Source organism: Flavobacterium niveum (genome assembly GCF_055231775.1).
Map to the genome: position 1 here is coordinate 227,387 of NZ_JBUYSX010000007.1, position 113,396 is coordinate 340,782.

Genomic DNA, 113,396 nt, shown 5'->3' on the forward strand with positions numbered 1-113,396 from the left:
AGCCCTATGTATTTCTGTTTAAAGAATGCCTTTTGTTTATCGGTTACTGCTACAAACGATGCCAGTTTGGCATAGGCGGCGTTAAACACGTCAAACATTTCATCTACATACGGCATAATGTCTTTAGACGAAGTGAAGCTCAGTGCGCGCACGCCATAACGTTTTTGCACCATTTCACTGCCGCGTTGCAGGGTAGGGCCATCTATGTTTTCTATAGGGAAATAGCCTTCTATGTATTCTTTTTCCTTTACAAAGCCCAGTTGCAACAGGTGGTCTATGTAGTAAGGGTGGTTGTACCAGCTTATGGCGGTGCCTATCTGGTCATAGCCCAGGGTAAGGAAGCCGGCTTTGTCCAGGTTGCTGAAGCCCAGCGGGCCTTCCATATGCTCCAGGTTGTTTTGGCGGCCTATTTCGGCTACTTTGTCCAGGAGGGCTTTGGTAACTTCAATGTCATCTACCATATCCAGCCAGCCAAAGCGCATTTTGCTTTTGCCCTGTTCGCGTACTTCCTGCCAGTTGATAATGGCGGCTATTTTGCCTACAGGTTCGCCGTTTTTATACGCGATAAAAAAGCGTGCTTCGGCAGTATCAAAGGCGGGGTTTATGCCTTTGTTAAATGTTTCCAGCTCATCGCTTACCAGTGGCGGAATCCAATACGGGTTATCTTTGTAAAGGGTAAACGAAAACTGTATAAACTCCTTTATTTCTTTTTTGGTAACGGCCTCTTTTATCGTTATCATGTGTGCTATTATGGTTCTGCAGGCCCCATAGGCTGCTCAAGTGCTCTTTTTTGTTCTTCGCGTTCTTTCCTGCGTTCTGCTTTTTCTTTTTTGCGCTTATCCTGTTCTTTTTTCTGCTTCTCCTTCTCGGCGTTCAGTTCATCTTCGCGATCGCCTTTACCTTTCAGCAGTACATCAGTATAGTTGGCATCAAACCTCCAAGAAAGGCCCACACCACCGTAAAGTATGGTAGGTGTATCTTTAAAGTTACCGCTTATAGAGGCATCTACCTGCAGGTCTTCGTGTAATAGGTAGGTGCCACCCACACGGGCAATACCATCGGCATAATAATCGCTTTTTATGGCTTGGAACTCAAAGAATCCCGATGCCTTTTTGCTGATGCCGTGCGTAAAGGTGGTAATCCAGTTAGAGCTGGGGTAGGTGGTGCCTACTTTGTCAAAAATAAAGTTGTTTACCCATACCCAGCGGCCAAAATGGTGCTGTGTTATCAGCATGGCCTTAAAGCTGGTTTTATCTTCGGGAAAGGTATACGGCCCGTTAGACATTACGTGCAAGCCGCCGTAAAACGCCACCGCCGGTATAAGCGTACGCCATTTAAATTTTCGGTTAGCCCACCAGCTTTTTAAGTTGGGTTCGGGGTGGTAGTTTTTATCAGGGTCGTAGGCCAGGTATTTTGCGCCCAGTACAAACTTGCTGAAATCGTTTCGGTTGTAGCTGTATATGGCATCTTCAAACAGGTCAAAACGGTACTGCATATCGGCCATAAATTCCAGGCTTTCGTCAAATGCGCCGTAACGTATGGCCAGGTCTGTAGTTACACCTTTGGCAGTATAGTTCAGTATGTCATGTTTTTCGTACACGCCGTTTAGCCCGGTTTCTACCTGGAAAATAGATTTGCCCACAGCAAAGGCCGATTGCGACTGGCCGGGGCGGTTAGAGTTTATTTCGTCAGTATATTGTGCGTTAGCCTGTAAGCCAAGTGCCAAAAGGGTAGTAAAAATGAGTTGTGTTTTGATGGTCATTGTCTTTGGCTCGTTTATTGATTTAGCAATGTTACGATTTTCAAATGTAGTACAATTTATTATTATTTTAAGACGCCAGCCCCAATTTTACGCGGCTTAATGCGTACTTTTACAAAAACTTTATGATAATGGAAACAGCATCATTTACCGGCCTGGTAAAAGCCATATTCACCATAGTAGTTATTTACTATATAGCCAAATTTTTAATGCGCCTGTTTTTGCCGGCCATGGCACAGCAGGTGGTACGCAAAGCCCAGCAGGATATGGAAAACCAACGCAAGAATTATGAAAACCAGCGCCAGCAACAGTACGGGCAACAACGACAATATACCCAGCAACAGCAACAACAGCAGCAGTCTAAGGACAAGCCGGTTGTGGGCGAGTATATAGATTTTGAAGAACTGGATTAAACACATACAGGCCCTGCCAAAAACGGCAGGGTTTTCTGTTTTTTTACCGGTTTATTTATTGTTTTATAAATTATAGGCAAAGCAGAAAATTCCTTACTTTTATCACACAAATATATCATCATGAAAAAAATACTTTTCATAGCCATAGGGGCACTTATGTGCTACACTGCCCCGGCCATGGCACAGGCAAAGAAAAAAGCCGCAAACACACCACAAAAAACTATGGAAAAAGCTACCATATACCAGTTTAAGGTAACCGACCTGTATGGAAACCCGTTTGATTTTGCCTCGCTTAAAGGCAAAAAAGTAATCATTGTAAATACGGCATCTAAGTGCGGGCTTACGCCGCAGTACGAGGAGCTGGAAGCGCTTTACGAAAAATACAAGGACAAAGGGCTTGTTATTGTAGGTTTCCCTGCCAATAACTTTGCAGGCCAGGAGCCGGGTACCAACCTGGAAATTGCTACTTTCTGCAAGCAGAACTACGGTGTTACCTTCCCGATGATGGAAAAAATATCGGTTAAGGGTGATGATATGGCGCCGCTGTACCACTTCCTTACCGAAAAATCTAAGAACGGCCTGCAGGACAGCGAGGTGCAATGGAACTTCCAGAAATACCTTATCAACGAAAAAGGCGAACTGGAAAAAGTGGTAAGCCCTAAAACACTGCCTACCGACGCTGAAATTATAAACTGGATTAATAAGTAACACATAAGCCCCCTAACCCCCAAAGGGGGCATTCTCACTCCTGCCTTTTAATAAGGTACGGTTAGAAATTCCCCCTTTGGGGGTTAGGGGGCGTATTATGATTTACCCTAAAATACCCCTGGCGCAGAGCATCATACAAATATGCCTGGCCAAAGGGGTTACTGATATTGTTATTTCGCCGGGTTCGCGAAATGCACCCCTTACCATTGGCTTTGCCAGTAATCCTGAGTTTAACTGCTATAGTATTGCCGACGAGCGCAGTGCAGCCTTCTTCGGGCTGGGGCTGGCGCAGCAGTCTAAAAAGCCGGTGGCACTGGTATGTACCTCGGGTTCGGCATTGCTTAATTATTACCCTGCCGTGGCTGAGGCTTTTTACAGCCAGGTACCGCTTATTGTTATTTCTGCCGACAGGCCTAAAAGCAAGATAGACATTGGCGACGGCCAAACTATCCGCCAGGAGAATGTATATGCAAACCATATTTTGCTCAGCGCAAATTTAGAGGAAGAGGCATCACCCGAAAATGATGCACTTATAAACACTGCCATTGCCGTAGCACGCTATGATAAAGGCCCGGTGCATATAAACGCACCTTTTGAGGAGCCGCTGTACGAAACCACTACCGAGCCTACCGTGCAGATAGACGTTAAGTTTGTGGCGCCGCGCATACGTGAACTGCAGGAAGACCCGCAGCCGTATGCTGAAATTTGGAACAAAGCGGCCAAAAAACTGGTGCTGGTAGGTGTAAACGAACCCAATACCATTAATGCCGAAATAATCAATTACCTGGCGGCAGACCCTACCGTGGTGGTTATGACCGAAACCACGAGCAACCTGCACCATAACAGTTTCCTGAACAGTATAGATACCATAATAACGCCGTTTACCCCACAGGATTTTGAAGCCTGGAAACCCGAAATACTGCTTACGTTTGGTGGTATGGTGGTGAGCAAAAGGGTAAAGGCATGGCTGCGCAAATACAAGCCACAGCACCACTGGCACATAGACCCGCTAAGGGCATACGATACCTACAGTGCGCTAACCAGGCATTTCAGGGTGAGTCCCAACGAGTTTTTCGGGGCATTTTTACCGTACGTAAAGCAGGGGCAGGGCAATTATAAAGAAACCGCCGTGCAGCTGAAAGCTTTCCGTAAGGTAAAGCACGATGCCTATCAGGAAAAAATACCGTTTACAGACCATAAGGTGTTTGGTACATTATTCTCCACATTGCCTGCGGGCAGCCAATTACAAATAAGCAACAGTTCGGCCATACGCTATGCACAGCTGTTTGATATTAACCCGTCGGTTGAGGTGTTTTGTAACCGTGGTACCAGCGGTATAGACGGTAGTAGCAGTACTGCTATAGGCGCCGCTGTAGCAAGCGGGAAACAAACCGTACTGCTTACAGGCGATATTAGTTTCCTTTATGACAGCAATGCCTTCTGGAACAGTTATGTGCCCGAAAGCTTCAGGGTGATACTGATAAACAATGCCGGTGGAGGCATCTTCCGTATATTGCCGGGACATACCGAAAACGCAGTGTTCAACACGTATTTTGAAACCACGCATAACCATACGGCTGAGCATTTGGCACGTATGTTCGGGTTTGATTATATAACCGCTACAGATGAGGCTTCGCTTGCCGCAGGGCTTGATGGTTTTTATGCGGCATCGGGCAGGCCGAAGATAATGGAGGTATTTACCCCAATGCGGGATAACGACCCTGTGCTGTTGCAGTATTTTAAGGAGCTTGTTTAGGAAAGTTGCTTAGATGCTGAGATTCTTAGATGCTGAGACTTAGCTTGTGGTATTGCTTGCGTGGTGTAAACCCATGGTTGTTTAAATTAAATTTCCGTAATGTTAATGTTTTGGTAACAATAACAGGTTATTATTAATATTAAGTTTGCGCAAACTTTACACGGCTGCTTTATGGTGGTTTGTAAGGTGTTTTTTAAACAACGCAACAGGCAATGAAACAACTACTCATCGTAATGATGGCATGCATCTGCGGCAGTGCTTACGCCCAGATAGACATTAAACGTACCACAACAAACAACGACCTGAAACTGGCTACACTGCCGTACTACAGTTACGGTAAGGGCCTTGGGCTTACTTCGCCCGACAGCCTTTTCCAGCTGAACATCCGCTTCCGTATACAAAACCGCGCTACCTACCTTCAGGAAGAAGGGGAGGAGGCAGCTATAGACGGACAGGTACGCAGGCTAAGGCTAAGGTTTGACGGTTATGTGGGTAACCCGCATTTCCTGTACGTGTTACAGCTTTCCTTTGCGCCCGGCGATGTGGGAGAAGTAAAGGATGGTGAAAACCTGAACATCATCCGTGATGCGGCCATTATTTACAGGCCGAATAAGAACTGGAACCTTGCCTTCGGGCAAACCAAGCTGCCGGGTAACCGCCAGCGTGTAAACTCATCGGGGGCGCTACAGCTTACCGACAGGAGTATAAACAACGCAAAGTTTAACATAGACCGTGATTTTGGGGTACAGGTGTACAACCTGCACGAGTGGGAAAACAAGTTTTCGTACAACTTTAAAACCGCGATTTCTATGGGTGAGGGGCGTAACTCTACCGATGAGCCTGATAATGGGCTTGCGTATACAGGTAAAGTAGAGTTATTTCCGCTGGGGGCGTTTACCAAAGACGGTACCTACTTTGAAGGCGACCTGAAACGTGAACCGAAACCGAAAGTATTGCTTTCGGGTGCTTACCAGTTTAATGATAAGTCGAGGCGTACGCAAGGCCAGCTGGGCGACGACCTTTTTGAAAAACGCGACACCCAGTCCTTGTTGCTCGATGGTATGTTTAAATACAGTGGATGGGCGTTTATGGCAGCATACATGCAGCGTACCGCAAAAGACCCTATTACTTACAACCCCATAGACCCTACCGATTTTAACTATGTGTATACCGGTAAGGGGTTTGACTACCAGGGGAGTTACCTGTTTCCGCAAGGATATGAAATAATAGCACGCTACAGTACACAAACGGTACACCGCGATATTAAAGCCTTTGCCCCTGATACTAATGAGTATACCATAGGCCTTACCAAATACATATGGGAACACTCGTTTAAACTACAGGGCGAAGTAACCCTGGACGACCTTAACTACTACGACGGCAGTACCAAACAGAACTGGTATGTGCGTTTCCAGATAGAGATGGGGATATAAGCCCCACCCAACCCTCCCGCCACGGCGGGGAGGAGGAAGCTTCACACCCGCGTACGTCTTTGCGAGGAGGCACGACGAAGCAATCCCATAATGTAGTTGGCTTATCAATAGCCTGAAGTTATAAAACAAAAAACGCCTGATTTGATTTCAAAGCAGGCGTTTTTTTATGTATTTATTCTGTCATTGCGAGGAACGAAGCAATCTCATAGAGTAATTTTTGACTTTCGTTTCTAATGAGATTGCTTCGTCGTGCCTCCTCGCAATGACGCGCAGCAAGAGTACCGTGCAGGGGCTTACTCTAATCCGTAGCTGATATTCACGTTAGCGGTAATGGCTATTTCGCCGGGGGCCAGGGTTTCTTTGGCTGACTCCATATCGGCAGCGCCTTTAAACATGGCCATAGAGCGCATTACCGGGTAATACGTTTGTGTGTTGTCGGTCACCATAAGGGCTTTACCCAGTTTTTGGCCAAGTGCTTTGGTGTAGTCGTCTGCTTTTTTACGGGCATCGGCTACGGCCTTAGCGCGGGCTTCGCTTTTGTACTGCTCTTCCTTGCTGGTTTTAAAGGTAACACCGTTTATGGTATTGGCACCGGCATCGGTAACGCCCATCATTATGGCATCGTACTTGCCCAGGTCGCGCAGGTGGATGCTTATGGTTTGCGAAGCTACAAAGTTGTACTTCTTCTTATCGTAATCGTAGGTGCGCTGCAGGCTTACACGGTCGGTCTGGTAATCCTTAGGGTCCAGCTTCTGGCTTTTCAGGTACTTCAGTATGGCATCTACGGCAGCGTCGTTTGCCTTTTTTACTGTTGCCGCATCGGCACCGGTATTGGTAACACCCACGCTTATTTCGGCTTCATCGGGTACTACGGTTACTTTTCCTTCACCGGCCACGTTTATCTGTGGCGGTGTGTTTTGCTGTACCTGCGCAGAGGCAAAGGTAGATACGGCTACAAACAAGGCTAATAATGTCTTTTTCATGGTCAATTTTTGTTTTTTATTTTGTTTCTGGGTATTCGGAATCCAAAATGCGTGCCAGTTTCACAGCTTGCCGAGCTTATCCATTACGAAAAGTAGTACAATAGGTGCGGCCAGGCCTATAATCAGCAGTGTTTCAGAATAGAAGAGTTCGGGCATGCGGCACAGCGTAATTACATATCCGCCTATGGCGCCGCCAAAGTGTGCGTGGTGGCCTATGTTGTCCCTTTTGGCACGCATACCGTAAATGGAAAACAACAGGTAGCCGATGCCGAATACCCAACCCGGGATAAAGTAGTTGATTTTCATATCCGGGTACAGCAATATACCCGAAAACACCACCCCCATTACCGCACCCGATGCGCCCAGTGCGGTGTAGTTATAGTTGTTGCGGTTCATGTACAGGGTAAGCAGGCTGCCTGCGGCGAGGCTGCCCAGGTATACCAGCATGAACCCGATATTGCCCAGGTTTGCAATTACGGCAGGCCCGAAAAAGAATAACGTAATCATGTTAAACAACAGGTGCTGCCAGTCGGCATGCAAAAATGCGCTGCTGAACATGCGTATCTGCTCACCGGCACGGATGCTGCCGATGTGGAAATAATATTTCCTGATAAAATTAGGGTCGTTAAACCCTTTGTAACTTACTAATACATTGATGCCTATAATAACCAGCAGTATGAGTTGGTTTCCTTGTAACATAGAATAATTTTTGTAGTGCTAAGTAAGGAAAAATTTACCATTTGTGTAAAATGTGGTATCTTAAATTGGCATTAATCTTTTGGGGTTGGAACACAGACCCCGATAGCTATCGGGGCAGATTTTGTTGATTCACACAGATTTTTTTAAGCAGAAGTGAAGCTTTTTCCCTCTGGGCTATCCTGTGGACACATCTTTGCGACTTAGCGGCTTTGCGAGATTTTTTTACCACAAGGTTCACAAAGTTTTTCACAAAGTACACAAAACACATAAATTATACACAACACGGACACAAAGGCTTTCCTTTGGAAAGCTAAAAAGGGCACGGGGCGGGTACCTTGGCGGTTTATTTCGAACAACCATGTAACCAAAAAATACATAACCTTCCCCACAAAAACTTTCACACCAAAATTCCTTATATTTACAGTATGAAAGTTACCTTCACCACAAAAGAAGAAAGCAAAGCCGCACAGCAGGAAGCCTTTTTAAAGCTTACCGGTTCACAGCGTTTTGAAAGTTTTTTAAGGCTTTCCCGCACCATACTTTCTACTTTTCCCAGTAATGCACCCACTAATGATAAAGGGAACTTTGTTATTGATGCTTCAATGAAAAAGAAATAAATAAATTGCAGTAAACAATCTTCAGTTTTTAGTAAAATCCTTAAAAATATTTCTACATACAACATAAAATTATAGTATTTTCGTTATGCCAAAAAACCACCGGCTGATGAAAAAACTCCTGTTACTTTTTGCCTGTATAGTACTGTTTTCATGCAGTAAAGAAAACCACATAACCCGCTCGTTCTGCTACTGGAAAACCCAGCTTGCCGTAGACCAAAAAGACAGCCTGTACCTGGACACCCTAAAGGTAAAGCACATGTACATGCGTTACTTTGATGTGGGCTGGAGCGCCTTTGATAACGAGCCGCGCCCCACTGCTACCCTTAATGCGGGGTGGAACATGGCGGGGCTGCCTGCCATAACGCCGTCGGTATACATTAAAAACGATGTGTTTTTGTACAGCAGCCGCGACCAGCTGAAGCAGCTTGCCGTGCGTGTTACCGACCGTATAGGGACCGTTACAAGCGATATTTCATCACAAATCAAAGTTGACGGAGAAATACCCCCGTACCCTTACGGTAAGCAAGATGAAGTGGCCAAATGGGAAAAGCAGCGCGACTCTATCCATAAAATAAAGGAAGAGCGGTTTACTGCCACTATAAAAGACATCCTTATCGACTGCGACTGGACGCCCAAAAGCAAGGGTAATTATTTCTTTTTCCTGACCGAACTGAAAAAGCTGGTGCCACAGTACAAGCTGTGTGCCACCATACGCCTGTGGCAGTACAGGGATTACGAACAATCTGGTATGCCGCCGGTAGACCGTGGCCTGCTGATGTGCTACAACATGCAGAGCGCCGAAGACTATGATATAGAAAACTCACTGGCTACCAGCGCCGAACTGAAAAAATACATAACGCACGACGATTATAAGTTGCCGCTGGATGTGGCACTGCCGGTATTCAGTTGGTCAGTAGTGTTCCGTAACGGGAAGTTTTTGGGTATAAACCGGGATATTTCGCCTGAAACGGACAGTATAACCTATACCAAAAAGGGCGACAACCGCTACGTGTTTAACCACGACAAGGTTATCGGGGAAACCTATTACCGCTACGGCGACGAAATCCGTGTGGAAAAAACTTCATCTGCCGAAATGGGAAAGATGATAGGCATACTGAAAGATAATATAGACCTGGACAACAGCCGGGTTACCTTTTTTTCGTGGGACCAAAAATACATAAACGACTATGGCATCAGCACCTTATCAGGCTACTATTCGCTTTTTTAGCACCTTGCTGTTACTGGGCATTTCTGCTGCGGGCCTGGCCTGCGGCTGGGGCTATACTGCCGAAACGCTGCGCCTGGCGTTTTTCAGGGCCGAGGTGACGGGTATGGATAAGTTCCGGTGGTTTTATTATTCCAGCGAAAGCTTTTTTCCGGGGAATCCCACAGCCCATAACGACCGTGACCGCAACTGCCGCGAGTGGCGTACCCGTATGGGCGCTGCCGTAACCGAAGCGGACATCTATACCATACAATACGAAACCGAACCTGCAGTTTTTGAAATGGCGTACAAAGAAGGCACGTTAGAAAAAGCATTCCCTAAGAATACGTTTATCAAAGCATTATTGCTACCTAAAAATAAGCCGCTGCTGGAGTATATGGCAGCAGCAAAAAGGGTGGAACACAGCCAGCTGGTGACTGATTCGGGTTGGGAATCATGGGAAACTGACAAAGAGGAGCCATCGTATGAAGATGACATTTTAGAGAAACCTGATGTTAGTTATTTCGGTAAAACATTTGACAAAACCACCGACCCGTTCCTGAAGCAGCGCTGCGCTTTTATGCTGGTTCGCTTTGCTGACCCTAAAACGGCGGTAGACCTGTACGATACGCAATTTGCCAACAGTAAGTCGATACTGCAAATATGGGCGTTGTACTTTACAGCGCTTAGCACGCCTGACAAGCCGCTGCAAAACTACTACCTGAGCCTTGTGTTTGACCAAAGCGACGACAAGATGTTCAACATCATGCAGAACTTTAACCGCAGTGATGTAAGGGAGTCGCTTAAATATGCCAAAAACAACCACGAAAAGGCGGTGCTGCTGGCCATGTATGCACTCCGCAACCCCGGGCCTGCCTTGGATGAAATCAGTGAAATATACGGCCTGGACCCTGAAAGCCCATACATAAACGTGCTGCTGGCCCGAGAAATCAACAAGCTGGAAGACTGGGTACTTTCGCCTGAAATAAACAACGATACCCCTACGGTAAGCTCTACAGGCAAATACGTTTGGGAGCTAAAAGCGCGCGACGAAAACCTGAAAAACGACAAAATATACCTTGCTAAGTTCCGTAAGTACCTAACGGGTATTTATGGTACGGCGGCGGCATCGCAAAAGGATTTCATAGCCGGGGCCATAGCCCACCTGTGCTATATGGAAGACGATGTGGCAGAAGGGAAGCGTTATGCAGCACAGATTTCTGCTAAGGCAAACCCGTCGGTTTTGGCACAGAAAGAACTGGAACTGGCGCTTGTAACCCTTAAAGAACAGGGATTACATTCGGCGCAGGCGCAGGATAAGCTGGTGGATGCCATTAACGCCGTATGCACCCTTGCCGAAAAAGACAGGACGCTGCTTAAAGGCGTGTATACCCTGCTGAGCGTACTGAGCAAGGAATACGAGCGCGGCGGCGATATAGCCACTGCCGGCCTGCTGTACCGCCAGCGCGAAAACTATGCTAACATGAACAGCTATGGCAGGGATGGTGAAATGGAATACTGGCTTGATGACCTTAACCCTGCCGATGTACACTATTTTTACATTCACTATTTTAATGAGCATGCCAGCACTACGGCTGATATCGATGCGCTTTTAAGCATTATCGATAAAAAGGACAAGAGCCGTTTTGAGGCGTTTATTTGCCGGGGTACGTTAACTGACCGTAACATGTACCTGGACCTGAAGGGCACTATTGCCTTCAGGCAGGATAATTTGCAACAGGCTTACGAGGTGTTTTCGCAAATACCGGAAAGCTTTTACAAGACCAAATACGAGTTTGCCAACTTCCTGAATGAAGACCCGTTTTTCCCGAGGATATTGCTGTATAAATTCAATAAGAAAGAGGGGTACTATGCCTATGCGCAAACCAACTATAAATACGATTTCAACAAGGCGCGTTTTGTAAAACAACTTATAGACCTGAAGCGTAAAAACGATGCAGCGAGTTTCATGAAGCTGGCCCATGCTTACTTTAACGTGAGCCGTTTTGGCAATGCCTGGATGATGAACAGCTATAGCAGCGGATGGGGCTATTATGGCACCAATGAAGAGTTTGCCGGGCAAAACGGTGATATTAATTACAACAATCTGAAGTTGAGTATCCATTACTATAATAAGGTATTGCAATCGTCTAAGGATAACGAGCAGCTGGCACTGGCAAGCCTTATGCTGCACAAGTGCCATTATTTGTTGGGCTTCAGTGACTATGAAGAGTATTCTCCGCCGTTTGCAGCAGTGTATAAGGGAGATGCAGCGTTAGTGGATTTTTACACCAAATACCGTAATACTAAAGTGTTTAAAACGTATAACTGCCCCATGCTGGAAAGTTTTTTAAAGTGATTTTTTTGCTAAAAACTTCCACAAATGATATTGTTGCACAAAAGGAATTAAAGTAAATAATAGCCGGTTTCGACAAGCTCAACCTGACTATTATTTACTTTAATTCCGTACCAAAATTTATTGCATTATACAGTCAGGCTGAGCTTGTCGAAGCCGATTGTATAATGCAATAAATTGTTTATTCGATATACTTTTAACATGATATCAAATACCATATAATTCGTTCAATTTGTGAAATTCGTGGCTAATTTTCTTCTTTGTTCAGCATGTCCCTGAAAAAATATTACATTTGCCCTAACAACACTATACGCACTATGCTTACGGAGGCACAAACACTACAGGGCACTACCTTAGAGGAGTATTTCTCTACATTCAGGGAGAATATCATTGGCATTAACCAGGAGTTTACTTCGCCCTACGGCGGGCAGAAAATGGTGTATACCGACTGGACTGCCAGCGGACGCCTGTACCGCCCTATAGAAGATAAAATGGTTAATGATTTCGGCCCGTTTGTAGCCAATACGCATACCGAAACCACCATGAGTGGTACGGCCATGACCAATGCCTACCACGAAGCACGCCACATTATAAAGCACCACGTTAACGCAGGGCCAGATGATGTACTGATAACAAACGGTACGGGTATGACGGGTGTTGTGAACAAATTCCAACGTATACTGGGGCTTAAGGTACCCGAAAACATAAGGCCGTATACCAATATACCCGACGAGAAAAGGCCTGTGGTTTTTATTACCCACATGGAGCACCACAGCAACCAGACCTCATGGCTGGAAACCATTGCTAAAGTGGAAGTGATACCTGCCTGCCCTGAAGGGTTGGTTTGCCTGGACAGCTTTAAGCAACTGCTGGAACAATATAAAGACTGTACCCTGAAAATAGCATCAGTTACGGCATGCAGCAATGTTACGGGCATTAAAACCCAGTACCACGAAATTGCCAAAATGGTACATGCATACAACGGCGTTTGCTTTGTAGACTTTGCCTGTAGTGCACCGTATGTAAACATAGACATGCATCCGGCCGATGAAGAAGCCTACCTTGATGCGGTATTCTTTTCGCCACATAAATTTTTGGGTGGCCCCGGCACAGCAGGTGTATTGGTGTTCAACAAAAAGCTGTACAAGAACATGGTACCCGACCAACCGGGCGGCGGTACTGTAAGCTGGACGAACCCGTGGGGCGAACACAAATACCTTGACAATATTGAAGAGCGCGAAGACGGTGGTACGCCGGGTTTCCTGCAGGTGATAAAAACGGCACTTGCCGTAAAACTTAAAGAGCAGATGGGTGTAGATAACATCCTGAAACGCGAAAAGGAAATCACCGATTATATTTTTGCCGAACTGGGCAATATACCCAACCTGAACATACTGGCCCCGCAGCACCAAAACAGGCTTGGGGTTATATCATTCTACATAAACGACCTGCATTATAACCTGGGCGTAAAGCTGCTTAACGACCGTTTCGGCATACAAACGCGTGGCGGATGCAGTTGTGCCGGTACCTACGGGCACTACCTGCTCCACGTAGACCAGGAGCAGAGCAACTATCTTACCGATAAAATTACGGCGGGCGACCTGATACAGAAACCGGGTTGGATCCGTATGTCGATACACCCTACAACTACCGATGCCGAGATACAGTACGTATGTGAAAGTATTAAGGCACTTGCCGAAAACTTTAACGAATGGGCAGCCGATTATAATTACATAAAGGGGACTAACGAGTTTACCCACAAACAGGAACAAAACGTTACCGAAGCCTTGCTGAAGGAGTGGTTTACGCTTTAGATTTAAAGATTGAAAAAATTTAAAGATTGAAAAATTGATGTATTGCTACATTGATTTATTTTCTCCGGTGTTTAAAGCGTTTGTGTGTCCACAGGTAGTAGGCGGGTTCTTTAAGGATTTGTTCCTCTAACATCTGCATAAAGCGGTCGGTTACCTCATAGTTGGGTATCTGTTTCAGGTCGCCTTCCACTTTTATAAAGGTGCATTGGTAGTAGCCGCGCTTTACCTTTTCTATTTTAGCATAAACCATATTAAGCCCCAGCTTTTTAGACAGCATTTCGCCGCCTATCTGTATGGGCACTTCCATCCCGAAGAAATTTCCCCAGTGTATGGCAGCGCTTTTTAACGGAGACTGGTCGGTTATAAATCCATAAAAACCTTTTTGCCCGGTACGGTTATTTTGACGTATAGTAGGTATAACCTCTTTTACACTTACAAGTTCAGCATTAAAGTGGCTGCGCATTTTCTTTACCAGGCGGTCAAAATACATGTTTTTAATAGGCTTATAAATACCGTAGCCCTTAAAGGTTTCGTTTTCCAGGCGGGTATGCATTACTAACAACCATTCGTAACTGGCATAATGCCCTATGAGTAAGGCTACGCTTTTGTCTTCTTTTTCGAGTTCCTCTATTACTTCAAAATTGGTAAACACAAAGCGTTCGTTTATCTCTTTATCGGTAATGCTCAGCGTTTTTATCATTTCCATGAAGCTGTCGCAAAAGTGGTGGTAAAAACGTTTTTCCAGTGCGCGTTTTTCCTCCGGGCTAAGGTGTGGCAGTGCCAGGTCGAAATTTTTGCGTACGATTTTTTTTCGGTAGCCGCCTATGCGGTAAACAATGAGGTAGAAAAAATCAGACAACAAATACAGCAGCGGAAACGGCAGTATAGAAATGAACCAGATAACGGGGTATGCCAGTATGTAGGCAATTCGTTGCATTAGAGTAGTGAATTTTAATAATGCAAAGATAACGCTTTATTTAATTGCCGAATTAGCAGGCGTGTTTTTACACCCTGTGCTCTTACTGTAAATATATAGGTTATTTGTAAGGGATTATTCCCCGCAGCGGGTGTCGTTTTCCTTCTCGTTCCTACAGTGTTTAAAGCGTTTATGCGTCCACAGGTAGTAGGCAGGCTCTTTAAGTATCTGCTCTTCCAGCATCTTCATAAAGTTATCGGTTACCTCAAAGTTAGGTACTTTCGTAACATCGCCCTCCACCCTTAAAAAGGTGCATTGGTAATAGCCGCGCTTCACTTTTTCTATTTTAGAGAAGGCAATATTAAGCCCCATTTTTTTAGATAGCATTTCGCCGCCTATCTGTACCGGTACTTCCTGCCCGAAGAACTTGCCCCAGTGTATGGTAGAATTTAGCAAAGGGCTCTGGTCTGTAACGAAGCCGTAAAACCCGTGTTTGCCCTCGCGCAGGTTTTTGCGCATGGTGGGTATTACATCCCTTACGCCTATGAGCTCAGAGTTTAGCCTGCCGCGGATTTTCCTTACCAGTCGGTCAAAATATATGTTCTTTATGGGTTTGTAAATACCAAAGCCTTTGTGGGTGGTAAGGTGCTGGCTCATGCCCAGTATCCACTCATAGTTAGCATAGTGGCCGGTAAGCAGGGCAGCGCTTTTGCCTTCACTTTCCATTTGGTGCAGCGCTTCGGGGTTTGTTACCACAAAATGCTCGGCCACTTCCTGTGGCGACATGCTCAGGGTTTTCATCATTTCCAGGAAACTGTCGCAAAAGTGGTGGTAAAATTTCTTTTCGGTTTTATGCAGTTCCTCCTTGCTTAAATGCGGCAAAGCCCTGCGCATATTGGCACGCACCGTTTTTTTACGGTAGCCGATAATGTGGTATACCAATACATAAATACAGTCTGACAAGATGTAAAGGATAGGGAAGGGGAGTATGGAAACCGTCCAGATAACAGGATAAGCAGCCAGGTAGGCGAGTCTTTGCATTAAAACAACTTTTTTTCCAAATATACTGTTTATTATTTAATATCAAATAAAACGTTTTAGTTATGAACGTTTAGTTTTAAGAAGGGGAGTTTTAGTATACTTTTCAGGATATAATAACGTGAATTTCAAAAAGAAATTGTGGATTGGGTGAAAGCACACTCTTTAGCTCTTTCAAAAAGTTATATGTGGATACATCTTAGCGTCTTTGCGGGAAATTTTTTACCACAAGGGGCACAAAGTTTTACACAAAGTCCACAATTGGCCTAAACTATATTTAACACGAACACAAAGGCTTTCCTTTGGAAAGCGAAAAAGTCAACAAAGCGATTTGTGTCTACAGGATTACCTCTGTATAATCTTCCCTACAAAAATCTAACAATCCAATGTTCCAACAATCCAAAAATCCAATAATCTAAAAATCCAACTATCCATCCTTTTGGCACAAAATTGGCAGTATCGGAAAAAAATGTAAATTCGCACAATGATGACAAGCGAAGCGATACACACGGCACAGCAGCTGCTGGCCACCCCAAAAAAGATTGCCATAATACACCACCGCAACCCCGATGGCGATGCACTGGGGTCTACACTGGGGCTTTACCATTTTTTACTGCAACTGGGCCACCAGCCCACCGTAATAAGCCCTAACGATTACCCTGATTTTATAGCATGGCTGCCGGGCGCCGAAAACGTACAGATTTTTGAACGCGATATACACAACGGCATTAAGCTGCTGGATGAAGCCGAGCTGGTTTTTACCCTGGACTTTAACCACCTGAGCCGCACCGGCGATACTATGGAACCCGCACTGCGCAGGGTACAGGCGCCGTTTATAATGATAGACCACCACCAGAAGCCGGATGACTATGCCGCGGTTACCTTTAGCAATACCGCTTATGGCAGCACCTGCGAAATGGTGTACCACTTTATAACCCAGTTGGGCTACGGCCACCTGATAAACAAAACCATAGGCACCTGCCTGTACACGGGTATAGTTACCGATTCGGGTTCGTTCCGTTTCCATACCACAACAGGTACCACGCACCGTATAGTGGCCGAATTTATAGACCTGGGGGTAGACAACAGCGCCATACACAGCCTGCTGTTTGACAACAGTTCGCCCAGCCGCCTGAAGACCCTTGCAAAAGCACTGGACAATATGGTGATACTGCCCGAATACAACGCCAGCTATACCTACCTTACACAGGAAGAGCTGAATGCCGTAAACCACATGAAAGGCGATACAGAAGGCGTGGTAAACTACGGACTTAGCGTTAAAGGTATTGTATTTACAGCGTTTTTTACCGAAAATAAGGAAGAAGGCATCATAAAAATATCGTTCCGTTCTAAGGATGGTTTTGACGTGAACCAGTATGCCCGCGAACATTTTAACGGAGGGGGCCATATTAATGCCGCCGGGGGCAAAAGCACCGAGAGTATGGAGGCTACCATACAAAAATTTATTGCTACCTTAGCGCACATTAAAATAGGATAATATGAAGAAGGTTACAGGTATAGCCCTTGCCCTGGCGGCAGTGGCGCTTACAGCGTGTTCGCAGCAGCAGGCCCGCAGGCCGGTTTCGCACAGCGAAGGCTCGTTTATGGAGGAGAGCATAGAGCGCAATAAAAAACTGATAGCCACCGAGGAGCAGGAAATAGACTCTATTATAAAAAGCACGCCGAATGTAAAGTACATAGCCTCGGCCAAAGGTTACTGGTATACGTACAACACTGAGGTGGCAGATGATACCATACGCCCTAAAGTAGGCGATATAGCCTATTTCGACTACGAGATAAAGGATATAAAAGGCAATGTAATATACAGCAAGGCCGAACTGCGCCCACAGGTATACCGCGTAGACAAGCAGAACATAATGATGGGGCTTCGCGATGGCATAAAGCTGATGAACGAGGGTGAAACCGTAACGTTCCTGTTTCCGTCTCACATGGGCTTTGGCTACCACGGCGACAACAACCGTATAGGTACTAACCAGTCGCTTATTTGCACCGTAACACTAAATGATATTAAAGCCGATACCACGGCAAAGCATTAATTAATTATAAATGAAACCGATGACAAGTCTTTTTTTAAGCCTTATTGCCTTATTTTCCTCGTGCATGAGCACGCCTGCCAATACTGATGGGCCTGTAGTACAACAAAAAATAGAACTGGATAAGCTGGAGCCCGGCATGTATGCCGAAATGGTAACTACAAAAGGTACCATACTGCTGCAACTGGAGTTTAAGAAAACCCCGCTTACCGTGGCTAACTTTGTTTCGCTTGCCGAAGGGGACAACCCGCTTGTGGAAGAAAAATACAAAAAGAAGAAGTTTTATGACGGGCTGAAATTTCACCGTGTGATTAAAGACTTTATGATACAGGGCGGCGACCCTAATGGTAACGGTTCGGGTGGGCCGGGCTATAAATTTGCCGATGAAATTACCGATATGAAACATACAGGCCCCGGCATACTGAGCATGGCCAATGCAGGCCCTGCTACTAACGGCAGCCAGTTCTTCATAACGCACAAAGCTACACCGCACCTTGATGGTATACACACCGTATTCGGGCACGTAATACAAGGCCAGGACGTGGTAAACGCCATAGTACAGGGCGATGAGCTTACAACCCTGAAAATTATCCGTGTAGGTAAGGAGGCTAAGAAATTTGACGCCCCTAAGATATTTAAGGAAATGACTGAAAAAGCCATAGCCGAACAAAAGAAGAAAGACGAAGCACTGGCTAAGGCTAAGGCCGATAAGGTAGCGTACTTTGCAAAAATGAAAGCCGCCGGTACCAAAACCGAATCAGGACTGGTATACAGCGTGATTAAAAAAGGCACTGCTGCCAAGCCTGCCGACGGTACTGAGGTACTTGTAGACTACTCCGGCTACCTGGAAAAAGACGGTTTCCTGTTTGATTCAAGCATTGCACAGGTGGCTAAGGATATGGGTAACTACATCCCGCAGAAGGATACCGCAAAGGCCTACGTGCCGATACCTTTTACCATTGGTACTAAAGAGGGCATGATACCGGGCTTCCTGGAAGGCCTTGCCAAAATGGTGCCGGGTGATGAGGTTATCATCTTCATCCCGTCGCACATCGGTTACGGTGAGCGCGGTAACCCAAGGGGTAAAATACCTGGGAATGCCGACCTTGTTTTCGAACTGAAAATGGCTGCTAAGTAGATTATTAGATTTTTAGACTACCTGGATTGTTAGAAAGCTAGACTTTTGGACAACCAGATATTTGAGATAGAAAGCCTCCGTTTATGCGGGGGCTTTTTTTTATGAGACACTGGATGCATTAAGAACGAAACACTGATGACACAGATTTAATGGATTTACGCAGACCTCTTCCTACACCGTCATTGCGGCACGAAGCGATCTCATAATATTTCAGATTATCAGATTAGTTAGACTACTTGGATTATTAAATCATTGGATTTCCGGAAATCTAAGAAGTCTAAAGCTCTAATAATCCAAAAATCTAACAATCCAACAATCCAACCTTCTATTTAAATTTCCAGTCAAATTCATCCTTGGCATTAATAATAGCGCCAACCTCTACACGTACTACCGTGCCAAATTCTACCTGGAAAATGGCCCAGTTGTCTTCGTTAAAGTAATTATCTACCGAGTCGAATGTTTCGTGTTCAAAGGCTTTCAGGCCGTTTTGTTTCAGTTGGGCTTCCAGCGAAGTCCATTCCTGCCCGATGATTTTTATGCCTGACAGTTCGGCCTCAGGGTGCGATGCTATGATGTAGCCCAGCCTGAAACCCTCATCGGCATAAAAGGTAAGGCGCAGTTTTTTATCGTTGTACAGGTATATGGTATTGTCTTCGTCGTCTTTGTACGTGCGCGAAGGGTTGCCGTACAGCGCCTTAACGTCTTTTTCGCGCATGCCGAACAGCAGCCCATTGATACCCGATTTCAAATTGATTTTCATAATGCATTTGTTTTGCACAAAGATAGCAAAACTACTGCTTTATAAGGCGCACGGTACCGCTTGCATTGCCTTCCACCCGCACAGAATACACCCCGGCACTCAGGGTAGAAATGTCAATGGTTGTGGCAACATCGGTAATGTCGCCATCGCCCACCTCTTTGCCTGCCACATCAAAAATGGTGTAAGTACTGCCGCGGAACGTGTCGGGAGCCTCAAGCGTTACGCTGGCGGTGGAGGGGATGGGGTAGAGGAGCAGGCTTTCCTTTGCGGCAGCCGCTGTAGAAAGATATCCCTGAAGGTACTGGGTAAGGTCTATGGTAAAAAGCCGTGCCGTACTGTTTAAAAACGGCGGCTGCTGAAAATGCTCATTGCTCAGGTAGTAGTGCAGGCCGTCGTTAGTGGTAATCCCCTCTGCCTGCAGGAAGTTAACCGAAATATTCAGCTTACGCCGGTTCCCGCCAAAAAAATCTTCCCCCTGAAAATCGTACAACAAATAAATAAATGGCGAAAGGGTGCCACTGTAGCCGCACAGTGCTATGACCCGCTTTTCGGGTAGCCAGGCAGCGCCGGTTATAAGCCCGCTTACGTTATAGGTAGCCAGCAGTTGGGCAACCTGGTTCCCGGCGGTTTTCGGCAGGCGGTACAGGCTCGTTTTTTTGCTCACCCATTGTTTGGTAAACAGGTAAATATAGTTGGTACCCACAATCATGGCTTCGCAGTCAAAATCAGTATGGTTGTTGCCCGTTGCGGCCAGGCTCGTTTGATCCGAGTAGGTAAAATTAATGGTCTCCGTAACCGGGCTGCCCGACATCAGGCCCGCCTTGCCCACCTTAAGGATGTGCAGGTTAGTACGGTTGCCGTTTACGTTATTGCCAAAATCGCCGATGTAAATATACTCATTGTCCTGGTCTATGTCTTCCCAGTCCTGGTTTACGGCACCGGCCACATTAAGCGTCTGGGTAATTTCCCCGTTGGCAGGGTCTATGCGGTACAGGTGGGTATCGGTATCGTCGTTATGGGTATACACATAGCTGTCCCACAGCACCAGTCCCGATGTTTCGTCTACCGTGCCGGGCAGGGTTACATTGGCCGTAGGGGTTACGGAACCCGAAGCGTAGGTGCACGAACCGTCGTTTACGGTGGCGTTAGGGTTGTAGCTGGCCGATAGGGGATCTGTACAGCCGTATACCTGCGCGCCGGCAATCTGTGCCAGCAGCAGGAGTACTGGTAGCAGGTAAATTTTCTTCATGTCAACGTCCTTTTATTGTGTGCTATAAAATTAGCTATTACTTACCCTAACAAAAAGCCAATTAGCATAGCTTTAAGTTGCCTTTCAGTGCGGCTTTGCCTGTAAAAAGCTATAGTTACGTTAAAGCGCGCTGCCATAAACCACAGGCTTGCTAACTTTAGTACAAACATAAAAAAATACTGACATGAACAAGTTCTTTCGCGCACTTATAGCAGGCTGGGGCGCCAAAAAAATTGGAGGCGGGTGCATAGGCACCATTATAGCGTTTTTAATATTATACTACTTGTTGGGGTATTGCGACAGGATGTAGTTGTCATATCCCATTGTAGGTATGGCTATTAATTATGTGTATCGTGATGAGAATGATGCGTATCGTGATGGGAATGGTGCGTATCGTGGCTGTGAGTAGTATGATGATGCATGGCCGAATCAAAATCATTCATGGACTGTTGATTTTGCATTGATGAAATATCATTTTGGTGGTTGAATAACTCGTGATGGCTATCTGTAAAATTACTATCAGAATGGTGTATATGATCACCTGATTTCGCCGTTTTATTTAAGTCGCCGAATATTTTTTTTCCAAGGGCAATTAAAATGACTACCACAATTAAAAAGTAAAATGGTTCAAACATGGTTGATGGATTTTGTCAATTAAAAATACAAAAACTTTTAAAATCTTGTTACACTAATTTTGTCAAAACCTGATGGCAAAGTTAGGGAGTTATACAGGCCAAAGTACTGAAGGCATTCGTTCAGTAAAATCCAATGTGGGTGAAGCTGCCAACAACCAACAACCAACAACTAACAACTATCAACCTAAAAATCCCATACGGAAAATTCAGCGGCGGAGTACTGAAGCCAACCCTTCAGTAAAAACGCTGTGGAAAATGTGGAATATTAGTGGACTATCAATTGTGGATTGAAAATGTTATATGTTTTATTTTCAATTAATTGTGTTTTTTAGTCTCGACTAAACTTCCACTAAAAAACGTACTTTTTTGTACAAATTGTGGAATATTAGCTGTTGATAACTTTTTCCTGTAAAAATATACGCACAAAAAAGTCCCGCCGCAGCGGGACTGATTTTTTATGCAGAGTGAGTCGAATAACCAAATAAACGAATCACCGTATAACCTAAAATTACATATTCCTACGGTACTGCCCACCCACCTCAAACAAGGCTGCCGTAAGCTGCCCCAGCGAGCATACTTTAGTAGCTTCCATAAGCTGTTCGAAGATGTTTTTATTCTGTATCGCAGCCTCCTGGATTATAGAAAGTTGTTCTTTAACCTTCTCAAAGTTAGACTGATGCAGGTTTTCGAGCGTATGTATCTGGAACTGTTTTTCGTCCTCCGTAGCACGGATAACCTCGGCAGGCACCACCGTAGGCGACCCTTTGCTGCTCAGGAAGGTATTCACTCCTATGATTGGGAACTCGCCTGTATGCTTAAGTGTTTCATAATAAAGGCTTTCCTCCTGTATTTTAGAACGTTGGTACATGGTTTCCATGGCGCCGAGCACACCGCCACGCTCCGTAATACGGTCAAATTCAGTCAGTACCGCTTCCTCCACAAGGTCGGTCAACTCCTCTATGATAAACGACCCCTGTATAGGGTTTTCATTCTTCGCTAAGCCCAGTTCTTTGTTGATAATCAGTTGTATAGCCATTGCACGGCGCACGCTTTCCTCGGTAGGCGTGGTTATGGCCTCGTCGTAAGCATTGGTATGCAGCGAGTTACAGTTGTCGTATATGGCGTAAAGCGCTTGTAATGTGGTTCTTATGTCGTTGAAGTCAATCTCCTGCGCGTGAAGTGAACGCCCTGAAGTCTGTATGTGGTACTTCAGCATTTGTGCACGCTCGTTAGCGTTGTATTTGTTTTTCAGTGCTTTAGCCCAAATGCGGCGTGCCACGCGGCCTATCACAGCATACTCAGGGTCGATACCGTTACTAAAGAAGAACGACAGGTTCGGCCCGAAATCGTTGATGTCCATACCGCGGCTCAGGTAGTACTCCACATACGTGAATCCGTTAGCTAACGTAAAGGCTAACTGTGTGATAGGGTTGGCACCAGCCTCAGCAATATGGTACCCGGAGATAGAAACTGAGTAGAAATTTCTTATGTTTTTTTGTATGAAGTATTCCTGTACGTCGCCCATCAGCCTCAGCGCAAATTCCGTACTGAAAATACAGGTGTTTTGTGCCTGGTCTTCCTTTAAAATATCGGCCTGAACCGTACCACGAACCTGGCTTAATGTTTTGATTTTTATATCGTTATATACATCGGCCGGCAGTACCTGGTCGCCTGTTACGCCAAGGAGCATCAGCCCAAGGCCGTCGTTGCCCTGTGGCAGGTCACCGTTATAGCGTGGGCGCTCGGTACCCTTGACTTTATAGATGGCTTCAATTTTTGCATTAACCTCATTTTCAAGGTCATTTGCTTTAATATACAGTTCGCATTGCTGGTCTATGGCGGCATTCATGAAGAAACCCAGCAGCATAGGCGCAGGTCCGTTGATGGTCATACTCACCGAGGTCATGGCATGTGCCAGGTTAAAGCCGCTGTACAGCTTCTTGGCATCGTCCAGGCAGCAGATGGAAACGCCTGCATTACCTATCTTTCCGTAGATGTCAGGCCTGTGCCCCGGGTCGTTTCCGTAGAGCGTAACACTGTCAAACGCAGTGGATAAGCGTTTTGCAGGCATGCCTAAACTCACGTAATGGAAACGCCTGTTGGTACGCTCGGGGCCACCCTCACCGGCAAACATACGGGTAGGGTCTTCGCCTTCGCGTTTAAAAGGGTAAAGCCCTGAGGTATAAGGGAATTCACCCGGTACATTCTCCTGAAGGCACCAGCGCAGCACATCACCCCACGCCTGGTATTTCGGCAGGGCAATTTTAGGTATCTGGCTGTGCGACAGCGATTCGGAATGCGTTTGTATTTTAATTTCCTTATCGCGTACCTTAAAGGTATACACAGGGTTCTTGTATTTGTTTACCTTTTCATCCCACGTAAAAATCACCTCCCAGTTGTACGGGTCAAGGTTCATTTTTACCCTATCAAACTCAGCTACAAGCAGTTTCAGGAAACCGGCATCGCCTTTAGCATTGGCAATAGGCTCTATGCCAAACTTCGCCAGTTCGGGCTTCACACCCGTAACCGACTCAATGGTTTTATAAATCCCGTACAGTTTTTGTGCCACATCTTGCTGTGATACAACGGTTTGGTCGTACGTACGGTTGTTTTCGGCAATCTCGCTCAGGTAACGTGTGCGGTGCGGCGGGATTACGAAAATCTTCTCGCTCATCTCACGCGTAATCGTAAACTCCGATTTCAGTTCGGCGCCGGTTTTCTCTACTATTGTATCCATGATTTTACGGTACAACGTGTTCATTCCCGGGTCGTTAAACTGTGAGGCAATGGTACCGAATACCGGCAAATCATCGGGCTTCGCATCCCAAAGGTTATGGTTGCGCTGGTACTGTTTCTTTACATCACGCAGGGCATCAAGGGCGCCGCGTTTGTCGAACTTATTTATGGCAACAACATCGGCAAAGTCTAGCATGTCAATCTTTTCCAGCTGGGTAGCGGCACCAAATTCGGGTGTCATTACGTACAACGCTACATCGCTGTGATCCAGTATTTCTGTATCGCTCTGCCCAATGCCCGAAGTCTCAAGGATAATCAGGTCGTACTTAGCGGCCTTAAGCACCTGTATGGCTTCGGCTACGTATTTGGAAAGGGCCAGGTTACTCTGCCTTGTAGCAAGCGAACGCATGTACACCCTTGGGTTGTTAATGGCATTCATACGGATACGGTCGCCCAGCAGTGCGCCACCCGTTTTACGCTTACTCGGGTCCACCGAAATAAGACCTATGGTTTTTTCAGGGAAATCAATCAGGAAGCGGCGTACCAGTTCATCTACAAGCGATGATTTACCCGCACCGCCCGTACCGGTTATACCCAGCACAGGGATGTTAACCCCCTCATTATCTTTATGAATGGTTTCCAGCGTAGGGGCTGCCACTTCTGGGAAGTTCTCTGCCGCTGAAATGATACGTGCTATGGCTGTCGGAACTTTTTCGGCAAGGTGCTTTACTTCACCGTTCAGGCTTTCGCCAAGCGGATAATCGGCCCTTTGTACCAAATCGTTTATCATGCCCTGAAGGCCCAGTTCGCGGCCGTCATCCGGTGAATAAATACGGGTAATGCCGTACTCATGAAGTTCACTGATTTCAGACGGAAGGATAACACCGCCGCCGCCGCCGAATATCTTAATGTGGCCTGCGCCTTTCTCGTTCAGCAGGTCGTACATGTACTTAAAGTACTCGTTGTGGCCGCCCTGGTACGAGGTCATGGCTATGCCATTGGCATCTTCCTGTATGGCGGTATTTACCACCTCTTCCACACTGCGGTCGTGCCCCAGGTGGATTACCTCCACGCCTGTAGACTGGATAATGCGGCGCATGATGTTTATGGCGGCATCGTGGCCGTCAAACAACGATGCTGCGGTTACTATGCGTATTTTATTTTTAGGAATATAGGGTTTTACGGGTTCCATCCTGAAATATATTCAATTTTATGTACGCAATTTAGGAAATTTTTAAAGATTGTAAAATTTTGAACCTAAATTTAATTGTTTCACGCGAAAAAATACAGGATTAATATTTATACTTATATTTTTGGACGGAACAAACCTGCCATTAATGAAAATCGCCACACTAAATATTGACTGGGCAAGGAAACTGAAACGCCATAAAACAGAGCAGTTTCTTAATGATTTTAGCTTTGATATTCTGGTACTTACTGAGGGCGTCAACCTCGATTTGCCCAACTATACATACAAATATCTTTGCGATCCGATTCCTGAGCATATTGAATATGAGGGGATTAATTATGCCGAATATCTCGAAGGCGAAACGGCTTATCGTACTATAATTTATTCTAAATATCCTTATACGAAACGATTTGAAGTGGTTGACAGTAAAACTTCATTAGCGCTTGAATTTGAAACGGATATGGGAAGTATCGTGATTTATACATTAATTGTAGGTACGCAATTTCGTAAAAAGCCCTATGCCCAAACAGAGCTGGATAACCTTATTGCTGATTGCAAAAGGATTTACAGTAGTAATCAAAACCTTATCATTGTGGGTGACCTTAATACCTCATTCAGGGAAAATGAAAAACAGTATTGCATTAATACAACTACCACACAGGCACTTACTGCTTTGTTTGGGCGTTTAGGTTTGTATGTGCCAACGAATGTTTTGGAACAAAATATCGACCATATTGTTATTCCTAAAGTATTTGGGAACAAGGTAGTTGAATGCGGTATATTTGTAGAAAAGGATATTGTCAGCGACCACAAAGGGGTTTTCATTAATCTTACTTAATTGTAATACCTACAAGGTCTTAAAGACCTTGCAGGAACCGCACCCAAATCTAAACATCTAATATTCTAAAAATCCAAGTAGTCTAACCTTCTAACAATCCAACAATCTAAATAGCTACCTCGCTATGTGCTCTATAATCCCATCTTCCATAAACACTATGCGTATGGGGTGCGACTGCGCTGGTACTTCAGTAGGGTACCAGTTGCGCCCGCGTTCAGATATTAGTACAAGCCCTTCGTCATCGCCCAGTGCGGTAAAATCGTCACGGCGTGGCTGGCGTTTAAACACAGGGATTCCCTGCTCCTTTATCAGCAGGTCGGCCAGTTCGGCAACACGGCTGGTAACCAGCGCCACCTCGCTCAGACCCATGTACGTTTTATAGCTGAAAGGTTCGGCATCGTAGGCGCGGGTAGGGTAGCGGGTTATCATCTCTACTATATTACCGTTGTTGTCGTAAAAGTAAAACGACTTGGCATCCCAGTCTACAAAGTTGGCAATATCGTTACCCGGCTCTACCTCAATGATTTTGGCGTTTTTGCCAATATAGTTATGGCAGTCGAAAAAACGGTTGTTCGGCACGTCTATGGCAAAGTGGTATACCGGCTTTTCGTCCTCCGACTTCTTAAAAATCAGTTCCGTGCCGCCTATCTTAAAGAACAGCAAATCCTCTTCTTTTTGGAAAGGCTTGAGGCCCAATACATTTCTGTAGAATTTCTCGGTTTCAGCCAGGTTGTCGCTGTGCAGTTCCACTTCCAGTATGTTCATAGCGCTGTGTGTTTGGGATTTGTACTAAAGGTAGGGATTTTTTCTTAGCTGTCAGCTATCAGCCGTCAGCAATTAGCCCGAAATCGGAATAATCAACTTTTCATTTTCTTTTGTCCTATCCAACAATCCAAGTAGTCTGACTTTCTAAAAATCCAATAATCCAATAATCCAATAATCCAAATTACAATCCACTAACCTCCACGGGTACATTGTTTACATAAAAGTATACCCCTTGGCGGTTGTAGGCATTCTTATTCAGGGTAATGTAATCCATATTACCGGTTACGGCATAGTCGCTTTCGGCAGACTTAAAGCCCATCAGAGACAGCACTTCCATTTCGTTATCGCTGTCCAGCACGTGTATGCTGCGTTCGCGGGTGGTGCCGTCGCCACTGCTCAGTATGGCTTCGGCTATAATGTCGCACTGGGTGCGTTCGGCTATGGCCTCGTTAAATCGGCCCAGCTGCCTCAGGCAGGCAATGCGGAACTGCTTTACCGTAAGGCTGAACGGCTCATAAGCCAGTATCACATCAGTATACTGTACTGCGGTGGCACAGTCTGTTGCTGAGGGTGCCGGTTTTGACAGTATATCGTTCAGCTTTTGCAGTGCATCTACAGCCTGCTGTGCCGAAACCAGTGCAGGCACATAGGCATAGCCGTAATACAGGTGGCGTGCTTCCTGTAGTGTAAGGGTGGTATCGGCCTTTTGGTAACGGTTAAAAAGTTCGGGGTAATAGTAGCCCGAATTTTTATCGTGTATGTTTTTTTCTATAAGGGCATAATCGGGTTTTTGTATGTCCTGTGCGGCGGCATTGGTCCCGGCAAGCGCCAGGATGGCCAATAGGGTAAACAGCTTTTTCATAATCCTTAGCATTTATACCCTAAAGGTACGTCCGCATTTCCCTAACATTATGCCAATTGTGATAGTGTTAATAGAGAAGCCATCAGCCATCAGCGGTTAGCTTGTTGCGTGTATCTAAAAAAGCTGAAAGCTGATGGCTAATAGCTAATCACTAAAATATTTTCACAATTTCAAATATTGCCTTACTTTTGCGCATGCAACACAACGTACTTATTTTAGATTTCGGTTCGCAATACACACAGCTTATTGCGCGCAGGGTTCGCGAGTTAAACATCTTCTGCGAAATTTTCCCTTACAACAATCCCCCGGCCGATATTTCATCATACAAGGCCGTAATACTATCGGGCAGCCCGTTTTCGGTGCGCGCCGAAGATGCCCCGCATCCTGACCTTAGCGAAATTCGCGGTAAAAAACCACTGCTTGCCGTATGCTATGGCGCACAGTACCTGGCCCACTTTAACGGTGGCGAGGTAGCCCCGAGCAACATACGCGAGTATGGCCGTGCCAACCTGAGCTTTATTAAAGAGGGTGAGCCGTTCCTTGAAGGCGTGTCTGAAAACAGCCAGGTGTGGATGAGCCACAGCGATACCATAAAAAAACTGCCTGAAGGCGGTGTGGTACTAGCCAGTACTAAAGACGTGGCTAATGCTGCTTACCGTATAGAGGGTGAAACCACATATGCTATACAGTATCACCCTGAGGTATACCACAGTACAGACGGTACCAAAATGCTGGAAAACTTCCTGGTGAAGATAGCAGGGATAGAGCAAAGCTTTACACCAAACTCATTTGTAGAAGAAATAGTTGCCGAGCTTAAAGCTAAAATAGGCAGCGATAAAGTAGTACTGGGCCTTTCGGGTGGGGTAGACTCTACCGTGGCGGCTGTATTGCTAAACAAAGCTATAGGCGATAACCTGTACTGCATATTTGTAAACAACGGCCTGCTGCGCAAGGACGAGTTTGCAAGCGTACTGGACCAATATAAAGATATGGGGCTAAACGTAAAAGGTGTAGATGCATCTGAGCGTTTCCTGTCGCAACTGGCAGGTATAGAAGACCCGGAAACCAAACGTAAAACCATTGGCCGTGTTTTCATAGAAGTATTTGACGATGAGGCACACCTGCTTACCGACGTGAAATGGCTGGGACAGGGTACCATTTACCCTGACGTAATTGAGTCGGTTTCGGTAAAAGGGCCGTCGGCTACCATAAAGTCGCACCACAACGTGGGCGGCCTTCCAGATTTTATGAAGCTACAGGTGGTAGAGCCGCTTCGTATGCTGTTTAAAGACGAGGTACGCCGTGTGGGCCGTTCGTTAGGCATAGACCCTGAGTTGCTGGGCCGCCATCCGTTCCCGGGGCCGGGCTTGTCTATACGCATCCTGGGCGATATTACACCGGAGAAGGTTCGTATACTGCAAGAGGTAGACCACATATTCATCCAGGGGCTTAAAGACCATGGGCTATACGATAAAGTATGGCAGGCCGGCGCTATACTGCTACCTGTAAACAGTGTGGGGGTTATGGGCGATGAGCGTACCTACGAAAAAGTTGTTGCCCTTCGTGCTGTAGAAAGTACCGATGGCATGACGGCAGACTGGGTTCATTTACCTTATGAATTTTTAATGAAAATAAGTAATGAAATTATAAATAAGGTAAAAGGTGTTAACAGGGTAGTGTATGACATTAGCTCTAAGCCGCCAGCTACCATAGAATGGGAATAATAGAAAATAACATATGTTAGGAAACTAACTTTTAAATGCCCGATTGTTACAATCGGGCATTTTTATTCAATTTGGAATTATTTAAAATTCAAATAAAAATGCATTTTGTCGATTTTTATGTGTTTTTTATCGGAAATATGGCTAAATGGCTGATTTTTCTTAATTAAAATGTTGGTAGTACACATAAACTGCATTACCTTTATCTCCGAAGACCTGAATATTGAAGTGCATTTTATCCAACTAAAAACCTTAATGACTATGAAAAAGGTTTTACTTACACTAACATTGATGTTTGCCTTAACAGGCACAGCTTTTGCCCAGGGGGAGGGGCAGGCGAAAGAAAATGAGAACATCACCAGCCATCACATTGAAACGGGAGAGACCGTACTGATGATAGCTAAAAAGTACAAGGTTACCCCACGTGATATTTATGATTACAACCCAGATGCCGTAAACGGGATAAACCCTAATGGCATATTGAGGATACCGGTACACAGGCAGCAACAGTTTGCCAGTACCGCTACCAGGACAGGGGCATCTGCAAAGCCTAAGACAGCAGAGTATGCCGATGAAATGTATGCTTACTCGCCTGCTCCTGAAGCAGAGAAAAAAGAGGTAGCTGCAGCACCTGTAGCAGAAAGCAAACCTGAAGTGGCTGCGCCAAAGCCGGTAGTGGTTTCGTCTAACTCACTACAGACTTTTGAGCATACGGTACAAAGCGGTGAAACGCTGTATTCGCTGGCACGCAGGTACAATACATCGGTAAGGAGTATACAGGACGAAAATGCCGCCAAGCTGGCATCTGGCCTGGATACCGGTACTGTACTTAACATTACTACCAAGCCAAGGACGGGCGACCCTGAAAAATACGTAGCCCACAATGTGGCTGCGGGCGAAACCCTGTTCTCGCTGGCACGTAAATACAATACCACGGTAGCTGCCATTACCGACAGTAATAAGGCAGCACTGAAAAAAGGCCTTATGAAGGGCCAGCAGCTGATGATACTTCCGGGTGATATATCGGGTAACGGTTATGATGTAATAGCCAAGGCAGATATAAATACCGGTAATATAGCCCACAAGGTACAAAACGGCGAAACGCTGAATACTATAGCAGGCAAGTACCACACCACGGTAGAAGACATTACCGCTACAAACAAAAGCGAACTTAGCAGCGGCCTTAAACCGGGCCAGGTGCTTAATATAAAAGACAATACTGCACTGAGTACTGTAACAGAGTAGTATTAACAGCACTTTTCTTTAAGGGGGGAAAGTAACACACACAAATTTTTTTTTGTCAGTACAAAGGGGCAGCAAAGGGGGAACTTGCTGCCCCTGTTTTTTTATAAATAGTTGCAAAATGTTCACTTTTAAGGTAACTTTGTAGAATGGCAAGACAAATAATTTTTCATGGTAATTATTTTATTGAGTTTTACAAGGGACAGGATGAAAAGGTAAAACTTAAAATCCAGTATGTCCTTGAACTTATAAAACAAGTAGAACGAATACCTGAAAAGTTTCTTAAACACCTTGCCGGTACAGATGGATTATATGAAATAAGGATTGAATACCAATCTAATATCTATAGGATATTCTGTTGTTTTGATGAGGGTAGGTTAGTAGTACTCTTTAACGGTTTCCAAAAGAAAACACAGAAAACTCCTTCGAATGAGCTGGAGAAAGCTTTGAAATTGAAAGATGAATACTTTGAACAGAAAAAATAGTACTGCTATGGAAAATTACAATAATATTAAAAATTTTGATGAACTCATTGAATTAGAGCATGGCAAAATAGGTACCGAGTCCCGAAATGCATATGAAGAAAACTCACAAATGTTCATAATTAGTGAAATGCTTAAAGAAGCCCGAAAAGAGGCTAACCTTACCCAGGAACAATTAGCAGAAAAAGCAGGAACCAAGAAAAGCTATATATCTAAAATAGAGAATGGAAAAGGAAATATCCAACTGTCTACGCTTATAAGGATTTTTGAATTGGGCCTTAACAAGAGAATAGGCTTAACGTTCTTATAATAAAAAAACGGCCCGCAGGCCGTTTCGTCATTTCAGTATATTTTACTTATCCTTATCTTCTTTTTTGGCGAGTATGGCACTGTCGGCAAATTTTTTAAGGGTGATGATTAGCTTGTCCGGATTGCCGAATACCTCGGTAACTGTTTTACCTGAGGCGCTCATAATAAGGTTCTCGGCTACCATAACGCTGCTTTTGCTATAGCTTTCGGTAGTCAGTTCCATTTTCTTTGCCGTGAAGCGCTTACCTGTAAATTCGCACATGTTGTCCAGCCTTACCTCGGCAGTATCGGCATCGCCCTCTATGGCTGCCGATGTCTTTTGGTACATATCCAGCTTCAGCTCCTTACACGAAATAAGTGATTTCAGGTTGGCATCCTTAGCCAGGTCTACGGTAACGTTGCCGGTTTTCAGGTTGATTTCGGCTTTTGTTTTATCGTTCATGCTCAGCCCGAAGCTTTTACTCTTTATGTTGAGGTACAGCTTAGAGTAGTCGATACATTTTATTTTCAGGCTGTCTACTTCCATATCGGTAAGCGAGTACAATATGGCTTCGTGCTTGGTAACTATGCTTTTTACTGCCGCAGTGTAGTTGATGCGTACCGCTATCTTCTTGGCAGAGGTGATTTCTTTGCTGGTATAAATACGAAGGGTATTGCCCTTTACTTCGGCCATAATGCTTTCCTGCAGGTTGTCGTCGGCTTCCACTTCAAGGGGCTTGGCAGCGCCGGTAACCAGGTAGGCTTCTATATTGTCTTCCACCTCTATAATTTCAAACGGCTGCAGGTCTTTCTGTACAACGGTAACATTCTTGGAACCCTTAATTTTTTCACGCTTTTGCGCAAAAGAGGGCAGGGTAAGGGCCAATAAGGCAATCAGAGCAAGCTTCTTCATGTAGTAATTTTATGTTGAATAATGGTCAAAGCAAATATAGCAAAACAGGTTATTGGTTGTTAGTTGATGGTTGTTGGTTTTTAGGATTTTTGGATTGTTAGAGCGTTAGATTATTAGATTTTCCTGATATGGATAACGTTACAGCCAAATAAATATTTCGTTTAATTATTCATGAGTGAAGCTGTTCCCTCTCTTTTGGAACTATCGTGTGATGCATCTTTGCGGCTTCGCGGCTTTGCGAGCAATTTTCTACCACAAGGAGCACAAAGTTTTTCACAAAGTCCACCAAGGATCCAAATTATACTTAACACGTACACCAAGGCTTTCCTTTAGAAAGCTAAAAAGTTCACAAAGCTCCATACTATAGATTCGAGTGAAGCTACTCAGAAGCTCAGCGGCTCAGTTTCTCAGTTTCTCAGTTTCTCAGCGGCTCAGTATCTCAGAAGCTCTAAAAAAGAAAAACCCCCGCACTTTTGGTGCGGGGGCAGGCAAAACGCTATTTAACCTTTTGAAACAGATCCTCCTGAAGAAGCCTGGGTGTCGGCTTTAATGTCACCCTCACTGTAGTAGGTGACACTGGCGCCCGATGATGCCCCGGCTTTAATGTATTTGGCAGGGCTTACACTAAGGCTGCTGCCACTCGAAGCCTCGGCATTGGCCTCCTGAACCTTTAGCTCTTTAGCATCAAGGCTGCTGCCACTGCTGCTGCTTGCCGTTATATTTGTAGCCGTACCTTTAAGCTCCATGCTGCTGCCACTACCGGTAGAGCAGTTTATGCTTGTGGCCCGGGTACTTACTTTCAGTTCGCTGCCACTGCTGCTTTCCAGTTGCAGGGCATCGGCTTTCAGTACGGTTTTACTTTCCAGCAGCGAACCCGCCTGTGCATGCAGGGAGCTAACTTGTGGCAGGGTAACGTATACGTGTACCGAACTGCCGTTTTGCAGGTTTTCCTTGCTGTATATTTTCAGTACCCCGTTGTTTACTTCGGTTTGTATCAGCGGCAGCAGGTTGTCATCGGCCTCTACGGTAATGCTGGCTACGCTGCCTTGGCTTACATACGCCGATAATCCTGACGATACCTCTATGCCTGTAAAGCCCTCGCTTACCGGCCTGTTGTCGGCTTTTATCTTACCGTTTCCGCTTACGCCCGTGCATGAGCCAAAAAGTAGTGCTGTTATGGCTATGATAAGCGTTTTTATAAGGTATATGGCTGTACGTATCATGGCTTAGTTGTTTTTAATGGCGTCTTGTATGTCCTTCTTGGTTTCCTTTGCCATGTTTTTGGCATCTTCCTTCATCTGGCGGGCCTGCTCTTTCATATCCTCGGCCTGTTGTTTCAGGTCTTCGGCTTGTTGCTCCAGGTCACGCTGTACGTCTTTATTTATTTGTTCTATTTCCTCATCGCTCATGGGTGTTGCTATCGCTGCTGCATCAGGGTCGTCAAATGGTGAGTTTACCATATCGCCGTTTTCACCTATACAGTCCATGCAGTACACCTTGTCTTTACCCATTTCATAGATATGGTTTTCACTATCGTACCACAGGTCGAAGAAATCATTATTGGTTTCATCATAATCCCTTGCGTTAGCGCTGGCGGTAAAATGAAAGCCTTCCGGCAGGTACAGGTATACCTCCACTTTTTGTGCCCTCCATTTAGAATCTACCGGGGTGGTAAGGTAGTTGTCCAGCAACAGTTCATCGCCTACAAGTGCATAGGTATACTTAATGGTTTTAGACAAGCTCTGCGCTTCGGTAAGGCTGCTGCCACCGGCAATTTTCTCTATCTGTACATAAGGCACTTTACCCTCAGCCTTCATGATGAACAGGTCAATATTATTGCTGTATATGTGCTGCCTGCCCAATGTATCCTGTTTCAGGGTGAAATCGGTGTGGTGTTCGGCATCCTTGGCATACATGCTGTTGTAACGGAAACGTATGTTAAGCGTATCTGTTTTGGCAATATCCAGTTCGTCCCTTTCAATGGTTTTACCCTGGTTAGAGTATTGTGATGTTTGCTCAAACGTAAGGTAAACACATGCGGCAAAGCTTACAAACCATAGCAGTACCAGCGTAAGCGATACATAACCCTTTACCGGTCTGATATGAGGAATTAATATCCTTAGCCCCAGTAAGAAGAAGCCCAGTACCGGTATGGTAACTACAAAAAATGCACTGATGGTTATAAGCCATATAGGCGCGCCGGTAATGTTAAACATTTGTATGTACGGGTACCATATGGGTGCAGTAGCGGCAGTGGCAAACATGGTTACCAGCATGGCTATAAGCAGCCCGCCCAGCCAAAGGCCTGAGAATATTACTATGATAGCGCCTATTATGCGCAGTATTACATTCAGTATTTTGCTTAATCCGCTTGTTACGCGGTCGGCACCGGTTTTTATATGGCTGAAGTCGGTATTTTTTATTTTGTCGCCTACGCGGTCAAATTCCTCGCGGACTTTTTTTTCGATGTTCGAAATGTTTATGGCTTCACCCTTCATTTCCAGCTTTTCGGCAGTGGTTACGGCAGGCGGGATTAATATCCAAAGCAGCACGTATACAATACTTGTAGTACCAACAAACACAAGCATGGTAAGGATAAAGATGATACGTATCCACAGCGGGTCTACCCTGAAGTAGTGGCCCAGGCCGGAACAAACACCACCTATTACTTTGGTATCCTCGTCGCGGTAAAACTTCTTGGTACGGTAGTATTCAAAAGTTTCGGCAGCCGATGAAGAAGCGGTGTTACTACTGCTTTTGCCTTTGCTGTTATCCTCTTCGTCTATACGGTAGTCTTCGGGCTGGCCCATAACGGCAATAACCTCTTCCACTTCGCGTATGCCTATTACCTGTTTTTCTGATTTTACTTTTTCAGAAAGCAGTTCGGCTATACGTGCCTCAATATCGCTCATGATTTCGTCTTTGCCGTCGGGCGAAAGCGATCGCCTTATAGCATCGAAGTAGCGGTTCAGCTTCTGGTATGCGTCTTCATCTATATGGAAGAACATGCCTCCTAAATTGATACTTACTGTTTTATTCATGGCTGTTAGCGTTTTGTGTGGTAATTGTGGTTACTGCGTCAGACAGTTCTGTCCAGGTGTTTTGCAATTCTTTTAAAAATACTTTTCCGTTCTCCGTAAGGCCATAGTACTTGCGTGGCGGCCCCGAGGTAGATTCTTCCCAGCGGTAGCTGAGGAGCCCGTCGTTCTTAAGCCTTGTAAGCAGCGGGTATACTGTACCTTCTACCACCAGCAGTTTGGCGTTTTTCAGTGTGTCCAGTATTTCGCTTGTATAGGCTTCATGTTCTTTTAGTACCGATAGGATACAAAACTCCAGCACGCCTTTGCGCATCTGGGCTTTGGTGTTTTCAACGTTCATAAATCCTCATTTTTTTTTTAGTTAAGGGTAAGCTTTTGCGTATCCCTTTGTATGCTGTAGGTGTTGGTTCCCGTTATGGCAGTCTGCGGCTCACCGTAGTAGGTAATGGTAGATGTGCCGTCGGCTTCAGCCTTAATGGCGCTGCTTGCATTTACAAATACTGCCGAACTGTTCAGTGCCTGTACATCGGCTTTGGCACACAACAGTTTACCCGCCTGTACAGAGCCGCCGCTTACATAAAGCTTCACATCATTAGTGTTTCCGGTAACCCTTATAAACGATCCGCCAAGCACATCGCCCGTAAGCGTCCCACCGTGTAGCACGCCCCTGAAGCCCGAGCCTGTCGAAGCTTTTATGTGGCAGTTACCATTTACCGCAAGGTCGCCTATCAGGGTGGCACCACCGCTAAGGCGTATGTCCATGTTTTCTGCGGTTACTTTTCCGTTCAGCCTTACCAGCGCGCTGCCCGATAAGGTAAGGTTCGTTATTTCCTTTTCAGAAACGTATACTTTTACAGTATTTGCATTAGCTATGGTGTTGGTTTCCTCATTTTTAAAGTAAACTTTCAGTACTCCCTTTTTGTACTCAGTAGCTACGTTATCCAGCAGGGCACGGCTGCTGGCTTCTACGGTAAGTGCCGGTGTTTCACTTTGGGTCAGTATAACTTCAATGCCCTTTTTTACTTCAATACCGGTAGCGTTTTCTGCTGCGCGGGTTTCTTTTTGCTGTGCCTGCGCCATAAATCCCGTTAAGGCTGCAAAGGCTGTGATGATTGATGATTTCATGTTACTGTTCGTTTTTTGATGATTTGATGATGATGATTGAACCCTTCTCCCTTTAAAAGCCCCGGCTTGTGATTGATTATTTGACTGATGATTGCTAACTCTTTAACTAATGTGCGGGGCCTTTATCAGGAGGTATATAATAGCTGTATTTACATAGTATATTTTTATGACCATTAATTTCTTATGCAAATATATATAGTTAATCAGGTAGTTTGTATCGCATAGTAGTGTGTTTTAACAAAATTTTAACATTTGCCAATTTCATAAATAGTTGTACATTAGTATAAAACCTCAGTATACAATGGAATTTACACCATCTAAGCTTAATACCTTCCTGCTCTTTAAGTTGCCATCGGCCTACATAAGCGGGGTAAGGGTAAAGCAAATAAATAAAGAACAGTGTACCGTAACGGTAAAGCACCGCTGGATAAACCAAAACCCGTTTAACAGTATGTATTTTGCCGTGCAGGCCATGGCTGCCGAGCTTACCACCGGGGCACTGGTGATGCTGCACATAAAGGAAAGCGGCAAAAAAATATCAATGCTGGTGGCCAACAATAAAGGTACGTTTACCAAAAAGGCACGCGGGCGCATCACCTTTGTGTGTAACGATGGGCATTTGATAAAAGAAGCCATAGGCAGGGCAGTGGCCACAGGCGAGGGGCAAACCTTCTGGATGAAGTCGGTAGGGACGGATGAGGCCGGTGATGCCGTAAGCCAGATGGACTTTGAATGGAGTATAAAGGTGAAGTAAGCCTCTGCCCAGCCCTCTCCAATGGAGAAGGAGCAGCTTCACTCGAATCTATAGCATGGAACTTTGTATCCTTTTTATCTTTCCAAAGGAAAGCCCTTGTGTTCTCTTTAAGGTTCAGGTAAATTTTAAGCAACTTTGTGGCACTTTGTGCTTCCCTTGGTGCCCTTTGTGGTAAAATTTCGCGCAAAGCCGCCAAGTCGCTAAGTTTTTCTACGCTATAGCTCTTAAAAGGGACGAGGAGTAAGGTCAAAATGCATTAAATAAATATTTATTTGCCCCATAATTTATAGCTATTTTCTTAAAGATACGTTAAACCCCGGCGTTTTTTAATGAAGCATATGGCCTACTGATGTATTTTTGTTATAAATAATGTAAGGTATGAGAGTTTTAATTACCGGGGCCACGGGCCTGGTGGGTAAGGAGCTTGTAGCGTATCTGCTGAAAAACGGCTATAGCATTAACTATCTTACCACATCTAAAAACAAAATACAGGAGGAAGAAAACTACTACGGATATTACTGGAACCCCGAAAAAGGTGAAATTGATGCAGACTGCCTGCAAAATGTAGGTACTGTAATTCACCTGGCAGGTGCCTCTATAAGCAAACGTTGGACAGCAAGCTACAAGCAGCAGATACTGGAAAGCCGCATTGCAAGCATCAATGTGCTGTATACCCTGCTGAAGAATACAGTAAACGACGTACACCAGTTTATTTCCGCCAGTGCTACGGGTATTTATCCTGATAGCCTTACTACTGTATATACCGAAGACAGCCCCGAGCGCGACAGCTCTTTCCTTGGTACGGTAGTACAAAAATGGGAGGCCGCTGCCGATACCATTGCATCATTGGGCATTAAAGTAGCCAAGATACGTACCGGACTGGTATTAAGCGGTAAAGGCGGTGTGCTGAAAGAGTTGGCAGGCCCTGCAAGGTTTGGGCTGGGTACGGCTTTCGGTTCGGGTAAGCAGGTGCAGTCGTGGGTGCATATCGCCGACCTTGTTGGCATCTACGTTCATGCATTAAAGCACGGGCTGGAAGGTGCGTACAATGCCGTGGCACCACATCCGGTTTCGCAAAACGAGCTGGTAAAGGTAATCGCTAAAATAATGGATAAACCCTACTTTATGCCGAACATACCCCGCTTTGCCATGCAACTGGCTTTAGGCGAAATGAGTACCCTGCTGTTTGACAGCCAAAACGTAAGTGCCCGTAAAATTGTAGATGCAGGCTACCAGTTCCGTTTCCTTTCGATAGAAAAAGCAGTGGCTAAGGAACTGGGGGAGTAGCCTGAAGACTTTAAGACAATAGATAAAAGATAATAGACAAGCCGGGAACTCCCGGCATTTTTTATTTCTGTTCAGATACAAAAAATCACATTACCTGTATTCGATAATACTTTTAAAATTTGTGCTAATTAGTGCAATTCGTGTCTGATTCAATGACAAATTGGCATTTTACAAAAATTGGCAATACTTTTGCAACTCGCTTTAGCGACAACACTTGATAATTAATGTTTAAGAAAATATTTAAAAATATGAGCCGCGAGCAAGCAGACAACGCCGAAAAAGAACTGAAACAGGAAGAAATTGTAAATGAAACGGAGCAGGCCACTGCTGAAACTGAACAAGGCATACCTTCGGCTGAAGGGCTTTCGGAAGAGGACAAGCTGAGGGAAGACCTTGCTGCCGAAAAAGACAAGTTCCTGCGCCTGTTTGCCGAGTTTGAAAACTACAAAAAACGCACTACAAAAGAGCGTATAGAGCTGTTTAAAACTGCAAACCAGGAAGTGCTTCAGGCCATGCTGCCTATACTTGACGATTTTGACCGTGCCATGGTGCAGATAGGCAAAAGCGGCGACGAAAACCTGCTGAAAGGTGTGGAGCTGATACATAATAAACTGAAAGATACACTGGTATCTAAAGGGCTGGAGCAGGTAGACCTGAAAGCGGGCGATGCCTTTGATGCTGATTTTGCCGAAGCCATTACACAAATACCTGCGCCAAGCGAGGAGCTTAAAGGCAAGATTGTAGATGTAGTGGAAAAAGGATATAAACTGGGCGACAAAATAATCCGTTTCCCTAAAGTAGTGTTGGGTAATTAATTACGTGCAAGGCAAGATGAAAAAAGATTATTACGAAATACTGGGTATAGATAAAAGCGCATCGGCTGAGCAGATTAAAAAAGCGTACCGCAAAAAAGCTATAGAGTTCCACCCTGATAAAAACCCGGGTGATAAGGCTGCCGAAGATAAATTTAAAGAAGCAGCCGAGGCATACGAAATACTGAGCGATGCCGATAAAAAAGCCCGTTACGACCAGTACGGCCACGCAGCCTTTGACCAGGGAGGTTTTGGCGGCGGCGGTGCAGGCCACATGAATATGGACGACATCTTCAGCCAGTTTGGCGACATCTTTGGCAGTGCCTTTGGTGGCGGTGGTTTTGGCGGATTCGGTGGTTTTGGCGGCGGTGGCGGCCAGCGCCGTGTTAAGGGCAGCAACCTGCGTATTAAGGTAAAACTTACCCTTGATGAGATAGCTAACGGCGTGGAGAAAAAGATAAAGGTAAAACGCAAGGTTCAGGCCAAAGGCGTTACATACCGCACGTGCCCTACCTGTAACGGTAGTGGGCAAGTGGTGAAGATTACCAATACCATACTGGGCCGTATGCAAACGGCTACTACCTGTAACCATTGTGGCGGCAGCGGACAGATACTGGACGGCAAACCGGCCGGGGCAGATGCCCAGGGTATGATAATGGAAGACGAAACCGTATCAATAAAAATACCTGCGGGTGTGGCAGACGGAATGCAGCTGAAAGTAGCCGGTAAGGGTAACGATGCACCGGGCAGCAACAGCATTCCGGGCGACCTTATTGTGGCTATAGAGGAGGTAGAGCACGAAACACTGAAGCGTGAAGGCGAAAACCTGCACCTGGATTTGTACATCAGCTATCCTGAAGCGGTTTTGGGCACCAGTAAAGATATTGATGCCGTTAACGGTAAGGTGCGCATTAAGCTGGAAGAGGGCATACAAAGCGGTAAAATACTGCGCCTTAAGGGCAAAGGTTTGCCAAGTCTTAACAGCTACGGTAACGGCGACCTGCTGATACATGTAAACGTATGGACGCCTAAAAACCTTAATAAAGAGCAGAAACAATTCTTTGAGAAAGCGCTGGGCGATGAAAACTTTTCGCCTAAGCCTGAAAAGAGTGAGAAATCTTTTTTCGAAAAAGTTAAGGATATGTTTTCATAATTTAAGAAAAAATTTTATATTTGAACTTCACTAAACAACTAGTGAATTTTTCTTTTTCATAGCAATTTTTCCCATCCTTTATGCAAATAGAGGGTGGGTTTTTTATTTTTTGCGAATTTCAGAATTTAGATTAGGCTTCACTCACTTCTAAAAACTTTAATTTACCACAAGGGACACAACGTTTTTTCACGGTGAAACACAAAGTGAGTTCAACCCGCCGTAGGCGGTAGGACACAAAGCTTTGTGAACTTTAATATCATTAATTGATTATAGCAATCATTGTGGACTTAGTGAAAAAACGTTGTGTCCCTTGTGGTAAAATTTCACGCAAAGGTGCCAAGTCGCAAAGGGATAGCAAATACTGCCTGTGTTGAAGCTAAATCTGAAATCTGGAATCTACAATCTGAAATAAATACAGTATTTTTACAATCCAAACAAAAAGCATGGATTCAATACTACAAGTAAAAAATGTTGTAAAGCAGTATGGCGATTACACAGCGCTTAACAGTGTGTCGCTTACCGTACCAAAAGGCAGCATTTACGGGCTGCTGGGGCCAAACGGCGCCGGTAAAACATCCCTGATACGCATTATAAACCAAATAACCATGCCCGATGGCGGCGAAGTGTTGCTGGACGGCGAAAAGCTGAATCCTTCGCATATATCGCACATCGGCTATATGCCCGAAGAACGCGGCCTTTACAAGACCATGACCGTGGGCGAGCAGGCACTGTATCTTGCGCAACTAAAAGGCCTAAGCAAAAAAGAGGCTAAGGAGCAACTGCAATATTGGTTTGAAAAGCTGGAAATACAGGGCTGGTGGAACAAAAAGATACAGGAACTGAGTAAGGGTATGGCCCAAAAGATACAGTTTGTGGTTACGGTGTTGCACAAGCCAAAACTGCTGATACTGGACGAGCCGTTCAGTGGTTTTGACCCGGTGAATGCCAACCTTATTAAAGACGAGATAATGGAGCTGCGCGATAAGGGTACCACTGTTATTTTCTCTACCCACCGTATGGAAAGCGTGGAGGACATGTGCGACCACATTGCCCTTATCCATAAAAGCAACAAGCTTATAGAAGGCCAGCTGCAGGAAGTAAAAAGGCAGTACCGTACCAATACCTACGAGGTGGGTATTGCACCGCTAAACTTCCAGGGGTTGCTGGCAGACATCAGCACCAAATACACTACAAAGCAGGCCAACTTTAAAACCCTGGACGACGAGCTGAAGCTGGAAGTAACCCTTCCTGCCACACAAACCCCGCGCGACCTGCTGCAATACCTGCTGCAACACGGCGAGGTGACGTATTTTGTGGAAAAGATACCAAGTGTAAACGACATTTTTATTCAAACCGTTAGCCAAAAGAAATAGCACATGAGCTTATCATTAATCATAAAGAGGGAGTTTAACGCCAAGGTGCGAAACAAGTCGTTTATAGTAATGACCTTCCTTAGCCCGTTGCTGTTTGTATTTATGGGCGGACTGGTATACTACCTTACCAGCCTTAATAACGATGAAACAATTAAAGTTGCCGTATACGACCAAAGCGGCTTTTTAAAAGATGGCCTTAAAAGCGACAAGCACATACAGTACACAGACCTGAGTAAATTGCCATTAGATACAGCCAAAAAAGAAGCTGTAAAAGACTACCTGGGGCTGGTATATGTGCCGAATATAGCTGATACCACCCAACTACAGGACAAGGTGCAGTATATAAGCAACGAAAGCCCTAATATGGATGTAGTATCCGGCCTTGAAGAGGTAATAAACGATAAGGTGACCAGGGTAAACCTGAACAGGCTGCATTTTGATTATAACAAAATAGAAAACGCTAAGGCCGATGCCTCTGTAAAGCTGAGCAAGTTTAGCGGGGAAGAAACCTCTAAAGGGGCTACCTGGATGCGTATCATCATAGGTGGTGGCTCGGGTTACCTGATTATGATGTTTATTATTATTTACGGTAACATGGTAATGCGCAGTGTTATAGAGGAAAAAACCAACCGTATTATAGAAATCATCATATCGTCGGTAAAACCGTTTAGGCTTATGATGGGCAAAATAATAGGCACATCGTTGGCAGGCCTGCTACAGTTTACCATTTGGGCGGTACTGGGTACAATCCTTACTTTGGTGCTTACCAATGTTTTCGGTATGCAAATGGGCGGTGGTGCCGGTATGGCACAGCAACAGGCGGCACAGATGAGCCAGAGCGATTCGGCACTTATTTTTGCTGAGTTCCTTAACCTGCCGTTGTTTACCATGTTCATTTCGTTTGTACTGTTCTTCATAGGAGGGTTCTATTTGTATAGCTCACTATATGCTGCCATCGGTGCAGCGGTAGACAGTGAAACCGATTCGCAGCAATTCCTGTTACCCATAATCATGCCATTGATGCTTGGGGTTTACGTAGGTGTATTTACGGTAATAAGCGACCCGCATGGTACCGTGGCTACCGTTTTCAGTATGATACCGCTTACCTCGCCTATAGTAATGCTTATGCGCATACCGTTTGGCGTACCGTTGTGGCAGGTAGTATTGTCTATGGCCATACTTTTCGGTACGTTTTTTGGAGTGGTGTGGTTCGCCGCAAAAGTGTACCGCATCGGTATACTGATGTACGGCAAAAAACCTACGTACAAAGAAATATTTAAGTGGATCAGGTACAACGGATAGTTGTTGGTTGACGGTTGTTAGTTGTTGGATTCAAATCTGAAATCTGACTTCTAATTTCTTAAATCTAAAAATCCAATAATCTAAAAATCTAATCAATCCCGATTATGCCAAAAATACTAATCATAGAAGACGAAGCTGCGATACGCCGTGTATTGGGTAAGATATTGCGTGAGGAAAATGATACTTACGCCGTAGATGAAGCCGAAGACGGTGCTGCCGGCCTTGAAAGAATAAAAAGCGAAGATTACGACCTGGTGGTGTGCGACATCAAAATGCCGAAAATGGACGGTGTTGAGGTGCTTGAAGCTGCCAAAAAGATAAAACCTGAAGTGCCGTTTGTAATGATAAGCGGCCACGGCGATATAGAAACGGCGATAAACACCATGCGCCTTGGGGCTTTCGACTACATTTCGAAGCCGCCCGACCTGAACCGCCTGCTTACCACTGTGCGCAATGCGCTGGACCGTAAGAGCCTTGTGGTGGAAAACAAAATGCTGAAAAAGAAAGTCAGCAAAAACTACGAGATGATTGGCGCAAGCGAGCCTATCCAGCACATAAAAGATATTATCGACAAAGTAGCACCGACGGATGCCCGTGTGCTTATTACCGGGCCAAACGGTACGGGTAAGGAGCTTGTAGCGCACCAGTTGCATGAAAAAAGCGAACGTTCTGCTGCGCCGTTTATAGAGGTGAACTGCGCTGCCATACCGGGTGAACTGATAGAAAGCGAGCTTTTCGGACATGTTAAGGGTGCCTTTACCAGTGCGGTAAAAGACCGTGCCGGTAAATTTGAAGCTGCGGATAAAGGGACCATTTTCCTGGATGAGATAGGGGATATGAGCCTTCCTGCACAGGCTAAGGTACTGCGTGCACTACAGGAAAACATGATTCAGCGTGTGGGTGCCGAGAAGGATATTAAAGTGGATGTACGTGTAGTGGCGGCAACCAACAAAGACCTTAAAAAGGAGATAGCCGAAGGGCGTTTCCGTGAGGATTTGTACCACCGCCTTGCCGTGATTTTGGTTAAGGTTCCGGCACTAAACGACCGCAGGGACGACATTCCGCTATTAATAAACCATTTTACGTCCAAGATCGCGGAAGAGCAGGGCAGTGCCCAGAAGGCTTTTTCGGCGGAAGCCATAAAACTGCTCCAGGAATACGACTGGACGGGTAACATACGCGAACTGCGCAATGTGGTGGAACGCCTTATTATATTGGGCGGCAGTGAAATATCTGAAACCGATGTGAAGCTTTTCGCAAGCAAATAATTTTTTTTCGCAAAGGTTCGCTAAGAAGACGCTAAGTTCCACAAAGTTTTTAGGAATAATAACTTTGTGGAACTTTATGAACCCCTTTGCGGTACTTTGTGTAATAACCTGACAAGATGAAATTAAAAAAGATAAACCCGAACCTGCAAAAAGCCCTTGAGGAAGCCGGGCTTACTGAGCCTACCGAACTGCAAAGCGAGAGCTTCGGCCCCATAAAAAGCGGTGCCGATTATGTGTTGGGTGCCCCGCGTGAGGAAGGGAAAACGACCACTATAGTAATCAGTGTTATCCAAAAGTTGGATAAAGCACCTGAAAATATGATAGCACCGCGTGCCCTTATTATTGTAAAAGATAAGGACAAGATGCTGGAAATGATGGAGATGTTCCGTGAGTTGGGCAAGTATACCGACCTGCGTATATATGGTGTGCATGACAAAACCAACCTTGACGAGGACAAGAACCAGATTTCGGTAGGGATAGACGTTTTGGTTGGAACTCCCATACGCCTGAATGAAATGTTCAGTACGGCGGGGTATGATATAAACCAACTGAAGATGTTTGTGGTGGACGATGTTGAGGAAATGCTGCGCAACAGGCTGGAACCTAAAATTTTCCGCCTGAGTGACAGTATTGGCAAAACCCAACGCCTGTTCTTTACCGATGTGATTACCGAAAGGGTGGAGCTATTAGCAGACCGCATTATGATAGAGCCCATTTTTATGGAAACAGGTGAGGACGAGGAAGACGATTTTGAGGAGGAATACGAGGATTAATCTGCCTGAAACCAAAATTTTATATCTTTACAAAAACTGATTTTATGCCTGCCATTACCGACATCAGCCAACTGGATATGGATAAAACCTATTCGTATGCCGATTACCTTACCTGGGAGTTTCCGGAGAGGACAGAGTTGTTTAAAGGGCGTATTTATGAAATGGGACCATCGCCAGGCCCATCTCATCAAAGACTGGTTGGTAAAGTATTTTATTTATTAGCGGAAAGTTTCACTTCGACCAATGGGGTATATCTTTCTCCTTTTGATGTAAGGTTAATTAGTGATTTTGGTAATGTTTCAGATAAAGGTATTTACACCGTAGTGCAACCCGACCTTTGCGTAATTTGTGATGAAGATAAATTAGAGGAGCGAGGTTGCATTGGCGCACCTGATTTGGTTATAGAGATACTTTCGCCGGGCAATTCCAAAAAAGAGCTTGGTATTAAGTTTGACCTGTATGAAGAGGCCGGTGTTCTTGAGTACTGGATTGTAGAACCCGCTGAAAAAACGGTATTTATTTACAGCCTTATAAACGGTAAGTACTCGGGCCAGCGCCCGCTTACTGAAGACGATAAAATAAAAAGCCCGTTGTTCCCGCAGCTTGATTTTGATATAGCAGGTATTTTTGAGTAAAACCTTATGCAACTACAATCACAACGCTTATACTATCGCGAGCTTCAGCCCGAAGATGACAAACATATGTTTGCATTAGATTCGGTGCCGGAGGTGCATACCTATTTGTATGACCCCGTGGTGACTGATATTCAGCAAAGCCGTGATGTTATTGCTTATGTCCGTAGCCAGTATGTAGCTAACGGCATAGGTCGTATGGCAGCCTTTACCAAAGATACCGATGAGTTTATAGGCTGGGTTGGCCTTAAGCTGGAAAAGAACGTGAACGGACGTGAGCAGTTTTACGACATCGGTTACAGGTTATTGCCGCAACATTGGGGTAAAGGTTACGCTACCGAAGCCACTTTGTTTTTCCTGGAGTATGCCTTTACTGTGCTGAATGCCACTGAGGTCAATGCCTTTGCGTTTACTACCAATGGCGCATCATTACGCGTATTGGAAAAGTGTGGGCTACAACGTGTGGAAAATTTTATTTTCAACGGGCAGGAGAGTGTATGGCTCGAAATTAAAAGATGATTTATATAGGATTATGATTATGGAGTTAGCATCGGAACGCCTGTACTACCGCGAAATAGAACCCTCAAATGCTGAGGCTATGTTCCTGTTGGATTCTAACCCCGAGGTACACCGCCACCTGGGGAATAACCCTTATACTGATATTGCACAAACCCACGAGTATATTGCCTTTGTACGCCAGCAATATAAGGACAACGGTATAGGCCGTATGGCTACCTTCTTAAAAGATACCCATGAATTTATTGGCTGGACCGGCCTGAAGCTGGAAAGCAACGTAAACGGCCACGACCGTTTCTACGATATTGGTTACCGCTTGTTGCCACAATACTGGGGCAGGGGATATGCTACTGAATCTTCAAGGTTTTTCATACAGCACGCATTTGAGAATCTGGGTATCAGTACTATAAATGCTACGGCGCTCCGTGCTAATAACGCATCGTGTAATGCATTGATGAAATCAGGCCTTGCAGAAATTGAGACCTTTGATTATAAAGGACTTGAAGCTGTGTGGTTTGAGATTAAACGATAAGTAAATGCTTCAACCTGTAAACACAATACAGTTAATCAATATCCTTTTAAAAGTTCAGGATAAGATTACGCCGGTCTCCGTTTCTTTTGGGTATGCTTCTTTTTCTTTTCGAAAAGATAACCGATAACCACGCCTACCAACGCCCATAGTGGCAGGCCGAGTAATAGTTTTTCAAGGTCAAAACTCTCATGGTCTATCATTGGGAAAATAACCATGGTTATTACGTATAAAATGCCGCCCCAAACCAGGCCGCTCCTAATCCACTTTTTCATTGCTTTGGTTATTAAATTGCTTTAAACGCCTTTTTTGGTACCAAATCACTGCAAAATATCCGCCGCCCCATACTACCAGGTTTATTATTACAGGACCCCAGCCTATTTTGTTATCGCTCCAGCCCATGTACGGGAACACAAATGTGGTCAGTACGAACATGATACCGAACCAAACGGCCATCGCCGCCTTGTATTTTTTGAAATTATCCATCAATCTGTTTCCTTGCTTTTTTCTTTTGGCTCCTGTAACCCATTAACATACCGGCTGTACCGAAAACTACGGCATTTATAACCGCCCTTGCCCAAAAGTACCCTATAAATTCTTCATCGCCTAAAATCAACTTCACTAAGTAAGGGAATACAAATGTCATTACGGTAAACATCCATACCGCCCAAAATATCCCGCCTTTAACCCAGGGTTTCATGCCTTATCTTTTATACTCAAATATACCGAAATTTGACAGTGTAAGCAAGTAAAACCGTTATTTGTTGGCAGCCAGTAAGCCATTCAAAATTTATCATTTAAAATTCAAAATAAACTCCCGCCGTCTATCGGCTATTATTATCTTTGCGGCTTAAAATTTTGCTGGAAATGATTACTGTAGATGCCCTTTCGGTACAGTTTGGCGGTACCACGCTGTTTAGCGATGTTTCTTTTTCCATAAACGAAAATGACAAAATAGCCCTTATGGGCAAAAACGGTGCGGGAAAAAGTACCCTGCTGAAAATTATAGCCGGGGCAAACAAGCCTACTTCAGGAGCCATATCGGCGCCTAAGGGCACTGTGATTGCTTACCTGCCGCAGCACCTGCTTACCCAGGATAACGCTACAGTATTTGAGGAGGCGAGCAAGGCATTTGAAGCCATCTTTAAAATGAAGGCCGAGATAGATGCCATTAACGAAGAACTTACCGTGCGTACTGATTATGAATCGGATGATTATTATAAGCTGATAGAAAAGGTATCGGAACTGAGCGAAAAGTTCTATTCTATCGAGGAAGTGAATTACGAGGCCGAAGTAGAAAAGGCACTTACAGGTATTGGTTTCCTGCGTGAGGATTTCAACAAGCCTACATCGGAGTTCAGTGGCGGATGGCGTATGCGTATAGAGTTGGCTAAAATCCTTTTACAGAAGCCCGACCTTATCCTGCTGGATGAGCCTACCAACCACCTTGATATAGAAAGTATACAGTGGCTGGAGGATTTCCTTGTAAACAGTGCCAAAGCGGTAATGGTTATAAGCCACGACCGTGCGTTTGTAGACAACATTACTACCCGTACCATAGAGGTTACTATGGGCCGTATTTATGATTATAAGGCTAAGTACTCACACTACTTAGAACTGCGCAAAGACCGCCGTGCCCACCAGCAAAAGGCGTATGAAGAACAGCAAAAATTCATAGCAGAAAACCAGGCGTTTATAGAGCGTTTCAGGGGGACTTTCTCAAAGACCGAGCAGGTACAATCGCGTGTGCGAATGCTGGAGAAACTGGTCCTTGTTGAGGTAGATGAGCTGGATACATCGGCACTTCGCCTTAAATTTCCTCCGGCACCACGTTCGGGCCAGTACCCGGTTATTGTAAAAGAACTTGATAAGGCGTATGACGACCATGTGGTGTTTAAAGACGCATCTATGGTTATAGAGCGCGGACAAAAGATAGCCTTTGTAGGTAAGAACGGTGAGGGTAAATCAACCATGATTAAGGCCATAATGCAGGAGATAGGCCACGACGGTGGTACGCTGGAAATAGGTCATAATGTAAAGATAGGTTACTTTGCACAAAACCAGGCGGCATTGCTTGACGGCGAACTTACTGTATTCGATACTATCGACCGTATTGCCGAAGGCGACATCCGTACGCAGATAAAGACCATATTGGGCGCATTTATGTTTAGTGGGGATGATACTACCAAGAAAGTGAAAGTGCTTTCGGGTGGTGAGCGTACACGCCTTGCTATGGTGAAACTGCTTTTAGAGCCTGTAAACCTGCTAATCCTCGATGAGCCTACCAACCACCTTGATATGAAGACCAAGGACATTATTAAGGAAGCCCTTAAAGCGTTTGACGGTACACTGGTATTGGTATCGCACGACAGGGATTTCCTTGACGGCCTTGCTACTAAGGTGTTTGAATTTGGCAACAAACGTGTAAAAGAGCACTTTGAAGATATTAAAGGTTTCCTTGAAATGAAGAAAATGGAAAACCTGCGCGATATAGAGCGTAAGTAATCACGGTATAATATTTGTTTCAGGCAAAGTATGAAGGACTATCTTTTTATACTTTGCCTTTTTTTATGCGGTTTGTTTTCACATGCGCAGGAAGAATATCTGGAACCTGTAGTGTGGCATCCGAGTAAAAGAGATACAACGGCAGTTTTATCGGGACAGCTATCCCCCTATATTCTCGAAGCGGATTCACTAACGGTAAGCAGGCTAAATAACCACATTGGTTTGTTAAAGACATTAAAGCCAAAGAGGGGTAGTGGTGATGTTGCAGATTATAAAATATTGTTCATCAAGAAAGAATATAGTGGTACGCATTACGCTCTTAAAGAGCAACCTGTCAGGCGTATGAGTGTAAATGAAATCTCTGATGACGTAGTGTTTAAGATGAGGGATAGTAATGCCGTTACTTTTCAGGTAACGTTTTTTGATGATGGCAGGTACGCTGTGGTTTGTATATCAGAAAGGGCGGTAGGGAATATGTATGAATATTTCACTTCGACTATTTATTATCTCCAAAAAATAAAATAAAAACAGCGTCGTGCTAAGCTGTAGCACGACGCTGTTTCTTCATAAAAGGTATATAAATTGTCTTAGTTGAATTTTACTTCAAGGACATCAATTTCGCCCTCGCTTACATCGCCGCTGTTATCGGCTATGATGTTAATGCCTTGTATACAAAGCGATTTTATCTTTTTACCGCCCGTAAGTATCAGCTTGTCGAAGTTCTTCGGGTGCAGCATAAGCATTACATTTTCGCTCAGTGCATTAGTGGCAATAAAATTCTTAATCGTGGCTAAGTCGATGTTCTTTTTCATATCTATAAGGTTTTAGTGGTTTTTTCCTGTTTTACAAAATTGGACTAAAAACCTTAAAAAATATGGTAACGAATTGCCAATAAAATATTAAAATTCTGTTGCGGTTGGGGTAAGGATTTTTTATTAGTATATAAAATCTATAGAGTATATATTTTAATATTATATTTGCCACACCAAAACCGCAATTATGAGATACCGTTACATCCTGAAATCATTATTGTTCTTACTGTTTATTGTTTCTTTTACTGCCAAAGCACAGCAGGTACAGGTAAGCGGCCTGGTTACCGACAGCGAGCTGAAACAACCCCTGCCGGGTATAAGTGTTGCCATAAAAGGTACACCTGTAACTACCGCTACCGATGCCACCGGGGCATTTGTACTGGTTACCGAAGTAAAGTTCCCGTTTGTGCTGGTATTTTCGGGTATTGGCTTCCGTTCGCAGGAAGTAAAGGTGCTTTCTGCCAGCAGTAAAATCGCAGTAGCCCTCGATACCGAAAGCACATTGCTGAATGAGGTGGTGGTTTCGGCCTCGCGGGTAGAGGAGCGCATATTGCAATCGCCCATTTCTATCGAAAAAATCGACATCAAATCCATAAAGCAAAACCCTGCGCCGTCGTTTTACGAAGCGTTAGATAACGTAAAAGGCGTACAGCTGCTCACATCGAGCCTTACCCTTAAAGTACCCAATTCACGCGGCTTTAACGTACCGAACAACTTCCGTTTTATGCAACTGGTAGACGGTGTAGACGTGCAGGCGGCTACGCTGGGTGTGCCGCTGGGTAATGCCATAGGCCCCACCGAGCTTGATATACAAAGCATGGAGGTAACCCCGGGTGCGGCATCGGCGTTGTATGGTATGAATGCCATTAACGGCCTTGCCAGCCTACAAACGCGCAACCCGTTTATACACAAAGGGCTTAGCCTGTACCTGCGCAATGGTGTAAACCACGTTAACGATAACGAAAAGGCGGCATCGCTGTTTACAGAAGCCGCTGTGCGTTATGCCCATGTGTTTGCCGATAAGTTTGCCATTAAGGTAAACGGTTCGTATTTTACAGGTACCGACTGGATTTCGAATACGCTGAAAGACCAGAACCCGAATACCTTGGCTACAGCCAACCCTAATTTTGACGAGCTTTCAAGTACTAATAACCCCGCCGCCGACCTTTGGAACAACTATGGCGATGAGCGCAACAACCGTGTTACCGTTACAGCCAATGTAGGCGGGCAGCAGCGTACGTTTAACGTATCGCGTACGGGTTACCTGGAAAAAGACCTTGTAGACCCTACGGTTACCAATGCCAAGTTTGATGCCGGTGGTTATTATAAACTAAAGGATAACCTGGAGCTGAGCTACGTATACCGCTACGGTATTATGGACGGTACATTCCAACGTGGGAATAAAATACGGCTGGATGGTGCTACCGTGCAGAACCACAAAGTAGAACTGAAAGGGGAGGAGTTCTATGTGCGGGCGTACACCTCGCTTGAAGAAACGGGCAACAGCTACAACCTGAAGCCCCTGGCCGATAACCTGGACCTTACCCACGCCGGTAATACCGATTGGCGAAATGCATTCCAGTCGGCGCTGCAAACGCAGTTAAACGGTGGTGTACCATTGGCGCAGGCTTTTGCCGATGCTCGTACCGCAGCTGATGCAGGCCGTGCCGAACCCGGTACACCCGAATTTGAGGCGCTTAAGAAAACCATCATCAGTACCAATAACTGGGACCATGCCAATTCGGGCATAGCGGGTGCACCTGCTACGGGTGGTGCATGGCTAAAGCAGAAATCGGCACTGTACCATGTAGAGGGGCAATACGACCTTTCTAAATACATAAAAATATTTGATTTACAGGCCGGTGCCGATTACAGGCTGTACCTGGTAACACCCGACGGTAATAACTTTGTAGACTTTTCGCGCCCCGTGAGTGAGCGTAATGTGCCACTTGCCGATGGTTCTTTTGGTGAAAAACAGCATTACGAAAAGTACGGCGCCTTTGTGCAGCTTACCAAGCGATTTTTTAATGACAGGCTAAAGCTGAATGCATCATTTCGTGCCGACCGTAACCCGGAGTTTGATACCAAATACAACCCACGTGTGGCTGTGGTGTATTCGCCGAAGGAAAACCACAATTTTAGGGTGTCGTACCAAAATGGTTTCCGTTTCCCTTCGTTGTTTGAGGCGCTTTCGTTTGTAAATAACGGCAATGTACGCAGGGTAGGCGGGCTTCCGCGCGTGAATGAAGGTATAGGCTTTTTGGAAAATTCCTATACACTAACTTCACTTGATGCCTTTAACGCTGCCGTAAACGCCGCTGTAGATGCCGGTACCCCACGCGAACAGGCCGCACTGCAAAACCGTGATGTACTTGTGGTGGCAAACCTGCCGCAAATGCGCCCGGAGCAAATCAACTCGTTTGAAGTTGGCTATAAGAGTGTGGTGGCAAATAATACCGTAACCATAGACTGGGATGCGTATTACAATATTTACGACGGCTTTTTAGGGCAGGTAGAGGTGGCAGTGCCAAAGGAAGCCGTAGTGGGTAGCGATGCCGCTGTTTTGGCCATGCTTACCCGCAGCAACCAGGACCGTTACCGCGTATTTACCAATAGCCTTAATACCTACAAGAGCGTTGGTTCATCATTAGGGGTGCAGTATAACTTTTATGCCGATTACACCGCCGGGTTTAATGTAAGCTATAACGAACTGGTGTCTAACGGCGGGTCTGATATTTTTGTAACGGCCTTTAATACGCCCAAGTGGGTGACCAACTTTTCCTTTGGCAACAGGCAGGTGGTGCGGAATGTAGGCTTTACGGTTTCGGCACGCTGGCAGGATGCTTTTTACTGGGAAAGTTCGCTTGCCAATGGCGATGTACCGGCCTACACTACGGTTGATGCCCAGGTGAATATTAAGATACCGTCCATTTACGGCGCTGCCAAAATAGGGGGTACTAACATACTGAACAACCGCTATTACCAGTACGCCGCAGGCCCTACCATAGGTGCGCTGTACTATGTAGCCCTAACCTTTGAGCTGAATAATCTGTAGTTGAAATATCCTACGTTTATATACTGTTTGTTTTACGTTTTTTGTTTACCACATATCCCGGTTCCCGCCGGGATATGTTTTTATTACCCCACAGTAAGTTTTGCCAGGTAGTCGGCATCGTCAGTATAATCGTGTATTTGGCGGTTAATACCTATAATGGTGTAGGCCTGCCCGTGTTCGCCCTCAATCTCAAAGCTGGTGCTTGCATTGTATGCCTCTAAAAATCCCGGCAGCGAAAAATCCTCAAGCTCAGGTTTTGGCATCAGCACAAAATAATCAATCACCACATCACTGCCTTCAAAGGTAGCCTTACCCTCAAAGTTTTTCAGCTCATCATACACGGATTTGGCATAGTCGTACTGCATAGGTCAGATTATTAGATTATTGGATTTTTAGACTTTTAGATTGTTGGATTGTTGGATTGTTGGATCTTTAGATTTTTGGACTTTATGACTTTCGACCTTCGACTTTATGACTTTACGACTTTACGACTTTATTACCGTTTAGATAGCCAGTTGTACAATCTTTCGGCATTCTCTTTACTAAACAGCCCTGTACCCTGTGCCATTGTCGCTGCCGAACCGCAGGCCACGCCCATGCGAGCCATTTCGGTAAGGCTGCCACCGCGAGCCAGTACGCTTACCATACCGGCCACCATGCTGTCTCCGGCGCCCACGGTACTCAGCTTTTTAACCGATGGTGCGGGTACATGTATGCATTCGTCTTTACTTACCAGGTAAGCACCCTGCGGCCCAAGCGATACCACCACAATTTCGGCCTTACCGTCGTCTACCAGTTGTTTTGCGGCTTCGTCGGCGCTGTCGTTGTCCAGCTCTTGTATGCCGGTAAGGGCGCCCAGCTCACCCAGGTTGGGTTTCAGCAGGTACACACCTTCTTTAAGCACTTCGGTAAGTGCATCGCCGCTGGTATCAGCTACAATAAGCGAGCCTTTATCTTTCAGGGCTTTAACCAGCTTGCCAATGTACGAGGCATCAATACCCGGTGGCAGGCTGCCGCTTATTACGGTAATATCAGGTGTAGGGGAAAGTGAGGTTATGGTTTGGAATATAGTATCGGCTTCGGTAGCGGTAATATCCTCGCCGGGCATCCCGAAGCGGTATTGCTCGTTGTGCGATGTATCTACCACGATAAAGTTTTCGCGGGTTTCGGCCTGTATGGTTACCGGTTGGGTATGCACGTCTTCTTTGGCAAGGAGTTCTTCCAGTAGTTTGCCGGTACGCCCGCCAGAGGTGAATAATGCAGTAGAATTTACCCCCAGCCTTACCAGCCCGCGCGATACGTTAATACCGCCGCCTCCGGGTTCGTATTTAGGCGGTTCGCAGCGCAGTTTTTTTTCGGGTTTTATGTTTTCTACGCTGGTGCTTTTGTCTACAGTAGGGTTTAGGGTAATGGTTAAAATAGATTTTGTCATCTGAAAAGGTTTGTTAACTATGGCTAAGTTATCAAATAATCCCCTTCAGATGACAAAACAAATTGTTAATACAGTGCCGGTGTTTTAGCGTACAAAACGCTCCAGTATACTGTATTCGTTACTAAGTTCTATGTAGTAGCAACCCTGCGGTATCTCTACATCCATGTCTTTTATTTGCTTTTTGGAAAATCCGCGCTTCACCAGGTCTTCGCTTGTGTGCAGCAGTACCGGGTCGTCGCCTACGTAGTACAGGTTTTCATCGGTGCGGGTAATTTCATTAACAGTACCCGAAATACCATAATCCATAGAGTTGTACAATAATTCTTTTTCCAGCTCTGCGTCACTAAGCTGGTCGAGCCACTGCTTCAGTTCTCTCAACTTCATAATCGTGCATTAGTAAAAAATTAATATTCATTTTACAGGTTTATATTCTATTGGGGGCAGACTATAAACTCCGGATTAAAATTATGGAAATTAAATGTAAAAAGTTAAAGAAAATTACATAAAATTATCAATATTAGATATTTAGATAAATAAATTTAAATGATAAATTATTTTAAGCAATTTTGCTGCGATTTTATACCCTTTAACTGAAATATAAATTACAGGATTAACGCTTTTCTGAGAATTTTATGTTAAAATTAACAGCGGTCTCCTCCAATAAAAGCGTAAAAACGTCGTTTCTACACTAAATCCCCCAAAGAAGATGAAAGAAATTGACGCAAAACACTTCGCTTACCACACCCTTACCGGGCTTTATTTTTTATGGCTTGCCGTTTTCATTACACTGTTAGGGTTATATATTAATAATCTGGTAACACCCTGTAGCGCCACCTACAGCAGGCTGCTGTTATTATGGATATTACTCAATACCGTAATAGGCACATCGTTGTATATGGTGCTACGGCTATTCGGTACACGCGGCTGGGTGTACAGGTTTGTGTTTTCCAGTTATGTTATAGCCATTTGTGTAGCTGTAGCGGCGCTGGTTACCGGCCTGGGCGGGCTATAAAAAAGCCGCCGCAGCATAATGCCACGGCAGCCCAGTATGAAATTATATAACCTAAATTCCCTTAATAGATGCATGGCGGCCAAAAAGGTTGCGCAATGCGGTGAATATAATATGTATCGCTGCTGCTTAAAGTAGGGCGGAAAAATGTATATTTGCGTTTATTTTAATGAAGGATGGATAACAAGACCGAAGAATTTTACAGGAGGCTTACCGAAGAACTTGCCGGTTCTGCCGACTGGCCTGCGCTGTACCTGTTTAAGTTTATAGTACCTACAGATGACAGCAAGATTGTAGCTGTAGAAAACGCCTTTAACAACCTGGGTGCTGTTATAGAAACTACTAAGTCTAAAACAGGCAAATACACCAGCGTATCTATAAACGTAAAAATGCAGGGGCCTGAAGCCATTGTGGCAAAATACAAGGAGCTTTCTACTATAGAGGGGATAATTTCCTTATAACAATAAAACACAGTATTATGTATAAAGCTGATGAAGCCGTAGGGTACCTGGAGTATAATTCACTGCGCGAGCACCTTATAATACCGGAATACGGGCGCCACCTGCAAAAGCTTATAGAACAGGCTACTGCACTGGAAGACCGTGCCGAGCGTAATAAGGCTGCTAAGTATATCATTGGTGTTATGGGTACGCTAAACCCGCACCTGCGTGATGTGCCCGATTTTCAGCACAAGCTGTGGGACCAGTTGTTTATAATGTCTGATTTTAAAATCGACGTAGACTCGCCATACCCTATACCGAACCGCGAAGTGCTGGACCAAAAGCCTGAAAGGCTGGCCTATCCGCAAAACTTCCCTAAGTACAGGTTTTATGGCAACAACATAAAGTACATGGTTGATGTGGCTAATAAGTGGGACGACGGCCCGCTTAAGGATGCACTGATTATAGTGATAGCAAACCACATGAAAAAGTCGTTCCTGAGCTGGAATAAAGATACTGTAAAGGACGATGTGATTTTTGAGCACCTGTATGAGCTTTCGGGCGGAAGGATAAACCTTACCGCTACCGATGAGGAGCTTTCGGCATCGACTGACCTTATGAAGGTGAACAAAAAGCTGAGCAATAAAACGCACAGCAACATGAATAACAACAATAACAATAATGCCCGCCAGAAAATGCAAAGGGGCAATACCAAAAACAACAATAACCGTAAATCCTAATTTTTACTCGTTTGCATGGGAACATTTAAAATTGAAGGTGGCGCACCGCTAAAAGGCGAGGTAGTACCTCAGGGTGCCAAAAACGAAGCGCTACAGGTACTTAACACCGTACTGCTTACCTCCGAAAAAGTAACCATTACTAACATCCCGGACATTATAGATGTTAACAAGCTGATAACCCTGCTTAGTAACCTGGGCGTTAAAATACAAAAGCTGGCGCACGGCTCATACACCTTCCAGGCAGATGAGGTTAACCTTGCTTACCTGGAAAGCGATGCCTTTAAGAAAGAAGGTGCCGGGCTTCGTGGCTCTATAATGATAGTAGGCCCGCTTTTGGCGCGTTTCGGCAAAGGATATATCCCGAAGCCGGGTGGCGACAAAATAGGCCGCCGTAGGCTAGATACGCACTTTGAAGGCTTTATAAACCTTGGTGCCAAATTCCGTTATAATGAAGAAGATTCTTTTTACGGTGTAGAGGCCGACAGGCTTAAAGGTGCTTACATGCTGCTTGACGAAGCATCGGTAACAGGTACTGCAAACATAGTTATGGCTGCCGTACTTGCCGAAGGTGTTACTACCATATATAATGCTGCTTGCGAACCGTACCTGCAGCAACTGTGCAACATGCTGAACCGCATGGGGGCAAAAATCAGTGGAGTGGGCAGTAACCTGCTTACTATAGAAGGTGTGGAAACCCTTGGCGGATGCGAACACCGCATACTGCCTGATATGATAGAAATAGGCAGCTGGATAGGCCTTGCCGCCATGACCCGTAGCGAAATAACCATTAAAGATGTAAGCTGGGAAAACCTGGGTGTAATACCTAATGTGTTCCGTAAGCTGGGGATTACCGTAGAACGCAGGGGAGATGATATCCATATCCCGGCGCATAAAGACGGCTACGAAATTCAAAGCTATATAGACGGTTCTATACTTACGGTGGCCGATGCCCCGTGGCCGGGCTTTACGCCAGACCTTTTGAGTATAGTGCTTGTTGTGGCTACCCAGGCACGCGGCAGTGTACTTATCCACCAGAAAATGTTTGAAAGCCGCCTGTTCTTTGTAGACCGCCTTATAGATATGGGTGCGCAGATTATCCTTTGCGACCCACACAGGGCTACTGTAATAGGGCTTGACTTTAAGTCGCAGCTAAAAGGTATACTGATGTCGTCGCCAGATATACGTGCGGGTATCTCTATGCTTATTGCAGCGCTTTCGGCAAAAGGTACCAGTACCATACAAAACAGTGACCAGATAGACCGTGGCTACGAGCGTATAGACGAAAGGCTGCGTGCCCTTGGTGCAAAAATTACCCGTGTAGATTAATTGTATCATACACTATAATATATAATGGCTGCTTTTTTAAGGCAGCCATTTTTTTGTTTCGGGATGTAAAATATTGCGTTAAACATATCTTAAAACATAACATTGCCACAAAAAGGTATGCGTAATTTTAACCACAGACAATTAATCGCACCTTTTTATGAAATCTCTTTGCCTTGCTTTGCTAAGTACGGCTGCATTGCTGTATTCCTGTTCCGATTGTGGAGATGATTCGCCTTCTGCAAACAATACACTTGCCATGCGCAGGGTAATGCCTACTGTTACTGATGCGCAAATAACTACCCATAACACCAAACCGCATACTGCGTATTACCATGCACAGGCCGATACTAAAAACCGCCTGTTGGTTTTTTTACCCGATGCCGGTACGCCGCCGCTTGAATCGGCTTTGTTCGGCACCCACGCGGCAATGCTGGGTTACCACAGTGTGGGGCTTAACTATGCTGCTGCAGGGCTTGAGGCTGTAGCCGCCGACCAAAGTACTACCGCTTTTGCCGATGCGCGCCTTGAGGTAATAACCGGCGCCGATCATTCGCAACATGTACAGGTTAATGAAAGTGAAAGTATATTGAACCGGCTAACCAAGCTGCTGGTGTATCTTGACGGGAAGTATCCTGGTGAGAACTGGGGGCAGTACCTTAACGGCACTGTGCCTGATTTTAGTAAAATAACCCTTTGCGGCCATGAAGAAGGGGCAGGGTATGCGGCTTTTATGGCAAGGCAGTATAGTGTAGATAAGCTGTTGTGCTTTTCACTTCCTCATGATTATAGTGTGCAAACCAATACCAGTGCCGCCTGGCTAAACAATGAAGGCTGGGCTACAACGCCAGACAAGGTGTTTGTATTGGCACACCAAACAGAAGTGGAAGAGCAGCATCCTGTTTGGGAACTGATGGATGTGCCGGGCAGTGCTACATATATAGACCATGCTGCCGGATATAACAACGCCCAAAGATTGGTGAGTAAATCTGCTGTGGTAGGGGAGGCATCTGAAGTGCTTATTGCTGATGCAGCTACACCTATGGTAAACGGTGCGCCGTATTATGCCCCGCTGTGGGATTATCTTTTAGACTAATTTGAGTTAGTATAATTATAAAAAGCAGGGAGCGCCTCAGTAGGGCGCTCCTTGTTATTTAATGTATATTGTTTTTACGTTTACAAATTCGTGTATGCCTTCCAGTGAAAGCTCGCGCCCGTACCCCGATCGCTTTACACCGCCGAAGGGTAGGGCAGGGTCGCTTTTTACCAGCGCGTTTATAAACACGGCTCCCTCCTGGAATAGGTGGACTTTTTCTTTTATACCTTCTGTATCTGTGGTGAAAATGGATACGCCAAGCCCGAAATCGCTTTGGTTGCTCAGTGCTATGGCTTCTTCAAAAGTATCAAAAGGCACTACCGGTACCGCCGGCCCGAAAACTTCATCTTTAAATACGGGCATATCGGGGGTAACATTAGTTAATATGGTTGGTTCATAAAAAGCATTATTTCGTTTACCGCCCAAAACAACTTTGGCACCCATAGCTACCGAATCGTTTACTTGTTTTTCCACCTCTTCGGCCAGGTCTACGCGTGCCAGGGGGCCTATGTAGGTGTTTTCATCTGTAGGGTCGCCACTTTTCAGCGCTGCTACCTGCGTGGTAAAGGCTTCCATAAAGGCGTCGTATACGCCGCGCTGTACCAGGAAACGTTTGGCGGCTATACAGCTTTGCCCGGTATTTTGGAAACGTGCAGTAACGGCTTCGGGTACGGTTTTCTCCAGGTCGGCATCGTTTAAAACAATCAGTGCATTACTGCCGCCCAGTTCCAGTACGGCTTTCTTTATCTGGGTAGCCGCCGCCGATGCTGCCGAAGCACCTGCTTTTTCACTTCCTGTAAGTGATATGGCTTTAATTTTCGGGTTTTCAATAACTTCTTTAACGTCGCTGCCGGGTATCAGCAGGTTTTGGTATACATTTTCAGGGAAACCTGCCTCGGTAAAAAGCTTTTCTATGAGTATGCCACAGCCTGCGACATTGCTGGCGTGTTTTAGTAAAACGGTGTTGCCGGCTATAATTGTAGGAATGGCAAAACGGAACACCTGCCAGTACGGAAAGTTCCACGGCATGATACCTAATATTACTCCCAGCGGCTCGTATTTTGTATAACTTTCAGAGCCATCGGTACTTATTTTTCTTCCTGTTAAAAAAAAATCAGAATTTTGTAGGTAAAATTCGCATAATAGCTTACATTTGTCTATCTCCGCATATGCTTGCTTTACGGGTTTACCCATCTCTGCAACAGCGGTTTCGGCAAGCAATTGCTTATTTTTTGTTAAAGTATTTATTAAACTTTTGATAAAGTTTAGCCTTTCGGATACGGAAATTACACTCCATTTTTCAAAGGCAACCACCGAATTTTTTATTGCAAGCTCAGTTTTTTCCTTGTTAAAATACTGGTAATCAGCAATATTTTTTAATGAGAATGGATTTATTGTAGAAAGCATTTTCTGTTATGAATTTGTTTTTTTATAAATGTAATACATATTTTCGTATTTTTATTTTATTATTTTTACAGAAAAATTTAAACGTACTGATAAACAAAACATTTTTTTATGAAGAAAGCTGTACTCCCCCTATTACTGCTTTGCCTTTCACAGGGCATAAACGCACAGGAAGCTGAAACTGCTACTACTGCTGCCGAAAAGCCTGCAAAAGCCTATAACAAATGGACTGTAGAACTTGGCGGTGGTATTAACAAAGTATCTAACCCTCTAAATGGTGGCTACCACGTAGACGGTTATAACCTTTATCACCTGGACCTTGGTGCAAGGTACATGTTTAACACCAAGTTTGGTCTTAAGTTTGATGTGGCATTAGACAGGCTGAAGGGTGATGATGCTTCGATTCCTTTTCAGACACAGTATTATTCTGCAAGCCTTCAGGGTGTAGGTAACCTTGGCCGTATCCTTCAATTTGAAGAGTGGACTAAAAAACTTAACGTTTTAGGACACATGGGTGTAGGTGTAGGTATGCTGGAAGGAGATAACGTAGTGGAAACAGACCACACAGGTAACTTCCTTGTAGGTTTTACCGGCCAGTACAAAATATCTGATAAAGTAACCCTTTATGGAGATTTTACCATGCTAAACACTTTCTCTATGCAGCTTGCATGGGATGGTAATCCTTATCAGGCAAACGGACAGCAAGGTTTCGATGGTACACTTTACACTGCCAGTATAGGTATCAGTGTTGCCTTCGGTAAGCAAAAAGAGCATGCTGACTGGTATGTGTTTAATAATGATGATGTTCTTGATGAACTTGAAAACCGCGTGTCTGAGCTTGAAGAGCTTATGAACGACGTAGATAAAGACGGTGTTCCTGATTACCTTGATGCTGAGCCAAACACACCATCTGGTGCGCTTGTAGATCCTAAAGGAAGGAACATTGACCTTAACAAAAACGGTATCCCTGATTACATAGACAGTGCCCTTACTGAAGTTGAAGGTAAAGTTACTGCCGGTGGTGGTGCAGGTGCTGCTGAAATTGTTGACCTGATTAACGATGGTTATGTAAATATCTACTTTGATTTCAACAAAGACACACCTACTAACGCTTCTACAGGTGCTATTACCTTCCTTATCACTTACCTAAGGGATAATCCTGAGAAATCAGCTTCTATCTGGGGTTATGCTGATGAAATTGGTGATGCTAAATACAACCAGGAGCTTTCTGAAAGAAGGGCTAACAACGTGAAGAAAATATTTAGTGATGCAGGTATTGATGCCAGCCGCCTGACAATAGAAGGCAAAGGTGTAGACAACTCTGTGAAGAAAGAATCTTCAGCTGCCCGTCAGACAGTACGTAGGGTGAAACTTGTTATCAAATAATAAATAGTAAATCACTATATACTACAGAGGCTTGCCGTATGGCAAGCCTTTTGTTTTTTAGGTTAAGTCCGATGCGGTTGTATGTTATGTTGCGTAAGCGGCGTTTAAATTTGGGTATGCCTGAGGAGGGAAAGGGGATTGTGTGTTTACTATCTTCTATTTTAGTACACAGCTTTATGGTTGGTGTGTAAAGGATTTGATATTATGCTGTAAGCCGGTTAAAGTCCTCCTGATAAAACTTGGGAGTGCCTTTGTTTTATCCCGCTAAACATCCATTGCCTAAATGGCTGTGGTTGCAGAAAGGAGGATTCCTTGCTTCATAGCTTTATATTTGAGCGTATTTGGTTTAAGATACTTTGTGTAAGTGTATATGTTATTTTCCTTGGTGGAGATATAGCTGCACTGCTGTAAAAAACAATAAGCCCCGGCCTGCTAAGGACGGGGCTTATTGTATATGGTAAAACCTTAGTCTTTAATTTACAGCAGGAATGGTGTATTCTATATACATATCCTTACCTAACGGCCTCAGGTTACGGCTGTCTTTAAATAGTTTGCGTGGCTTTACATCCTTTATGTGTGCGGGTTTGCCACCGCTTGTAATTTTTTCCAGTGCAAGGCTGTACAGGGGTTCGGCAGGGTCGCCCAGGGTGCCCATGTTACTGTAGTCTTCATACAGTTCAAAGTTTGGTTCTATGCCGTTGCTGTACTCACCAAAATTATTTTTGTTCAGTATTTTAAGTACAATAGGTTGCATGGCATAACGGTGGCTGCCGTTCCTTCCCCTTGAAGAGAAATCAGGAGAATCGTACAACGTTACAGAGCCTACGTTTTTACCAGTGGTGGTGGTGCCTATCTGTACTACATTTATGTATGGTTTAAGGCAGTTAATAACCAGCTCGCTGGCCGATGCTGTAGTTCCTGTTGTAAGTACATATACCTTATTAAGCTGCAGGCTGTTTATAGAAGTATTATCGCTCAGCTGGTTTGTAAATTTGTTTACAAGCGCATCAGGATTTTCGTTTTGGTAAATGGCCTGTAGCTTGCTGTTCCATTGTTGCTTTGCAAAAAGCTGCCCGTTAAATTGCCCGGTTATCATGCTGGCCAGGTAAGTAGCCGTACGGATAGAGCCACCGCTGTTGTACCTTAAATCCAGCACCAGGTCAGTTACCCCTGCGCCCGAAAATTGCGAGAAGGCTGCATTCAACTCATCGTCATAGTCGCTGTAAAAGCCATTAAACATCAGGTAGCCCACGGTGTGGCTTCCGGTAGTATAGGTGTTGGCCAGGTAAATAGGGTTTTCGCTGTATTCGCTTTTGGTAAGGAACACGTCAATACCATTTGGTGTAATGGTACCGTCAGTGTCTATCGTGGCCATGTTAAGGGTGTAGTTGTCCTGGCTCAGCAGTTCCCTATAGTTATTTGGGGTAAGTATAGAGCCATTTACGGCATAAAAAATATCGCCGCGGTGTATGTTTTTATTGGCTGCATCAGTACCCGACAGTATATAGCGTACGTAGCCAAAAACAGCCGTCTCGCTTTCGTCGGTATATACAAGGCCAAATTCGGCACCGGTGCTTTTGCTTACGCCTTGTAACGCATTTTCCAGCACACGGAAATCAGGATAAATCACGCTCCAGCGGTCTATGTCGTTTCCGGCGTCGTCTGTTTTGTACAGCAGGTGGTTAAACAGTTGTTCGGGGCTGCTGTATGTCCTGAGGTAGTTGTTCAGTTCGCCCTGGTTCGCAAAGCGGCTGTCGGCAAGGTCAGGCACGTTTTGCTGCCACAGGTAGTAGCTGTTAAGCCCTTTCCATATAAAGTCGTTAACCGGTACGGCAGTGTCGTCCTGGTCTTCACAGCTTTGGAAAACAAACATACCCAAAACCAGCGAAAACAGTAGTAGGCCAATCTTTTTCATTGAGCAAATTTTTAATTTAAAACGTAAATTTAAATAATTTTAATTTTCTGTGTAACAAAAATTACAGCAACTCGTCTTGCTTTTATAAACCGATACGTTAACCACGCACAATACATGGACCAGGCGGAATTTATTAAGGTAATTACCCCGTTTAAAGACAAGGTCTTCCGCCTTGCCCGCCGCCTGCTGGTGAGTACTGAGGAGGCAGAAGATGCTACACAGGAAGTGCTGGTAAAATTGTGGAACAACCGTGCCAAATTAAGCAGTTATAACAGTGTAGAGGCACTGGCCATGACCATGGCTAAGAACTACTGCCTGGACCGCCTGAAGAGCAAACAGGCATCGGAACTGCGGGTAGTGCACAATGTGTATGCCGACCGCCAGGCGGGACTGCAACAGCAGGCTGAAGACCGCGACAGCTGGGAATGGGCCGAACGTATAATGAAACAACTGCCCGAACAACAGCGTCTTATAATACAGATGCGCGATATAGAGCAATACGAATTTGAAGATATAGCAAAAATAATGGATATGAATGAAACCGCAGTGCGGGTAGCCCTCTCCAGGGCACGGAAAACACTGCGTGAGGAATTGCTAAAAACACACAGCTATGGAATTAAGAACAATTGAAAAACTGTTAGAAAAATATTTTGATGCCGAAACCACCCTTGCCGAAGAACAGGTACTTAAAGAGTACTTTGCTTCGGAAGATGTGGCACCACAGTTAGCACACTATCGCCCAATGTTTGGCTACTTTAAGGCACAACAGGCCGAAGAAACCTTTACACGCCCGTTGCCGCTTAAACGTAAAGCCGCCTATCATAAATGGTTTTCGGTGGCGGCCAGCGTGATTTTGCTTGCCGGTGTGGTTACTGTTTATAACTTAAATGGGCAGGATGCTACGCAGCAGGAACTTGGTACCTATGACGACCCCGAAGTAGCCTTCCGCGAAACCCAAAAGGCGCTTAACATGCTTTCGGTTAACGTAAATAAAGGTGTAAAAAGCGTACAATACATAGGCGAGTACGAAAAAACACGTAAATCAGTATTTAAACACTAATCTTTTATAAATAATAATTCATCATCAATCATCATGAAAAAGTTCATCATCACAACAGTACTTGCAGCCCTGCCATTGCTTGGCTTTGCCCAAACCACAGCCTTTGATAAATTCCAGAATATAGAGGGTATCGGCTCGGTTTGCATCAACAACAAATTTTTTGAAATGGCGGGCGAAACGCAGGCCGGAAACGAAAAAGCACAAAAATACCTTGATGTGGTAAATAAGCTGGATAATCTTAAGATATTTACAACGTCGGTTAAAAAACACAAGAAGGCGCTGCGCAATGCAGTTACGTCTTACCTTAAAAACAGCATGCTGGAGCAGCTTATAAGCGTAAACAGCGACGGCAGTAATGTAAAAGTGTACGTGCAGGAGGGTGAGGCGAAGCTGAAAGAAGCCCTGCTGTTTGTAGAAAGCGAGGAAGAAGTGGTGGTAATTACCTTTACCGGCACTATCGACCTTAAGAAGCTGAAGGATCTTCAGTAAGGATTTAGAGCATAATTTATTTTAGATATTACACAATGAAAAAACTGTTTATTGCCCTGTTGCTGGCCTTTTTGCCCTCTGTTATGATGGCGCAGAACTCCCTGTTTTCAAAGTTTGAAGATAAGGCCGGTATCACTTCGGTTATTGTGAACAAGAAAATGTTCGAACTGATGTCCGGAGTAAAAATGGATCCGAAAGATAAGGATGCGCAGCGGTACCTTAACCTGGTTAAGAAACTGGAAAACCTGAAGGTTTTTACCACTGACTCTCCTAAATATGCAGCTGAAATGAAGGCTACAGTAGATGGTTACCTGAAATCTAACCCGCTGGATGAGCTTATGCGTGTAAGTGAAGACGGCAGGTCGATTAAAATTTATGTAAAGCAAAACCCGAGCCTGCAGGTAAAAGAGCTGCTGATGTTTATAGACGGTGGCAAGCATGATACCGTGCTGATGTCGCTTACGGGTACGTTTGATCTGAACGACATATCGGTACTTACCGAAAAAATGAACCTGCCTGGCGGAGCTGAGCTTACCAGGGCGGCTAAAAAGCAAAAATCATGATACGGTTTTTCGTATTGGCAGCCGGAGCAGCGCTGGCGTTGCTTACATCGTGTAGTGGCGAACCTACCGTGCAGAAGTATTTTGTGGAAAAAAGCGAAGCACCCGATTTTATGGCGGTAGATTTGGCTCCGAGTATTATTAATGCCGACAGTATTGATATTTCTGAAGACCAGCGTGAGGCACTGAAATCAGTAAAGAGTATTAATATACTGGTGTACAACCCGAAGCAGGGCGACGATAAGAAGTTTGAAACCGAAACTACTTCGGTAAAAGGCATACTGAAAACCGACAGCTACGACGAACTGATAAAGTTTAACCACGACGGCTTTGGTGCATCAATCAGTACAAAAGGCGAAGGCGAGCATATAGAGGAGTTTGTGCTGTATGCCCAAAACCCCGAAACGGGCTTTGGCCTTGTGCGGGTTACCGGTAATGACATGACACCAAACAATGTGCTTACCATAGCCGAGGTGCTGCAAAAAGCAAACGTGGATACTAAGCAACTGGAGCCACTTAAACAGCTTTTAAAGAAATAGTTTTTGCTCAGTAGGGACCAGACATTATAAAAAAACCAACATCACAATCCTATTTAAGGAAAGTGATGTTGGTTTTTTTATTTTGGAGTGACTCTCTTTCTTCTGAATACAAAATATAGTCCGGGTACATAAATAAGTATAAGTACCAATTTTAGGATTAAGTTGTCAGAATTGACAAATCCTATTAAAAAGAAAATTGTCGATAATAGTAACCTGTATTTCATATCTGCATCCTTGTTACATACATACCAAAACTACCATATTTTAGTATAGGATAATATAGGTAAAACCATATATTTTAAATATGGAAACCTTTGTGTTGAATACAAAGTAGATGGGGCTGTAACATGATATAAAAAGCAAAACCCAGGAAGTGATTCCCGGGTTTTACTTTTTATATATCAATGTATATTATTTACGTATGGTCTGTGTCCTGTCCGGGCCTACAGAAATAACCTTGATAGGTACTTCAAGTTCAGCTTCAATGAACTCTACGTATTCTTTAAGCTCAGCAGGTAGTTCATCGTAAGTGGTCATACCCGTAAGGTCGGCAGCCCAGCCTTTTTTCTCTACAAATACAGGCTCTACATTTTCAGGCTCTATATTGTACGGGAAATGGTTGATAACCTCACCTTTATATTTATAAGCAGTACATACTTTAAGTGTTTCAAAACCGCTCAGTACGTCGCCTTTCATCATGTACAGTTGGGTTACGCCATTTACCTGTACCGCATATTTAAGCGCTACAAGATCCAGCCAGCCACAACGCCTTGCACGGCCTGTAACCGAACCAAACTCATTACCCACACGTGCCATAGTAGCACCGTCTTCGTCAAACAGTTCGGTAGGGAATGGGCCGCTACCTACGCGGGTAGTGTAAGCTTTGAAGATACCGAATACATCCTTCACTTTATTTGGGGCAATACCAAGGCCTGTACAGGCACCGGCAGCGGTAGTGTTAGATGATGTTACAAACGGGTACGTACCGAAGTCGATATCCAGTAGCGAACCCTGTGCACCTTCGGCAAGGATAGATTTTCCTGCTTTCATGGCGCTGTTAAGGTACTCTTCGCTGTCTATAAACGTAAGTGTTTTAAGTACCTCTACCGCCGCGAAGAACTCCTCTTCAAGTTCGGCAAGGTCGTATTCCAGCTCCACGTTGTAGAAGGCTATCATGGCCTCGTGCTTTTCGGCAAGCTGGCGGTAGCGCTCTTTAAAATCGTCAAGTTCTATATCGCCCACACGGATACCATTACGGCCGGTTTTGTCCATATAGGTAGGGCCTATACCTTTAAGGGTAGAGCCTATTTTGGCCTTGCCTTTGCTTGCCTCGCTGGCAGCATCAAGCAGGCGGTGTGTAGGCAGTATCAGGTGTGCCTTGCGCGAAATAAGCAGGCGCGATTTAATATCGATGTTGAATTTTTCAAGGCCTTCCAGTTCTTTCTGGAACACCACCGGATCCATTACCACGCCGTTACCGATAATGTTTACCGAATTTTTGTGGAATATACCCGAAGGTATCGTCCTTAGTACGTGTTTTATACCGTCAAATTCTAATGTGTGGCCGGCGTTTGGCCCTCCCTGAAAACGGGCTATTATGTCATATCCTGAGGTAAGTACGTCAACAATTTTCCCTTTGCCTTCGTCGCCCCACTGTAATCCGAGCAATAAATCTACGGTCATTCCTATTTTTTAGTTTGTTGTTTATTATTGTTTTGTAATTATCCGGTGTTTTATAAAAAACAAAAACCAATCCTTATGCAGGGTTGGCTTGCGTTTGTGTTGTGCAGCCGCTTACGGGTTTTCCGGAGCGGGCTGTTTTTTGTTGCCGTATAAGTATAGCGAATGGTTGTGTATCTCTATACCGAAAATTTCCTCGATGGTCTTTTTTATGCTTTGGATCCTCGGGTCGCAAAACTCTATTACCTCGCCCGTATCGGTCATGATAATGTGGTCGTGCTGTTTATCAAAGTACGATTTCTCGTAGTGGCTTTGGTTTTGGCCAAACTGGTGGCGCCTTACCAGGCCGCATTCCAGCAGCAATTCTATAGTGTTATACAGCGTGGCGCGGCTCACGCGGTAGTTTTTGTTCTTCATTTTGATGTAAAGTGACTCTATATCAAAATGCTCCCCGCTGTTATAAATTTCCTGGAGTATGGCGTAGCGCTCAGGCGTTTTCCTGTGTCCTTTGTCTTCAAGGAATTTTGTGAAGACATTTTTTACAATCTCCTGGTTTTTATTGTTTTCCATGTTTCTTATGCAAAATACATGCAAAGATAATCTAATTTTTTGGTACCTGAAAATGTTTTATGCCATTGTAGCAATGCATAATAGGCCACGAATTACACAAATTATACTAATTTTTTGTTTCTGTTGAATGACAGCTATCCAAAGCCCTTAAATAATTGTGGTAATTCGTGTAATTCGTGGCTAAATCAAAAACAAAAATTTCGGCTACAACAACCGTAGATTCGGCTACGTGCGGGTTTTGGTTCCTGCCGAACTTTGCAGTACACAAAATCACTAAAAAAATGGACATAGTTATTACAGGCTCGCTGGGCCGCATCAGCAAACCACTCGTACAGGAGCTTATAGAAAAAGGGCATAGCGTAACCGTTATCAGCAGCAAAGCTGAAAGGGCAGGGGAGATAGAAGCCACCGGTGCCAAAGCTGCCATTGGTTCAATAGACGATGCGGGTTTCCTTACTGAAACCTTTACCGGCGCCGATATCGTATACCTCATGGAACCACCGTTCCACTTTACCGACCCAAGTGTCGATACAGCCCAACTGTGGCTGAGCATTGCCCGTGCCTATGCCGAAGCAGTGAGCCAAGCGGGTGTTACCAAAGTCATCCACCTGAGCAGTATCGGCGGGCATACCGATAAGGGCAATGGTATGCTTGCAGCGCACCACTACGTTGAAAATATACTGAAAGGCCTGCCGGATAACGTAGCCATCAAGTTTATGCGCCCGGTAGGGTTCTACTATAATACGTTTGCTTTTATTCCTACTATAAAGGGTTCGGGCAGCATTTACCAGAATTATAGCGGCGACCTTAAAGAGCCGTGGGTTTCGCCACTGGATATTGCTGCTACCATTACCGAGGAGATTGAATTGCCTTTTGAAGGCCGCACCGTACGCTACATAGCCAGCGAGGAACTTACGGGTAAGGAAGTGGCTAAAATCCTTGGTGATGCTATAGGTGTACCCGATATTAAGTGGGTGGAAATACCCGATGCACAGTTTGAGGAAAACCTGCTTAAGGTTGGTTTCACGGCGCAGTCAGCCAAGGGGATTACCGAAATGAACATAGGCCGCCGACACGGTTTGTATGACGATTATAATGTAAATAAGCCGGTTTTGGGCAAGGTAAAATTGGCTGATTTTGCCAAGGACTTTGCGTTTGTGTATCACCAATAATAGCCTTACCTTGTACCTATGGAAACACCGTTGCGCATAAAAACCATTAGCGATTTTCATAAGCTGAGGGGCTTGCCGGGGTCTAACCACCCGCTGGTAAGTGTGGTGAATTATGACGAAATAAAGCACGACCCCGAGAATAACCTGAAAAGCTGGATACTTGATTTTTACTCCATATCGGTAAAACGGAATCCGGGTATGAAGATGAAGTACGGCCAGCAGCAGTATGATTTTGATGATGGTGTAATGTTTTTTATGGCGCCAAACCAGGTGTTTGGTGTGGAGTACAATCCCGGTGCGCCGCCCGTGCACCACAAAGGCTGGATGCTGCTGATACACCCTGATTTTTTCTGGAATACACCGCTTGCCAAAAGCATTAAGCAATACGATTATTTCGGGTATGCGGTGAAGGAAGCGTTGTGGCTGTCTGAAACTGAGGAACAGGTACTAAGCGGTATTATTGACAACATTAAGAACGAGTGCCGTGCCAATATAGATACGTTTACCCAAAATATAGTCATTGCCCAGATAGAGTTGCTTTTGGCGTATGGCGAGCGCTTTTACCAACGGCAATTCATTACCCGTAAGGTAAACAACCACCAGTTACTGGATAGGCTGGAAGCAGTTTTGGAACACTATTTTAATAGTGGTAATTTGGCAGATAAAGGTTTGCCTACGGTGCAACACATAGCCGATACACTACACGTATCACCCAATTATCTTAGTGGCGTACTGAAATCGGTTACCGGGCTGAGTACGCAGCAGCACATCCACGAAAAACTGATAGAAAAAGCCAAGCAGCAACTATCGGTAACTACCCTTAGCGTTAGTGAAATAGCCTACCGCCTGGGATTTGAACACCCGCAGTCGTTCAGTAAGCTGTTTAAAGCCAAAACAAACCTTTCGCCACAGGAGTTCAGGCAGTCGTTTAATTGATATTTTATGTTTTTAAACAGAGTTATTCAATGTGCTTTTTAGTTTTCCGAAGGAAAGCCTTGGTGTTCTTAAATGGCATTAAAAGGATTCTCAATCAAATCTTGATGAACTTTGTGAAGACAAAATCTTATGAAGAAATATCCCGACAGCAAATTAATTAAGGAGATAGAATCCGAATACAAATGGTTTACCGGAATATTTATAGCAGGAACTGAAAAAACACCGGTTAAGCCAATTAACAACACCTTACTAAAAGAAGAAGCTAAAATAGCATTTGAGGATTTTCTAATAAAATATCCTGATAGTAAAACTGCACCTATTGTAAAAGAAGCCCTAAACAATAAACAAGACGGTAAAGGTTATTCTGCAAGCATGAAAAGACTATTTGAAAAACTATGATGATATTGTGCTTATAAACAAATTCGCAGTTTTTCGATACCTTTGCGTTTCCGATAATAAGCACATGAAACAGATTACCAGCGCGCAAAACCCATACATAAAACAGCTTGTACAACTACAGGAAAAAGCCAAAGCCCGCAGGCAAAGCGGTACCTTTATTATAGAAGGCCAGCGCGAACTGGAACTGGCACGCAAGGGCGGTTACGAACTGGAAACCGTACTCTTTGTGCCGGAAATGCTCAGCGAAACAGAAGTAAGCGCCATAGCAGGTGCTTCCCCTGATTATATACAGATAAACCGTGAGGTGTACCAAAAACTGGCCTACCGCGATACTACCGAAGGTGTTATTGCCGTTGCAAAAACCAAAAGCCTTGACCTTGAAGATCTTCAGCTGAAGGAAAATCCATTAGTATTGGTTTGCGAAGCTACCGAAAAGCCAGGCAACCTTGGCGCGATGCTGCGCACTGCCGATGCTGCAAAACTGGATGCCGTGATTATAGCCAACCCAAAAACCGACCTGTATAATCCTAATATTGTTCGCAGTAGCGTGGGATGCCTGTTTACCAACCAGATAGCCACAGGAAGTACTGACGAGGTTATTACATTCTTAAAGCAGAAAAATATCAGTATATACAGCGCTACGTTGCAGCATTCGGCGCTGTACCACGAGCAGGATTATACCACCGGTAGTGCATTAGTTGTAGGCACCGAAGCCACAGGGCTTACACAGGCGTGGCGCGATGGTTCTACCCGCAATATTATTATCCCCATGCAGGGCGAAATTGACTCCATGAATGTATCAGTTGCCGCTGCAATCCTTATATTTGAGGCCAAACGCCAACGCGATTTTAAAATTTAGGCCATGAAACTGAAAGTACTGCTATTACTATTGTTACCTTTTTTTGCCGCTGCGCAAAACAACGAACTGTTTTCATGGCAAACCGGTAAGGTGAGTAATAAAATACCTATGCACCTTACCCTGGCTGAATTTGAAAAGATGTATAAAAAACCGGACAGCATTGCCGCTGCCCTGCCCGAACAGCTTTGCAATAACGAAACCGATAAAAACGGGCAAATGTTGTACTACAAAGGTGCGCGTTATCTATTGGTAAACGGTACGCTGAGTTTCAGGGAGCTTGATTTTTCGCCACGGAAGAATATGTATTTCCAGCAGAAAGACGACTGGTTTGACCATACTACTTCGCTGAAAAGCTTCGGCAAAACCTACCCCGATGCCGCCGCGCTTATAGACACAGAGGAAGACGGCACCGATGAGCCATGGGAAATCATCAGCCTGCTGCCCGAAGAAAAAGACGTAGATTGCCTGTGGATGTTTTATTTTAAAAAAGGGAAACTCCGCAAAATAAAATGCGAGTTCAGCTGTAAGTAATGCCCGGTACCAAAACCTACCACAACCCCATAAACGGGGAATACACCTCCATACTGCAAAGCGCAGCCGATACGGGCGGTGCACTCACCCACTTTGAGGTGAGCCTTACCCCTGGTGGCAGTAATCCGCTGCATTACCACAAAGGTTTTTCAGAAGAATTTACCGCCGTAAAAGGAAGGCTTGGCCTGCAACTTGGTAAAAAGAAACTGTACCTCAATCCCGGCGAAACTGCATTGGTAAAGCCATACGAACACCACCGATTTTTTAACGATACTGCCGAAACCATAGTATTCAGGGTAAAGCTTACACCGGGCCAGCCTGGTTTTGAGAATTTCCTGAAGGCCATGTTCGGGTTGGTAAACGATAAGCGTACCATAACCCGGAACCAGGTGCCGAAAAACATTTGGCACATAGCCGTAATGTACCGCTGGGGCGATACCCACTTTAGCCACCCCGCTGCAAAGCTCATTGCCCCCCTGTTCGGTATGTTTTATAAACGTGCGGTAAAGAAAGGCGTTGAGCAGCATTTACTTGAAAAATATTGCCGTTAGGTAATCACAAATTAAATTGATAAATTTGCATTTTTCAATAGTATATGAAGGCAAAGGATATAGAACGGATTTCGAAAGCGCTGGGCGACCCGCACCGCCTGCGCATTATGCAGGAGGTAAAAAAGAATGGCTGGATGCCGTGTGCACACCTGTGCGATATGATAGAGCTTGCACAGCCATCGGTATCGCACCACATAAAACAGCTTACCGATGCCGGACTGCTTATCGCTGAAAAAGAAGGGCGAAATATTCGCTACACCATTGATAACGATGTATTTGGCGGGTACATTACTTTCCTAAATTCTTTGGTGGAAAAATAATATATAGAAAAATTTAAATATATTAATTTATTTACTAATATTGCAGTAGCAAAGCCGATATATAGGGGCAGGATTTTCTGCCCTTTCTTTGGCTTAAAAATATAGATATATTTAAATAAATTAATTTTAAATCATGAGTTTTAAATTAGAAGGTAAAGTAGCCATAGTAACAGGTGCCAGCAAAGGAATAGGTGCCGGGATAGCAAAGAGCCTGGCAGCAGCCGGTGCAGCAGTAACCGTAAACTATGCCGGAGATAAGGCCGGAGCCGATAAAGCCGTAGCCCAGATAGCAGCCGATGGTGGCCGCGCCATAGCCGTACAAGGCAGCGTAAGTAACGAAGCCGATGTACAACAGCTGTTTGACCAAACCGTAAAAGCCTTTGGCCGTGTAGACATACTGGTAAACAATGCCGGTATCTACGCCTGGAGCAACCTTGATGAAATTACCCGCGAAGATTACGACCGCCAGTTTACCACCAATGTTTACGGGCCTATATTAACATCGCAACATGCGCTGAAACACTTCCCAGAAGCGGGCGGCAGCATCATCAACATCAGTTCGGTGGTGGGTTCTAACCCTCCTGCGGGTTCTACAGTATATTCGGCTACAAAGGGTGCGCTTGATACCGTTTCAAAAGCATTGGCAAAAGAACTTGCCCCTAAAAATATCCGCGTGAATGTTATAGCACCCGGCCTTACAGAGACCGAAGGCACACAGTCTTCAGGTTTTTCGGGCAGCGATTTTGAAAAAAGTATTGTTGCCTTAACACCACTGGGCCGTGTGGGCCAGCCAGACGATATAGCCCGTGCCGTTACGTTTTTGGCAAGCGACGACGCAGCCTGGGTTACCGGTGAGGTAATCAGGGTAGCGGGCGGATTAATATAATTGTTTGTTTTTTTAGTTTTTTCTCAGTGCCTGCAGCAACGAGGCCCCGCGTATTGTGGGGCCTCGTTTTTTGGCCTCACCCCCAGCCCCTCTCCAAAAGAGAGGGGTGCAGCTTCACTCGTACACATCAATAGATATTTATAAGCCATTACAGGCCTTATAAACAAATCACCGCATAATCTTCAAATAAACAAATAAACGAATCCACAAATCGACTTGCTTTTAATGCTGGAAAACCGTATATTTAATGCAGATGACGAGCAATATGACTGAGATTGATATAGAACAGGAAAACAAGGCAATAGCCAAAGAATATAAGGAACTTTTGCGCATAAGTTACCAAACGCTTAGCGAGGATGATAAGAAACTGATCCGCAAGGCATTTGATGTGGCTGTAGATGCGCACAAGGACCAGCGCCGCAAATCGGGTGAGGCATACATCTTCCACCCTATTGCCGTGGCGAAGATTGTTGCGTCGGAAATCGGACTTGGGGCTACTTCGATTGCCGCAGCGCTGATGCACGATGTTGTAGAAGATACCGATGTGACAGTGGAGGACATCAAGAACATGTTCAACCCGAAAATCGCGCAAATTGTAGAAGGCCTTACCAAAATAGCCCAGGTAAAGACCGACCAGGAAATGTCGCTTCAGGCAGAGAACTTCCGTAAGATGTTGCTTACCCTTAACGACGACGTGAGGGTAATACTGATAAAACTGGCCGACCGCCTGCACAACATGCAAACCATGGACAGCATGGCCGACTACAAGCAGGCAAAAATAGCCAGCGAAACGCTATACATATACGCACCATTAGCACACCGCCTGGGCTTGTACAACATAAAAAGCCAGTTGGAAGACCTTGGCCTGAAATACACCGAACCTTCTGTATACAACGACATTGTAAGCAAAATGAAGGAAAGTAAGGAGGAACAGGATGCTTACATAAAATCGATTAGTGATGTACTTAAAAAATCACTGGACACCGAGGGTATAGAATATACCATTAAGGGCAGGCCAAAGTCGGTGTACTCCATCCGCCGCAAGATGCTGGCACAAGGGGTAACGTTTGACGAGGTGTACGATAAATTTGCCTTGCGTATCATATACAAATCGAACCAGCACGACGAGAAATTCCTCGCCTGGAAAATATATTCCATAGTTACCGACCACTACCGCCCAAGCCCAAGCAGGCTGCGCGACTGGATTTCATCGCCAAAAAGTACCGGTTATGAGGCGTTGCACATTACCGTTATGGGCCCGAAAGGACGTTGGGTAGAAATACAGGTACGCAGCGAACGCATGGATGAAGTGGCCGAAAAAGGTTACGCTGCCCACTATAAGTACAAACAGGGTTCTACTACTGAAGAACACGGGCTGGAAACCTGGCTGAACCTGCTGAAAGAAGCACTGGAAAACTCATCGGGCAATGCAGTGGATTTTGTGGAGGATTTTAAACTGAACCTTTACGCCAAGGAAATCTATGTGTTTACACCCAAGGGTGAAATCAAGTCGCTTCCTAAGGGAGCCACTTCGCTGGATTTTGCCTTTAGCATACACTCAGAGGTGGGTATACGCACCCGTGGTACGCGCGTAAACGGTAAATTGGTTCCGCTAAACCACGTACTGAACAGTGGCGACCAGGTGGAAGTGATTACTTCGCAAAACCAGAAGCCTAACTCGCACTGGCTGGATTATGTTACCACTGCGCGTGCGAAGAACAAGATTAAAAACGTACTGAACGAAGATACCAAGCGTATAGCCGAAGACGGTAAGGAACTGCTTACCCGAAAAATGAGGCACCTGAAAATAACGCTGAATGAGGCTACGGTAAATGAACTGGTAACCTACTTTAAGCTAAAAACCAGCCTCGACCTGTTTTTCAGGGTGGGTATTGGCAGCATAGACAACCAGCAGCTAAAGGACTTCGCCGCCCTGAAGAGCAATACGTTTATGAACTTCTTTAAGGGCAAAATACGCAAGTCGCCAACAGTAGCACCCGAACAGATTCAGCGTGAAGAACTGAGCAAAAACTACGACCTGCTGGTATTCGGCAAAAACGATGATAAGCTGGATTATAAATTGGCCAACTGCTGTAACCCCATACCGGGTGATGATGTATTTGGGTTTGTAACTATAAACGAGGGAATTAAGGTACACAAACGCGATTGCCCTAACGCCATAAGGCTACAAAGCAACTACGCTTACCGTATTATCCCGGCGAAGTGGATAGACAGCAGCCAGGAAGAATTTAAGGCTACCCTTAAAATTACAGGTATGGACAGCCTGGGCCTTACCAATGAGCTTACTAAGGTGATTAGCAACAACATGCACGTAAACATACAAAGCATTTCGCTTAGTGGAAACGCGGGTGTATTTAACGGACAGGTTACCGTAGTGGTCCATAACAACACCATCCTTAAAAAGCTGATAGACAACATAAAGAAGATAGACGGTATAGATAAAGTGACACGGATTTATAATAATTAGGTACTTTATAACCCACAAAAAAATCCGGAACCATACAGTTCCGGATTTTTTTATGACTTACAAGAGACCTATCGTCTGGATATATTATTTTGTGAACTCTTTAGCTTTCCGAAGGAAAGCCTTGGTGAACTCTCAAACATAATTCACTTTACCTTGCGAACCTTGTGAAAAAACTTTGTGACCGTTGTGGTGAAAATTTCTCGTAAAAGCTTTTATTTTTTACCACGAGGTTCACTTTTCCCAAGCAATTACATTTGTTCCAATTTCTTTCCACGGAGCCCTTATTTTATCATCATAAATCCAGAAAGATTCTATTTTCCTGACGTTTCTGCTTTTAAATTAATGTATGCCTTGTAATCATCAGTAACATAATCATTAAATATGTCCTTGTAAAAAGAAGGATATTCTTTAATAAGTAATTGATCCATATAACGCTAGATAATTTCAAGATGTACCCTGTCCAAAATTTTCATTTTTTGCCGGGATATTGAATCTACGCCGGTAGTTATAAATGAGTAATAATGCTTTTTTAAGAAGGGAGTCTCTTTTTTGGTTTCGTCTACTAATAGTTTTTTATTCTCCGAGAGGTATGTTTCGTAGAGACTGTCAGCCTGTTTTGGGCTGAGTGTTTTCAATTGCTGTATAATTTGCTGCCTCCTACAACTAAATTGTTTTACAAATTCGTCAATCCCCGGACCATCTTCGGGCTTTTGTGAAATGACATCTTTTTTTGAAACAGTAACTTTAGTGGATTCCTCTTTGCAAGAACAAACCATAGCAAACAAAGCTATAAACAATGCCTTCTTCATGTATCCGAAAATTTAGCAACTAACCGTTGTTTTACCTCAATAAAACTGCGGTGGTTTAGCGGAAATTCCAACAGTACGTGGCCAAGGCTCAGTGCAAACAGCCATTTAAGGCCTACATTGTAATCTATAATGTACAGTACTACCGATGCAGCCCAGATAACCATTATGGCTACAAGGTTTATGGTTTTGGTATTGTGCCACTGTATTACCGATGTTTTGCTGAACCAGTTAAGGTAGTGATACGTATAGGCAAAGGCGATAAAACGCATGGCGCGTATACCGGCATCTGAAAAGTAAATGGGCAATTCCATAGGTTTATACCCCTCGGGAAACTGCGAAGTGGTAAGTGTATTTGGGTCGAAGGCATTGTACAGCGACAGCAGTACCTCATTCATCCGGAAGAAACCCATATAGCTGTGGTGTATTTGCCGGGTTATGGTTTCTATATTAAACTGCGTACCTGCTACAAGCGCTATAATCGCACAGCTTGTAAATACAATAATCGACGCCAGGCCGGTTTTGCTGCCCGACTTTAATGCACCTACCAGTATAAACATGCCTGTAAAGATGAATACGTGTACCAGCGTGGGCATAAGTATGGAAAACGCCATACGGAAATATACAGGAAACAGCAGGAAAAGTACCGCCCCCACAACCGTGGCACCCAGTGTAAACAGCGCTTTGGCTTTGGCAGTTTTAAACAATACAAACCCCAGTGCCGAAGCAAATATGCTACAGGTAATAATTGACGTGTATTCCTTCAGTGGCAGCTGGAAGAGCAATAAGGCACTTATAAGCAGGCAACCGGCCACTATAAAAATATAGTCGTACTTGGCCGTGGTGAAATATCCTTTTTGGTGCAGCCAGTTAATCTCGGTGAGGTAATGCAGCGGCCCCAAAAAGGCGTACACAAATAAAAACGTTTGGAACGGCCACAAGAAAGCAGGTACTAGCGCCACAAGCATCAGCAGTATGTTAATGCGGTCTATGGTTACCGTGCCTAACTTTTTCATGGTGAATGTTTTATAGTATACCCCTTGCCTTTATTTCAAGGTATTTGTTAATGCTGTCTATGGTAAGGTTTTCCGGCTTGGTAAGTACCGAATAGATACCGTACTTACGCAGCTCGTTTACAATAAGGCGCTTTTCGAAAGCAAACTTTTCGGCGATGACCTGGTCGTATACCTCGCGTATGTTGCCTGCCCTTTTGTAGATGAGTTTTTCCAGTTCCACGTTCTCAAAAAACACTACTACCAAAAGGTGGTTTTGTGCAATGCCTTTAAGGTAAGGGAGTTGCCTTTTAAGCCCATCGAGTGTTTCAAAGTTAGTGTATAAAACTATAAGGCTGCGCTGGGTAATGTTCTTTTTTATCTCGGCATACAGCCTGCCGAAGTCACTTTCAAAAAAGTTGGTGTTTACATTGTACAGGTTTTCCTGTATTTTCTGCATCTGGCCTGTGCGCCTGTCGGCAGGTACAAAATTTTCCACTTTTTTGCTGAAGGTAAGCATACCGGCTTTGTCCTGTTTGCGCGTAATAACATTGCTTAGTACCAGTGTGCTGTTTATGGCATAGTCCAGCAGGCTGAGCCCGTTAAAAGGCATTTTCATTACGCGGCCTTTGTCTATCACCATGTACACGCTTTGCGAACGTTCGTCCTGGTACTGGTTTACCATCAGCTGGTTTTTCTTGGCTGTGGCTTTCCAGTTTATGGTACGGATATCGTCTCCCGAAACATACTCTTTTATCTGCTCAAACTCCATGGTATGGCCCAGCCTGCGTATCTTTTTAATACCGTATTCAAACAGGTTGTTGCTAAAGGCCATAAGGCTGTACTTGCGCAGCTGCAGGTAGCTGGGGTAGGTGGGTACCATGGCACCTTCGCCAAAAATATAACGGCGTGCCACCAGCCTAAGCGGGCTTGATACGTAAATGTTCAGCTTGCCAAAATGGTATTCGCCACGCTGGGTAGGGCGCAGGTAAAACCCGAACGCCGTACTGCGGCCTGCGGCTACGGTGCGGTGCAGCTTAAAGTCGCGCTCCTGGAACTGGAACGGAAGCTCGTCTATCACCTTTACCCTTACCGGGAAGCTGTAGCCGTTTTCTATGTTTATGGTTACCGGGTTATCGTCGCCGTTACTGAATTTCTCCGGGGTAACACGGCTTGCCTCAAAGGTGTGGTTGCTTATAAATATGAGCAAAAAATCCAGTAGCAGGAAACCGAAGAAAAAGTACGTAATAAGCCAGGCAACATTAAAAAGCGACGGGAAAAATTGGGATACAAGGAACAGTACCAGTATACCCATAAACAGGTAAAAGGCAAAGTTGTTAATGTATATGCTTTTAAGCCACTTTATAAGCTGCTTCATTAGCGGGGTATTTCTACGGTGTCTACAATCTGTTTAATAATCTGTTCGCTGGTAAGGCCCTCCATTTCACGCTCTGGCGCTACTACTACGCGGTGCCTTAGTACCGGTATGGCGGCATCCTTCACGTCATCAGGCGTTACAAAGTCGCGGCCCCTTAGTGCGGCGTAGCCTTTGGCAGCATTCAGTATGGCAATAGATGCCCTTGGTGATGCCCCCAGGTACAGGAATGCATTTTCGCGGGTGTTGCCCACTATCTTGGCTATATATTCTATAAGTTGCGGCTCTACAGTTATCTGTTTTACCACCTCCTGGAAATTCAGTATATCCTGCTGGGTAAGCACCTTGCGTACGTTTTGCAGCTTGTCTGTGCCTTTAAGGGCATTTTCGCGCTGTAGTATTACTATTTCCTCGCTAAGGCTTGGGTAGCTTATGGTTACCTTAAACAAAAACCTGTCCAGCTGTGCTTCCGGCAGGCGGTAAGTACCTTCCTGCTCCACAGGGTTTTGTGTGGCAATAACAAGGAACGGCGGCTGCATGGCATGCGTTTCGCCTTCTACGGTTATCTGACGCTCTTCCATAACCTCAAATAGGGCAGCCTGGGTTTTGGCAGGGGCGCGGTTAATTTCGTCTATCAGCACAAAGTTAGAGAAGATAGGCCCCTTCTTAAAGTTGAACTCCGATTTAGCCAAATCGAATACCGATGTACCCAGTATGTCGCTCGGCATAAGGTCGGGTGTAAACTGTATACGGCTGAAATCAAGCGACAGCGCCTTGCTCAGCAACTTGGCGGTAATGGTTTTGGCCACACCCGGCACACCTTCTATAAGCACGTGGCCGTTGCTTAGTATGGCTACCAGTATCTGGTCTACCACCTTGTGCTGGCCTACGATAACCGAACTTATTTCGTGTTTTATGGCGTCTATGCCGCTGCGCAGGGCAGTAAGGTCTATCCTATTATAAAAACTTATCGATTCACTTTCCGGTGCCGGTGGAATTATGCTTTCTGCGGCAGGCGGTGTTATGTTTTCCGGTTGTTGCGGCTGTGTTTCGTTTTCGTCGTGGTTGATGTTGTCAAATTCTGTCATAACCTTAATTTTTCAATGGCGTTATTTATAGCTATTACGTCAGCTTCGGTGCTTGCAAAGTTGTGGCGGTGTTTTTTAATGAGCGATACCACGCGCTCTATGTCTTCCTGTGGCTTGCCTGTTTTTTGGTGCATACGCTCTATAAAGGCCTCGTTTAGCTCAAAGGTATCTATAAGGTACTCAGTGCGCACATGCTCCAGGAAGTAAATAATCTTTTTCTCTATAATGGTATGGTGGTTACGCTCCTGGAAGTACAGGTTACCTATGGTTTTGGTAAAATCTATGGTAGTATTAGGCACCGGTGGTATTATAGGTACTACACGCTGCTTACGTTTTGCATTAAAGAATATAAAGATAAATATGGCAAAAAGCCCCAGCCAGAAAAACGCCTTAAATGCAGGCTGGCTCAGGAAATAGCTTAGCGCGCTGCGGTCGTCTTCATCGGTATTGTTACCGGTTTGCCAAAGCAGCTGGCCTACGGGTATTTTAGTAGCCACTTCTTCCACATACTTATAGTTATTATCTTTAAGCATGTAGTAGTTAGTAAAGGCTACAGGCTCGGTATGTAGTAATATGCGTCCCTGCCCGAACTTTACCTGTATAAAGTTAGGCACCAGTGTGTCTTTTGTTTTTTGGTAGCCCAGTATGGCTACACTATCCTTAATGGGGCGGATGCTGTCAAAATATACCCCGTGTGTGCCGTGTGAGTACAAGTATTTATTAATCTTTTTATTCTGTACATACAGCTGTAGCGAATCGGGCAGCTTATTAACGCTGTTGGTATGTATTTTAAGCGTATCGGTAATAACCCCCGGAAATGTAGTCATAGACAGCATTACCGTGTTGCCGTGGCTTGCGTAGTTCAGCAGTTCGCGTGCCGACTCGTCATCTATATTATTGTCTGAGTCTATTTTAAGGTAGCAGCCCGTTTTGTTGTACTGGTTTTTTTCGTAATCGTATTCCGCATCCAGGTATTCGTAAGGCGAAGTACTGAATTTTGAAATTTCGTGTTTACTGAAGAGGTTTTTACTTTCCTTATCAAACACGTACAGGCCAAAAGGTATTTTATCGTATGTTTTGTATGACTCTTTCCAGTCTATTTCCTTAGGCGACATTGCAGCCGAAACAATCATTATAATGATTAAAACCACCACCACCGGTATTGCTATAGTCAGCGTCTTTTTCATATTACAGGGAGTTTAGGGTTTTCTTAAATGCCTTTTCCGCTTTGGAAAAAGCCTCACTGTCTATTTCAAATTCGCCATACCAGCAGTAATCGTACACGTATGAAAGGTATTTAAAGTCGTCCCTAAGGTTGTTGTCCTTAATTTCGTAATAGTAATCGGTATTGGTCTTGTCCCAGTTCCAGTCGATGATACCGCGTGCCGAAAGCCTTTTAAGCAGCCACAGGTAGTAGTAGCGTACGGCCAGCCTGTAATCGTTTTGTGCAGCAGCATTAGCAGTCAGGGTATTAAAGTCCATTTCGTGGATGTTTTGGGCTTCCTCATCATCCAGTGGCTTGATTTTTCTGGCAGAGCGGCCGAATATCCACATGCCTTCTTTTTTCAGGATGGCGCGTACTATAAAGTATACGGCTACCAGCACCAATGCAAATGCCAGTATTTTAAATATAATTTCAAGTGCCGTAGCGGTGCCTTTGCCGGGCTTTGCCCCGCCAAATATACTGTCGAAGAAACGCCCTATAGCCCTGAATAGTTTACTCAGTATGCCTTCAGCTTCCGGCTCTTCATTGTAGTCGAAGTCGTCGTCGTTTTTGTATTCGTCCTTAAAACCTTCCTTAAACTTACGCTGTGTATATACCGGTGGCGGTACATTTTCGGCAGCTTGTTTCGGGGCTTCCTGTACGTAATAATCATTATCGTAATCGTCAGCAACTAACGTGTCGATTTCGGGTGGGGCAAAAGTGTCTTCAGTGGTAATGGTTACATCACCGCTGTCGTTTTGTGCAAAACTGCCTGCCGGAATGCCAAGCAATGCTATGTAGAGTAAAAAACGGGTCACCTTGGTCAGTTAGGGTATTAAATGGCTTGTAATTCTTTCTTCATTTTGCGGTTTACCACAAATGGGTAAATGAGGTAGTACCACGAAATTACTGAAAGCGTAAACAAAATTATAAAAATATTAAGTGATAGCGGCATATCAGGCGAATAACGCGTTACAAAACCTTCCAGCAGGCCTGCCGCTATGGTAAACGGTATGGTGCTGAACCATATTTTCAAGGCATTGCGGAAACCTGTTTTAAGCGATTCCACACGCGATAGTGTTTTTGGGAACAGTATAGATGCGCCAAACACCAGCCCGGCGGCAGCTTCTATAACCATCCCGAAGATTTCCATGGCACCGTGTATCCATATACCGCGTACGCTGGCCCAAAATACATTCTGCTCATAGAAGAAGTACTGGAATGCACCCAGCATTATACTGTTTTGCATCAGTATATAAGCCGTACCGAAACCGGCAAAAATACCGGCTATAAATTCCATAATACCCACTTTAAGGTTGTTTATGGTAATGGCCACGGCACCGGCCCAGTCGGCTCCCTGTTTGTATACTGCTACGGGGTTGCCTTTTTCTATATTTTCCAGTGTCATGTTTACGTAGTGGTCGCCCAGTATAAGGCGTACAAACGTACTGTCATGCGCAGCAGAGAAAGCACCTATAAACAGGAATATGAAAAACAACGCAAAGGCATACAGCACATAGCGGCGGTTTTGGTATACTATAAGGGGTACGTCGGTTTTAAAGTACTGTACAAGGCGGTTGCTGTCTTCGCGTTTGGTTTTGTATATCTTCTGGTAGGTAAGCGCTGCCAGGTTGTTAAGGTATATTACCGACTTGCTTTTGGGGTAGTAGGTTTGCGCATACGCCAGGTCGTTTACCAGGTGTATGTACAGGCTGGCAAGCTCGTCGGGATTTTTTTTAACTTTACCGAAAATAGCCTGCTCAAAATCGAGCCATTTTTCTTTATTTTGTTTTATAAACGCAACTTCTCTCATAGTAGCGCTAAAAATAGAAAAAAATATGGCACAACTTTCCATAACCACTACACAAAATGTTAATATTAATTTTAACACGGCCAGCCCGGGAGACAGGGTAGTGGCTTCTATAATAGATATAGCCATTATATGGGCATACTATATAGTTATAGTAGTGCTGCTTATAGATGCCTCGGGGCTTACAAATTTACTTGATGGGGCCGACCAATGGGTGCTGTGGGCCATATACAGCCTTATAGGGCTGCCGCCGTTTTTATACTCGCTGTTGTTTGAGACTTTTATGGAAGGGCAAAGCCCCGGCAAGAAGATAATGAAGATAAAGGTGATAAAGATAGACGGCTACCAGGCGGGTTTTTCAGATTACCTTATCCGCTGGGTGTTCCGCATGGTAGAGGTATCGCCGCCGTTTGGCATTATAGGGCTTATAACCATGATTGTAAATAAGGAAGACCGCCGCCTGGGTGACCTTGCAGCCGGTACTGCCGTTATTACCCTGAGGAATAAAGTAACTATAGACCACACCATACTGCGTAATATAGGCAGCGACTATGTGCCGGTATACCCACTGGTAATAAAGCTGAGCGATAACGACGTGCGTATTATAAAAGACACCTACGAAGCCAGCTACCGCCAGGCCGATTTTGTAATGATGGATAAGCTCCAGGATAAAATAACAGCGGTTACGGGTATAAAGCCCATAGGCAACAGTTCTACCGGTTTTGTAGATACAGTGTTAAAGGATTATAACTACTATACCCAGAATATGTAGGGGTTTGTAGGTATTGTATGTAAGAAATTTTTAGTGTTAAATATTTGATTATCAGCTTTTTTATTTTGTAATTTTCCATTCCTCAAGAATTGAAAATGCAGAAGATTATGAAGAAGACACTTTTAACACTACTATTATTACCATTTGCCACAGGCGTGTTTGCGCAGGAAATTGACAGAACGCAGGAACCCATCAGGGACAGTATTGTATCGTATCGCGTATCGGTGGGCGAAACTATAATGATGATTGCAAAAAAGCACCACATTACCCCACGCGACATCTATGAACTGAACCCCGATGCTGTAGACGGAATACATGAAAACACAGTACTACAGCTACCAAACTACAAGATTGCCCAATACCAGGAAAAGAAAAAGCCGAAACCTTCTACAGCTGTGGCAGCCTCTTCAGACTAAGGCTGCTTTAACTTAAAATTAGAAAATAAAATTCGCAAACGTGCCGTTACATAATGTACCTTTGTTTCGTCTTATGTCAACCATAAAAAACAAGAGATAATGAAGTACATTTTAGCGTTCGCCTTTACATTTTCGATATTTTGCGCATCGGCTTTCGGGCAGGATTACAAAAAGCACAAGGTAGCGAAGGGCGAAACGGTTACAAGCATCAGCCAAAAGTATAAAGTTACCCCTAATGATATATACCGCCTTAACCCCGATGCTAAGAACGGGGTTAAGGTGGATACCTACCTGCTGATACCCAATGCCCCAGCCAAAACACTTCCGGCGGGTACACAGGTAAAGGAATCGCCTACAAAGGTTACCAATACCGTGCATACCGTGGCACAGGGCGAAACGCTTACGGCTATTGCCAAAAAGTACGGAGTATCGGTTGCAGAGCTTGAAAAGGCTAATGCTGCCCGTGGTACGGGAGGGCTTAAACTGGGTGAAAAACTGGTAATACCCGTAAAGGGTAGTGGTGTGGCTGCACAGGCTAAAGTGGCCGAAAAGCAGATTGCCAAAAAACAGGAAACTACTTATATGTACCATACCGTGGCCGATGGCGATACCAAATATAGTATTGCTAAAAAATATGGTATGACGGTACAACTACTGGAAGAACTGAACCCCGATGTAAAAGATACCCTGCCGCTGGGCCATAAGCTGAAGCTGGCCAAGAACTCTGTTATTGCGGAGGCTAAAACGCCTGCCGTGGCCGATGCTGCAAAACCGGCTGCCGATAAAAAATACAAAGAATACACCATACAGGCCAAAGAAACCCTGTACAGCCTTACCAAAGATACCGGCCTTACCGATGATGAACTAATCAGGCTTAACCCTGCCCTTAAAGACGGGGTAAAGGAAGGTATGGTTATTAAAGTACCTGCTTCGGTACAAACGGGAGATGGTGTAATAAACAAGGCAGTTGTTGACCTTAGTAAGACCCTTAAAAAGACACAGGATGCCAAGAAGCTGGCGCTACTGCTGCCGTTTAACCTGTACAGGCTGGAAACCGATACGGTAAAAGCCAAGCTACTGCGTACCGATAAGTTCCTGAACCTGACACTTGATTTTTATGCAGGTGCCATGGTAGCTATAGATTCGGCTAAAACGCTTGGGCTGCCGCTTAACGTTAGCATACTGGATGCCAAGGAAACCCCTAAAACATCTGATGTGGTGTCGCTTAAAGGCAGTGTAGCCGGTGCCGATGCTATTATAGGCCCATTCTTTCAGGGGAATGCCGAAAGTACTGCGGCGCTGTTCCCTAATGCAGTGGTGATTTCGCCGCTGGCTAAGGAAACCGGTACCCCGCACGATAACCTGTATTACTCTATCCCTTCAGACGAAACCATGCGTGCCGCACTGTACAACTACCTGAAAGGGAAGGGGGGCAACGTCGTGGCTATAGTTTCTGCCAAAAAAGTAAGCTCGCGTACATTTATACAATCTAATTACCCCGACTTTAAAATACTGGATGGTGCCATAACCGGCGATGGTATACAGGCGCTATTGGTAAAAGGAAAACAAAACTACGTGATACTGGATACAGAATCGCTGGGCAACATTACCGGGGCTATAAAAATGCTTACCGAAATGCAAAAGGATTACAGCATACAGCTTGCCGTGCCCGATAAGAATGAGAAGTATGACAATGACGAAATAGCACTGGATAAGTTGGCAAAACTAAAACTGCTGTACCCGTCTATAACCCGTGATGCTCCAAACGACCAGGAAACATTATTCGCCCGCCTGTATCGCGAAAAGAATGGTGTAAACCCTTCGCCGTATGCGGTGCGTGGCTTTGATATAACATTCGACCTGATACAGCGTATGTTCCAGCCGGAAGAACTGAAGCAGGTAATGACCGCGAGGGCATCGGAGCAGGTAGAGAACAAATTTATTTATACAGCCGAAAACGGCGGTAACTACAACTATGGCGTGTACATAATGCAGTACAACGAAGGCCTTACTGTAACCGAAGCACAATAATGTTATTTGCAGCCATTAATTTTGCAGTCCTGCACCATATTGGTGTAAAATTGCGAAATTAGTGGCTGTAACCATTTAATACATCCGCAAAATGACATCTAAAGTAACCTACCTGGGCGACCTTCGCACCTCATCGATACACCTGCAATCGGGTTCAGAAATTATTTCAGACGCACCACTTGATAACAACGGTAAGGGCGAAGCCTTTTCACCTACCGATACTGTAGCCAACGCATTGGCAAGCTGTATGTTTACCATTATGGGCATTAAAGCACGCGATATGGGTGTGGCACTGGAAGGCAGCACTGCTGAGGTAACCAAGTTTATGGCTGCCGAACCACGCCGTATATCGGGCATTAAAATCGTTTTCACCCTGAAAAGCGATGCCGATGAAAAGGCGCGTACCATATTAGAACGTTCGGCTATGACCTGCCCGGTATACCACAGCCTGCACCCGGATATTGAGAAGGATATTACTTTTAACTGGTAACCGATGTTTGGTCCTGACCAGCAAAAGCAACTTATAGAACTGGCGCATGCCAAAATGCCCTTCGGTAAATACGAGGGGCGTTATCTTATAGACCTGCCTGAATATTATATGGTATGGTTCCACGGCAAAGGGTTCCCCAAAGGCAAGCTTGGCGACCAGCTGAAGCAAGTTTACGAACTGAAACTTAATGGCCTGGAACCGCTCATCCGCAACATTCGTACACAATTCCCAAAGCCATAAATTAAAACTGTATCAGCCTATAATGAAAACAGTCATTGCGGGCTGATATAGCTATAATTTTTATCTCGTAATCAGGTTAAACCATATCAGCCTGAAAATTCCTATAATAACAAATTTTCAGTATTTACGAAAAAAAGGTTTCGTAACGAAAATTTTTCGCGTTAAAATTTCATAATAATTCATTTTGTAACTGTAAAAAGCAGTAAATCAATTAAATTAACGCATACCTGCACTTCGGTTAACATATTTAACAATCCCGTTCCCTTCTGTTAAAAAAAGCATAAGCGGCGCATTACTTAAATGCAATATACAAAATGGCCGCCCGATAACACCGGCTTATAAATTTGTAACACACTGATTTATAAACCATTTTTTATCACTTATGAAAAACAATTTACGCAAAGCATTTTTTAATGCTTTTTCGGTTGCTTGCGTTATGGCAGCACCGGCAGTTTGGAGCCAGGTATCACTACCGGGTTCATCACCTTACACACAAAATTTTGACACCACTCCGGGTGCAAGCGGTACTGCTTACCCTACCGGATGGGTGTCGTACAACGGCTCTACAGCCGACGCCAGCATGACTGTTGGCACAAACACTTCTACTGCGGGAGCCAACTACAACTACGGTTCACGCATAGGTATCCTTGGTTCGGGCAGTGCTTTCGTGCCTTCATCTATCGTACTTGCCATTACTAACACTACCGGCAAAACAGGTCTTAAAATTTCTTACGATGTTATCAAAGTAAGGGAGCAGGCGCGCAGCAACTCTTTTAACCTTGAAATTTCTACTACATCGGCTACTTCAGGCTTTACTGCCATCCCTACCGGTGCTTATGCTTCAGGTACCCTTGCAGAAGGTAACGTAAGCAACTATGCTAACATCGACATTTCAGGCCTTGACAATGCTTCAGGCACTGTATTCATCAGGTGGAACTATACAGAAATCAGTGGTTCAGGCAGCCGTGATGGTATAGCCCTGGACAATGTTTCACTTTCATGGAATACTGCACCATCTCTTGCCACGCCGGTAGCTATTGCTGCTACAAGCGTAACGCATAACAGCTTCCAGGCCAACTGGAACGCCGCTACAGGCGCTACAGGTTACAGGCTTGATGTAAGTACCTCATCTACTTTCGGTACATTTACTCCTGCTACAGACCTGTTCTTTTCTGAGTACGTAGAAGGTTCATCTTCTAACAAGTACCTTGAAATTTACAACGGTACAGGCGCTACTGTAAACCTTGCTGATTACAGGGTAAGGCTTTATGCTAACGGAAACAGCGCTGCTACTACAGATACGCAACTTTCTGGCTCTATAGCCAATGGTGCTACTGTAGTAATTAAAAACAACCTTGCTACTGCTTACACCGGTACTGCTGCCGTAGTTGCCGCTGTAAACTTTAACGGTGACGATGCTGTAGCACTTTACAAGATATCTACTGCTGCAAACGTAGATATCTTTGGTGCTATAGGCGAAGATCCGGGTACTGCCTGGGTAGGTACTACAAACACTACAGTAGACAAAACCCTTGTACGTAAAGCCAGTGTTAGTGCAGGTGTTACGGTATCTGCTGCAGGTTTCCCTACACTTGATACTGAGTGGGATATGTTCAACCAGGATGATGTTACACACCTTGGAAGCCACACTTACGGAGGCCTTACGCCTATCTACGTTGCAGGCTACCAGGACCTTGCCGTAACCGGTACTTCTGCTGCTGTTACAGGGCTTACAGGTTCTACTACTTACTACTACAGGGTTAGGGCTACAGACGGTGTTACTACAACTCCAAACTCTAACGTGATTTCTCAGCTTACTGCTGTTAACACAGACCCTACACTTACAATCTCTGCCCCTCTTGCAGGTTTTGGCGACCTTTGTATCGACGCGCTTAGCGACGTGCTTTCATTCAGCGTATCGGGTATCAACCTTACTGCCGGTAATATTGCAGTAGGCCCGCTTGCAGGTTATACTTTCTCTGAAAGCGCTACAGGCCCTTTCACCGCTTCACTTTCTATAGCCCAGGCCGGTGGTACTTACAACGACGATATCTACGTGCGTTTTGAGCCAACTGCTGTTGCCAGTTACGATGGAAATATCAGCGTAAGCGGTGGCGGTGCTACTGCTGTAAACGCTGCCGCTACTGCAGAAGGTGTTAGCACTGTGGCTACTGTAGCCGTAACTACTGCTACAGCCCTTACCCAATCTACTGCCGAAGTTGAAGCCGATGTTACTGCCGAAGGTTGTACTGAAGTTTCTGAAAGGGGTATAGTATACAGCACATCTCCGGCTCCAGAATTTGGCCAGCCGGGTGTATCATTTGTTGATGCCGGTACAGCAGGTACAGGTGCATACATTGTTTCTATAGACGAACTTATAGGTGGTACTACTTACTATGTAAGGGCTTATGCCATAAACGACGGTGGTACTGCTTACAGTGCAGATGCTATATTCACTACTCCGGGTGTTGTTGCCCCTCTTGCTGTAGATGCTACAGCTGTAGGTACTACAAGCTTTACTGCTAACTGGGAGCCTGTAGAAGGCGCTGTAAGCTACAGGTTAGATGTAAGCGAGGAGCCTACATTTGGCGTACTTGCCCAAGCTACAGACCTGTTCTTCTCTGAATATGCTGAAGGTTCATCTAACAACAAATACCTTGAAATATACAATGGTACAGGTAGCGACATAGACCTTTCTGACTACAGGGTAAGGTTCTATGCAAACGGTACTACAACTCCTACAAACGATGTTCAGCTTTCAGGTATCCTTGAAAACGACACTGTTATTGTACTTAAAAACAATCTTGCCACTGTATATACAGGTACTGCTACTGTAAACGCTGCCATTAACTTTAACGGTAACGATGCTGTGGCCCTTTTCAAAATATCTACCAGCGCTAACGTAGACATCTTTGGTAACATTGGTGAAAACCCTGGTACTGCATGGACAGGTTCTGGTGACTATACTACAGTAAACAAAACCCTTGTAAGGAAATCTACTGTAAACGCCGGTGTTACTGTTAACCCAACTACTGGTTTCCCGACTCTTGAGACTGAGTGGGACGTACTTGACCAGGATGATGTTACAGCCCTTGGTGCTCACCCATATGCTGGCCAAACTCCTTCATATGTTACAGGTTATGAAAACCTTACTGTAAACGATACCCTTCAGGTTGTAAGCGGCCTTACTGCCGGTACTACATACTACTACAGGGTTAGGGCTGTAGCCGGAAACACCAGCGCAAACTCTAATACTGAAGATGTGACTACTACAGGTACTGGCAAAATGGTAAAAGCCGGTAAAGATAAAGGTGCACAGGTAGCTAACGTTAACGGCCTTGCAGTGTACAAGCAAAATAACGTACTTACTGTAAATTCATCAAACAGCGAAATAAAATCGGTTACTGTATTTGATATTACAGGCAAGCTTATCTTCAATGGCGATTTCAACCAGAAATCAGTTGCCATAAACAGCATTACTGCTGCTAACCAGATACTGATTGTTAAAGCAATTACTGCCGACAACCAGGTTCAGGTGAAAAAAGTATTGTTCTAATTTCTGTCGCTTTATACTAACAGATACCCCTCCAGCCCCGGAGGGGTATCTTCTTTTTATACAATACCATAAATTTAATTTGGCTATTAAAATACTTTTGGTACTTTTGACTATAAGTAATTTGAAATTTATCACTTTACTAATTATTCACCCAAGCTATAACCATGACAACAAAAAAAACAGTACCAAATTTTCATTTAGTCAAAAAAAAGGCTAAAACTACATTTGCCGCAACACTGCTCGCATTAGCAGCAATCAGCGCAAATGCACAGCAAAACCGCAGCATTTCGGTAGATTATAACAATGCCAAAGGCGCACTGAACACCCAGTTTAAACAGTGTATAGGGGCAGGGCGTGCCAATGAAGGACTTCGCGCCGACTGGCAACAGCAGCTGGCCTATGTAAAGAAGGAATGCGATTTTAAATACATCCGCATGCACGGCCTGCTTATTGACGATATGGCTATATACCGTGAAGACAAAAATGGCAACCCCGAGTACAACTACCAGTATGTAGATGCACTGTTTGACTACCTGCTGAGCATCGATGTAAAGCCGTTTGTAGAGTTGGGTTTTATGCCGTCGCAACTGGCCAGTGGCAGCAAAACCATTTTCTGGTGGAGGGGCAACGTAACCCCACCTAAGGATTACGATAAATGGGAAGGCCTTATACGTAACCTTACGCAGCACTTTACCGAGCGTTACGGCGCCGAAGAGGTAAAGACCTGGTATTTTGAAGTATGGAACGAACCGAACCTTGACGGGTTTTGGGCAGGCTCACAGGAAGAGTACTTTAAGCTGTACCGCTACGCCGCCAAAGCCATTAAAGGGGTTAACAAAGACTATAAAGTGGGCGGCCCGGCCACAGCCGGTGCAGCCTGGATACCCGAAATGATAAGCTTTTGCAGCAAAAACAACGTGCCTATAGATTTTGCAAGTACGCACTCGTATGGGGTGAAGCAGGGATTCCTTGATGAGTTTGGTAACTCAGGTACCGTACTCAGCAAAGACCCTATGGCGGTAAGCGGCGATATTATTAAGTCGCGTAAGGAGATTAAAACATCGGCACTGCCCAATCTGGAGCTGCATTATACCGAATGGAGTGCATCATACACGCCTGCCGACCCGATACACGACAGCTACCACGAAGCGGCCTACATCCTTGAAAAGATTAAGCAAACCGGTGATGCTGCAAACTCTATGAGCTACTGGGTATTTACCGATATTTTTGAGGAAGCCGGACCAAGGTTTAAGCCGTTCCATGGTGGTTTCGGCTTACTGAACACGCAGGGCATCAACAAGGCAGCATTTCACTCGTACCGCCTGCTGAACAAGCTGGGTGCTACCGAACTGGTAAACAAGGACAAAGAATCTTGGGCTACCAAAGATGCCAACGGTGGCGTACAGCTGTTGCTTTGGGATTTTACCAACACCCACCCCGGTGATGCGGTAAACAACCAGGTGTACTATACCAAAGACCTGCCTGCGAAAGACAAAGGCACGGCTACGGTATCGGTTAAAAACCTGCCGCAGGGCAGCTACAAGCTGGAAGTATATAAAGTAGGCTACCGCGCCAACGACCCTTATACTAAATACATAGAGATGGGCGAACCGGCCAACCTTACCAAAGCCCAGACAGCTGAACTTAAAAAGCTGAGCGACGGTGCCCCGGTAAGCACCGAAACCATTACCATAGGCAAAGACGGCACCTTTAAAAAACAACTGCCACTGCGCGAAAATGATGTGTACCTCATTAATATTATAAAAGGATAATATGACAAACGCCTCCTGGAATGGGAGGCGTTTTTGTTATATTGATTTTGCAAAATAATACTCAAATCTTCAAAATAGTTGCGTTCTTCCATTTCGACCGGAGCGTAGCGGAGTGGAGAAATCTCTTGTCGATATAACCTGAGATTTCTCCCTATCGGTCGAAATGGAAGAGTAGTAAATCACTTACTGCACCTCATACCGCACCGTAAGGCTGTCACTTTTAATGCCTGCCATACCACCCCTGTCTCGCACATTAGTATACCGTAGTAACGAAGGCAGCCCGCCACCGTCGTCACCCTGTTTAATGGAGAGTTGACGGCCCAGCTTCATGCCGCTTGCCGTAGCTATAAATTCGGCTTTTTTACGGGCTTTTTCCAGCAGTTTCTTTACCAGTTGGTTGTCGTAACCTGTATCATCGCCATACACCGTACCCGATTTCATGGCTCCGGCATAGCCCAACTTGTTTACTTCATCAACAAACTTATCGGCCTCGGCCTGGTTTTTAAAGGTCACCACAAAGCCTTCGAGCCGCGTAAGCACAGCCCCCAGTGGTGCCGAATTTTCATCGGCCGGCAGCGGCTTATATCCTTTTTTGATAAGGTAGTCCTTCAGGGCTATTTCCTGCTGCTTCCTGGTTTGCTCCTTTGCCTTATAGGCATATTCATCTTCAATTACATCGCCCTCATCTCTGTCTATCACAAATGCAAGGTATTTTACCCCTTGCGGTTTCATCATTATGGTGTCGGTTACCTGCACTTCTATAAAGCGGTCCTGTGCAAATGCGACAGTACCGGCCATAAGCACCAGGGCAAAGAGTAGTTTTTTCATGATTTAATTGGTTTACAAAGTGTTTCAGGTTAAAACTACAAAAACACAGCTAAAATTGTAGCCACCCGGTCCAAATATTTGTAATGGGCTTTGCAACAAAATAATTTGGACGTTTAAACAAAATGCCGGAAAATAGTATTACCTAACTTTGTTTTGCTAATACAATACTTATGGCATTAAAAGTAATTATTACCGGGGTTACCGGTATGGTAGGCGAAGGCGTATTGCTGGATAGCCTGCAAAATGAAAAAGTTTCAGAAATACTCATCATCGGCAGGAGGGCATACGGCCTGCAGCACCCTAAGGTTAAGGAGCTGGTTGTTCCTGATTTCTTCAGCCTTGATGCTTATGCCGACACCATAACCGGGTACGACGCCTGTCTGTTTTGCGCAGGTATCAGTTCAGTCGGACTAAACGAGGAAAAATACACATACATCACCTACGATACTACCCTGGCGTTTGCTAACAGCCTGCTGAAGGTAAACCCCGGTATGGTGTTCAATTTCATATCGGGTGCGCATACCGATGGTACCGAACAGGGCCGCGTAATGTGGGCACGCGTAAAAGGCCGCACCGAAAATGCCCTGGCAAAGCTGCCGTTTAAGGCCGTGTACAGCTTCAGGCCGGGCGGCATGCTTACTATTGATGGGCAAAAGAACGGCAAAGTGCTGTACAAAGCCATAGTTACCCTTATAAAACTATTTGTTCCAAAAGTAATACTCACGTTGCACGAACTGGGCAGGGCCATGGTAAACGCGTCGGTTTCGGGTTATGAAAAGCCGGTGCTGGAAGTAAGCGATATTAAACTGCTTGCCAAACGCTGATGCTATTTGTAAGATAATGGTTTTCTTCAAAAGGGCATCCGGCTTAAAAGCTTAATGTTTTATTTACATCTGAATATGTTGTAAATGAATGGTTTTGCTGTTTGTTGCAAATTTGCCCAATTTCAAATTTTCGGATTAAGAATGTCGAATTAATTCCTTACTTTTGCCACGTTTTTTACAACAACGACAACAACACAACAGGAGGAATTAATAATGAACCAAACAAAGTATATTTTTGTTACCGGAGGTGTTACGAGCTCACTTGGAAAGGGCATCATAGCGGCTTCGCTGGCAAAACTATTGCAGGCCAGGGGCTACAGGACAACAATCCAGAAGTTTGACCCCTACATTAACGTAGACCCGGGAACACTTAACCCGTACGAGCACGGCGAATGTTATGTAACAGACGACGGAGCCGAAACCGACCTTGACCTTGGCCACTACGAACGTTTCCTTAACGTGCCTACATCTCAGGCTAATAACGTTACTACCGGTAGGGTATACCTGTCTGTTATAGAAAAAGAGCGCCGTGGCGAGTTTTTGGGCAAAACCGTACAGGTAGTACCCCATATTACCAACGAGATTAAGGAACGTATGCAGCTGCTGGGTAACAATGGCGAATTTGACATTGTTATTACCGAGATAGGCGGTACGGTAGGCGATATAGAGTCGCTACCGTATATAGAATCGGTGCGCCAGCTTATTTACGACCTTGGCGAAAACAACAGTATAGTAATACACCTTACCCTGGTGCCATACCTTGCTGCTGCGGGCGAGCTAAAAACTAAGCCTACACAGCACTCGGTAAAAACCCTGATGGAAAGCGGTATCAAAGCCGACATATTAGTATGCCGTACAGAGCACGAGCTTTCGTCTGACCTTAGGCAGAAGCTTGCTGCGTTTTGTAACGTAAAAAGGGAAGCGGTTATACAGTCGATTGACGCTTCTACCATCTACGATGTGCCAAACCTGATGCTGGAAGAAGGCCTGGATAAGGTAACGCTTAAAAAGCTGGACCTTCCGGAAATGAATACCCCGGATTTAGCCCAGTGGAACGAGTTCCTTTTCAAGCTTAAAAATCCTAAGCATACGGTAAACATTGGCCTTGTAGGTAAGTACGTAGAGCTTCAGGATTCTTACAAATCGATATTGGAGGCGTTTATCCACGCTGGTGCTACCAATGAAACCAAGGTAAACGTTATCAGCGTACATTCAGAATACATAGATAAAGACAATGCTGCCGATAAGCTTTCGGGCTTAGACGGTATACTTGTGGCTCCCGGTTTTGGTGGCCGCGGTATAGAAGGCAAAATAGAAACCGTGCGCTACGCCCGCGAAAACGGCATACCGTTCTTCGGTATCTGTTTGGGTATGCAAATGGCGGTTATAGAATATGCCCGTAATGTGCTGGGCTGGACTGAGGCTAACTCTACAGAAATGAACGAGCACACGCCTTACCCGGTTATCAACATTATGGAAGAGCAGAAGAATATTATAAACAAAGGCGGTACCATGCGCCTTGGTGCCTGGAAATGCTCACTTACCGAAGGTACGCTGGCAAGCGAAATTTACCACGGTAAAAAAGAGATACAGGAGCGCCACCGCCACCGCTATGAGTTTAACGGTGCTTATTTTAACGAGCTTACGGGCGCAGGCCTTAAAGCTTCGGGTGTAAACCCCGATACCGGCCTTGTAGAGGTAGTGGAGCTAAACAACCACCCGTTCTTTATAGGTGTGCAGTACCACCCTGAGTATAAGAGTACGGTGGCTAACCCGCATCCGCTTTTTGTAAGCTTTGTAAAGGCGGCGGTACAAAAAAAGAATGCATAGCCTGTAAGCTTTAGTAAGGGCGCGGCTATCAATTATAATTTTAATAATGGAAGAAAAAAAATTAGACATTAAAACGCTTGTAGGTTTTGGCCTTATAACTGTTTTGCTGCTGTGGATGATTTACAACAACAGCAAACAGGAAGAACAACAAGCCCGTACTAAAGAAAAAGAGGAACAGCAACAAAAAGCTGCCGACAAAAAAGCGAAACAAACTGATGCAGCCTATACCGCTGCTGCTGCCCCGAACGATTCTGTACGCGTGGCACAGCTTCAGGGTACACTGGGAGCATTTGCCTACAGTGCAGGGCTGCCGTCGGCTAAAGATACCGTAACCACACTTGAAAGTAAACTGATAAGCCTTTCTGTAGCTAACAAAGGCGGTTACATAAAAGAACTGAAACTGAAAGGTTTTGATAAGTTTACTAAAGATTCGGGCCAGCCTGTAGAGCTTATAAAAGACAATAACGCTGCCCTTAACATACAGTTTAAAACTGCCGATAACAGGATACTGAATACCAAAGACCTTTACTTTGAGCCAACAGTAACCAAAGAAGGCGAAAACCAGGTGCTTACCCTGAAGCTTAAAGCTTCGGATGCACAGTTCCTAGAGTACCGCTACGTGCTGAAACCGGACGATTATATGCTGGATTTCTCAGTACGTTCGCAAGGGCTTTCCCGTGTGGTAGATACGTCTAAACCACTTGATATGGAGTGGTCTATGCAAACGTACCGTAACGAGAAGAGCGCTTCTTACGAAAGCCGTTATACCAACATCGTATATCTTTATGAAGAGAGTAAAGATGATAAAATGGGCGAGGGCAAAAGCGATGAAGAAAGTGTAGACGACGTAAGCTACATAGCATTTAAGCAACACCTGTTTACATCGGTACTGCTTACCGGCACGCCGTTTAAAAAGGCCGAACTAAAATCGGAAACCCTTATAAAAGACGAGCAGAAAGATACCGTATTCACCAAGAAGTTTGATGCCAAAGTGCCGCTTGCCTTTAAAGGTGGTGAGCTGAACTATGACATGAACATGTACTATGGCCCGTCTGACTACGACATCCTTACAAGCGATAAGTACGAAGGCAAGCATCTGGACAGGATTATGCCGCTGGGCTGGGGACTTTTCGGGTGGATGAACCGTTTTGTATTCATCCCGGTATTTGGATTCCTAAGCACATTCATTTCATCATTTGGTGTATGTATTATAGTGCTTACCATTTTGGTAAGGCTGGTTATGTCTCCTGTTACGTATAAATCTTACGTATCACAGGCCAAGATGAAAGTACTGAAACCGGAGATTGCTGAGATAAACGAGAAATACAGCAAAGACCCGATGAAAAAACAGCAGGAAACCATGAAGCTGTACAACTCGGCAGGTGTAAGCCCTATGGCAGGATGCTTACCGGCGCTGATGCAGATTCCGGTATTCTATGCGCTGTTCCAGTTCTTCCCGTCGTATTTTAACCTTAGGCAGAAAAGTTTCCTTTGGGCAACCGACCTTTCTACCTATGACGTGGTGTACAAGCTGCCGTTCCGTATACCGGTATATGGCGACCACATCAGTTTGTTCCCTATACTTGCGTCTGTGGCCATATTCTTCTACATGAGAATGACTACCGGAGACCAGGCCATGAGCGCACCACAGCAGGAAGGTATGCCGGATATGAGCAAGGTAATGAAGATAATGATTTACCTTTCGCCAATCATGATGCTTGTGTTCTTCAACACTAACCCGGCAGGTTTAAGTTTGTACTACTTTGTATCTAACCTTATTACCATAGGTATTATGTATGTGATTAAAAACCACATTGTAAACGAGGAAAAAATACATGCACTGGTACAGGCCAATAAGAGCAAGCCGAAAACCCAGGGACGTTTCCAGCGTAAGATGCAGGAAATGATGGAGCAGGCCCAGGAGCAGCAAAAAACAAACAATAAAGGCAAAAAATAATACGCAAAGCACTCTACGGAGTGCTTTTGTGTTCAGTGCCATAGTGTGCGGCTGCGTGATGGCACACATTTTGGATTGGCAGTTACAATAAATTAATTTACTTTAGGTTTCTATATAAAAAGAAGGACAAACCAATGAAGAAATTTGCATTACTACTTTCGGCCGGGCTTATTACACTGGCTTCCTTTGCACAGGAAACAAACAAGAACGATGCAGCCGGCAAGCGCCACGGTGTGTGGAAAGGCACCTATGAAGAAAGCAAGCGTAAGCGCTACGAAGGTACTTTTGACCACGGTAAGGAAACCGGTACGTTTAAGTTTTATGACGACAGTGAGCAAAATACCCTTATGGCTACCCGTGTGTTTAGTGCCGACGGGTCGTGCTTTACTACTTTCTTTGACCCGAAAGGCAACAAGGTAAGCGAAGGCCGTGAGGTAAACCGCAAGCAGGAAGGGGAGTGGAAGTACTACCACTACGAGAGCAAAGCCATAATGCAGGTAGAGCACTATAAGCAGGGTGTACTGAACGGTTCACGTAAAGTGTATTTTGAAAACGGTGCTATAGCGGAAGAAGAGAACTATGCAAACGGCCTAAAAAACGGTGCGTATAAAAAATATACAGAGAAAGGCATAGTGCTGGAGGAATCAAATTATGTAAACGGTAAGCCTGAAGGCAAGGCCATTTACCGCGATGGTAAAGGCAATGTAGCTTCGGAAGGTATATATAAAGACGGAACAAAATCCGGTATCTGGAAGTTTTATGCAGATGGCAAATTGGTAAAAGAAGAAAACCAGGATGCCCATGCATTAAAAGCCGCAGGAAAAGCCAAAATGCAGGAAAAAGCGAAAAAGCCTTCGAATTAAAAAAATCACTACCTTTGTATCGAAATTTTTGAATGTATTTTTAAGATGAAACGTGTAGTAGTTGGCCTTTCGGGCGGAGTAGACAGTAGTGTGGCGGCATACCTGCTAAAAGAGCAGGGGTATGAGGTGATAGGCCTTTTTATGAAGAACTGGCACGATGACAGCGTAACCATATCTAACGAATGCCCGTGGCTGGAAGACAGCAACGATGCGCTTTTGGTTGCCGAAAAGCTGGGCATACCGTTCCAGACGGTAGACCTTAGCGAGCAATATAAGGAGCGTATTGTAGACTACATGTTTAACGAATACGAAAAAGGACGTACGCCAAACCCGGATGTGCTTTGCAACCGGGAGATTAAGTTTGACGTGTTCATGAAAATAGCCCTGAGCCTGGGTGCTGATTACGTAGCTACCGGCCATTACTGCCGCCGGGACGTAATAGAAAAAGATGGAAAAGAGGTATACAGGCTGCTTTCGGGCGAGGATAATAACAAAGACCAGTCGTACTTTTTGTGTCAGCTTTCGCAGGAGCAACTGAGCAAAGCACTGTTTCCGATAGGGGAGCTTACCAAGCCGCAGGTGCGTGAAATTGCCGCTGAGCAGGGATTAATCACTGCCGAGAAAAAAGACTCGCAGGGGCTTTGCTTTATTGGCAAGGTACGCCTGCCGGAGTTCCTGCAACAGCAATTGCAACCTAAAGAAGGTGTAATTTACGAAGTAAATGCCGACCTACCTTTATATTCTGAAGCCGAACCGGAGTTTGCCAATGTAGAAGATAAACTAGCTTACGAAGCCAAAAATATAAGCTATAACCCGGCAATGGCTAAAGTAGTGGGCAAGCACCAGGGTGCACATTATTATACCATAGGCCAGCGCAAAGGCCTGAATGTAGGCGGTACCAAAGAGGCGCTGTTTATCATAGCGACTGATGTGGAAACCAATGCTATATACACCGGACAGGGGCATGCCCACCCGGGTTTGTTCCGTAAGGCGCTGTACATACAGGAAAGCGAAATCCACTGGGTACGTGAAGACCTTGCCCTTAACGACGGCGAAACCATGGAGGTTATGGTGCGCATACGCTACCGCCAGCCGTTGCAGAAAGCTACCCTGCATAAGTTTGATAACGGTATGTACATTTCCTTTGACCAGCCGCAAAGCGCCATTACCGAAGGGCAGTTTGCTGCATGGCACATAGGCGAAGAGCTTGTGGGCAGCGGTGTGATTTCGTAAAGAGAAAAAACGTATATTTACACTATGGAATCTTTTCAAATAGACATACTTAACCCTAAGGCTATTGCATTGCTGAATGATTTGGCAGCGCAAAAACTTATTGCTATGAAGCCTGCTAATGGCAATAAGTTTTTGAGTGTTGTTGAGAAATTGCGTGAGAAAGCTTCGAAAGATGCCCCAACTCAGGAGGAAATCGCGGCAGAGGTAGAAGCTTTAAGGATGAAAAGGTATGCAAAATAATAAGTTGAGGCTTATTATTGATACCAATTTGTGGATAAGTTTTTTGCTTACCAAAGATTACAATAAACTTGATATACTGTTTGATACTTCCAAAGTTGAATTGCTTTTTAGCGAAGAACTTTTAGCTGAATTTATAGAAGTAGCAAACCGTCCAAAATTCAAAAAGTATTTTACGTTAGATATTGTGGCAGACCTTATTGATGCTATTAATGAGCATGCTGGGTTTATAACGGTTAACTCTGTCGTTGCATTATGCCGCGACGAGAAAGATAACTTCTTGCTTGCTTTGGCTTGCGATGGCAATGCTGATTATCTCATTACGGGAGATAAAGACCTTCTCATACTTGAGAAAATACAGGGTACAAAAATTACTACTATGAGTGATTTTTTAGGTTCCCTTACTACATAGCCATCAAACTACAGCCAGATAATAAGCTTTATTGGTGATGGTACGGTTCGTTCCGTAAAATGGTAAAGGCGCGGTATACCTGCTCTATAAAAAACAGCCGCACCATCTGGTGGCTGAAGGTCATGGAAGATAGCGATACTTTGCCCTGCGCCTTGGCATATACCGTAGGACTGAAACCATACGGCCCGCCAATAACGTACACCAGTGTTTTTACACCGCTGTTCATCTTCTTTTGCAGTTCGTCGCTAAAGCCCACGCTGCTGAATGTTTTACCATTCTCATCAAGCAAAATAAGCTGGTCGGTAGGGGAGAGCTTGCTAAGAATAAGTTCGCCTTCTTTTTCCTTTTGCTGCGCTTCGCTCAGGTTTTTTACATTCTTTATATCGGGTATGATTTCCAGGTCAAACTTCACGTAAAAGCCAAGCCGTTTGGTGTAATCATCAATCAGCGTTTGCAGGGCTTTGTTATCGGTTTTGCCTATGGCAAGTAGTTTTATGTTCATTTTTTAGAGCTGCTAAGCCTCTTAGCTACTGAGTTTCTTAGCTTTTTTTGATGATGTAAATAGATGTCTATTGTGGCTTAGGAGCTAAGAAGCTTAGCGGCTCCTTACAAGCTTAATATATTTTGATTTACAGTCAAGCTTTTGGTATTCGTTCGTAGCGTTGCCGTAATTTTGTATGAGCAGGGTGTCTTTGTTTTTTTCAATTTCAAGGTTGTTGTGTACAGTTTCCTGACTTTCATCACCATTGGTGTAAGATGACCACGTAACCCCTTTCAGGGAAAGGTACCCATTTTCGATGCCAACCTGCCCAATGTTATCAAGGCTGTTATTGACGATGTGGTATTCGTATACCCGCCCTTTTTTACTGATGCTGATTGTCAGCGGGCAAGCATCGCCACCATCAAAACCTATCGAAACATATTTGCCCGCAAGGGTGTCTGCTGCTGTGGGTTCATTGTCCTGCACAGTTGCTTTGGGCTGTTTATCTTTACAACTGACTAGTGTGAATGCGGTAAAGGCTATAATATAGTATTTCATTTTTCTCAAGCTTCTGATTTTCTGAGCAGCTTAGCTTTTATCATGCTTACAAGGGAAAGCTTAGTGTCTAAGAATCTTAGGAACTCAGCATCTCTATAAACTCATCCTCACTAATAATCGCCACACCCAGCTGGGTTGCTTTTTCCAGCTTGGCAGGGCCCATATTGTCACCGGCTACCACATAGTGGGTTTTACCTGTAATAGAGCTGCCTACCTTACCGCCGTTTGCCTCGATGGCATTCTTCAGTTCGTCGCGGCTGAATTTTGTAAACACACCCGATACCACAAAGGTTTTCCCGGCCAGCTTATCGCTTGCAGCCACGGCTTCGGTAGCAGTAGATTCCAGTTGCACGCCGTATGCTTTCAGGCGCTCTACCAGCTTGCGGTTTTCTTCATTTTCAAAGAAATCAACCACGCTTTGTGCAATGCGTTCGCCTATTTCGTCTACCAGTATCAGGTCCATTAATGTAGCCTTTGCAAGGTTGTCAATCGATTTGTAATGCTTTGCCAGTTTTTTGGCAACGGTTTCACCCACATAGCGGATGCCCAGTGCATATAGCACACGTTCAAACGCTACCTGTTTCGATTTTTCAATACCGTCTACCAGGTTCTGCGCCGACTTATCCGCCATGCGTTCCAGTGGCACCACCTGTTCCTTTTGCAGGTCGTACAGGTCGGCATAGTTTTGTATCAGCCCTGAGTTGTACAGCAAGGCAACGGTTTCGCCACCAAGGCCTTCAATGTCCATAGCCTTACGCGATATATAGTGCTGTACACGGCCAATGATTTGTGGCGGGCAACCGTAAAAGTTAGGGCAATAGTGCTGAGCCTCACCCTCTTTGCGTTCCAGTTCGGTAAGGCATTCGGGGCATTTGTGTATATATACGGTAGGCTCGCTGTCGGCAGGGCGTTTGGTAAAATCCACAGCAATAATCTTCGGGATAATCTCGCCGCCTTTTTCTACAAACACCTCGTCGCCTATGCGTACGTCTAGTTTTTCTATCTGGTCGGCATTATGGAGCGATGCACGTTTTACCACCGTACCGGCCAGCTGTACTGGCTCTAAGTTGGCCACAGGGGTTATGGCACCCGTGCGCCCCACCTGGTAGCTTATGCTGTTCAGCCTGGTGCTTACGCGCTCGGCCTTAAATTTATAGGCCACAGCCCAGCGCGGGCTTTTGGCGGTATAGCCCAGTTCATCCTGTTGGTGCAGGTCGTTTACCTTAATTACCACACCGTCTGTTTCATACGGCAGGTCGTGGCGGTGGTGGTCCCAGTGTTCTATAAATGCCAGTACTTCTTCCATGTTGTTGGCAAGGCGGGCTTCTTTCGGGACTTTAAAGCCCCACTGGCGCGCTTTTTCCAACCCGTGGAACTGTGTATCTATAGGCAGGCTTGGGCCAATGAGCGAATACAACAGGCAGTCCAGCGGGCGTTTTGCCACTTCGGCGCTGTCCTGTAGCTTCAGGCTGCCCGATGCCGTGTTACGCGGATTGGCATATGGCGTACCACCGGCTTCTATAACTTCCTGGTTCATTTTGGCAAAACCTTCCAGTGGGAGGATGATTTCACCACGGATGTCAAACTTTGCAGGGAAATCGCCCTTTAGCTTCAACGGTACCGAGCGTATCGTTTTTATATTGGTAGTCACTTCATCCCCCTGGAAACCGTCGCCGCGGGTTACGGCTTTGGTAAGCTGCCCATTTTCATAAGAAATAGTAATGGAAGCACCGTCGTATTTCAGTTCGCAGGTATATTGTACATTGTCTGTGCCAAGGCCTTTCTGTACACGCTTTTCCCATTCCAATAGCTCTTCGGTACTGTAAGCGTTGTCCAGCGAATACATGCGGTATTCGTGTACTATGGTATTAAAATTTTTGGTCACTGCACCGCCCACGCGCTGGGTAGGGGAGCTGGGGTCGTCATATTCAGGATGCTGTGCTTCAAGCTGCTGCAGCTCTTTCAGCTTCATGTCAAACTCAAAGTCGGTTATGGTAGGTGCGTCAAGCACGTAGTAGTTGTAGTTATGCTGGTTCAGTTCTTCGCGTAGTGCGGTTATCTGTTGGAGGGCATCCATGCTGTAATGTTTGTTTATACGGCTAATTTAGCCAAAGTTTAAAACATGGAAAACATTTTGGGCAGCTTATGTACTATGAGTTTAATTTTTTGAGTTATGTTAAAAGAGACAAAGAATACGTTAAATGAGAAATTAAACCACATAGTTTCATAGCTTGGATTTTACCGAAAAGGCTGTATAGAAAACAGGTTTTACACATAGCACTCCTATGTAAAGCACAGCTTTCTATCTTAACTTTGTTAATGTGCAGTGTTTTTTTAAATTATGTGCCTATGTGGTTTTAAAAATAATCCATAGAAAATAAAAAATTTAAATCCCCCGGAAAATGAGAATAACAGTTTTATTTATGAGTTTGGTGTTGCTGGCAGGATGCAGTAACAGCGACGACAACGAATCTGGTACCGATACCGGCGACCGCAATTACAAACAAGACATGCGCGATTTTGTTATCGGTATCAGTGAAAAGGCTAAGGCTTCAGACTCCGGTTTTGCCATTATCCCGCAAAACGGCATTGAACTGGTAACCGATAACGGCGAACAGGATGGCAGCCCCGCAACGGCCTACCTTAATGCGATAGACGGTAACGGGCAGGAGGATTTGCTTTACGGCTATGACAACGATGATGTGGCTACCCCAACGTCAACAACTACCTACCTTAAAAGTTACCTTGATATTTCTAAAAATGCAGGGAATACAATACTGGCTATTGATTATTGCAGTACGGTTTCTAAAATAGCCGATTCGTATACTAAGAATGCTGCATCAGGGTACATATCATTCGCGGCGACAGAGCGCAACCTGAACGTAATTCCGCCAGGCAGCCCGCATAATGAGAACAGCGATAACATTACGTCGCTTTCGCAGGCCAAAAACTTTTTGTACCTGATAAACCCTGAGGATTTCACGTCAAAACAGGTGTTTATCAGTGCGGTGCAGGCCACGAATTACGATGCCCTGATTATGGATTTGTATTTTAACAATGAAACGTTTACCGCTGCCGAAATAAACCAGCTGAAGCAGAAAAATAATGGTGGTACACGGTTGGTTATCTGTTATATGTCTATTGGTGAGGCCGAAGATTACCGCTATTACTGGAACAGCAGTTGGGCGGGCAATGCGCCATCATGGCTGGCTGCGGAAAACCCCAACTGGCCGGGCAACTACAAGGTGCGTTACTGGGATGAAGACTGGCAGGGGATAGTGTATAAAAATGATGATTCCTACCTTAATAAAATACTCGGTGCAGGCTTTAACGGGGTGTACCTGGATATTATAGATGCGTTTGAATATTTTGAAAATTAATTTAGCCACGAATTACACTAATTTCACCAAAACAATTAGTGATAATTAGTGCAATTTGTGGCTAATATATTTTCTAATTCAGCCTGAAAATACCGCCAAACACTATAATACGCTGTGCGAATGTAAAGTGTTGTGAGGCACGGTCGGCACCCATGTACGTAGTACGGATGTCGTTCATTTCTATGTAACCGGTTTTGTATTCGGTTTGTACAAAGAAGTGTTTAAAGAATGTAATGTTAAGGCCTGCTTTGGCTCCCACGCCATATCCCGAAATATGGAAATCGTCATGGCGTTGCTTACCCAGTACCATAGCATTGGTTTTTGGGTACAGTACACCGCCGTCTACACCTACGGTAAAGTTTACCTGTATTTTGTCGGTATTGTTTATGCCAATGTATTTAGACAGGTCGTCTACACGGGCTATACCGGCATTAATGTAGTTAAGGCCATCGGTATGCTCAAAGGTGAGGAAATCCTCGGTCATTTGTACCGGTATGTTGTTATAGATACCGTTAAATGCCGAACCTGCCTGGTCCAGAGGCAGGTCTATGTAGCCGTTTACGTTAACAGTTTGATTCTGCCTCATTACATACTTCATATGGTCCAGGCCCACGTTAATGTTGTAATGGTCGTTGATAAAGTAACCTACGCGTAAGTTGGTTTGCGGGATGGTCATCCTGCCGGGGTTTACATAATCAATGTTCCAGCCTTTCGGTTTGTCGTGGGCAGTAACGTTATTAAGGGTAAAATTATACCCGTTACCTGAAAAGTTAATGTCCGACTCCGAGTAGCTGTCGCGGTTGCCCCCCCAGTAAATATAGAACTTTCCTTTATTATGGGCCGTGTATTTTTCAGGACTTGCAGGCACGTCTTGTGCAAAGGTGTACTGTGAAAAAACACAAAAAGCTAGTACAACCTTTAGTAAAGGTTGCTTCATTATAAGTGATGTGTGAGTGTGTTATTGGTCAATGCAGCGCTTAGAACCCGTTAATGGTGGTCCTTATTGCTGTAAGCTTTTCCATAAGCCCTTCAAAATAATCAAGGTGCAGCATGTTAGCCCCGTCGCTTTTTGCATTAGCAGGGTCAAAATGCGTTTCTATAAAAATGCCGTCTACACCGGTGGCTATACCGGCACGGGCTATAGTTTCTATCATATCGGGCCTGCCGCCTGTAACGCCCGCCTCCTGGTTTGGCTGTTGTAGCGAGTGGGTAACGTCAAGCACGGTAGACGCAAACTTTTTCATGGTAGGTATACCACGGAAGTCTACAATCATGTCCTGGTAGCCAAACATCGTACCACGGTCGGTAACCATTACTTTATTGTTGTTGCTGTCCAGAACCTTTTGTACGGCGTGTTTCATGCTCTCAGGGCTCATGAACTGGCCTTTTTTAAGGTTTACGGTACGGCCGGTTTCGGCGGCAGCCACAACAAGGTCGGTTTGCCTTACCAGGAATGCCGGTATTTGCAGCACATCTACATACTGTGCAGCCATAGCGGCATCTTCATTGGTGTGGATGTCTGTAACAGTAGGTATATCAAAAGTTTCCGATACTTTTTGAAGAATTTTAAGCGCTTTTTCGTCGCCAATGCCGGTAAAACTGTCTACACGGCTGCGGTTTGCCTTTTTAAACGAACCTTTAAAAACGTAAGGTATTTTAAGCCTGTCAGTTACTTTTACAATATGCTCGGCTATGCGCAGTGCCATTTCTTCGCCTTCAATAGCACAAGGGCCTGATAAAAGGAAAAAATTACCACTATCGGTATGCTTTATTTTAGGGATGTTGTTTAAGTCCATTTTGCGTGTTTAAAATGTGGCGCAAAGATACAAAGAAAAAAGCCTTCCTGTAACAGAAGGCTTTGTGTATTATAGTACAATTTATATCAAATTGCTGCTTCTTTATAGCAAATCAGGTTTTTTTAATACCAAAACCCACCGGTGCCATTACTTTGCCCTTTTCGTATAGGTTAATGTATATCTTTTTTGGTTCGCTAAGGCCTTCCCAGGTAACCTCATACACATCCAGCAGGCCGGCGCCCATAGTGTATTTTTTGGTAGGGAAGGGGCAGCAGGCGTCTACCTTGGTATAGGTAAGGGTTTGCCCATCGGGACCGGTAAGTCCCCCGAAATAGCGCTTTACGTTAACCTCCGCACTCTGGAACGGAAGGAAGCCAAGGTTTACCGGGTAGTCCTGGTCGTAGCCAAATTTTTTATCGGTAGCCGTTTCGGTTATTATAAAGTATTTTTCTTTAGACAGTGCAGGCATCACGGCGTTGTCGTCTATATTCTGTATGGTGTTTTTTGATCCTGAGCAGGCAAACAGTAACGACAGGCAGCCCAGTAGCAATAGCTTTTTCATGGTTTCTGAATCTTTCGGTCAAAAGTAATAAATAATAGGCAACACTGATGACACTGATATAAGGGATTTACACTGATTTTTTATCCCCGTAGAGACGTTGCAGTGCAACGTCTGTAATTAAGTTCCTCAAAATTACTTGTTACTTTTAAAAATAACGAAGTCAAAATCGGTACCCGAAAGCGCCGATAGTACTCCCGACACTATATCACCACCCTGGTAGTTGTAGAACAGCGGCGTATTACCGGCTATGGGCATGGTAGGTACGTAACGTCCATCGCCCAGCGAATAAAAATTACCATCCGGCGCGGCGTAAATACTGCGGTTGTTTACAGCACCACTGTCAAAAGTATACTGGTAGCGTCCGAAAACACTTTCGTAGTTTTTGCTGAAATAGGTAAAATCAGGCAGTTCTACTTTAAGGCTGTCCTGCGGGGTTGCGGTAAACGATAGTTTTTTCTGCTGTGCAAAGCCTGCTGTAGCAATCAGTAGTGCGGCTATGGTGAATATCCTTTTCATAACTTATGGTTTAAATGGTTTGTTATGCCCAAGTTACAAAAAATACCGATACCAAAAATGCCGTGCCGAAGAAGTAATAACTTTTTCAGCACGACAGGTTTAACGCAACAGGCATCCTTTACTCCTCCGGAAAATCATTTAAAAGGAACCGCAGTGGTGTTATAGGTCCAAGCGGTATAAAGTCGAACTCCATCATACCGGCCTGCCCCAGCGGTAGCCTTTCCAGCAAATCGTGGGCTTCGGCTGCATCGGTAACATTCATTATGAACACCACGCCGCTTATATCGGGTTTTATGTACCACGATTCTATTTTCCCGGTAAGGTACAGCCTTACTGTAGCGGGTACCTCTTTTATCATTACAGGTATCCTGTCACTTTTTACCAGGCCTTTTTCTGTCCACCTGCCTATAGCCAACATTTTTGTTACGGGAGTAGAAAGGTCTATCGCGGCAAACCTGGCTATGGTTTCAGGGTTTGCGGCTGTGTTTTGATTTGCATCCATAATTTTGAATTTTAAGTGTATAAAATTGTTGTTATTACACAGGCAAAGTTCATGCATGTAAAGGGCAATACTCTTGGCAAATGGCAAGAAATGGTTTTGAGATGCATTTTATTAGTACCTTGCTGTACCTATTTAAAAATAGCAGCATGAACAGAGAAGCCCTTGCCGCCTACTTTAAGAAAACAGATCTGGTATCGCATGCCACTGCCGAAAAAATCATAGAGCAGTTTGAGGACAAACACCTTCTGAAAAATGAGGTGCAACTGGCGGAAGACACGGTGTGCAACCAATACCTTTTCCTTGCAAAAGGCTATATGCGTGCCTATGCACACGATACTGAAGGGAATGAAGTAACTACAGGGTTTTATGCCCCCGGCGAAGTAATATTTGAAGTGGCTTCTTTTTTTAACCGAACAAAATCTAAAGAAAACATACAGGCACTTACCGATTGCGAAGGATTATACATTACCTACGAGCAACTGAACCACCTGTTCCATACCCTGCCGGAGTTCAGGGAATTTGGCAGGTCCATACTCGTAAAAGGGTTTTCAGGGCTTAAGACGAGAATGCTGTCCATGATTACCGAAACTGCTGAAGAACGCTATCTGTACCTGCTGAAAACGAATCCGGATATTTTTCAGCATGCAGCATTAAAGCACATTGCTTCTTACCTGGGCATTACAGATACTTCGCTGAGCCGTATACGTAAGGAGCTGTATAAAAAACACTGATGATTCCATTTCTTGCCATTTGCCAAGACGGTTGCCGTGCGCATGTTATTCCTTTGCTTAAACAAAAACAAGTACAGCAATGGAAACACTACCGCTTTACATCAGCCTGGTTTTTGGGATTACACTCCTAACTGCCATAGCGCTTTTTTACAAAGCCACACACAATTCTAAAATTGCCATAGGCATCATTGTAGCCTTGGCCATTACACAATCGGCAATCAGCCTTACCGGGTTTTACACTGCCGAAAGCACCATACCGCCACACTTTGCATTATTATTGGTGCCGTCATTGGTAATTATTATCGCACTTTTTGCAATGAAAAAAGGAAGGGCTTTTATAGACGGACTTGATATTAAGATGCTCACGCTGTTGCATACCATACGGATCCCTGTAGAATTGGTATTGCTGTGGCTGTACCTGCACAAAGCCGTACCACAGCTCATGACGTTTGAAGGAAGCAACTACGATATCCTTTCGGGCATCAGCGCACCGGTTGTATATTTCCTTACGTTCAGGTTAAAGAAAGCAGGGCCACCCTTTCTCCTCATCTGGAATTTTATCTGCCTGGGGCTGCTATTTAATATTGTATTCCATGCAGTGCTGTCGGTGCCCACAGCCTTACAGCAATTTGCCTTTGACCAGCCGAATGTAGCCCTGCTGTATTTTCCGTTTATACTGTTGCCGTCAATCCTTGTACCATTGGTACTGTTTAGCCACCTTGCAGCCATAAGGCGGATATTGCGTAAGGATCTAAACTAAAAAAAAGCCCGTCTGAAAATAGTTCCAGACGGGCTTTCTGCTGTAGATTATATATAAAGAAGTTGTTTTTATGGGAAAATACCCCTCTGCTTGTATGCCATTTCTATCCTGGTAAGGGCTACAATGTAAGCAGCAGTCCTCCAGTCGGTTTTAAACTTATCTGAAGTCTCTACCACTTTACCGAAAGCGTCTTCCAGTTTTTTGCGCAGCTTGGTAATTACATCGTCCATGCTCCATATCTCACCGTTACGGTTTTGAAGCCACTCGTAGTAACTGCCTATAACACCACCCGAGTTACAAAGGATATCAGGGATAATCTCTACACCGTTAGCCAGTAGTATTGCTTCACCTTCAGTATCTGTAGGGCCGTTAGCACCTTCAGCAATTACGCGGGCTTTAATATTAGGGGCGTTTTCTTCGGTAATCTGGTTACCAAGGGCAGCCGGGATAATAATATCACAATCTATAGTAAAGAAAGATGAACCGTCATAATCAGCCGTAAAGCCTTTAATGGTAGCATTTTTGCTTTGGTAGTCAAGCAGCGCTTCAGGGTCTATACCATCGGCATTATAAATAGTGCCTGTAGCATCCTGTACACCTACAAGTATAGCACCGTTCTTGTTCATAAAGTGCGCACTCCAGTAACCTACGTTACCAAAGCCCTGTATAATGTATTTTTTACCTTCAAGCGAAACATTGCGCAGCTTAGCCCATGCTTCAAGGGTAACCACTACACCAAAGCCTGTAGCACGGTCGCGTCCTTCAAGTCCGCCCGAACCTACCGGCTTACCGGTAACCACGTGCTGGTTCTTGCTACGCTCGGCCGGGGCCTTGGTACTCATGTACGTATCGGCTATCCATGCCATCATCTGGGCATTGGTATTTACATCCGGTGCAGGTATGTCGTGCTCAGGGCCTATGTTATCGCCCAGGGCAAAAGTAAACCTGCGGGTGATGCGCTCAAGCTCTGCCTGGCTGTATTTTTTAGGATCAAGCTGGATACCGCCTTTACCACCACCATACGGAAGGCCGGCTAGCGATGTTTTCCAGGTCATCCAGGTAGCCAGTGCACGTGCGGCATCAAGATCTACCGTTTCGTGGTAACGAAGGCCGCCTTTGTATGGCCCAAGGAAATTGTTGTGCTGTACACGGTAACCTGTAAATACTTCTACTTCTCCGCTGTCCATTTTTACAGGGAAGTGTACTACTATTTCGTTATTGGTAAGTGCCAGGATTTTCTTTAAACTGTCGTCAAGGCCCATTACACCTGCAGCCTTTTCAAACTGGTTTTTTACGTTTTCATACATGCCCGTTCTTTTGGGCGTTGTGGTTGTTGCCATACCTATAGTTGTAGCTTAATAAGACAATTTTTATGTAAGTTAGTTTGTATCGTAAATACTCTAACAAAGGTATTTATAATTATTAAATACACAAATATTATTCTATAATATTATCACATTTTTAATCATAAAGTTATTTAACACCCTTTTAGTAAAAATATGATAATTTTTAGTTTTCATTAACACGCTACCCGTACGGGCAGGTATCACATTTTGGCGTTTAAATGTTACGCCATCCCTCCCCATAATTTTAGGGTTGCATAAGCTATAAATTGATATATTTGCATCAATACCCCATAAGGATTTTTGAAATTGCAAAATATGCTGTGGGGCAACGCAAATCATTACAAAATGAAAATAGAACAAATATATACCGGATGCATAGCGCAGGCAGCTTACTACCTTGTAAGCAACGGCGAGGCAGCCATATTCGACCCGCTGCGCGAGGTACAGCCTTATATAGACCGTGCCGCCAAAGACGGTGCACAAATAAAATACATCTTTGAAACGCATTTCCATGCCGATTTTGTATCGGGCCACCTGGATTTGGCAAAGAAAACCGGTGCGCAGATTGTATACGGACCCACCGCCCAACCCGAGTTTGATGCGCTTATAGCCACAGACGGGCAGGAATTTACCGTGGGCAATTATACCATACGTGCCATACACACCCCCGGCCACACGCTGGAAAGCACCTGCTACCTGCTGCTGGATGAAAACAAAAACATACACGGCATTATTACCGGC

Annotated in this window: 115 protein-coding genes (2 of these 115 running past the window's edge); 70 read left to right on the forward strand and 45 right to left on the reverse strand. The window is 44.8% G+C overall.

The window, feature by feature from the left end:
- Both ACZIX4_RS17565 and ACZIX4_RS17570 read right to left on the reverse strand, forming a co-directional pair.
- Window positions 1-740 carry the 5' portion of a GTP cyclohydrolase gene (locus ACZIX4_RS17565; RefSeq protein WP_463336949.1) on the reverse strand. Its footprint begins 385 nt before the window's first position, so the window shows 740 of its 1,125 coding nt (coding positions 1-740); it begins with the start codon at window positions 738-740; its stop codon lies off the left edge, out of view.
- 8 nt (window positions 741-748) lie between these two features.
- Window positions 749-1,762, reverse strand: a complete 1,014-nt coding sequence (locus ACZIX4_RS17570; protein ID WP_463336950.1) for a transporter — start codon at window positions 1,760-1,762, stop codon at window positions 749-751.
- A 128-nt stretch (window positions 1,763-1,890) separates the two neighbouring features.
- On the opposite strand from ACZIX4_RS17570, the gene ACZIX4_RS17575 reads away from it, so the two are divergent.
- The 4 genes from ACZIX4_RS17575 (at window position 1,891) to ACZIX4_RS17590 (ending at window position 6,069) form a co-directional block, all read left to right on the forward strand.
- Window positions 1,891-2,172, forward strand: a complete 282-nt coding sequence (locus tag ACZIX4_RS17575) for a DUF4834 family protein (RefSeq protein WP_463336951.1) — start codon at window positions 1,891-1,893, stop codon at window positions 2,170-2,172.
- Between the two features lie 177 nt (window positions 2,173-2,349).
- Window positions 2,350-2,880, forward strand: a complete 531-nt coding sequence (locus ACZIX4_RS17580) for a glutathione peroxidase (RefSeq protein ID WP_463337106.1) — start codon at window positions 2,350-2,352, stop codon at window positions 2,878-2,880.
- A gap of 97 nt (window positions 2,881-2,977) precedes the next feature.
- Window positions 2,978-4,636, forward strand: coding sequence for a 2-succinyl-5-enolpyruvyl-6-hydroxy-3-cyclohexene-1-carboxylic-acid synthase (gene menD, locus ACZIX4_RS17585; RefSeq protein WP_463336952.1), 1,659 nt, complete (start codon window positions 2,978-2,980; stop codon window positions 4,634-4,636).
- Between the two features lie 212 nt (window positions 4,637-4,848).
- Complete coding sequence (locus ACZIX4_RS17590) at window positions 4,849-6,069, forward strand: porin (RefSeq protein WP_463336953.1); 1,221 nt, start codon at window positions 4,849-4,851, stop codon at window positions 6,067-6,069.
- 293 nt (window positions 6,070-6,362) lie between these two features.
- Here the strand turns inward: ACZIX4_RS17590 and ACZIX4_RS17595 are convergent, their stop codons facing one another.
- Window positions 6,363-7,052 (reverse strand): SIMPL domain-containing protein, encoded by a 690-nt coding sequence (locus tag ACZIX4_RS17595; protein WP_463336954.1) that lies wholly within the window; start codon window positions 7,050-7,052, stop codon window positions 6,363-6,365.
- A 60-nt stretch (window positions 7,053-7,112) separates the two neighbouring features.
- Window positions 7,113-7,751 carry a rhomboid family intramembrane serine protease gene (locus tag ACZIX4_RS17600; RefSeq protein ID WP_463336955.1) on the reverse strand — a complete coding sequence of 213 codons (639 nt, stop codon included), beginning with the start codon at window positions 7,749-7,751 and terminating at the stop codon, window positions 7,113-7,115.
- 425 nt (window positions 7,752-8,176) lie between these two features.
- Between ACZIX4_RS17600 and ACZIX4_RS17605 the strand changes: the two genes are divergently transcribed.
- The 4 genes from ACZIX4_RS17605 (at window position 8,177) to ACZIX4_RS17620 (ending at window position 13,742) form a co-directional block, all read left to right on the forward strand.
- A complete protein-coding gene (locus ACZIX4_RS17605) occupies window positions 8,177-8,368 on the forward strand; it encodes a hypothetical protein (RefSeq protein WP_463336956.1) in 192 nt (63 codons plus the stop codon).
- Between the two features lie 106 nt (window positions 8,369-8,474).
- Window positions 8,475-9,596 carry a hypothetical protein gene (locus tag ACZIX4_RS17610; RefSeq protein WP_463336957.1) on the forward strand — a complete coding sequence of 374 codons (1,122 nt, stop codon included), beginning with the start codon at window positions 8,475-8,477 and terminating at the stop codon, window positions 9,594-9,596.
- The gene (locus ACZIX4_RS17615; RefSeq protein ID WP_463336958.1) at window positions 9,556-11,931 is read left to right on the forward strand and encodes a hypothetical protein; all 2,376 of its coding nucleotides are present in this window, start codon (window positions 9,556-9,558) and stop codon (window positions 11,929-11,931) included. The genes ACZIX4_RS17610 and ACZIX4_RS17615 overlap by 41 nt, the downstream gene beginning before the upstream one ends.
- 314 nt (window positions 11,932-12,245) lie before the next feature.
- A complete protein-coding gene (locus tag ACZIX4_RS17620) occupies window positions 12,246-13,742 on the forward strand; it encodes an aminotransferase class V-fold PLP-dependent enzyme (RefSeq protein ID WP_463336959.1) in 1,497 nt (498 codons plus the stop codon).
- Window positions 13,743-13,797: 55 nt separating this feature from the next.
- On the opposite strand, the gene ACZIX4_RS17625 is transcribed toward ACZIX4_RS17620, so the two are convergent.
- Window positions 13,798-14,679 (reverse strand): lysophospholipid acyltransferase family protein, encoded by an 882-nt coding sequence (locus ACZIX4_RS17625; RefSeq protein WP_463336960.1) that lies wholly within the window; start codon window positions 14,677-14,679, stop codon window positions 13,798-13,800.
- A 114-nt stretch (window positions 14,680-14,793) separates the two neighbouring features.
- Entirely contained in the window at window positions 14,794-15,699 is a 906-nt protein-coding gene (locus tag ACZIX4_RS17630) for a lysophospholipid acyltransferase family protein (protein ID WP_463336961.1), read from the reverse strand.
- A gap of 481 nt (window positions 15,700-16,180) precedes the next feature.
- On the opposite strand from ACZIX4_RS17630, the gene ACZIX4_RS17635 reads away from it, so the two are divergent.
- From ACZIX4_RS17635 to ACZIX4_RS17645, 3 genes are read left to right on the forward strand one after another with little or no spacing between them, the layout of a single operon-like run.
- Complete coding sequence (locus ACZIX4_RS17635) at window positions 16,181-17,194, forward strand: DHH family phosphoesterase (protein WP_463336962.1); 1,014 nt, start codon at window positions 16,181-16,183, stop codon at window positions 17,192-17,194.
- A 1-nt stretch (window position 17,195) separates the two neighbouring features.
- A complete protein-coding gene (gene gldI, locus ACZIX4_RS17640; protein ID WP_463336963.1) occupies window positions 17,196-17,753 on the forward strand; it encodes a gliding motility-associated peptidyl-prolyl isomerase GldI in 558 nt (185 codons plus the stop codon).
- Window positions 17,754-17,772: 19 nt separating this feature from the next.
- Window positions 17,773-18,888 carry a peptidylprolyl isomerase gene (locus tag ACZIX4_RS17645; protein ID WP_463336964.1) on the forward strand — a complete coding sequence of 372 codons (1,116 nt, stop codon included), beginning with the start codon at window positions 17,773-17,775 and terminating at the stop codon, window positions 18,886-18,888.
- Between the two features lie 325 nt (window positions 18,889-19,213).
- On the opposite strand, the gene ACZIX4_RS17650 is transcribed toward ACZIX4_RS17645, so the two are convergent.
- A complete protein-coding gene (locus ACZIX4_RS17650) occupies window positions 19,214-19,648 on the reverse strand; it encodes a hypothetical protein (protein ID WP_463336965.1) in 435 nt (144 codons plus the stop codon).
- Between the two features lie 31 nt (window positions 19,649-19,679).
- The gene (locus ACZIX4_RS17655; protein WP_463336966.1) at window positions 19,680-20,897 is read right to left on the reverse strand and encodes a T9SS type A sorting domain-containing protein; all 1,218 of its coding nucleotides are present in this window, start codon (window positions 20,895-20,897) and stop codon (window positions 19,680-19,682) included.
- 184 nt (window positions 20,898-21,081) lie between these two features.
- Here ACZIX4_RS17655 and ACZIX4_RS17660 point away from each other — a divergent pair, with 184 nt between their 5' ends.
- A complete protein-coding gene (locus ACZIX4_RS17660) occupies window positions 21,082-21,207 on the forward strand; it encodes a hypothetical protein (protein ID WP_463336967.1) in 126 nt (41 codons plus the stop codon).
- 28 nt (window positions 21,208-21,235) lie between these two features.
- Here ACZIX4_RS17660 and ACZIX4_RS17665 read toward each other — a convergent pair whose 3' ends face one another.
- A complete protein-coding gene (locus tag ACZIX4_RS17665; RefSeq protein ID WP_463336968.1) occupies window positions 21,236-21,532 on the reverse strand; it encodes a hypothetical protein in 297 nt (98 codons plus the stop codon).
- A gap of 72 nt (window positions 21,533-21,604) precedes the next feature.
- Between ACZIX4_RS17665 and ACZIX4_RS17670 the strand changes: the two genes are divergently transcribed.
- Window positions 21,605-21,823, forward strand: coding sequence for a hypothetical protein (locus tag ACZIX4_RS17670; protein WP_463336969.1), 219 nt, complete (start codon window positions 21,605-21,607; stop codon window positions 21,821-21,823).
- 217 nt (window positions 21,824-22,040) lie between these two features.
- Here the strand turns inward: ACZIX4_RS17670 and ACZIX4_RS17675 are convergent, their stop codons facing one another.
- On the reverse strand, window positions 22,041-25,460 hold the full coding sequence (locus ACZIX4_RS17675; RefSeq protein WP_463336970.1) for a methylmalonyl-CoA mutase family protein: 3,420 nt from the start codon (window positions 25,458-25,460) through the stop codon (window positions 22,041-22,043).
- A gap of 145 nt (window positions 25,461-25,605) precedes the next feature.
- Here ACZIX4_RS17675 and ACZIX4_RS17680 point away from each other — a divergent pair, with 145 nt between their 5' ends.
- Complete coding sequence (locus ACZIX4_RS17680) at window positions 25,606-26,295, forward strand: endonuclease/exonuclease/phosphatase family protein (RefSeq protein ID WP_463336971.1); 690 nt, start codon at window positions 25,606-25,608, stop codon at window positions 26,293-26,295.
- Between the two features lie 114 nt (window positions 26,296-26,409).
- Here the strand turns inward: ACZIX4_RS17680 and ACZIX4_RS17685 are convergent, their stop codons facing one another.
- Together ACZIX4_RS17685 and ACZIX4_RS17690 are read right to left on the reverse strand one after the other, a co-directional pair.
- Window positions 26,410-27,060, reverse strand: coding sequence for a VOC family protein (locus tag ACZIX4_RS17685; protein ID WP_463336972.1), 651 nt, complete (start codon window positions 27,058-27,060; stop codon window positions 26,410-26,412).
- A 181-nt stretch (window positions 27,061-27,241) separates the two neighbouring features.
- On the reverse strand, window positions 27,242-27,922 hold the full coding sequence (locus ACZIX4_RS17690; protein ID WP_463336973.1) for a DUF4919 domain-containing protein: 681 nt from the start codon (window positions 27,920-27,922) through the stop codon (window positions 27,242-27,244).
- A gap of 194 nt (window positions 27,923-28,116) precedes the next feature.
- On the opposite strand from ACZIX4_RS17690, the gene guaA reads away from it, so the two are divergent.
- The 4 genes from guaA (at window position 28,117) to ACZIX4_RS17710 (ending at window position 31,677) form a co-directional block, all read left to right on the forward strand.
- Window positions 28,117-29,646 (forward strand): glutamine-hydrolyzing GMP synthase, encoded by a 1,530-nt coding sequence (guaA, locus tag ACZIX4_RS17695; RefSeq protein ID WP_463336974.1) that lies wholly within the window; start codon window positions 28,117-28,119, stop codon window positions 29,644-29,646.
- 258 nt (window positions 29,647-29,904) lie between these two features.
- Complete coding sequence (locus tag ACZIX4_RS17700) at window positions 29,905-30,888, forward strand: LysM peptidoglycan-binding domain-containing protein (RefSeq protein ID WP_463336975.1); 984 nt, start codon at window positions 29,905-29,907, stop codon at window positions 30,886-30,888.
- Window positions 30,889-31,034: 146 nt separating this feature from the next.
- Complete coding sequence (locus ACZIX4_RS17705) at window positions 31,035-31,370, forward strand: type II toxin-antitoxin system RelE/ParE family toxin (protein WP_463336976.1); 336 nt, start codon at window positions 31,035-31,037, stop codon at window positions 31,368-31,370.
- 7 nt (window positions 31,371-31,377) lie between these two features.
- Window positions 31,378-31,677 carry a helix-turn-helix domain-containing protein gene (locus ACZIX4_RS17710; protein WP_463336977.1) on the forward strand — a complete coding sequence of 100 codons (300 nt, stop codon included), beginning with the start codon at window positions 31,378-31,380 and terminating at the stop codon, window positions 31,675-31,677.
- 42 nt (window positions 31,678-31,719) lie between these two features.
- Here ACZIX4_RS17710 and ACZIX4_RS17715 read toward each other — a convergent pair whose 3' ends face one another.
- From ACZIX4_RS17715 to ACZIX4_RS17735, 5 genes are all read right to left on the reverse strand, one after another.
- Window positions 31,720-32,568, reverse strand: coding sequence for a GIN domain-containing protein (locus ACZIX4_RS17715; protein ID WP_463336978.1), 849 nt, complete (start codon window positions 32,566-32,568; stop codon window positions 31,720-31,722).
- A gap of 500 nt (window positions 32,569-33,068) precedes the next feature.
- Window positions 33,069-33,791, reverse strand: a complete 723-nt coding sequence (locus ACZIX4_RS17720) for a head GIN domain-containing protein (RefSeq protein ID WP_463336979.1) — start codon at window positions 33,789-33,791, stop codon at window positions 33,069-33,071.
- Between the two features lie 3 nt (window positions 33,792-33,794).
- Complete coding sequence (locus ACZIX4_RS17725) at window positions 33,795-35,609, reverse strand: PspC domain-containing protein (protein WP_463336980.1); 1,815 nt, start codon at window positions 35,607-35,609, stop codon at window positions 33,795-33,797.
- Window positions 35,602-35,946 carry a PadR family transcriptional regulator gene (locus ACZIX4_RS17730; protein ID WP_463336981.1) on the reverse strand — a complete coding sequence of 115 codons (345 nt, stop codon included), beginning with the start codon at window positions 35,944-35,946 and terminating at the stop codon, window positions 35,602-35,604. The genes ACZIX4_RS17725 and ACZIX4_RS17730 overlap by 8 nt, the downstream gene beginning before the upstream one ends.
- A gap of 17 nt (window positions 35,947-35,963) precedes the next feature.
- Window positions 35,964-36,731, reverse strand: a complete 768-nt coding sequence (locus ACZIX4_RS17735) for a GIN domain-containing protein (RefSeq protein ID WP_463336982.1) — start codon at window positions 36,729-36,731, stop codon at window positions 35,964-35,966.
- A 301-nt stretch (window positions 36,732-37,032) separates the two neighbouring features.
- On the opposite strand from ACZIX4_RS17735, the gene ACZIX4_RS17740 reads away from it, so the two are divergent.
- From ACZIX4_RS17740 to ACZIX4_RS17790, 11 genes are all read left to right on the forward strand, one after another.
- Entirely contained in the window at window positions 37,033-37,485 is a 453-nt protein-coding gene (locus ACZIX4_RS17740) for a DUF4442 domain-containing protein (RefSeq protein ID WP_463336983.1), read from the forward strand.
- A gap of 378 nt (window positions 37,486-37,863) precedes the next feature.
- Window positions 37,864-38,772: a TIGR01777 family oxidoreductase gene (locus ACZIX4_RS17745; RefSeq protein WP_463336984.1), complete on the forward strand. Its 909-nt coding sequence runs from the start codon at window positions 37,864-37,866 to the stop codon at window positions 38,770-38,772.
- A 248-nt stretch (window positions 38,773-39,020) separates the two neighbouring features.
- Complete coding sequence (locus tag ACZIX4_RS17750) at window positions 39,021-39,587, forward strand: nucleotide exchange factor GrpE (protein WP_463336985.1); 567 nt, start codon at window positions 39,021-39,023, stop codon at window positions 39,585-39,587.
- A 16-nt stretch (window positions 39,588-39,603) separates the two neighbouring features.
- On the forward strand, window positions 39,604-40,737 hold the full coding sequence (gene dnaJ, locus ACZIX4_RS17755) for a molecular chaperone DnaJ (protein WP_463336986.1): 1,134 nt from the start codon (window positions 39,604-39,606) through the stop codon (window positions 40,735-40,737).
- Between the two features lie 443 nt (window positions 40,738-41,180).
- Window positions 41,181-42,110, forward strand: coding sequence for an ABC transporter ATP-binding protein (locus tag ACZIX4_RS17760; protein ID WP_463336987.1), 930 nt, complete (start codon window positions 41,181-41,183; stop codon window positions 42,108-42,110).
- Window positions 42,111-42,113: 3 nt separating this feature from the next.
- Window positions 42,114-43,412: an ABC transporter permease gene (locus tag ACZIX4_RS17765; protein WP_463336988.1), complete on the forward strand. Its 1,299-nt coding sequence runs from the start codon at window positions 42,114-42,116 to the stop codon at window positions 43,410-43,412.
- Between the two features lie 104 nt (window positions 43,413-43,516).
- Window positions 43,517-44,680: a sigma-54-dependent transcriptional regulator gene (locus ACZIX4_RS17770; protein WP_463336989.1), complete on the forward strand. Its 1,164-nt coding sequence runs from the start codon at window positions 43,517-43,519 to the stop codon at window positions 44,678-44,680.
- Window positions 44,681-44,796: 116 nt separating this feature from the next.
- A complete protein-coding gene (locus ACZIX4_RS17775; protein ID WP_463336990.1) occupies window positions 44,797-45,453 on the forward strand; it encodes a DEAD/DEAH box helicase in 657 nt (218 codons plus the stop codon).
- A gap of 44 nt (window positions 45,454-45,497) precedes the next feature.
- Window positions 45,498-46,088, forward strand: coding sequence for a Uma2 family endonuclease (locus tag ACZIX4_RS17780; protein WP_463336991.1), 591 nt, complete (start codon window positions 45,498-45,500; stop codon window positions 46,086-46,088).
- Window positions 46,089-46,094: 6 nt separating this feature from the next.
- The gene (locus tag ACZIX4_RS17785) at window positions 46,095-46,604 is read left to right on the forward strand and encodes a GNAT family N-acetyltransferase (protein ID WP_463336992.1); all 510 of its coding nucleotides are present in this window, start codon (window positions 46,095-46,097) and stop codon (window positions 46,602-46,604) included.
- A gap of 19 nt (window positions 46,605-46,623) precedes the next feature.
- Window positions 46,624-47,133, forward strand: coding sequence for a GNAT family N-acetyltransferase (locus ACZIX4_RS17790; RefSeq protein ID WP_463336993.1), 510 nt, complete (start codon window positions 46,624-46,626; stop codon window positions 47,131-47,133).
- 65 nt (window positions 47,134-47,198) lie between these two features.
- On the opposite strand, the gene ACZIX4_RS17795 is transcribed toward ACZIX4_RS17790, so the two are convergent.
- From ACZIX4_RS17795 to ACZIX4_RS17805, 3 genes are read right to left on the reverse strand one after another with little or no spacing between them, the layout of a single operon-like run.
- Complete coding sequence (locus tag ACZIX4_RS17795) at window positions 47,199-47,405, reverse strand: hypothetical protein (RefSeq protein WP_463336994.1); 207 nt, start codon at window positions 47,403-47,405, stop codon at window positions 47,199-47,201.
- Window positions 47,389-47,616 (reverse strand): hypothetical protein, encoded by a 228-nt coding sequence (locus ACZIX4_RS17800; RefSeq protein ID WP_463336995.1) that lies wholly within the window; start codon window positions 47,614-47,616, stop codon window positions 47,389-47,391. Before ACZIX4_RS17800 ends, ACZIX4_RS17795 begins: the two co-directional genes overlap by 17 nt.
- Window positions 47,609-47,830, reverse strand: a complete 222-nt coding sequence (locus ACZIX4_RS17805; RefSeq protein ID WP_463336996.1) for a hypothetical protein — start codon at window positions 47,828-47,830, stop codon at window positions 47,609-47,611. The genes ACZIX4_RS17800 and ACZIX4_RS17805 overlap by 8 nt, the downstream gene beginning before the upstream one ends.
- A gap of 167 nt (window positions 47,831-47,997) precedes the next feature.
- On the opposite strand from ACZIX4_RS17805, the gene ACZIX4_RS17810 reads away from it, so the two are divergent.
- Both ACZIX4_RS17810 and ACZIX4_RS17815 read left to right on the forward strand, forming a co-directional pair.
- Entirely contained in the window at window positions 47,998-49,635 is a 1,638-nt protein-coding gene (locus ACZIX4_RS17810; RefSeq protein ID WP_463336997.1) for an ABC-F family ATP-binding cassette domain-containing protein, read from the forward strand.
- Between the two features lie 30 nt (window positions 49,636-49,665).
- On the forward strand, window positions 49,666-50,160 hold the full coding sequence (locus tag ACZIX4_RS17815; RefSeq protein WP_463336998.1) for a hypothetical protein: 495 nt from the start codon (window positions 49,666-49,668) through the stop codon (window positions 50,158-50,160).
- A gap of 62 nt (window positions 50,161-50,222) precedes the next feature.
- On the opposite strand, the gene ACZIX4_RS17820 is transcribed toward ACZIX4_RS17815, so the two are convergent.
- A complete protein-coding gene (locus ACZIX4_RS17820) occupies window positions 50,223-50,447 on the reverse strand; it encodes a hypothetical protein (RefSeq protein ID WP_463336999.1) in 225 nt (74 codons plus the stop codon).
- Between the two features lie 187 nt (window positions 50,448-50,634).
- Between ACZIX4_RS17820 and ACZIX4_RS17825 the strand changes: the two genes are divergently transcribed.
- On the forward strand, window positions 50,635-53,502 hold the full coding sequence (locus ACZIX4_RS17825; protein ID WP_463337000.1) for a TonB-dependent receptor: 2,868 nt from the start codon (window positions 50,635-50,637) through the stop codon (window positions 53,500-53,502).
- A gap of 83 nt (window positions 53,503-53,585) precedes the next feature.
- On the opposite strand, the gene ACZIX4_RS17830 is transcribed toward ACZIX4_RS17825, so the two are convergent.
- The 3 genes from ACZIX4_RS17830 to ACZIX4_RS17840 form a co-directional block, all read right to left on the reverse strand.
- Window positions 53,586-53,867, reverse strand: coding sequence for a hypothetical protein (locus ACZIX4_RS17830; RefSeq protein ID WP_463337001.1), 282 nt, complete (start codon window positions 53,865-53,867; stop codon window positions 53,586-53,588).
- Between the two features lie 131 nt (window positions 53,868-53,998).
- Window positions 53,999-54,934 (reverse strand): 1-phosphofructokinase family hexose kinase, encoded by a 936-nt coding sequence (locus ACZIX4_RS17835; protein ID WP_463337002.1) that lies wholly within the window; start codon window positions 54,932-54,934, stop codon window positions 53,999-54,001.
- An 84-nt stretch (window positions 54,935-55,018) separates the two neighbouring features.
- Window positions 55,019-55,318 carry a hypothetical protein gene (locus tag ACZIX4_RS17840; RefSeq protein ID WP_463337003.1) on the reverse strand — a complete coding sequence of 100 codons (300 nt, stop codon included), beginning with the start codon at window positions 55,316-55,318 and terminating at the stop codon, window positions 55,019-55,021.
- 322 nt (window positions 55,319-55,640) lie between these two features.
- Here ACZIX4_RS17840 and ACZIX4_RS17845 point away from each other — a divergent pair, with 322 nt between their 5' ends.
- The 5 genes from ACZIX4_RS17845 to ACZIX4_RS17865 all read left to right on the forward strand — a co-directional run bounded on the left by ACZIX4_RS17845 (window position 55,641) and on the right by ACZIX4_RS17865 (window position 59,542).
- Window positions 55,641-55,946, forward strand: a complete 306-nt coding sequence (locus ACZIX4_RS17845) for a hypothetical protein (RefSeq protein ID WP_463337004.1) — start codon at window positions 55,641-55,643, stop codon at window positions 55,944-55,946.
- Between the two features lie 173 nt (window positions 55,947-56,119).
- Window positions 56,120-56,404, forward strand: coding sequence for a DUF493 family protein (locus ACZIX4_RS17850; RefSeq protein WP_463337005.1), 285 nt, complete (start codon window positions 56,120-56,122; stop codon window positions 56,402-56,404).
- Window positions 56,405-56,421: 17 nt separating this feature from the next.
- Entirely contained in the window at window positions 56,422-57,123 is a 702-nt protein-coding gene (locus ACZIX4_RS17855; RefSeq protein WP_463337006.1) for a DUF4290 domain-containing protein, read from the forward strand.
- Window positions 57,124-57,138: 15 nt separating this feature from the next.
- Complete coding sequence (gene murA, locus ACZIX4_RS17860) at window positions 57,139-58,449, forward strand: UDP-N-acetylglucosamine 1-carboxyvinyltransferase (RefSeq protein ID WP_463337007.1); 1,311 nt, start codon at window positions 57,139-57,141, stop codon at window positions 58,447-58,449.
- Between the two features lie 157 nt (window positions 58,450-58,606).
- Complete coding sequence (locus ACZIX4_RS17865) at window positions 58,607-59,542, forward strand: BPSS1187 family protein (protein WP_463337008.1); 936 nt, start codon at window positions 58,607-58,609, stop codon at window positions 59,540-59,542.
- Window positions 59,543-59,596: 54 nt separating this feature from the next.
- Here ACZIX4_RS17865 and ACZIX4_RS17870 read toward each other — a convergent pair whose 3' ends face one another.
- Window positions 59,597-60,949, reverse strand: a complete 1,353-nt coding sequence (locus ACZIX4_RS17870; protein WP_463337009.1) for an NAD-dependent succinate-semialdehyde dehydrogenase — start codon at window positions 60,947-60,949, stop codon at window positions 59,597-59,599.
- Window positions 60,950-61,057: 108 nt separating this feature from the next.
- Between ACZIX4_RS17870 and ACZIX4_RS17875 the strand changes: the two genes are divergently transcribed.
- Window positions 61,058-62,332: an OmpA family protein gene (locus ACZIX4_RS17875; RefSeq protein WP_463337010.1), complete on the forward strand. Its 1,275-nt coding sequence runs from the start codon at window positions 61,058-61,060 to the stop codon at window positions 62,330-62,332.
- Window positions 62,333-62,804: 472 nt separating this feature from the next.
- Here the strand turns inward: ACZIX4_RS17875 and ACZIX4_RS17880 are convergent, their stop codons facing one another.
- Window positions 62,805-64,247, reverse strand: a complete 1,443-nt coding sequence (locus ACZIX4_RS17880; RefSeq protein WP_463337011.1) for a S41 family peptidase — start codon at window positions 64,245-64,247, stop codon at window positions 62,805-62,807.
- A 114-nt stretch (window positions 64,248-64,361) separates the two neighbouring features.
- Here ACZIX4_RS17880 and ACZIX4_RS17885 point away from each other — a divergent pair, with 114 nt between their 5' ends.
- The 5 genes from ACZIX4_RS17885 to ACZIX4_RS17905 are packed head-to-tail and all read left to right on the forward strand — an operon-like array spanning window position 64,362 to window position 66,895.
- Window positions 64,362-64,877 carry an RNA polymerase sigma factor gene (locus ACZIX4_RS17885; RefSeq protein ID WP_463337012.1) on the forward strand — a complete coding sequence of 172 codons (516 nt, stop codon included), beginning with the start codon at window positions 64,362-64,364 and terminating at the stop codon, window positions 64,875-64,877.
- On the forward strand, window positions 64,858-65,307 hold the full coding sequence (locus tag ACZIX4_RS17890; protein WP_463337013.1) for a hypothetical protein: 450 nt from the start codon (window positions 64,858-64,860) through the stop codon (window positions 65,305-65,307). Before ACZIX4_RS17885 ends, ACZIX4_RS17890 begins: the two co-directional genes overlap by 20 nt.
- A gap of 33 nt (window positions 65,308-65,340) precedes the next feature.
- Window positions 65,341-65,796, forward strand: a complete 456-nt coding sequence (locus tag ACZIX4_RS17895) for a DUF4252 domain-containing protein (protein WP_463337014.1) — start codon at window positions 65,341-65,343, stop codon at window positions 65,794-65,796.
- Between the two features lie 35 nt (window positions 65,797-65,831).
- Window positions 65,832-66,359 (forward strand): DUF4252 domain-containing protein, encoded by a 528-nt coding sequence (locus ACZIX4_RS17900; RefSeq protein ID WP_463337015.1) that lies wholly within the window; start codon window positions 65,832-65,834, stop codon window positions 66,357-66,359.
- Window positions 66,356-66,895: a DUF4252 domain-containing protein gene (locus ACZIX4_RS17905; RefSeq protein ID WP_463337016.1), complete on the forward strand. Its 540-nt coding sequence runs from the start codon at window positions 66,356-66,358 to the stop codon at window positions 66,893-66,895. The genes ACZIX4_RS17900 and ACZIX4_RS17905 overlap by 4 nt, the downstream gene beginning before the upstream one ends.
- 411 nt (window positions 66,896-67,306) lie before the next feature.
- On the opposite strand, the gene ACZIX4_RS17910 is transcribed toward ACZIX4_RS17905, so the two are convergent.
- Window positions 67,307-68,578, reverse strand: a complete 1,272-nt coding sequence (locus ACZIX4_RS17910) for an adenylosuccinate synthase (RefSeq protein WP_463337017.1) — start codon at window positions 68,576-68,578, stop codon at window positions 67,307-67,309.
- Between the two features lie 111 nt (window positions 68,579-68,689).
- Entirely contained in the window at window positions 68,690-69,145 is a 456-nt protein-coding gene (locus ACZIX4_RS17915) for a Fur family transcriptional regulator (protein WP_463337018.1), read from the reverse strand.
- A gap of 176 nt (window positions 69,146-69,321) precedes the next feature.
- On the opposite strand from ACZIX4_RS17915, the gene ACZIX4_RS17920 reads away from it, so the two are divergent.
- From ACZIX4_RS17920 to ACZIX4_RS17960, 9 genes are all read left to right on the forward strand, one after another.
- Window positions 69,322-70,317, forward strand: a complete 996-nt coding sequence (locus ACZIX4_RS17920; RefSeq protein ID WP_463337019.1) for an NmrA family NAD(P)-binding protein — start codon at window positions 69,322-69,324, stop codon at window positions 70,315-70,317.
- A gap of 18 nt (window positions 70,318-70,335) precedes the next feature.
- On the forward strand, window positions 70,336-71,253 hold the full coding sequence (locus ACZIX4_RS17925; protein ID WP_463337020.1) for a helix-turn-helix domain-containing protein: 918 nt from the start codon (window positions 70,336-70,338) through the stop codon (window positions 71,251-71,253).
- 129 nt (window positions 71,254-71,382) lie between these two features.
- Window positions 71,383-71,652 carry a hypothetical protein gene (locus ACZIX4_RS17930; protein WP_463337021.1) on the forward strand — a complete coding sequence of 90 codons (270 nt, stop codon included), beginning with the start codon at window positions 71,383-71,385 and terminating at the stop codon, window positions 71,650-71,652.
- Window positions 71,653-71,716: 64 nt separating this feature from the next.
- The gene (locus tag ACZIX4_RS17935) at window positions 71,717-72,511 is read left to right on the forward strand and encodes a TrmH family RNA methyltransferase (protein ID WP_463337022.1); all 795 of its coding nucleotides are present in this window, start codon (window positions 71,717-71,719) and stop codon (window positions 72,509-72,511) included.
- 3 nt (window positions 72,512-72,514) lie between these two features.
- Window positions 72,515-73,042, forward strand: coding sequence for a hypothetical protein (locus ACZIX4_RS17940; RefSeq protein WP_463337023.1), 528 nt, complete (start codon window positions 72,515-72,517; stop codon window positions 73,040-73,042).
- Window positions 73,042-73,593, forward strand: a complete 552-nt coding sequence (locus ACZIX4_RS17945; RefSeq protein WP_463337024.1) for a cupin domain-containing protein — start codon at window positions 73,042-73,044, stop codon at window positions 73,591-73,593. The genes ACZIX4_RS17940 and ACZIX4_RS17945 overlap by 1 nt, the downstream gene beginning before the upstream one ends.
- 44 nt (window positions 73,594-73,637) lie before the next feature.
- Entirely contained in the window at window positions 73,638-73,913 is a 276-nt protein-coding gene (locus tag ACZIX4_RS17950) for an ArsR/SmtB family transcription factor (protein ID WP_463337025.1), read from the forward strand.
- Between the two features lie 133 nt (window positions 73,914-74,046).
- A complete protein-coding gene (locus ACZIX4_RS17955) occupies window positions 74,047-74,799 on the forward strand; it encodes an SDR family NAD(P)-dependent oxidoreductase (protein ID WP_463337026.1) in 753 nt (250 codons plus the stop codon).
- A 265-nt stretch (window positions 74,800-75,064) separates the two neighbouring features.
- The gene (locus tag ACZIX4_RS17960) at window positions 75,065-77,287 is read left to right on the forward strand and encodes a RelA/SpoT family protein (RefSeq protein ID WP_463337107.1); all 2,223 of its coding nucleotides are present in this window, start codon (window positions 75,065-75,067) and stop codon (window positions 77,285-77,287) included.
- Between the two features lie 434 nt (window positions 77,288-77,721).
- Here ACZIX4_RS17960 and ACZIX4_RS17965 read toward each other — a convergent pair whose 3' ends face one another.
- Genes ACZIX4_RS17965 through ACZIX4_RS17995 form a run of 7 tightly spaced genes read right to left on the reverse strand, consistent with a single transcriptional unit; the run spans window position 77,722 to window position 84,565 of the window.
- Window positions 77,722-78,096, reverse strand: a complete 375-nt coding sequence (locus ACZIX4_RS17965) for a hypothetical protein (RefSeq protein ID WP_463337027.1) — start codon at window positions 78,094-78,096, stop codon at window positions 77,722-77,724.
- On the reverse strand, window positions 78,093-79,109 hold the full coding sequence (locus tag ACZIX4_RS17970; RefSeq protein ID WP_463337028.1) for a hypothetical protein: 1,017 nt from the start codon (window positions 79,107-79,109) through the stop codon (window positions 78,093-78,095). The genes ACZIX4_RS17965 and ACZIX4_RS17970 overlap by 4 nt, the downstream gene beginning before the upstream one ends.
- A 10-nt stretch (window positions 79,110-79,119) precedes the next feature.
- Window positions 79,120-80,463, reverse strand: coding sequence for a DUF58 domain-containing protein (locus ACZIX4_RS17975; protein WP_463337029.1), 1,344 nt, complete (start codon window positions 80,461-80,463; stop codon window positions 79,120-79,122).
- On the reverse strand, window positions 80,463-81,548 hold the full coding sequence (locus ACZIX4_RS17980; protein ID WP_463337030.1) for an AAA family ATPase: 1,086 nt from the start codon (window positions 81,546-81,548) through the stop codon (window positions 80,463-80,465). The genes ACZIX4_RS17975 and ACZIX4_RS17980 overlap by 1 nt, the downstream gene beginning before the upstream one ends.
- Complete coding sequence (locus ACZIX4_RS17985) at window positions 81,545-82,735, reverse strand: DUF4350 domain-containing protein (RefSeq protein WP_463337031.1); 1,191 nt, start codon at window positions 82,733-82,735, stop codon at window positions 81,545-81,547. The genes ACZIX4_RS17980 and ACZIX4_RS17985 overlap by 4 nt, the downstream gene beginning before the upstream one ends.
- Window position 82,736: 1 nt before the next feature.
- Window positions 82,737-83,570, reverse strand: a complete 834-nt coding sequence (locus ACZIX4_RS17990) for a hypothetical protein (RefSeq protein WP_463337032.1) — start codon at window positions 83,568-83,570, stop codon at window positions 82,737-82,739.
- A 17-nt stretch (window positions 83,571-83,587) separates the two neighbouring features.
- Entirely contained in the window at window positions 83,588-84,565 is a 978-nt protein-coding gene (locus tag ACZIX4_RS17995) for a stage II sporulation protein M (RefSeq protein ID WP_463337033.1), read from the reverse strand.
- Window positions 84,566-84,590: 25 nt separating this feature from the next.
- Between ACZIX4_RS17995 and ACZIX4_RS18000 the strand changes: the two genes are divergently transcribed.
- The 7 genes from ACZIX4_RS18000 to ACZIX4_RS18030 all read left to right on the forward strand — a co-directional run bounded on the left by ACZIX4_RS18000 (window position 84,591) and on the right by ACZIX4_RS18030 (window position 93,839).
- Entirely contained in the window at window positions 84,591-85,334 is a 744-nt protein-coding gene (locus tag ACZIX4_RS18000; RefSeq protein ID WP_463337034.1) for an RDD family protein, read from the forward strand.
- A 107-nt stretch (window positions 85,335-85,441) separates the two neighbouring features.
- Window positions 85,442-85,750 carry a LysM peptidoglycan-binding domain-containing protein gene (locus ACZIX4_RS18005; protein ID WP_463337035.1) on the forward strand — a complete coding sequence of 103 codons (309 nt, stop codon included), beginning with the start codon at window positions 85,442-85,444 and terminating at the stop codon, window positions 85,748-85,750.
- A 99-nt stretch (window positions 85,751-85,849) separates the two neighbouring features.
- On the forward strand, window positions 85,850-87,781 hold the full coding sequence (locus ACZIX4_RS18010) for a muramidase family protein (protein WP_463337036.1): 1,932 nt from the start codon (window positions 85,850-85,852) through the stop codon (window positions 87,779-87,781).
- A gap of 91 nt (window positions 87,782-87,872) precedes the next feature.
- Window positions 87,873-88,271 carry an OsmC family protein gene (locus ACZIX4_RS18015; protein ID WP_463337037.1) on the forward strand — a complete coding sequence of 133 codons (399 nt, stop codon included), beginning with the start codon at window positions 87,873-87,875 and terminating at the stop codon, window positions 88,269-88,271.
- 3 nt (window positions 88,272-88,274) lie between these two features.
- Window positions 88,275-88,511 (forward strand): DUF3820 family protein, encoded by a 237-nt coding sequence (locus ACZIX4_RS18020; protein WP_463337038.1) that lies wholly within the window; start codon window positions 88,275-88,277, stop codon window positions 88,509-88,511.
- A 382-nt stretch (window positions 88,512-88,893) separates the two neighbouring features.
- Window positions 88,894-92,067 (forward strand): lamin tail domain-containing protein, encoded by a 3,174-nt coding sequence (locus ACZIX4_RS18025; protein WP_463337039.1) that lies wholly within the window; start codon window positions 88,894-88,896, stop codon window positions 92,065-92,067.
- 164 nt (window positions 92,068-92,231) lie between these two features.
- The gene (locus ACZIX4_RS18030; RefSeq protein ID WP_463337040.1) at window positions 92,232-93,839 is read left to right on the forward strand and encodes a GH39 family glycosyl hydrolase; all 1,608 of its coding nucleotides are present in this window, start codon (window positions 92,232-92,234) and stop codon (window positions 93,837-93,839) included.
- A gap of 183 nt (window positions 93,840-94,022) precedes the next feature.
- Here ACZIX4_RS18030 and ACZIX4_RS18035 read toward each other — a convergent pair whose 3' ends face one another.
- On the reverse strand, window positions 94,023-94,667 hold the full coding sequence (locus ACZIX4_RS18035; RefSeq protein ID WP_463337041.1) for an SIMPL domain-containing protein: 645 nt from the start codon (window positions 94,665-94,667) through the stop codon (window positions 94,023-94,025).
- A gap of 170 nt (window positions 94,668-94,837) precedes the next feature.
- Between ACZIX4_RS18035 and ACZIX4_RS18040 the strand changes: the two genes are divergently transcribed.
- The 7 genes from ACZIX4_RS18040 (at window position 94,838) to ACZIX4_RS18070 (ending at window position 102,023) form a co-directional block, all read left to right on the forward strand.
- Window positions 94,838-95,491: an NAD-dependent epimerase/dehydratase family protein gene (locus tag ACZIX4_RS18040; protein WP_463337042.1), complete on the forward strand. Its 654-nt coding sequence runs from the start codon at window positions 94,838-94,840 to the stop codon at window positions 95,489-95,491.
- A gap of 213 nt (window positions 95,492-95,704) precedes the next feature.
- The gene (locus ACZIX4_RS18045; RefSeq protein WP_463337043.1) at window positions 95,705-97,321 is read left to right on the forward strand and encodes a CTP synthase; all 1,617 of its coding nucleotides are present in this window, start codon (window positions 95,705-95,707) and stop codon (window positions 97,319-97,321) included.
- A gap of 46 nt (window positions 97,322-97,367) precedes the next feature.
- The gene (gene yidC / locus ACZIX4_RS18050) at window positions 97,368-99,278 is read left to right on the forward strand and encodes a membrane protein insertase YidC (RefSeq protein WP_463337044.1); all 1,911 of its coding nucleotides are present in this window, start codon (window positions 97,368-97,370) and stop codon (window positions 99,276-99,278) included.
- Between the two features lie 134 nt (window positions 99,279-99,412).
- A complete protein-coding gene (locus tag ACZIX4_RS18055; protein ID WP_463337045.1) occupies window positions 99,413-100,141 on the forward strand; it encodes a toxin-antitoxin system YwqK family antitoxin in 729 nt (242 codons plus the stop codon).
- Between the two features lie 45 nt (window positions 100,142-100,186).
- Window positions 100,187-101,374, forward strand: coding sequence for a tRNA 2-thiouridine(34) synthase MnmA (gene mnmA / locus ACZIX4_RS18060; protein ID WP_463337046.1), 1,188 nt, complete (start codon window positions 100,187-100,189; stop codon window positions 101,372-101,374).
- 24 nt (window positions 101,375-101,398) lie between these two features.
- Window positions 101,399-101,614, forward strand: coding sequence for a hypothetical protein (locus ACZIX4_RS18065; protein ID WP_463337047.1), 216 nt, complete (start codon window positions 101,399-101,401; stop codon window positions 101,612-101,614).
- The gene (locus ACZIX4_RS18070) at window positions 101,604-102,023 is read left to right on the forward strand and encodes a putative toxin-antitoxin system toxin component, PIN family (protein WP_463337048.1); all 420 of its coding nucleotides are present in this window, start codon (window positions 101,604-101,606) and stop codon (window positions 102,021-102,023) included. The genes ACZIX4_RS18065 and ACZIX4_RS18070 overlap by 11 nt, the downstream gene beginning before the upstream one ends.
- Before the next feature lie 28 nt (window positions 102,024-102,051).
- Here the strand turns inward: ACZIX4_RS18070 and rlmH are convergent, their stop codons facing one another.
- From rlmH to ligA, 3 genes are all read right to left on the reverse strand, one after another.
- On the reverse strand, window positions 102,052-102,525 hold the full coding sequence (gene rlmH / locus ACZIX4_RS18075; protein ID WP_463337049.1) for a 23S rRNA (pseudouridine(1915)-N(3))-methyltransferase RlmH: 474 nt from the start codon (window positions 102,523-102,525) through the stop codon (window positions 102,052-102,054).
- Between the two features lie 93 nt (window positions 102,526-102,618).
- Window positions 102,619-103,062 carry a hypothetical protein gene (locus tag ACZIX4_RS18080; RefSeq protein ID WP_463337050.1) on the reverse strand — a complete coding sequence of 148 codons (444 nt, stop codon included), beginning with the start codon at window positions 103,060-103,062 and terminating at the stop codon, window positions 102,619-102,621.
- A 76-nt stretch (window positions 103,063-103,138) separates the two neighbouring features.
- Entirely contained in the window at window positions 103,139-105,139 is a 2,001-nt protein-coding gene (ligA, locus tag ACZIX4_RS18085; protein WP_463337051.1) for an NAD-dependent DNA ligase LigA, read from the reverse strand.
- Window positions 105,140-105,464: 325 nt separating this feature from the next.
- Between ligA and ACZIX4_RS18090 the strand changes: the two genes are divergently transcribed.
- Complete coding sequence (locus tag ACZIX4_RS18090; protein ID WP_463337052.1) at window positions 105,465-106,442, forward strand: endo alpha-1,4 polygalactosaminidase; 978 nt, start codon at window positions 105,465-105,467, stop codon at window positions 106,440-106,442.
- 73 nt (window positions 106,443-106,515) lie between these two features.
- On the opposite strand, the gene ACZIX4_RS18095 is transcribed toward ACZIX4_RS18090, so the two are convergent.
- The 5 genes from ACZIX4_RS18095 to ACZIX4_RS18115 form a co-directional block, all read right to left on the reverse strand.
- Window positions 106,516-107,379, reverse strand: coding sequence for a hypothetical protein (locus ACZIX4_RS18095; RefSeq protein WP_463337053.1), 864 nt, complete (start codon window positions 107,377-107,379; stop codon window positions 106,516-106,518).
- A gap of 40 nt (window positions 107,380-107,419) precedes the next feature.
- A complete protein-coding gene (gene kdsA / locus ACZIX4_RS18100; protein ID WP_411409392.1) occupies window positions 107,420-108,238 on the reverse strand; it encodes a 3-deoxy-8-phosphooctulonate synthase in 819 nt (272 codons plus the stop codon).
- Window positions 108,239-108,350: 112 nt separating this feature from the next.
- On the reverse strand, window positions 108,351-108,800 hold the full coding sequence (locus ACZIX4_RS18105) for a 2-dehydro-3-deoxyphosphooctonate aldolase (protein ID WP_463337054.1): 450 nt from the start codon (window positions 108,798-108,800) through the stop codon (window positions 108,351-108,353).
- Between the two features lie 132 nt (window positions 108,801-108,932).
- Window positions 108,933-109,316 (reverse strand): hypothetical protein, encoded by a 384-nt coding sequence (locus ACZIX4_RS18110; protein ID WP_463337055.1) that lies wholly within the window; start codon window positions 109,314-109,316, stop codon window positions 108,933-108,935.
- A 118-nt stretch (window positions 109,317-109,434) separates the two neighbouring features.
- Window positions 109,435-109,818 carry a hypothetical protein gene (locus ACZIX4_RS18115; protein WP_463337056.1) on the reverse strand — a complete coding sequence of 128 codons (384 nt, stop codon included), beginning with the start codon at window positions 109,816-109,818 and terminating at the stop codon, window positions 109,435-109,437.
- Window positions 109,819-109,964: 146 nt separating this feature from the next.
- Here ACZIX4_RS18115 and ACZIX4_RS18120 point away from each other — a divergent pair, with 146 nt between their 5' ends.
- Window positions 109,965-110,549 carry a Crp/Fnr family transcriptional regulator gene (locus tag ACZIX4_RS18120; protein ID WP_463337057.1) on the forward strand — a complete coding sequence of 195 codons (585 nt, stop codon included), beginning with the start codon at window positions 109,965-109,967 and terminating at the stop codon, window positions 110,547-110,549.
- A 79-nt stretch (window positions 110,550-110,628) separates the two neighbouring features.
- Complete coding sequence (locus ACZIX4_RS18125; RefSeq protein ID WP_463337058.1) at window positions 110,629-111,309, forward strand: hypothetical protein; 681 nt, start codon at window positions 110,629-110,631, stop codon at window positions 111,307-111,309.
- 68 nt (window positions 111,310-111,377) lie between these two features.
- Here the strand turns inward: ACZIX4_RS18125 and ACZIX4_RS18130 are convergent, their stop codons facing one another.
- Window positions 111,378-112,649 (reverse strand): Glu/Leu/Phe/Val family dehydrogenase, encoded by a 1,272-nt coding sequence (locus tag ACZIX4_RS18130; RefSeq protein WP_463337059.1) that lies wholly within the window; start codon window positions 112,647-112,649, stop codon window positions 111,378-111,380.
- A gap of 351 nt (window positions 112,650-113,000) precedes the next feature.
- Here ACZIX4_RS18130 and ACZIX4_RS18135 point away from each other — a divergent pair, with 351 nt between their 5' ends.
- On the forward strand, window positions 113,001-113,396 hold the beginning of the coding sequence (locus ACZIX4_RS18135) for an MBL fold metallo-hydrolase (protein WP_463337060.1). Its footprint extends 1,014 nt past the window's final position; the window shows 396 of its 1,410 coding nt (coding positions 1-396); it begins with the start codon at window positions 113,001-113,003; the stop codon falls past the right edge of the window.

What these genes read in the sequence shown, in the direction of transcription:
- ACZIX4_RS17570 (WP_463336950.1), bottom strand. Translation starts at nt 1,762, where the DNA reads ATGACCATCAAAACACAACTCATTTTTACTACCCTTTTGGCACTTGGC.
- ACZIX4_RS17575 (WP_463336951.1), top strand. Translation starts at nt 1,891, where the DNA reads ATGGAAACAGCATCATTTACCGGCCTGGTAAAAGCCATATTCACCATA.
- ACZIX4_RS17580 (WP_463337106.1), top strand. Translation starts at nt 2,350, where the DNA reads ATGGCACAGGCAAAGAAAAAAGCCGCAAACACACCACAAAAAACTATG.
- menD (WP_463336952.1), top strand. Translation starts at nt 2,978, where the DNA reads ATGATTTACCCTAAAATACCCCTGGCGCAGAGCATCATACAAATATGC.
- ACZIX4_RS17590 (WP_463336953.1), top strand. Translation starts at nt 4,849, where the DNA reads ATGAAACAACTACTCATCGTAATGATGGCATGCATCTGCGGCAGTGCT.
- ACZIX4_RS17595 (WP_463336954.1), bottom strand. Translation starts at nt 7,052, where the DNA reads ATGAAAAAGACATTATTAGCCTTGTTTGTAGCCGTATCTACCTTTGCC.
- ACZIX4_RS17600 (WP_463336955.1), bottom strand. Translation starts at nt 7,751, where the DNA reads ATGTTACAAGGAAACCAACTCATACTGCTGGTTATTATAGGCATCAAT.
- ACZIX4_RS17605 (WP_463336956.1), top strand. Translation starts at nt 8,177, where the DNA reads ATGAAAGTTACCTTCACCACAAAAGAAGAAAGCAAAGCCGCACAGCAG.
- ACZIX4_RS17610 (WP_463336957.1), top strand. Translation starts at nt 8,475, where the DNA reads ATGAAAAAACTCCTGTTACTTTTTGCCTGTATAGTACTGTTTTCATGC.
- ACZIX4_RS17615 (WP_463336958.1), top strand. Translation starts at nt 9,556, where the DNA reads ATGGCATCAGCACCTTATCAGGCTACTATTCGCTTTTTTAGCACCTTG.
- ACZIX4_RS17620 (WP_463336959.1), top strand. Translation starts at nt 12,246, where the DNA reads ATGCTTACGGAGGCACAAACACTACAGGGCACTACCTTAGAGGAGTAT.
- ACZIX4_RS17625 (WP_463336960.1), bottom strand. Translation starts at nt 14,679, where the DNA reads ATGCAACGAATTGCCTACATACTGGCATACCCCGTTATCTGGTTCATT.
- ACZIX4_RS17630 (WP_463336961.1), bottom strand. Translation starts at nt 15,699, where the DNA reads ATGCAAAGACTCGCCTACCTGGCTGCTTATCCTGTTATCTGGACGGTT.
- ACZIX4_RS17635 (WP_463336962.1), top strand. Translation starts at nt 16,181, where the DNA reads ATGATGACAAGCGAAGCGATACACACGGCACAGCAGCTGCTGGCCACC.
- gldI (WP_463336963.1), top strand. Translation starts at nt 17,196, where the DNA reads ATGAAGAAGGTTACAGGTATAGCCCTTGCCCTGGCGGCAGTGGCGCTT.
- ACZIX4_RS17645 (WP_463336964.1), top strand. Translation starts at nt 17,773, where the DNA reads ATGACAAGTCTTTTTTTAAGCCTTATTGCCTTATTTTCCTCGTGCATG.
- ACZIX4_RS17650 (WP_463336965.1), bottom strand. Translation starts at nt 19,648, where the DNA reads ATGAAAATCAATTTGAAATCGGGTATCAATGGGCTGCTGTTCGGCATG.
- ACZIX4_RS17655 (WP_463336966.1), bottom strand. Translation starts at nt 20,897, where the DNA reads ATGAAGAAAATTTACCTGCTACCAGTACTCCTGCTGCTGGCACAGATT.
- ACZIX4_RS17660 (WP_463336967.1), top strand. Translation starts at nt 21,082, where the DNA reads ATGAACAAGTTCTTTCGCGCACTTATAGCAGGCTGGGGCGCCAAAAAA.
- ACZIX4_RS17665 (WP_463336968.1), bottom strand. Translation starts at nt 21,532, where the DNA reads ATGTTTGAACCATTTTACTTTTTAATTGTGGTAGTCATTTTAATTGCC.
- ACZIX4_RS17670 (WP_463336969.1), top strand. Translation starts at nt 21,605, where the DNA reads ATGGCAAAGTTAGGGAGTTATACAGGCCAAAGTACTGAAGGCATTCGT.
- ACZIX4_RS17675 (WP_463336970.1), bottom strand. Translation starts at nt 25,460, where the DNA reads ATGGAACCCGTAAAACCCTATATTCCTAAAAATAAAATACGCATAGTA.
- ACZIX4_RS17680 (WP_463336971.1), top strand. Translation starts at nt 25,606, where the DNA reads ATGAAAATCGCCACACTAAATATTGACTGGGCAAGGAAACTGAAACGC.
- ACZIX4_RS17685 (WP_463336972.1), bottom strand. Translation starts at nt 27,060, where the DNA reads ATGAACATACTGGAAGTGGAACTGCACAGCGACAACCTGGCTGAAACC.
- ACZIX4_RS17690 (WP_463336973.1), bottom strand. Translation starts at nt 27,922, where the DNA reads ATGAAAAAGCTGTTTACCCTATTGGCCATCCTGGCGCTTGCCGGGACC.
- guaA (WP_463336974.1), top strand. Translation starts at nt 28,117, where the DNA reads ATGCAACACAACGTACTTATTTTAGATTTCGGTTCGCAATACACACAG.
- ACZIX4_RS17700 (WP_463336975.1), top strand. Translation starts at nt 29,905, where the DNA reads ATGAAAAAGGTTTTACTTACACTAACATTGATGTTTGCCTTAACAGGC.
- ACZIX4_RS17705 (WP_463336976.1), top strand. Translation starts at nt 31,035, where the DNA reads ATGGCAAGACAAATAATTTTTCATGGTAATTATTTTATTGAGTTTTAC.
- ACZIX4_RS17710 (WP_463336977.1), top strand. Translation starts at nt 31,378, where the DNA reads ATGGAAAATTACAATAATATTAAAAATTTTGATGAACTCATTGAATTA.
- ACZIX4_RS17715 (WP_463336978.1), bottom strand. Translation starts at nt 32,568, where the DNA reads ATGAAGAAGCTTGCTCTGATTGCCTTATTGGCCCTTACCCTGCCCTCT.
- ACZIX4_RS17720 (WP_463336979.1), bottom strand. Translation starts at nt 33,791, where the DNA reads ATGATACGTACAGCCATATACCTTATAAAAACGCTTATCATAGCCATA.
- ACZIX4_RS17725 (WP_463336980.1), bottom strand. Translation starts at nt 35,609, where the DNA reads ATGAATAAAACAGTAAGTATCAATTTAGGAGGCATGTTCTTCCATATA.
- ACZIX4_RS17730 (WP_463336981.1), bottom strand. Translation starts at nt 35,946, where the DNA reads ATGAACGTTGAAAACACCAAAGCCCAGATGCGCAAAGGCGTGCTGGAG.
- ACZIX4_RS17735 (WP_463336982.1), bottom strand. Translation starts at nt 36,731, where the DNA reads ATGAAATCATCAATCATCACAGCCTTTGCAGCCTTAACGGGATTTATG.
- ACZIX4_RS17740 (WP_463336983.1), top strand. Translation starts at nt 37,033, where the DNA reads ATGGAATTTACACCATCTAAGCTTAATACCTTCCTGCTCTTTAAGTTG.
- ACZIX4_RS17745 (WP_463336984.1), top strand. Translation starts at nt 37,864, where the DNA reads ATGAGAGTTTTAATTACCGGGGCCACGGGCCTGGTGGGTAAGGAGCTT.
- ACZIX4_RS17750 (WP_463336985.1), top strand. Translation starts at nt 39,021, where the DNA reads ATGAGCCGCGAGCAAGCAGACAACGCCGAAAAAGAACTGAAACAGGAA.
- dnaJ (WP_463336986.1), top strand. Translation starts at nt 39,604, where the DNA reads ATGAAAAAAGATTATTACGAAATACTGGGTATAGATAAAAGCGCATCG.
- ACZIX4_RS17760 (WP_463336987.1), top strand. Translation starts at nt 41,181, where the DNA reads ATGGATTCAATACTACAAGTAAAAAATGTTGTAAAGCAGTATGGCGAT.
- ACZIX4_RS17765 (WP_463336988.1), top strand. Translation starts at nt 42,114, where the DNA reads ATGAGCTTATCATTAATCATAAAGAGGGAGTTTAACGCCAAGGTGCGA.
- ACZIX4_RS17770 (WP_463336989.1), top strand. Translation starts at nt 43,517, where the DNA reads ATGCCAAAAATACTAATCATAGAAGACGAAGCTGCGATACGCCGTGTA.
- ACZIX4_RS17775 (WP_463336990.1), top strand. Translation starts at nt 44,797, where the DNA reads ATGAAATTAAAAAAGATAAACCCGAACCTGCAAAAAGCCCTTGAGGAA.
- ACZIX4_RS17780 (WP_463336991.1), top strand. Translation starts at nt 45,498, where the DNA reads ATGCCTGCCATTACCGACATCAGCCAACTGGATATGGATAAAACCTAT.
- ACZIX4_RS17785 (WP_463336992.1), top strand. Translation starts at nt 46,095, where the DNA reads ATGCAACTACAATCACAACGCTTATACTATCGCGAGCTTCAGCCCGAA.
- ACZIX4_RS17790 (WP_463336993.1), top strand. Translation starts at nt 46,624, where the DNA reads ATGGAGTTAGCATCGGAACGCCTGTACTACCGCGAAATAGAACCCTCA.
- ACZIX4_RS17795 (WP_463336994.1), bottom strand. Translation starts at nt 47,405, where the DNA reads ATGAAAAAGTGGATTAGGAGCGGCCTGGTTTGGGGCGGCATTTTATAC.
- ACZIX4_RS17800 (WP_463336995.1), bottom strand. Translation starts at nt 47,616, where the DNA reads ATGGATAATTTCAAAAAATACAAGGCGGCGATGGCCGTTTGGTTCGGT.
- ACZIX4_RS17805 (WP_463336996.1), bottom strand. Translation starts at nt 47,830, where the DNA reads ATGAAACCCTGGGTTAAAGGCGGGATATTTTGGGCGGTATGGATGTTT.
- ACZIX4_RS17810 (WP_463336997.1), top strand. Translation starts at nt 47,998, where the DNA reads ATGATTACTGTAGATGCCCTTTCGGTACAGTTTGGCGGTACCACGCTG.
- ACZIX4_RS17815 (WP_463336998.1), top strand. Translation starts at nt 49,666, where the DNA reads ATGAAGGACTATCTTTTTATACTTTGCCTTTTTTTATGCGGTTTGTTT.
- ACZIX4_RS17820 (WP_463336999.1), bottom strand. Translation starts at nt 50,447, where the DNA reads ATGAAAAAGAACATCGACTTAGCCACGATTAAGAATTTTATTGCCACT.
- ACZIX4_RS17825 (WP_463337000.1), top strand. Translation starts at nt 50,635, where the DNA reads ATGAGATACCGTTACATCCTGAAATCATTATTGTTCTTACTGTTTATT.
- ACZIX4_RS17830 (WP_463337001.1), bottom strand. Translation starts at nt 53,867, where the DNA reads ATGCAGTACGACTATGCCAAATCCGTGTATGATGAGCTGAAAAACTTT.
- ACZIX4_RS17835 (WP_463337002.1), bottom strand. Translation starts at nt 54,934, where the DNA reads ATGACAAAATCTATTTTAACCATTACCCTAAACCCTACTGTAGACAAA.
- ACZIX4_RS17840 (WP_463337003.1), bottom strand. Translation starts at nt 55,318, where the DNA reads ATGAAGTTGAGAGAACTGAAGCAGTGGCTCGACCAGCTTAGTGACGCA.
- ACZIX4_RS17845 (WP_463337004.1), top strand. Translation starts at nt 55,641, where the DNA reads ATGAAAGAAATTGACGCAAAACACTTCGCTTACCACACCCTTACCGGG.
- ACZIX4_RS17850 (WP_463337005.1), top strand. Translation starts at nt 56,120, where the DNA reads ATGGATAACAAGACCGAAGAATTTTACAGGAGGCTTACCGAAGAACTT.
- ACZIX4_RS17855 (WP_463337006.1), top strand. Translation starts at nt 56,422, where the DNA reads ATGTATAAAGCTGATGAAGCCGTAGGGTACCTGGAGTATAATTCACTG.
- murA (WP_463337007.1), top strand. Translation starts at nt 57,139, where the DNA reads ATGGGAACATTTAAAATTGAAGGTGGCGCACCGCTAAAAGGCGAGGTA.
- ACZIX4_RS17865 (WP_463337008.1), top strand. Translation starts at nt 58,607, where the DNA reads ATGAAATCTCTTTGCCTTGCTTTGCTAAGTACGGCTGCATTGCTGTAT.
- ACZIX4_RS17870 (WP_463337009.1), bottom strand. Translation starts at nt 60,949, where the DNA reads ATGCTTTCTACAATAAATCCATTCTCATTAAAAAATATTGCTGATTAC.
- ACZIX4_RS17875 (WP_463337010.1), top strand. Translation starts at nt 61,058, where the DNA reads ATGAAGAAAGCTGTACTCCCCCTATTACTGCTTTGCCTTTCACAGGGC.
- ACZIX4_RS17880 (WP_463337011.1), bottom strand. Translation starts at nt 64,247, where the DNA reads ATGAAAAAGATTGGCCTACTACTGTTTTCGCTGGTTTTGGGTATGTTT.
- ACZIX4_RS17885 (WP_463337012.1), top strand. Translation starts at nt 64,362, where the DNA reads ATGGACCAGGCGGAATTTATTAAGGTAATTACCCCGTTTAAAGACAAG.
- ACZIX4_RS17890 (WP_463337013.1), top strand. Translation starts at nt 64,858, where the DNA reads ATGGAATTAAGAACAATTGAAAAACTGTTAGAAAAATATTTTGATGCC.
- ACZIX4_RS17895 (WP_463337014.1), top strand. Translation starts at nt 65,341, where the DNA reads ATGAAAAAGTTCATCATCACAACAGTACTTGCAGCCCTGCCATTGCTT.
- ACZIX4_RS17900 (WP_463337015.1), top strand. Translation starts at nt 65,832, where the DNA reads ATGAAAAAACTGTTTATTGCCCTGTTGCTGGCCTTTTTGCCCTCTGTT.
- ACZIX4_RS17905 (WP_463337016.1), top strand. Translation starts at nt 66,356, where the DNA reads ATGATACGGTTTTTCGTATTGGCAGCCGGAGCAGCGCTGGCGTTGCTT.
- ACZIX4_RS17910 (WP_463337017.1), bottom strand. Translation starts at nt 68,578, where the DNA reads ATGACCGTAGATTTATTGCTCGGATTACAGTGGGGCGACGAAGGCAAA.
- ACZIX4_RS17915 (WP_463337018.1), bottom strand. Translation starts at nt 69,145, where the DNA reads ATGGAAAACAATAAAAACCAGGAGATTGTAAAAAATGTCTTCACAAAA.
- ACZIX4_RS17925 (WP_463337020.1), top strand. Translation starts at nt 70,336, where the DNA reads ATGGAAACACCGTTGCGCATAAAAACCATTAGCGATTTTCATAAGCTG.
- ACZIX4_RS17930 (WP_463337021.1), top strand. Translation starts at nt 71,383, where the DNA reads ATGAAGAAATATCCCGACAGCAAATTAATTAAGGAGATAGAATCCGAA.
- ACZIX4_RS17935 (WP_463337022.1), top strand. Translation starts at nt 71,717, where the DNA reads ATGAAACAGATTACCAGCGCGCAAAACCCATACATAAAACAGCTTGTA.
- ACZIX4_RS17940 (WP_463337023.1), top strand. Translation starts at nt 72,515, where the DNA reads ATGAAACTGAAAGTACTGCTATTACTATTGTTACCTTTTTTTGCCGCT.
- ACZIX4_RS17945 (WP_463337024.1), top strand. Translation starts at nt 73,042, where the DNA reads ATGCCCGGTACCAAAACCTACCACAACCCCATAAACGGGGAATACACC.
- ACZIX4_RS17950 (WP_463337025.1), top strand. Translation starts at nt 73,638, where the DNA reads ATGAAGGCAAAGGATATAGAACGGATTTCGAAAGCGCTGGGCGACCCG.
- ACZIX4_RS17955 (WP_463337026.1), top strand. Translation starts at nt 74,047, where the DNA reads ATGAGTTTTAAATTAGAAGGTAAAGTAGCCATAGTAACAGGTGCCAGC.
- ACZIX4_RS17960 (WP_463337107.1), top strand. Translation starts at nt 75,065, where the DNA reads ATGACTGAGATTGATATAGAACAGGAAAACAAGGCAATAGCCAAAGAA.
- ACZIX4_RS17965 (WP_463337027.1), bottom strand. Translation starts at nt 78,096, where the DNA reads ATGAAGAAGGCATTGTTTATAGCTTTGTTTGCTATGGTTTGTTCTTGC.
- ACZIX4_RS17970 (WP_463337028.1), bottom strand. Translation starts at nt 79,109, where the DNA reads ATGAAAAAGTTAGGCACGGTAACCATAGACCGCATTAACATACTGCTG.
- ACZIX4_RS17975 (WP_463337029.1), bottom strand. Translation starts at nt 80,463, where the DNA reads ATGAAGCAGCTTATAAAGTGGCTTAAAAGCATATACATTAACAACTTT.
- ACZIX4_RS17980 (WP_463337030.1), bottom strand. Translation starts at nt 81,548, where the DNA reads ATGACAGAATTTGACAACATCAACCACGACGAAAACGAAACACAGCCG.
- ACZIX4_RS17985 (WP_463337031.1), bottom strand. Translation starts at nt 82,735, where the DNA reads ATGAAAAAGACGCTGACTATAGCAATACCGGTGGTGGTGGTTTTAATC.
- ACZIX4_RS17995 (WP_463337033.1), bottom strand. Translation starts at nt 84,565, where the DNA reads ATGAGAGAAGTTGCGTTTATAAAACAAAATAAAGAAAAATGGCTCGAT.
- ACZIX4_RS18000 (WP_463337034.1), top strand. Translation starts at nt 84,591, where the DNA reads ATGGCACAACTTTCCATAACCACTACACAAAATGTTAATATTAATTTT.
- ACZIX4_RS18005 (WP_463337035.1), top strand. Translation starts at nt 85,442, where the DNA reads ATGAAGAAGACACTTTTAACACTACTATTATTACCATTTGCCACAGGC.
- ACZIX4_RS18010 (WP_463337036.1), top strand. Translation starts at nt 85,850, where the DNA reads ATGAAGTACATTTTAGCGTTCGCCTTTACATTTTCGATATTTTGCGCA.
- ACZIX4_RS18015 (WP_463337037.1), top strand. Translation starts at nt 87,873, where the DNA reads ATGACATCTAAAGTAACCTACCTGGGCGACCTTCGCACCTCATCGATA.
- ACZIX4_RS18020 (WP_463337038.1), top strand. Translation starts at nt 88,275, where the DNA reads ATGTTTGGTCCTGACCAGCAAAAGCAACTTATAGAACTGGCGCATGCC.
- ACZIX4_RS18025 (WP_463337039.1), top strand. Translation starts at nt 88,894, where the DNA reads ATGAAAAACAATTTACGCAAAGCATTTTTTAATGCTTTTTCGGTTGCT.
- ACZIX4_RS18030 (WP_463337040.1), top strand. Translation starts at nt 92,232, where the DNA reads ATGACAACAAAAAAAACAGTACCAAATTTTCATTTAGTCAAAAAAAAG.
- ACZIX4_RS18035 (WP_463337041.1), bottom strand. Translation starts at nt 94,667, where the DNA reads ATGAAAAAACTACTCTTTGCCCTGGTGCTTATGGCCGGTACTGTCGCA.
- ACZIX4_RS18040 (WP_463337042.1), top strand. Translation starts at nt 94,838, where the DNA reads ATGGCATTAAAAGTAATTATTACCGGGGTTACCGGTATGGTAGGCGAA.
- ACZIX4_RS18045 (WP_463337043.1), top strand. Translation starts at nt 95,705, where the DNA reads ATGAACCAAACAAAGTATATTTTTGTTACCGGAGGTGTTACGAGCTCA.
- yidC (WP_463337044.1), top strand. Translation starts at nt 97,368, where the DNA reads ATGGAAGAAAAAAAATTAGACATTAAAACGCTTGTAGGTTTTGGCCTT.
- ACZIX4_RS18055 (WP_463337045.1), top strand. Translation starts at nt 99,413, where the DNA reads ATGAAGAAATTTGCATTACTACTTTCGGCCGGGCTTATTACACTGGCT.
- mnmA (WP_463337046.1), top strand. Translation starts at nt 100,187, where the DNA reads ATGAAACGTGTAGTAGTTGGCCTTTCGGGCGGAGTAGACAGTAGTGTG.
- ACZIX4_RS18065 (WP_463337047.1), top strand. Translation starts at nt 101,399, where the DNA reads ATGGAATCTTTTCAAATAGACATACTTAACCCTAAGGCTATTGCATTG.
- ACZIX4_RS18070 (WP_463337048.1), top strand. Translation starts at nt 101,604, where the DNA reads ATGCAAAATAATAAGTTGAGGCTTATTATTGATACCAATTTGTGGATA.
- rlmH (WP_463337049.1), bottom strand. Translation starts at nt 102,525, where the DNA reads ATGAACATAAAACTACTTGCCATAGGCAAAACCGATAACAAAGCCCTG.
- ACZIX4_RS18080 (WP_463337050.1), bottom strand. Translation starts at nt 103,062, where the DNA reads ATGAAATACTATATTATAGCCTTTACCGCATTCACACTAGTCAGTTGT.
- ligA (WP_463337051.1), bottom strand. Translation starts at nt 105,139, where the DNA reads ATGGATGCCCTCCAACAGATAACCGCACTACGCGAAGAACTGAACCAG.
- ACZIX4_RS18090 (WP_463337052.1), top strand. Translation starts at nt 105,465, where the DNA reads ATGAGAATAACAGTTTTATTTATGAGTTTGGTGTTGCTGGCAGGATGC.
- ACZIX4_RS18095 (WP_463337053.1), bottom strand. Translation starts at nt 107,379, where the DNA reads ATGAAGCAACCTTTACTAAAGGTTGTACTAGCTTTTTGTGTTTTTTCA.
- kdsA (WP_411409392.1), bottom strand. Translation starts at nt 108,238, where the DNA reads ATGGACTTAAACAACATCCCTAAAATAAAGCATACCGATAGTGGTAAT.
- ACZIX4_RS18105 (WP_463337054.1), bottom strand. Translation starts at nt 108,800, where the DNA reads ATGAAAAAGCTATTGCTACTGGGCTGCCTGTCGTTACTGTTTGCCTGC.
- ACZIX4_RS18110 (WP_463337055.1), bottom strand. Translation starts at nt 109,316, where the DNA reads ATGAAAAGGATATTCACCATAGCCGCACTACTGATTGCTACAGCAGGC.
- ACZIX4_RS18115 (WP_463337056.1), bottom strand. Translation starts at nt 109,818, where the DNA reads ATGGATGCAAATCAAAACACAGCCGCAAACCCTGAAACCATAGCCAGG.
- ACZIX4_RS18120 (WP_463337057.1), top strand. Translation starts at nt 109,965, where the DNA reads ATGAACAGAGAAGCCCTTGCCGCCTACTTTAAGAAAACAGATCTGGTA.
- ACZIX4_RS18125 (WP_463337058.1), top strand. Translation starts at nt 110,629, where the DNA reads ATGGAAACACTACCGCTTTACATCAGCCTGGTTTTTGGGATTACACTC.
- ACZIX4_RS18130 (WP_463337059.1), bottom strand. Translation starts at nt 112,649, where the DNA reads ATGGCAACAACCACAACGCCCAAAAGAACGGGCATGTATGAAAACGTA.